The following is a 115,343-nucleotide window of genomic DNA, read 5'->3' as shown; positions in this document are numbered from 1 at the left end:
ATAACCAGAATCTGTTGGATAAACAACAACGCCACCATTTTTAATAATTTCAACCGCTTGATTGATTAATCTCACTTGAGGTGTTTCTGGGTGTACATAAAAAAATTGACTCATTTATCCTCCTTCGAGGCAGATAACTCAGCAGTTATTTCTACCTCTACTCGCTTTTTCTCTACCGTCCAATCTTGCCACACCGGTGACACATCTTTGGGTAACCACAAATTACGGCCGAGTTCAGTCCATGGTGATGGGTAATGAAAATCAGACCCTTGTGAAGCGAGTAAATTATATTGGATGGCGTAATCCCCAAAGGTACGTCGTTCTTGCGGTGCTTGTTGTGGCTGAGCAACCTCCATCGCATCCCCTCCCGCTTCAATAAAGTGTTGAATTAAACGCTTTATCCATTTCGCCGTCATTTGATAACGACCGGGATGTGCAATAACTGCTTGGCCACCAGCGGCATGAATCACAGCTACAGCATCAGCAATGGAACACCAACTTGGTGGCACATAGCCAGGATTACCACGGGTTAAGAATTTCTTAAACACCGCTTGCATTGTTTTGGCATAACCTTGATCAACTAACCAACGTGCAAAGTGCGCGCGTGTAATCGAAGCATCGCCAGCTAATGCCATTGCGCCTTCAAAAGCGCCTGGCATTTTATTTTTTTCTAATCGTGCGCCAATCTCTTTTGCACGTTCAAGCCGATGGGCTGCTTGGGCGCTAATAAATGAAATTAACTCAGAATGATTGGGATCTATATTAAGCCCAACAATATGAATATCAAAGTTTTGCCACACCGTTGATATCTCAATACCGTTAATTAATGTAATCGGTAATTGCTCTTGCTCGATAACCGCATGCGCTTGTGCTAACCCATCAATGGTATCGTGATCAGTAATTGCCAACACATCAACCCGCATTTCAACAGCGCGTCGAACAAGATCTTGCGGCGATAAGCGGCCGTCTGACGCTGTAGTATGACAATGTAAATCAAACAACATAACTTTACTTCTTGACTTTATTTTTGTGAACTAGTTTACTAGTACGTAATTACTGGGCAATGAGGGTCTCTTTTCTTAACCATTGCCTTTAGCTAGTTTAAACCAATTCACAGCTATCTACCTCGATAAACCTTGGCAATAGCAGCAGACAAATGGATAGCGTCATGTTACAGCAAATTAAGCATCAACAATCGACTTTATTCATACTCTGACAATGGTTGCGTTGTGTATCATAACTGTAAAATAGCGTAACAATTTCTCTTTTTATATGAGCTCGCTATCACCTTGCATTTTTCACTGTAAAAACATCAAGAGAAATAGCCACCCAATATATTGATTATTATAAACTTGACTTAAAAAACAGCAAAAACATATATTGTTAATAATTGTCGTTAAAAGTAAATAACTAGCCTTGCTCAAAGACGAAGTTTACGCCACTATCGAACAATGAAAGCAGGATTGCTATTTTGTACAAACGGCAGGGAGAACGCTGTGAATACTAACTTACCGGGATCGCATCCTTATACTGCGACAGCACCAGCCCAACATCAGATTGAACTATTGAATCTCGATGTGGCATATATTGCGGATCCAACTGACGTTTACTTTACACTATGTGGTGATAGTCCTTGCCATCTATTGCTGGAATCAGCAGAAGTGGAATCTAAACAAGATTTAAAAAGCCTGTTACTGATTGATGCTGCAGTACGGATTGTCTGTCGTGGTAAAAAGGTTCTTTTAGAGCCACAATCCGACAATGGCCGCCAACTAGTAAAGGCGTTACAACCACATCTAAAATCTGATATCGAAGCAAGCTACAGCGCAGATGGCTTACAGCTACAATTTCCAACTCATGATCAGCTTTTAGACGAAGACAGTCGCCTGCGCCAAACATCGTCTTTTGATGCGTTACGACTGATTCAACACGCATTTGATACCGACAACCATCCTCGAGATGCGTTATTTATTGGTGGGCTATTTGCCTATGACTTAGTTGCAGAATTTGAACCTCTGGCGGCTGTTGAGGCTGATAATAACTGTCCTGATTATGTGTTTTATATTGCTGAAACATTATTAATTATCGATCACCAACGCCAGCAAGCCCATTTGCAAGCCACCATTTTTGGTAATGGAACTTCCCAAATACACGATACGCTTCAACAACGTTTAGTAGCGCTAAAAACCCGTTGCCAAAATCCGCAATCGTTACCAACACCAGAACCTGTTGCTGCATGTGAACCTCACACCAGTATTAGTGATGACGCTTTTAGCCAAACAGTGGCAGATCTCAAACACTTTGTTATTCGTGGCGATGTATTTCAAGTGGTACCTTCACGTCAGTTTACACTGCCATGCCCTTCGCCACTTAACGCCTATAAAGCCTTAAAAATTGGTAACCCAAGCCCCTATATGTTTTATCTACATGATACGGACTTTACTTTATTTGGCGCATCACCAGAAAGTGCATTGAAATATTGTACTGAATCGAATCAAGTTGAAATTTATCCAATTGCCGGTACTCGTCAACGGGGAAAAAACACTGATGGCTCGATTAACCTCGATCTCGATACTCGCATTGAATTAGAGCTACGCTCTGATACTAAAGAAAACGCTGAGCATATGATGTTAGTCGATTTAGCCCGTAATGATATTGCTCGCATTTGCCAAGCAGGCAGTCGCCATGTCGCCGATTTATTACACGTTGACCGCTATAGTCATGTGATGCATTTAGTCTCACGGGTTGTCGGTCAATTACGTGAGGATCTTGATGCGCTACACGCTTATCAGGCATGTATGAATATGGGGACATTAACTGGCGCACCTAAAATCAGGGCGATGCAACTTATTCGTGATGTTGAACAACGTCGACGCGGCAGTTATGGCGGTGCCGTTGGCTATATTAACGGCCATGGTGATATGGATACCTGTATTGTGATCCGCTCTGCTTATGTTGAGAACGGTATTGCCAGTGTGCAAGCGGGGGCTGGCGTGGTTTTTGACTCCATTCCACAAGCAGAAACTGACGAAACCAGAAGCAAAGCACAAGCGGTTATCAATGCTATTCATAGCACTCATCAAGGTTAAGGAGCAGCCTATGACCATTAATAATCGTCACCATCATCCGCATATTGTTCTACTCGATAACTTTGACTCGTTTACTTATAACCTTGTTGATCAATTTCGTAGCCTTGGCTTTCCAGTAACGGTTTATCGCAATAATTTATCAGCATTAACTATCGAACAGGCATTACTTGAGCATCATAATCCAGTGTTAGTGTTATCACCTGGCCCTGGCGCACCAGCAGATGCAGGCTGTATGCCAGCCCTTATTCAACAACTCAAAGGTAGGATCCCGATGTTAGGTATCTGCCTCGGCCATCAAGCCATTGTTGAAGCCTATGGCGGCAAAGTTGCAGGCGCTGGCGATATTGTTCATGGTAAAGCAGCAATGATGACCCATAACCACCATCCCGTTTTTGGTGCTCTCGCAAGCCCATTAGCTGTCGCCCGTTATCACTCACTGGTTGCCACTGAGGTGCCCGTAGAGCTTACTACTATTGCTGACGTCGATGGTTTGGTGATGGCGGTTATCAATGAGCGCGATAAAGTCTGCGGGTTTCAATTTCATCCAGAATCAATTCTTACCACCCAAGGTGCTGAACTGCTCACTCACACCCTGACTTGGGTGTTGGCGAACCATACCGAATGCCAAAATAACCATTAAGGAAGATGATTATGAACGCTATTATTTCTGATATTGCTGACAAACTTTATGCGCAGCAAGCTCTTAGTCAAGCAGAAAGCCATACCCTATTTGATGCCATCATTAATGGTCAAGTTGAACCGATTGTATTATCTGCACTATTAACAGCACTAAAAATAAAAGGTGAAACACCTGCTGAAATTGCGGGAGCTGCCAAAGCACTCGTTGAGAATGCCAACCCTTTCCCGCGACCGAATTATGATTTCGCTGATATTGTTGGCACAGGTGGCGACGGTGCCAACACCATAAATATTTCAACCACTGCGGCATTTGTAGCAGCAGCGTGTGGCGTTAAAGTGGCTAAACACGGTAACCGTGGCGTTTCAAGTAAGTCTGGCTCATCAGATTTACTGGATAAATTTGGTATCAACTTAGCCATGCCAGCCCAAACCGCGCGCCAAGCATTAGATGATCTCGGCGTATGTTTCTTATTTGCACCGGAATATCACGGTGGTGTTCGCCATGCAATGCCTGTGCGACAAACCTTAAAAACTCGTACTATTTTCAATGTCCTTGGACCATTAATTAACCCAGCTAAACCTAATATTGAATTAATGGGTGTCTACGATAATGCATTAGTCCGCCCTATCGCTGAAACCTTAGCAACAATGGGCTTAAAACGCGCTGCCGTTGTCCATGGTAGTGGCCTTGATGAAGTTGCCATTCATGGTGAAACACATGTTGCTGAAATCATAGATGGCGTCATCACCGAATATACCCTTACTCCGGCTGATTTTGGACTTGATAGCTATCCGTTAGCAGCCATTCGTGGTGGTGATCCACAAGAGAATCAAGCCATTATTAAAAATATCCTCACAGGTAGCGGTACACCAGCACAAGAAGGAGCAATCGCAGTCAATGTCGCACTGTTATTACGCCTTTTTGGTCAACAAGATCTAAAACACAATGCACAACAAGCAATTACCGCAATGCGTTCAGGTAAGGCTTATCAATTGGTTGAACAACTGGCAGCACGAGGTTAATAATGGAAACAGTACTTACTAAAATTATTGCAGACAAAAAGATCTGGGTTGATGCACGTAAAGAAGCACAACCACTGGCCAGTTTTCGTCATCAGTTAACGCTCAGCGATCGTGATTTTTATCAAGCACTCGCAACCAATAAAGCGAGTGATATTCAGCGTCCGGCTTTTATTCTTGAATGCAAAAAAGCCTCACCATCAAAAGGGTTAATTCGAGAAGACTTTGATTTAGATTATATTGCAACCGTCTATAACCACTATGCGAGTGCTATTTCGGTGCTTACTGATGAAAAATACTTTCAAGGTAATGTCGAATTTCTACCCAAGGTGCGTAGCCAAGTTAAACAGCCCGTTTTATGTAAAGATTTTATAATTGATAGCTACCAAGTGTATTTGGCACGCCATTATCAAGCCGATGCGATTTTACTGATGTTATCAGTACTTGATGATGAGCAATACCAAGCCCTTGCAGCCGTTGCGGAGTCACTTCAATTAGGTATATTAACCGAAGTCAGTAATCAAGCTGAGCTCACGCGCGCGATTAAACTCAAAGCCAAAGTGGTCGGAATTAATAACCGTAATTTACGTGACCTTAGCATCGATTTAAATCGCACCAAACAACTTGCACCTGACTTACCCAAAGACACCATTATCATTTCAGAGTCAGGTATTTACACCCACCAGCAAGTACGTGAATTATCCCCCTATGCCAACGGTTTTTTGATTGGTAGTTCATTAATGGCGGCAGATAACCTTGATTTAGCTGTACGCAAGGTATTATTTGGCGAACATAAAGTCTGTGGTCTCACCTCAACCGAAGACGCTCACAATACCTACCAGCAAGGAGCAACCTATGGCGGCTTAATTTTTGTGCCGTCATCACCCCGTTATATTAGCCTTGATCAAGCGGCTGCGGTAATGGCAGCAGCGCCATTGAATTTTGTTGGCGTATTTCAAGATAGTCCACTAAATGATGTTATCGCTACAGCAACCACGCTAGCACTTACAGCGGTGCAACTACACGGTAATGAATCATTGCAATACATTGAACAACTACGTCAACAATTACCGCAGCATTGCCAAATATGGAAAGCACATGCCATCACAGATAGCGTGCCAGATATCAGTCAATGGCCTGTAGATAAGCACCTTTTTGACAGTAAAGTTCAAGGTCAAAGTGGTGGTACTGGGGTTTGTTTTGATTGGTCATTAATTGCTGACAATGACAAAGAAAACAGTTTACTTGCAGGTGGCCTCACCCCCGAAAATATCGCTCAAGCAGCCTCATTAGGCTTTAGTGGTTTAGATATGAACTCGGGTGTTGAAAGCGAACCCGGTAAAAAAGATCCGCATAAATTAGCAGCAGCCTTTACGGCAATCAAACACATTAAGGAAGATAAATAATCATGAGTAAATTGGATGCCTACTTTGGTGAGTTTGGTGGTCAGTATGTCCCTCAAATATTAGTGCCGGCGTTAGATCAACTTGAGAATGCCTTTATTGAAGCACAGCAAGATCCACACTTTCAGCAACAATTTATGAGTTTGTTGAAAGAATACGCGGGTCGACCAACCGCGTTAACCTTATGCCAAAATTTAACCCAAGGCACAAACACAAAGTTATACCTTAAACGTGAAGATTTACTTCATGGCGGTGCGCATAAAACTAACCAAGTATTAGGCCAAGCACTACTGGCACAACGCATGGGTAAAACCGAAATCATTGCAGAAACAGGAGCCGGACAGCATGGTGTCGCTACCGCATTAGCTTGTGCGCTACTTGGGTTAAAATGCCGTATTTATATGGGCGCGAAAGATATTGAACGTCAAAGCCCAAATGTATTTAGAATGAAATTAATGGGTGCTACGGTTATTCCGGTTACATCTGGATCGTCAACTTTAAAAGATGCCTGTAACGAAGCAATGCGTGATTGGTCTGCCAGTTATGACAAAGCCCATTATCTATTAGGTACTGCCGCTGGCCCCCACCCATTTCCAACTATTGTGCGTGAATTTCAAAAAATCATTGGTGAAGAAACCAAGACCCAAATTATCGCTAAAGAAGGTCGTCTACCTGATGCAGTGATTGCCTGTGTTGGCGGTGGCTCAAATGCAATTGGTATGTTTGCAGATTTTATCGAAGAAACTAATGTCCGTTTAATTGGGGTTGAGCCTGCAGGTAAAGGGTTAGATACCGATATGCATGGTGCACCGCTTAAACATGGCAAGTTAGGGATCTTCTTTGGCATGAAAGCACCGTTAATGCAAGATGAGCATGGCCAAGTGGAAGAGTCATATTCGATTTCAGCAGGGTTAGATTTCCCTTCCGTAGGCCCGCAGCATGCACACTTAAATGCAATTGGTCGTGCAGAATACGGTGCCGTAACTGACGATGAAGCATTAGAGGCTTTTCAATTACTAGCCCGTAAAGAAGGCATTATTCCTGCACTAGAATCTGCCCACGCACTGGCTTATGCCTTAAAAATGATTGCAGATGATCCTCAAAAAGAACAACTACTCGTGGTTAATCTTTCTGGTCGAGGTGATAAGGATATCTTTACGGTTCACGACATTTTAACGGCGAAAGGAGTTTTATAATGGATCGCTATCACAATTTATTTACTCAACTTAACGCCCGCAATGAAGGCGCTTTTGTTCCGTTTGTAACCCTTGGAGATCCAACACCACAACGTTCAATGGATATTATTGATGCCTTAGTTGCCGCAGGTGCTGATGCATTAGAATTAGGTATTCCCTTTTCTGATCCTCTTGCTGATGGCCCGACGATTCAAGGAGCAAACATTCGCGCGTTGGCAGCAAATACTACACCAGTAATCTGTTTTGAAATGTTGGCAGCCATTCGAGTTAAATATCCAGAACTGCCGATTGGATTATTAATGTATGCCAATTTAGTGTTTGCCAGCGGTGTTGATAATTTTTATCGCCGCTGTGCTGAAGCTGGTGTCGATTCAGTGTTAATTGCTGATGTACCAGTTGATGCCTCACACGAGTTTAGAATGGCGGCAGAAACACATGCCATTCACCCTATTTTTATCGCACCACCTAATGCAGATCCACAAACCTTAAAAACAGTGTCTGAACTTGGTGGTGGCTATACTTACCTGTTATCACGAGCTGGCGTAACTGGCGCAGAAACAAAAGCTGAAATGCCGATCGAGCCACTTTTAGCCAGCCTAAAATCACACCATGCACCACCCGCCTTACTTGGCTTTGGTATTTCAACCCCAGAACAAGTTAATGCTGCGATAAAGGCTGGTGCAGCAGGCGCTATTTCTGGCTCTGCGGTGGTAAAAATTATTGAGTATAACCTCAGTGACCATGATGAGATGTTGAATAAATTAACCACCTTTATCACTAATATGAAATCAGCAACACACTGCTAATTATTATACTGCCATCAATAATGATATTGGTGGCAGTTTAACACCAGCAATAGGTAACAATAGATAAACAATAGCAAACACAAGTGCAACTATTTATCAGTAGATGTTAATTATCATCGCAACCCATCTTCTCTACACCCGCAAACTCATCATCATAGATTACATTATACGCTCAATACACCCCCAAAAATTAGTGCAACCACGCGCACATAAAGCCAGCAACCACATGAAAAAATAAGCCGTTATATATTGCCAACATATAAACTTCAGTGTAAAAACACATCAAAGATACAAAATAACAATAACAGCAACATTTACAACAAAACAAAACAAACCAACAACATTATTCATGCGTCATCTCGATATCACAGGGGAGTATATCGTGTTAAAAGATAAAAAGTTGCTTAATAATATCGGCGTTCAAGTCGTTATTGCTATGATCATAGGTACCATTGTCGGCATTATTATGGGTCATGATGCCGTCATGTTTGCACCACTTGGTAGCTTATTTATTCATCTAATTAAAATGCTCGTCATACCATTGGTAGCTGTTGCTATTATATCTGGTGCGGCAAGTTTAGGTGGCAGCCACGCTGCAGGTAAAATTGGTATAACAACCTTAGCTTTCTTTGGTATCACATCTGCGCTTGCTGTTACATTAGCACTGATGATGGGCGTAATATTCCAGCCAGGGGTTGGCGTTGATTTATCTGGTGTTGCTGGCATGTTTGCCAATACTTATGCTGATAAAGGTTCGTTACCGACATTTTGGGCAACCATTTTAGGCATGATCCCTACCAATATTTTCCATTCCTTAAACGAAGCCAATATTCTTCAAATTCTGGTGTTTTGTTTATTTTTTGGTATTGCGCTTTCTAAACTAGAACAGGAGCGTCGCCAACCACTAATAAACGGCATTAATGCCATTGTCGATGCCATGGTATGGATGATTAATGTTGTCATGAAGTTTGCACCGATCGGTGTATTTGGCCTCATGGCTGATGCAATTGGTAGTTTTGGCTTCAGTGCGCTAACAGTGGTACTTAAACTGTTTGTGGTGTACGTAGCTGCTATTTTGATCTATGGCTTTATTGGTTACCCAATCATGATCAAATTGTTTTCAAAAACATCACCGCGTAAATTTTTATCTGCCATGAAAAAGCCACAAGCTGTCGCGCTCTCAACAGCATCATCAATGGCAACATTACCAGTCACAATGGAAACATGTGAAGAAGAGTTGGGTGTTAAAAATTCAACGGCTTCATTTGTATTACCCCTTGGCGCAACTATCAATATGAGTGGTAATGCAATTTACTACGGCCTTGTCGCTATTTTCTTTGCTCAAATTTTCAATATTGAATTAGGAATGAGTGCATATATTGCCATCATTGTGACCTCAACCATTGGTGCGATTGGTCAAGCGGGCGTACCCGGTCCCTCGTTCTTAGTAGTTGCGGTATTGCTATCAGCAGGTATTCCTATTGAAGGCTTACCGCTATTATTTGCCCTTGATCGTATCTTTGACATGATTCGAACCGCACTTAATATCACTGGTGATGCAGCATGCGCCGTAATTATTGATAGTGTATATGACAACCAAGAGCAAGCTGTTGCAGCGCAATCATAATTGTTATTAACTCTTTTACAGCATAATCAATAGCTACTCAGGCGACTGAGTAGCTTTTTTCATTTAAGCGAAGGAACAGGTATACTCTGAACAATTATTTTTAATGAGTTGGCACCAATGAAGCAACTGATAGAGTTTATTCCATTACTGATTTTTTTCGTATTATTTAAAACCAACGGTATTTTTGTCGCAACAGGCGCATTAATTATCGCTACAGCCATTCAGCTCATTGTGTCATGGGTTATTTATAAAAAGCTCGAAAAAATGCAACTGATCACTTTTGCTATGGTGGCAATTTTTGGTGGCTTAACACTTGTTTTACATGATGAGAATTTCATCAAATGGAAAGTAACTATCATCTATGCTTTATTTGCATTGGCATTGTTAATTAGCCAACTGATGCGAAAACCATTAATTAAATCGATGTTAGGCAAAGAAATGACATTGCCTGAAAACGTGTGGTTACGTATCAATCTGGCATGGACGGTGTTTTTTGTTGTTTGTGCGGTTGTAAACATTTATATTGCATTCAATTTTCCGCTTGATATTTGGGTGGATTTCAAGGTATTTGGTTTACTTGCATTAACGTTACTATTTACCTTAGCCACGGGTGGCTATATTTATCGCCACCTACCGAAAAGTCCTGATGATAAATAAAGTTGTATAGCCGATGACTACTGAAAACAATATCCCTCGTGGACAGCTTCTACTGCGTACATTAGCGATGCCTGCCGATACCAATGCAAATGGTGATATTTTTGGTGGTTGGATCATGTCACAGCTGGATCTTGCAGGTGCTATTTTAGCCAAAGAGATCTCTCGTGGCCGTGTCGTTACTGTTTCGGTTGATAAAATAGAATTTAAAGCCCCTGTTGGCGTTGGTGATGTTGTTTGTTGCCATGGTGAATGTAAACGTATCGGTAATACCTCAATGAGTGTCGGCTTAGAAGTATGGGTCAAACCTGTTGCCGTTGACGGCATCGGTGAACGTTACCGTGTCTGTGAAGCAACCTTTAATTATGTCGCTATCAATAGCGAAGGTCGCCCACGTAAAATTGAAGTGGCTCAATAGTTTTTATCAAAAAGCATTTAGTTAACAATAAGCACTAACTAAGGTTGGTGCTTTTTATTATTTGTCTTAATCTACTTGTCGACGCTCAATATTTAGTTAGTATGGTGACATGCTAAATCAGTACGAAGTATTATTCGTGCTGTAAACCATAACAAAATAGGGAATGCCGACTATGTGGTATGTGATTTTTTCTCAAGACGTTGAAAATAGCTTAGAACGTCGTATGAGTGTACGTGAACAACATTTAGCACGATTAAAGGAACTTCAGCAGCAAGACCGTTTATTAGTTGCTGGCCCAATGCCTGCTATTGATGATGAAAATCCGGGTGACGCAGGTTTTACCGGCTCAACTGTCATTGCTAAGTTTGAGTCATTAGAACAAGCTCAACAATGGGCCAATGCAGATCCTTATATTGATGCCGGCGTGTATGCCAATGTGATCGTTAAGCCGTTTAAAAAAGTCTTACCTTAAATATATTCAGGATCAACCAGTGAACCTAACTAACACAAAAAAGTGGCTCGTTGCTGCAGTCGGCTTGTTCATCCTTGGTGGCTGTGCTTCACATGATCAGCAAATGGTGGCTGAATCACTCGCTCAATCAAGAGCTGCTGCTATTGATAGTAAAGCGCCCTACCCTAAAATTGATGCATACCAAATTACTCAAGCCTACGCGAGTAAGAATACCGTAAAAATCAATATTATTTATGGTGGAAATGGCCGTATAACACCAACAACAGCCATAAAAACAGCCAGTACTAATTACTGCCACAACCCAGAGTTAATACCGTTATTTAAACATGGGGTGGATTATTTAATCACTATCCGTGATATCAGTGGACGTCAGCTAGTTTCACAATCTATTTCAGAACAATATTGTGATTCATTGAAATAATTAACACGCTACAATATAAAAAGCCCTACCGCCAGTGTAACTTTATTACGTTACAGATTTTGGTTAGGGCTTTTTATATTTTCTTAATAGATTAATCCGCTGGTACGCTTTCAACATTGATCGCATCATTAATCTGTACTTCAAAGGCGCGTAATCTTTTATAGATAGACATTAGCTCTACGATTGTGCTCCATGAATGTACCAAAAATTGAAATGATTCTTCGACTTTACCAAACGCTCTTAATATTTGTTGTAGAACACCCAGTGTTAATGCACCAGAAACAATCGCGGGGCCAAGTGCAATATAAGGCACAATCACGGTATATTGAATATACGACCATTTTGCGATATCAAAATATAAGTAATGACGATATAAGTTAAAATAGTTTTTTCGAACATTAAAAAACAGTTCTTTAACGGTTTCAGGCTCTGCACGTTGTGAATTATCTTCACCAAAAACTAACTCTTTTCGGTAAGCTGCCTCAACCTTTTGATTTTTAAATTCTAATCCAGGTAAGCGCACACCAACAATAGCCAATAATACCGTGCCAAATAATGCCGAAATAATTGCTAAATACACTAAAGATCGATCAACTGCGCCAATCCAAGGTAATTCGGTTATATTTTCACTTAATACCCATAAAATAGGTAAAAAGGCAAATAAGGTCATCAATGAGCGCATAAAACTTACACCTAAACTTTCAACAATACGCGCAAAACGCATCGTATCTTCCTGCACTCGTTGTGATGCCCCTTCAATATGACTGATTTTATCCCAATGCTTCATATAATAGTTATTCATCGCGGTACGCCAACGAAAAACATAGTGGCGAACAAAGAAATCAAGAATAACCGCAATGATAATATACACAGATACAATATTGAAAAACTCAATACAGCCAGCAAGAAACTCATCAAATGTAACAGCATTAGGTTTGGCTAATGCCTTTTGAATTAAATCATAAAAGCTGCCAAACCATTCATTCACTTCTACATCAATTTGTACTTTATACCAAGTGACATATAAGATAACGGCACTACCGACAATCGACCATAAGAACCAGCGTCGATCAAGAAAGAACGATTTAAACATAACTACACATCCTTAATGTATTTATATTGCGTGCAGCCCTTGCACTGACAACTTAATCAATTTATTTTATTGTTAACGGCTTATTTCAGTATTTGTCACTGACCATAAAAACGCAACCTCATCACCATAATAAAGTTCATATAAGCTATTATAATAAAAAGATTACTACTAATTTAAGACAAAAAAATCCCTTATCCAGTTTACTCACATCAAGCGATAAAATTGATAAGGGATGATAATATTGAATATTTTATGCTAATTTTTAATACTGATATTGAACACTAAAACTTAGCTGCGGCGCTCAAATACTAACGCTTTTAGACCACCTTCTGGTTCGATCTCATTAAATTCAGGTGGGTTATCTAATCGCTGGGTAAATACCATATCAGGTGCTTCACTCGCCATCCCATCAATAAGAAATTGACTGGTTAATGAAGGATCATTTACACACGCTAATACAACCCCTTCAGTAGTGAGTAACTCAGGTAAACGACGTAGAATCTTTTGATAATCTTTCGTCAGCGCAAAACTGCCTTTTTGAAACGATGGCGGATCAATAATGATTAAATCATAAGGTCCCATCTTGCGCACTTTACCCCATGACTTAAAGAGCTCATGGCCTAAAAAACTCACTTTCTTTAGATCATGGTTATTGAGATGATGATTATCACGCCCACGACTTAATGCCGCTTTTGCCATATCAAGGTTAACGACAAATTCTGCACCACCCGCAATCGCAGCAACAGAAAAACCACAGGTATAAGCAAATAAATTCAGTACGCGCTTACCTGCCGCATGCTCACGCACCCAATCACGGCCATAACGCATATCTAAAAATAAACCGTTATTTTGATTACGACCTAAATCAAGTTTGTAAGTTAAGCCACTTTCAATAACATCTTGATAGTCAGAGCTTTGTCCCCATACAACATCCATCGGTGAGCCTTGACGATCACGATGTTGTAATAATAGACTCCGAGCACCACTGGTTTGCCAAACGTCAGTTTGGGTTAATCTTGCCAGCAAATCGGTTAATGCCGCCATAAAATCAGCATCAGGTTCTTTAAATAAGGAAACCAGCACTTGCCCTTGTAGCCAATCAACAGTGATTTGTTCAAGTCCGAGCCAGCAGCGACCGCGACCATGAAATAAACGGCGGACTTCTGTTGGTGGTGTCGTTAAAGCCGTTAATAAATGAGCTTCTAAGGTAGGTAGAGCACTAATTTCCATAACATCATTCAAAGTAGTCAATTAAGGCGGCTATTCTATACGTTGCGTCCCAGAATACCAACCACAGCCCAAGTAGAATCACTAACTAATGGTGTTTAGCACGGAGTACATACTCAATCGAATAATCAATAAGGCAAGTTGAATGCAAGTTCAGTGTTGCAGATGAGGGTAAAAAATGACGAGGGGTTGTTTCTGGTAATAATAAATGTTGTTGAGCACGGTTTCGACGATGCTGTGATTGACGTTTTTGCTGAGAAACTCGCATTTTAAGCGTACGTGAATGAGCACTTCGCATTGTAAACCTCTAACTAATACATTCCCTGCACGTATTATAATTTATCGCTATCAAAAAGAAATCCACATCCACAATCTTAGCTATCAGTTGCTGATAATACCCGCAGTTATCCCTTAACTGCAGATATTTAATTCATAGTATTACTTTTTATGGGCTAAAATAGGCCATGCTTGAGACCACGGTTGTTGCCATTGTATAAAGGCTTGTTGTGCTTCAGGTGTTGACCATAATGTTCCGACACTTGGTGGGCATAAAAATTGTTGTAACTCACCTTGATATGGAAAACGTAACCCATAGGCATGTAAATAACCACGATCAGCCGCTTCATTACCATAAATATCATCACCAGTAATACCTGATCCAACACTGCGTAAGGCAACACGAATTTGATGGGTTTTACCGGTATAAGGCTTACACAAAAAGATCCGTCGACCTTCTCCTGCTGCCGCAGAGAAAAATTGCGTTATTGCAGGGTTGTGTTTGGTTGTTTCTAATTTCCAACTACTGCGGCGTGAGCGGGTCATATCACCAATAACGACACCTTGTTTTTTCTTGGGTTTTTTAGTACCAATAGCAACATAGAATTTTTCTACTCGACGCTCTGCAAAATTAGCGCATAATGCAGCTGCGGCGGTTTTATTGCGCCCAAGTAATAATAATCCCGATGTCATTTTGTCTAATCGATGGATTAAATAAAGCTTTTCATCACCGGTTTGTGCAGCAACGGCAGCAAGTAGAGGTTGTTCATTATCATCTTTATGAACGCTGATCCCGGGATGCTTATTAATCACTAAAAAATCAGAATGCTGGTAAACAAGATCAAACATAATTGAAAATAACGCCTTTACAGTACATAGATGGCGCGAGTATAACCAGCCCTTAAAAAAAGAACAGCTTTGAGAAATATATTGTTCATTATCATCAAAACAATGAATGGCCTATTACCACTAAAGCGATTGTTATAAGATCAATAATTACGCTGTTATTAGCACTGAAAACGGTAACAAGCCCTCAAAAATAGCCTTGAATATTCAACATAAGCATTAAAAGGCAGTGAATATTAGGTTTTTTTTTAATTTCAATGCACTATACATACAAAGTGTATTTATATTGATGAAGTCATTCAATGGAACAGTTTTACCAAATCTTAACGTGGATTGGCATTTTCGCCTATTGGCTGTTAATTGCCGCTGTCACTGTACGTGTGGTTTTCAAACGCCGAGCTGTTGGTGTTTCTCTCGCATGGATGATGATTATCTATATCGTCCCATTTGGTGGCGTTATTGCTTACCTACTCTTTGGCGAGCTTAATCTTGGTAAAAAACGTGCAGAACGTGCTCGTGAGATGTTTTTTCCATTTGCAAGTTGGTTTCAATGCCTCACGGATTGCCCTGGCCACCAGCCTCAAAATATGAGTAATGTTGCAAAACCAATCAGTGATCTGTGTGAAAACCGTCTTGGTTTACCCGGATTAGTCGGTAATCAACTATCGCTAAAATCATCAACTGATGAAATATTACGATCGCTTATTACTGATATTAATAACGCGCAACACTCGATTCATCTAGAATTCTATATTTGGTATCCTGGCGGTTTAGCTGATGAGGTTGGCGTCGCTCTGATTCAAGCGGCTAAACGCGGTATTAGAATTCGTATTTTACTCGACTCAGCTGGCAGCATGCGTTTTTTCCGTTCTCATTGGCCAAAGCTAATTCGTGGCGCGGGCATTGAATTGGTAGAGGCACTCGCAGTATCACCTTTTCGTATGTTCTTACGCCGATTAGATTTACGTCAGCACCGAAAAATAGTGGTTATTGACGACAGTATTGCTTACACAGGTTCAATGAACTTGGTTGATCCTGCGTTCTTTAAGGTCGATGCAGGGGTCGGTCAATGGGTTGATGTCATGGTTAGAATCAGTGGGCCTACGGTTTCAGTGCTAAATTGTATTCAAGCATGGGACTGGGAAGTAGAAACAGGACAACGGTTTTTGCCACCACTGCCTGCCTGCAAAATACCACAACAAGATGACCCCCACTATGACACAGTACAAGTGATCCCATCCGGTCCAGGTATGCCCGATGATATTATTCATCAAGTGTTGCTATTAAGTATTTACCAAGCAAAGAAAAGTATTGTTATTACTACCCCTTACTTTGTACCAAGTGAACATTTATTGCATGCAATGAAGGGCGCTGCTGAACGTAATATTGAAGTGCATATTGTATTGCCTAATAAAAACGATTCGACCATGGTTGAATGGGCCAGTCGCTCTTTCTTTAGTGATCTTCTAAAATCAGGGGTTCATATTCATCGTTTTCATGGTGGTTTATTACATACTAAATCAGTGGTGATTGATGATACTCACTGCCTAATTGGTACCGTTAACCTTGATATGCGTAGTTTATGGCTTAATTTTGAAGTCACAATGGCAGTCGATAACCTTGAGTTCACTCATAAACTGAGTCAATTACAGCAAAGTTATATCGCGAACTCTGAGCCTGTCGATAAAGAACAATGGGAAAAACGCTCAGTGCGTAATAAATTTGGCGAACGCTTCTTCTATATGTTTAGCCCACTACTATAAATAAAAACGCCTCAATCATGAGGCGTTTTTTTATGGATTATAATGGATAATATTATCTAGTTAATATTAACGATTACATTGCAGCCATAAAGATTTGTGAGATCTCTTCATGGGTCGCTTGTTTAGGGTTAGTGAAACCACACGCATCTTTTAGAGCATTATCCGCTAACAACGCAATATCTTCAGCTTTTACATTGAGATCTTTTAAGCCTGCAGGAATACCAACATCTTTAGACAATGCCATGATTGCATCAATAGCAGCAGCAGCACCTTGTTGCGGTGTCATTGCATCAACATTAACCCCCATTGCTGCAGCCACATCACGTAGACGCTCAGGACACACTTGGGCGTTATAACGTTGAACATGTGGTAATAATACTGCGTTACACACACCATGAGGTAGATTATAAAAGCCACCAAGTTGGTGCGCCATTGCATGCACATAACCTAACGAAGCATTATTAAATGCCATCCCCGCCATAAATTGCGCATAAGCCATTTGCTCACGAGCATGAAGATTTTGACCTTCTTTAACCGCTGTGCGTAAATTCGCTTCAATTAATTCAATCGCTTTAATCGCAACTGCATCGGTAATTGGCGTTGCAGCAATGGAGACATAAGCTTCAATTGCGTGAGTTAACGCATCCATACCTGTTGCGGCTGTTAATGAAGCCGGTTTTGCTAACATTAATTGAGGATCATTAACTGACATTAATGGCGTGGTGTTCTTATCTACAATCGCCATTTTAATGTGACGAGTTTCATCAGTAATAATACAGAAACGGGTCATTTCAGATGCTGTACCTGCCGTGGTATTAATCGCTACCACAGGTAACTGCGCTTTTGCAGAACGGTCAACACCTTCATAATCACCAATCTGACCACCATTAGCCGCTAAAAGAGCAATACCTTTTGCGCAATCATGCGGAGAACCGCCACCCAATGAAATAACAAAGTCACAACCGTTATCTTTGAGTAATGTTAGACCTTGATCTACGTTAGTGATGGTAGGGTTCGGTTGAGTACCATCATAAACAACAGAATCAATATCACGCTCAGTTAATAACACTGCAACTTGTGTCACCACACCGATTTCGTTTAATACTTTATCAGTCACAATTAATGCTTTCTTAAAGCCGTGTGCTTTAATTGCATCAGCCGCAGCAGTTAAACAACCCGCCCCCATAAAGTTAACGGTTGGAATGTAAAATGCACTACTCATAATAACTTACCTTATCTTTCAAATATTCATTATCAAATATGCCTTATTCTATAAAGCCAATTTAAGTAATGACACTCAGCCAAAAATACGCCTTAGGTATTTTTACGCCTTTGGTTCTAACATCGATTTGATCTAAAACAAATATTGAAAAAACACTGTAACTTATCTGCAATACCATGAAGCAGATCGCAAAATACACACTTTCATTGTCGCCAACAGGAAACGATAACATTCATTGAGGAAACATAATTGGGGCTAAAAACAGCATGAAGCAGTATCACGTTTCAATTTAATCGGTACAAAAATCCAGTAAATGGTCGCTTTATCATCTTACGATAACCGCGATTCCGCCCTACTATGCGGCTAATGCAATTTATTATTACTCTTCGCTCTTGAAAATATTCACGTCTTGGTCGATATGAATATCCTCACACTATAATTATTAGCATAAAAAAATCCCTCGCTATTACTAACGAGGGATTTTTTAGTTTATGCACTGTTCAAAAAGTGATCAGCATAAAGATCTATCTTATGACCAAAAATCATCAACAGGTGCAGATTTATTCTTACGTTTCTTTTTACCAGTACCTTCCGGTTTTGCCATTGGCTTCGCTGCCGCTAACAAAACTTGTGATTCATCAACTTCAAAACCTTCAACTTGTTCACGCTCAAGACGAACTTTGTTTTTCTTTTCGATAACCTTAAAGTGATGGCTATCTTCATAGTCAATCAATGATAACGCTAAACCCACTTCACCCGCACGACCACTACGACCGATACGGTGCATGTAATCTGCTGGGCTACGCGGTAAATCAAAGTTAATCACTACCGGTAGTTTTTCAATATCAAGACCACGCGCAGCAATATCCGTTGCAATCAATACGTCAATGTCACCTGATTTAAACGCTTCTAATACACGTGTACGCGCACCTTGACCACGATCACCATGGAACACTTCCGCAATAATGCCACGCTTGGACAATTTATCCGCTAAGTGCTCACAGCTATTTTTTGCATTAACAAAGATAAGCGCCTGACGCCATTGATGTTGCTTAATCAAATGGGCTAATACTGCGGTTTTCTCACCTTTGTTGACGCTGAAAACACGTTGTACGAGTGTACTTGCATCAACACTTTGTAATTGCAGTTCGACCGGATCGTTAAGTAATGCTTGAGTTAACATCTTAACTTGTTCAGGGAACGTCGCTGAGAATAATAATGTTTGCTTGTTGCTAGGTAACAGTGCCAATAACGCAGACAGTTCTTCAGTAAAGCCAAGGCTTAACATACGGTCAGCTTCATCAAGCACTAAGGTTTTAACCCGATCAAGTTTAATTGCATTACTTGAAATCAAATCCAATAAACGACCAGGTGTTGCCACTAAAATATCAGTACCACCACGTAGCGCCAACATTTGGGTATTAACAGAAACACCACCAAATACGGCAACGGTTTTAATCGCACCATTAAAATGGGTCGCATAAGATTTAATGCTATCTGCAACTTGCTTTGCTAACTCACGAGTTGGTACTAAAACAAGACCAGTAGCATAGTTACCCTTAGCGTTTTTAGGCTCACTCGCTTTAGCTTGATGCAACTGTTGTAATAGCGGTAAAGCAAATGTTGCTGTTTTACCTGAGCCCGTATTTGCGCCCGCAATCAGATCGCGTCCAGCGAGTACACTTGGAATAGCTTGTGCTTGAATCGGCGTTGGTTGTTGGTATTCCAACTCAGTTAATCGTGCTAACAAAGGTGAAATAAGGCCAAGTTCAGCAAAATTGGCAGGTGTTGTCGTCGTGGTCATGAATATACAGGCTCAAAGCTAAAATAATTACTGTCATTTTAGCTTATTTAGCCTCTACGCAGTTAGTGATATTCGGTTGTGGCGTTAATTGCTATCTTGGTAGAGAATTTATCGAGCGATGGCTAGTGAGTTATTGTCCGTCATTCCGAAACCGAAGCATGAGTAATCGGTGATCTATTCACCACGCTATTAAGCATTAAAGATACCGATAGAAATAGACTAAAACACCAATGTAAACAGTAATGCTACAACGCGCTGGTGGTAGATTCCCTATCTCGTTCGTAACCTCACTGTAGGGAATGACGAAAGTGGGTTTATTCAGATGTAAAAAAGCCGCTAACTTTCGCTAGCAACTTTCTTGAATGTGGCGGAGCAGCTTCGAGGATTAGCGGATTTGAAACCTGCTTTACTTGCTCGGTATAAACAATCACTTTGATTCAGACGTAAAAAAGCCGCTAACTTTCGTTAGCGGCTTTCTTGAATGTGGCGGAGCAGCTTCGAGGATTAGTGGATTTGAACCCTGCTTTACTTACTCGGCATAAACAATCACTTTGATGCAGATGTAAAAAAGCCGCTAACTTTCGTTAGCGGCTTTCTTGAATGTGGCGGAGCAGCTTCGAGGATTAGTGGATTTGAACCCTGCTCTACTTACTCGGCATAAACAATCACTTTGATGCAGATGTAAAAAAGCCGCTAACTTTCGTTAGCGGCTTTCTTGAATGTGGCGGAGCAGCTTCGAGGATTAGCGGATTTGAACCCTGCTTTACTTACTTGGCATAAACAATCACTTTGATGCAGATGTAAAAAAGCCGCTAACTTTCGTTAGCGGCTTTTTTGAATATGGCGGAGAGATAGGGATTTGAACCCTAGATACGCTATAAACGTATGCCGGTTTTCAAGACCGGTGCTTTCAACCACTCAGCCATCTCTCCAATTTTATATCTCTTAAAAGAGATATGGCGGTGAGGGAGGGATTCGAACCCTCGATACGTTGCCGTATACACACTTTCCAGGCGTGCTCCTTCAGCCACTCGGACACCTCACCACATTGTTGCCAACAACGCTTTGCTTGTCGACGGCGTGTAATATATTGATTTATGAGATCTGGGTCAAGGGTTTTTATGCGTCTTTTTTCCATTTGCTGACTTATGCTGCAATTCGCACTGTTCTTATACCACTTTTATAGATTTTGATATTTTAACCATAAAAAAAACATCCAACGGATGCTTTTTATTACGCTCAATAGTGCTGAACGCGATTAAATAATTGGTTGAGCTGCTGCAGTGACACGGAACATTCTACGGCATAACTCAAGAAATTGACCGTAAACCACGCCTAACGCCCCTGATACTAAAATGTTGCTCATTACTGCTGCAATAACTTGTTCTTTATTGGCACCAACTGCAAACAGGATACAAGCATAAATAGGCGACTGGAACACTACATATGCCACCATATCTGACAGCCCTTTCATCCAGCGTGTTGGAGATAACTTGTGACCGCAACCAATAACATAATCGCGAAACACGCCATAAGGCCATGCGATTGCGATATTAATAGGAATAGATAATGTACGCGATGCTAATGACTGCTCAAAAGACATGCCTGAAATAAAAACTTCAATCATCATTCCAGTAATAAAGCTAAATACCACCATTGCAAATATATCTGCAGCAGCATTTCTAACTTTAAATGGCACTTTAACAACAGACATTCTCTCTCCTACACTAGCAAAATCAACCAATATGAGCACAGTAATCGTTACTTAAAACTATTTAATTAAAACCATGCAGTTTATTTGCGAATTAGAACAGTTTTTTTGCAAAATAAGGTTCTGTATTTAATGGTGGTTTCGAGTTAATAACTGCTATTTTGGTTAAATGTGGATTTTTTGTCTGGTTTGAAAGTAACCATTAAAGTCTTTAATTGTCACTGTTAATATCTTTGATATCACAACATATCCACCAATAAAAATCCGAATTTAAAACCTCAATTCGGATTAGTTATTTATACGTATTTATCGATTTATTAAGCCAACGATGAGCGTGGTAATTGAGGTAGCTTAATGGTTAAAGCGATAATCAATGAAACAATTAACAATCCAAACATTAAATAGAAGGTTGCGATAAAGCCACCGAAGATAGAAGCAACTATTGAACCTATAAAACTACCAATACCAAAGCCTAAATAAATAACACCGTAATTTTTAGTCAGATTATTCAGACCAAAGAAATCACTGACTAATGAAGGGAATACCGTGATTGTGCCACCAAAACTAAAGGCTATACAGGCAACAGCAATATAAAAACTAAGCATACTTTGATGAGCAAATAATAACGCACACACTCCCACTAAACAGACCACCAATGCTATCGCAATAACTTTAGTTCGTGCGATCTTATCTGATAGTACTCCAAGTACTAAACGCCCACCTAAGTTAGCTACAGCAATAATAGCAACGCCAGCTGCAGCAACATCTAACGATAAGTGTACGTATCCTTGACCGATATCTTTGGCAACACCAATAACATATAAGCCACTCATACAAACGGTTAAGAATACCAATGCTAACATCCAAAATTGAGGGCATTTCATTGATTGTGAAAGGCTGAAATCACGCACATCAGCAGCAGATTCTGTGGCAGATACCTGTTGTTTCGGTGCATCTTTCATCATTAAGCCACCGATAACAACCATCACCATTGCTATGATGCCCCAGTAATCAAACGTACTCTCGAGACCATTATGCTCAAGGAAGTACATATTAATAAATTTAAATCCTAAGCTACCTAGACCATAAGCACCTATCGCACAGGCCGAAATGACACCTTTACGCTCTGGAAAAAATTTAACGCAATTAGACAACGTCATTAAATAGCCAGTACCATCTGCAAAGCCAATTAACAAACCAGCAAAGATATATAACAACCAAATATTGGTGGCATGTGCCGTTAGCACTAAACTTGCACCTAATAAAATACCGGCACCAAGAGTCACCTTCCTAACCCCAAACCGTTCTTGCATCTTACCTGCCATTGATGATGCAATAGCTAAGGCTAAACTCATTATTCCAAAAGAAAAAGCAACACGACTCACAGGCTCTGATAACTTACCCGCCAGCTGAGCATTAAATAAACTCCAAGTATAAACAGAACCTAAAGCAAACTGAGTAATGATGGTGCCGAGTAAGGTCCAATAACGACTACGATGGCTAAGTTGGTTGGTCATGGTTATGCCCTCTTACGATGAAAATATTCAAGGTAATGCGATGAATCACCTTGCTGCTGCCCATCAAAATACGGTAATAACCACATATAACAAGAGGATAAGAAAACAATAAAATCAGCGGTAGTGTATGAGGAATAGAATGCAATATAGCGGCATGAAATGCATTTAGCCGCTAATCATATCACTGCTTTCTACAACTTCATTAAACAACGAAACGCTTTTAAGTTACTTCGACTGACAGGGATATGCTGCTCAAGATGGGCAAGCTTTATCATATAGGTACTATTAACCCATGGAATGATCTCTTTAACATCATTGATATTAATACAGTAAGAACGGTGACAACGAAAAAAGTCGCTACTGGGTAAACGTAACATTAATTCACTCATCGTCATTTGTGCCACAAAACGCCCTTTCGCTGTATAAACATCGGTGACTTTTTCATTGGCAATGGCACAACAAATATCACTGACAGCAGTAACATGAATACGGTTATTATGAAGCAAATTAACAGTATTGTTGCGTATATTTGTTATCGGTTGTTGCGCTTGAACATGCTGCTGGAGTTTAGTTAATAACCCTATTACTCGCTGCTCATTAAGCGGTTTTAATAGATAATCCACAGCTTCTAACTCAAACGCATCGACAGCGTGTTCTTTATATGCAGTGGTAAATACAATTTTTGGCTTATGTAAAAACTGAGCAATATTACGTGCTAACAACATACCGTCAATTGAGGGAATATTAATATCTAAAAATACAATATCAACCTGGTTAGATTGCAAAAATTTAAACGCATCTAAACCGTCATCAAACGCAGCGACAATATTAATTGTGCTATATTTTTCAATTAAATAGGTTAATTCTTCGCGCGCTAAATACTCGTCTTCTACAATCAAAGCATTGAGTCTCATGGTACAAGTCCTGTTATTTTACAAAAAATTGCATGGTCGTCCCTTGCTTTAAACGCCGAATATGCAAACCATCGCCAAACAATAATAATAACCGTTGATGAACATTATTAAGCCCAATATGATGTGAGTCTATTTTGCCTTGATATAATTTATCAATCGTCTGTTGATCAATACCCACACCTGTATCGGTAATTGTAATTACAACATTATCCGTGGCTTTTTTAACAGAAATGAATACCTTACCAGTCACACGTGAGGGTTGAATACCATGTAAAATCGCATTTTCAACTAAAGGCTGAATCAATAAACATGGCACACGTGGATGGACATCATCAATATCAAACTCGACCTCAAGTTTAGGTCCAAAACGCGCTTGCTCAATGGCTACATAATCACGTACTTGTTGAATTTCTTCTTGAATATCAATTAACTCTACATCGTGTTCTAAATTATAACGTAAGAAATCGGCTAAATTTGCAATTAACTGCCGCGCGTCATCAGGGCGAATACGAATTAAAGTAGAAATAGCATTAAGTGCATTAAATAAAAAATGCGGATTTATTTTACTTTGTAATGCTGAGAATTCAGCTTTTGAGGCCATTTGCTTTAGCTGCTCAATCCGCGACACTTCCATTTGAGTCGATATAATTTGTGATAACCCGATAGCCATTTCGCGCAATGACATTCGAATATGATCGGGCTGGCAATAGAATATTTTAAGGGTACCGCTAACCTCACCATTTTCCCATAATGGAATAATCAATAATGAGTGAAAGTTATGCACATTAAGATTATTGCTGATGATCTGTTCACCACTATCTACCGCTTGACGCGTCATTTGACTGATTTTATGGTGAGCATCTAAAAATTTTTCTTCTCCACGACCAACATAAGCACGTACATCTTGAGTGTTAGTTATCGCTACTGCATCAGCTTCAGTATAAAACCGAATAATACTGCAAACTTTTTGCAACGCATGACGGTTGTTGATTCGAAAATAAGGCAAGGTCTTGTTAGCAATATCAAGGGCCAATTTCGCTTGTTGCGCTGCTATAAGATCTTTTTCTTCATCAAGATCTTGAACTAATTTAATAATTAACCCGATAGATAACGTACCAACAATCATTGGAAAGCTAATATGTGAAACAATATTATAGGCCTGAGTTTTATTATCAGATAGCATCACGATTAATATCATTGTCAGCATTTCGCAGCACATTCCCGCTAAAATACCTAACTGTGCATAATTTTTTTTAGTACATTTGCAATGGATCCATGTTGCTAATAACCCTGCAAATATACTGGTTATCAAACAAGCGACTGATGTCGGGCCATCAATATCAATTAAATAACGGTGAATGCCTGCAATAATGCCAGCCGGAATACCAACCCATGGTCCAAAAATAATACCACCAGATAGCACTGCAATAATACGAACGTTAACCAGCGAACCATCTACATTTAAACCGGTATAAGTACTAAATACGGCAAATAATATAAATAATGCTGAAATCATCGCAGTTTCAGCAGGCCGCCGATGGGTTTTCTTAACGATAGATTGAAACAATTGTGTACGCGTTAATAAAAATAATGTCATTAGCATTAAGGCTGCACGTTCAAAGACGGCTAATAACATCATAAATTGTTCGCTATACATTGTTTAACCTTAACATGAAGTAAAATTATGAGCCCTCTGAAGTTGTTTTAGCACTTAAAGGCATCAGATACTCAAGAATTATGTTAGTAGTGACAGAGAGATGTTTTAATTAAAATCAAAAATAAACAATTTAATCCTAACAACCCGACTTTATTGATCATTTTTGACACTAGATGCCAAATATATCGGCCCATTACTAGGTTGTTACCGAGAGACTGTTACAATAGTGGTATAAAGTTCAGTAGTGCATGTATAGTTAATGCATCTGAACACTTAACCATAATTACGCTGAGATTGTTTTATGCCTTCACAACTAAGTACTATTTTGCAAAACTCTCAACTAGCAGATCAATTGCTACCTGAATCACAAACTCGCGGCTTTGTTACTGCTATGGCTGCAGCGCCGCACCTTATTGATCCAACAGAATGGTTAGCATTTATGTGGGGTGGTGAAGAATCATCTCCTTTTGAAAACCACGATGATTTAGAAAATTATGCGAAAGCAATCATCGAGATTTGGAACGAAGCGCGTGCCGCTTTATTTGAAAGTACTTGGCAATGGCCTGAAGGCTGTGCTTTAGACGATAGCCAAATTGTTACAGAGGTTACCAGTAACTTCTGCGAGGGTATGCTTCAAGGTTGGCAGTTAGCACGCGATGATTGGGAAACAATTATGCCACCTGAAAGTGAAGACAATGCGCTACTTGGTGGCGTATTACTTTCTTTTAGCTTGTTATTTGATCCTGAAACAGCATTAGAAGCACTTAAAGAACAAAACGCAGACGCATTGGCGCAGTTTGAAGAAATCTTCAACGCGATTCCGGTTATGCTATGTGGCCTAACACAACGTGGGGCACAGCTTGTTGCTGCTCAATAATTATTGAGTTTCAGCAGCAGTAAAAATAAACAAGGCGAATCGATTCTGTTTACTCCGATTAGTATCAGATCGCCTCGCCTTTTATTTTAGTAAGTGATGAGTTACTTACGCATTACCTTTAACTTTTAATTGTAATTCTGCAGCAAAATCTAACATGCGATTTAGTGGGATTAGTGATTTCACTCGAGTGGCTTCATCAACAAAAATTTCATGTTGCTGACCAGCTTCAGCTAGAGCTGTATAAATGGCTTTCAGACCATTCATTGCCATCCACGGGCAATGTGCACAGCTACGGCAAGTCGCACCGGCTCCTGCTGTTGGCGCTTCAATTAATTCTTTATCTGGCACCATTTGTTGCATTTTAAAGAAAATACCTTTATCAGTTGCCACAATTAATTTTTGTTGAGGTAGCGTCGTTGCTGCTTTAATTAATTGACTGGTAGAACCAACAGCATCAGCTAAAGCAACCACACTTGCAGGTGATTCAGGGTGAACTAAAATGGCAGCATCAGGATGGAGGTGCTTCATTTGTTTTAATGCTTGCGCTGAAAACTCATCATGCACAATACATTCACCCTGCCACAATAGCATTTCAGCACCAGTCTGCTTTTGAATATAACCACCAAGGTGGCGATCTGGGCCCCAAATGATTTTGCAGCCTTCACTATCAAGATGATCAATAATTTCTAACGCAATACTTGATGTTACCACCCAATCAGCGCGTGCTTTTACAGCTGCAGAGGTATTAGCATAAACAACCACTGTATGATCAGGATGTTGATCGCAAAATGCTGTAAATGCATCCTCTGGACACCCTAGATCAAGAGAACATTCTGCTTCCAATGTTGGCATTAACACTTTTTTTTCAGGCGTTAATATTTTAGCTGACTCACCCATAAAGCGAACGCCACACACAATCAAGGTTGTTGCAGAGTGTTGGTTACCAAACCGTGCCATTTCAAGTGAATCACCAACAAATCCACCTGTCGCTTCCGCGAGAGCCTGAATTTCAGGATCGGTGTAATAGTGAGCAATTAATACAGCATTATTATCCTGTAGCAATTGTTTAATTTGAGTAATATAAACCTGCTTTTCATTATCCGATAAGACCGCAGGTTTAGGCGGAAATGGGTAGATCATTTCCGATGGATCAAATGCAATATTCATTATTCATTTGCTCGTCAGCATTCCTTACATATTAAGTCATTATACCCGTGAATTTCAAAAATTCACCTTTAACAAACAAATCAGCACTTAATAGCAACAAAACACCAAATATACCACCTAGATATATATGATACCCAGACGGTCTATATAAAAGTGAATTTATCCAATTTTTATTTTAGACATTCTCTGAGAATATCTCAGAAAAAAATTTATTGATTTCAATCACAGTTTTAAGGCTTTTTTTATTAAATAATACTTTATCGCTTTTAAAGCAAAGATTTAACTACCTGTAGAAGAGGTGAGACATTGATGGATGTCTATAACTTTCATCGAAACTAGTCTTTACGGTAAATAATTATAATTTAAGCCGAAAGCCTTTCTCATTTGAGAAAGGCTTTATTTTTAAAGATTAGACTATCTTTATTAACAGCAAAGAAAGTAGTGATAATCTCTTTCGGTAAATGAGTATTACTCAATACCTTTACAATATTTATATTTTGACCAAAAAAAACATGCGTCTCAAGCTCAGTGACAGAGATCGCTCTATCTGGATGTTGAAATATATATTTTATGAATCGATAGTTTCCACTACCATCACGCACTGAGATAACCTTTTTACCGTCGCAAAAAAGTGTTTTGGTTTTATCATCAAAATATAGCTGTTGTTCTCTTTCTAACATTAACGTCAATAGATAAATATAAGCGCCAACACTCACCGCACTAAAAAAAATAGTCATTAAAAATATAGATACATTCATCTTACGGTCCTACTGAGTTTAGTCACATATTTGCTCTAAATTTTTAGCTGTTACCCATTGTTTAAACCGTTGTCTGTCATATTGACATAGTGTTGCGATAGAACCCGTTTGTGCTGTCCAACCATCATTTTTCCATTGCTGAATTTGAGTAAGAACCTCAGCTTCAGAGTGACTCTTGTTTAATGATTGTTCTATAATATTAAACGCATTTTCACCTAACATTTTAACAACATAATCGTCATTGCTTTTTGATTGATAGATAAAAATAGCACTAGTGATCCAGCCCGAAAATGCTAATAAAAGCAACAATACAGATGTTAATTTATTCATAGTAATGATTCCCAATGCTATATATGCAAACGACAAATCGTCACAATTGCGGAATCTGATAGTATTTTTTTGAATTTTTGGCGATCATTATTACAGATCGTAGTGACAGATCCAGTTTGAGCTGTCCAACCATTTTTAAACCAAAACTGTATTTGTTCGATAATTTCTTGATCGGATTTTTTATCTTGTAGAGATTGAGAAACAATATTATAAGCATTGACTGTGATTTTATCGTTAATGAAATCACGATCACTATCCAAATGCATAAACATTAAATAAGCAGCAAATAACCATCCCGATACAGAGATGAACGAGTACCATAATATGTTTTTTTTATTAAGCATAATAACTCCAACTGTCCATAGTATTAAGGTTAAATAAAGTTGTACTATTACTCACCTCAACTAACAAAAACGCATCATATCAAAAAAATAATTTACGCACACAATAGTTAATTATTAATAAATGTGTCAGCTGAATCAATAAGTTTCAATTAACAATGCCCAAATACATAACATAAAAAAACCTGCATAATCGCAGGTTTTTTCTTAAGCAATAATAACCTTAGTGCTTCGATAGATTAGCTAACGCAGACTGCGCTTGTTTGGCGCTAGTGGAGCTAGGGTAATCTTTAACAACTTCAGTATAATAGGACATTGCTTTAACAGTATCATTACCACGCTCAGCAATAACACCTAATTTTAATAAAGCATCGGCACGCTTACTTGAGTCCTTAATGCTTGCGACAACACCAAAATTCTGTGCCGCTTGTGCTAAATCATTTTGTGCAAAATGAAGTTGTCCTAACCAATAGCTCGCATTTGGCTTATACACAGAGTCAGGATAAGTGGTTAAGAAAGATTGGAAAGCTTTTGTTGCTCCCTGATAATCTTTCTTTTTCAAAATCAAGTTAACGGCGTTTTGATAAGCATCATTCTCACTCATATTTTTAGAGTATGCTTCTGTCGGTGCTTTCGTCGCTTCTTTCGCAGTAGGAGCAGCTTTTACGGGCTGACGACTTAATTGATCAACATCATTGTATAACTGACGCTGACGCTCTTTCATTTGCTTGATGTCGTAGCTATTACGTTCTACTTTGCCACGAATATTATCAAGATCAGCTGACATTTGATCTAATTGACGTTGAACCTGTAATTGCGATTGCCCTTGTGCTTCAAGCATACGTTCTAACGTTTGTAAATTAGCGGCTGAAGCAGGAGCGGCGACCACCTGGGTCGCCGCACCAACCAGCAACACTAATGCAAATTGACGCATTATTTTGTTACTGTTCATAATTATTAACCTACATTTTAATTAGTATACAATCACTGCGCGACGATTTTTCGCGTAGTCCGCATCAGTATGTCCAAATAGAAGTGGTTTCTCTTCACCATAACTTACGATAGACATTTGGTTAGCGGGTACACCTAATGCTTGTAAATATTGAGAAACTGCTGTGGCACGGCGCTCACCAAGAGCGATGTTATATTCAGGCGTACCACGTTCATCAGCATGACCTTGAACGACAACCTTAACATTAGGATTGTTACGTAGGTATTCTGCGTGCGCTTCTAGCATTTGTTGGTATTCAGGTTGAATTTCAGAATTATCAAATTTAAAGAATACCGTTTGTTGTTGTTGACGTAGCTTTTGCATTTGCTGTTCATGCAATTGCTGCTCAGTCATGGCACCACTTTGGTCAACAGGTGTAGAGATCGTTGTTTGACTACCACCCACGCCACCAATACCGCCATTTTGATTTTGAGATCCTGCAGAGCTACCGGTACTATCTGTTGAACTACACGCAGCCAATGTCATCATTGGTAACGCAATTGCTAAGCCTTTTAAAATTCGGTTAAGTTGCATCTATTTTTCATCCTTTATCATTCAGTAATACTCATTATTTGAGTATGTTATTGTTCTATAATCCTATTATAGGAATGGACCCCAAGCAGGTGCACGCACACGCTTACTTGTTGACGGTAAACGAGCCTGGAATCGACCATCAATAGATACCAAAGACAATTCATAGCCATTATTTTGGGCTGAACTATAAATAATCATGCTACCGTTAGGCGCAATACTTGGTGATTCAGCTAATTTTGCTTTCGTTAAAATCTGAACCGCACCGCTTTTTATATCTTGTTTAGCAATGTTATAGCCACTATCTGAACGATTCACCATCACTAAAAAACGGCCATCTGGGGTAATTTGCGCCCCCATATTTTGACTACCTTGCCATGTTACACGTTGTGTATCACCAGTGGCTAAATCAAGGTGGTATATTTGTGGACGACCACCACGATCTGAAGTGAAATACATTGATTTACCATCTGGCGTCCAAACTTCTTCGGTATTATTGGCGCGACCATGCGTCACTTGACGAAGCTCTTTCGTGCGCAGATCTTTAATATAGATCTGTAAGCTACCCGTTTTTGATAATACCATCGCTAGCTTTGTACCATCCGGTGAAAATTGTGGAGAACCATTATGTCGAGGGTAATTTGCCACCAGTTCACGGGTACCTTTATATATGTTCAGAATGAAAATTTCAGCCTTACCATTTTCAAAACTAACATACGCTAACTTACTGCCATCAGGAGACCAAGCAGGTGACATTAGCGGTTGCTTCGATTTTAAAACAACACGTTCATTATAACCGTCATAATCAGCAACACGTAACTGGTATGGGAATTGAGAACCTTGATTATCATCAACATAAGCAATACGTGTTAAAAATGCGCCACGCTCTCCGGTTAATTTTTGGTAAATCATATCAGAGATTCTATGCGCATACTGACGCATACGATTTGGCTTAACTACAGCACGATTATTTAGCAGTAAGTAATCATTTGCAGCACCTTGAGAATCACTATTCAACTTACCTTTAACAACGTCAACCAATTGATAATCAATAACATAGTTACCATTTTTATCTTGAGTAATACTGCCAGTTACAACAGCATCAACGCCTAATTTAGTCCACGCGCTATAATTAATTTGGCTCTCATTATAAGGGCGCTGTGGTAACTTATTATTTGCTATTGGACTAAATTTACCGCTACGTTGTAAATCAGACGCTATGACTGCTGAAATATCGGTAGGTAATTTATTTTGACCTTGCCACTCAAAAGGCACTATTCCTATAGGGCGGGCGGAATCAACACCGTCAGTGATGACTAAATCAAGTGCAGCATGTGCAAATTGGCTAACGCTTAGTAAGGCAAAAAATACACCTATCATCCAACGTTTCATCAATCGCTCCTTATGGTTACGAAAACCGTAACTACTGTTACGGCAAAAAATTAAATCAGTATTTAACACGTTCAACTAACAATCTATGGACTAACTGTTAAGTTAATAACCCGTAATTGCTTAACCACATCGGGGTTATCTGGCATCGGAAATTCACTTACTTGTAGCACAGCTGATTTCGCAGCTCGACAAAGCGTGTCATTTCCTGCTAGTTGCGACACATTCAACACTAAACCATTAGCAGATAAACGCAGTGTTAACTGACATTTTTGTCCTTTAAAGCTTTGATCAACTAATAAATTTTGTTGAATCATTTGCTTATATATCGTGCCATAACGAGCAACTTCATCTGCAATATGTTTACCTTTAGCGCCGCCACGCTGTTCATTCTCAGCCTCTAGTCCCGAAAACATATCATTTAGTGCGGCATCTTGTTTAGCTTGAGCTTCTGCTTTAGCTTTAGCGTCTGCTTTAGCCTTAGCGTCTGCTTTAGCCTTCGCCTCTGCTTTAGCCTTCGCCTCTGCTTTAACCTTCGCCTCTGCTTTAGCCTTCGCCTCTGCTTTAGCCTTAGCCTCTGCTTTGGCCTTAGCCTCTGCTTTGGCCTTCGCCTCTGCTTTGGCCTTCGCCTCTGCTTTRGCCTTMGCCTCTGCTTTRGCCTTCGCCTCTGCTTTAGCCTTAGTCTCTGCTTTAGCCTTCGCCTCTGCTTTGGCCTTAGCGTCTGCTTTGGCCTTAGCCTCTGCTTTTACTTTAGCCTCTGCTGCTTGTTGTTGCTGCAATTGACGTTGTTTTTCAGCTTCACGGGTTGCCTTTTCAGCATTTAATTTATCAGCTTGTAATTGTCGTAATCGCTCTGCTTCTGCTTTACGTTGTTTTTCAAGCGCTGCAGTTTGTTGTTCAAGGCGATCTTGACGTGCTTGTTCAGCATCTCTAGCAGCTTGGCGTTGCTGACGAATTTGCTGAGCTTGTTGATTTAACATCGCAGGATCAACCATTGTTGCTTGAATGGTATTTCCAACCGATTGTTTATGTTCAAAGGTAAAATCAGCACCCCATAATAACAACCCAATAAATAGCGCGTGAATCGACACCGATATAATGACAGACTTCGAATAATTACTTTTCTTCATGCCTCAATTTCCGGGTTTATCTAGCGGATCTGTCATCAACCCAACAGATCCCACCCCAGCATGACTCAGTGCATCTAAGGTTTCGACAATATTCGCGTAAGGTGTGCGTCCATCTCCACCAACCATAACCAAGGTTTTTGGATCACTCGCAAGTTCAGCTTTGACTCGACCAATGAGTTCATCAAGGCTTAACCCATGTACCATGTCAGCATTATCAATACTCACCCCTAAATTGCCGTCTTTATCTACTTCGACAATGATTGGTGGAGTATCACTATCTTTATTTAATTGTGCGACAGTTTCAGCCGTTTGCGTTTTAGGTAAATCAACATCGACCCCTTGGTTTACAAACGGCGCCGTCACCATAAAAATAATCAGTAATACCAGCATAACGTCAATGTAAGGGACAACATTAATTTCAGCCGTCATTTTGCGTTTCTTCGGTTGATAAGCCATTGCTTATTACTCCTGATTCGCTGCAAATGCCTGACGGTGTAAAATACTTGAAAACTCTTCCATAAACGTTACATAAGTATGTTCAAGTTTAGTCACTTTATTAGTAAGACGGTTATAAAACATTACTGCAGGGATCGCAGCAAAAAGACCCATTGCCGTTGCCACCAACGCTTCTGCAATACCTGGTGCAACCATCGCTAATGTCGCTTGTTTTACTGCACCAAGAGCAATAAATGCCGTCATAATGCCCCACACTGTACCAAAAAGACCAATATAAGGACTGATTGAACCAACAGTAGCAAGGAAAGGTAAATTAGTTTCTAGTTCATCAACTTCTTTTGACAAAGAGACTCGCATTGCGCGCCCAGTACCTTCCATTACCGCTTCAGGTACTCGACCATTACTATGATGTAAACGTGCAAACTCTTTAAAGCCAGAGTAAAAAATACGTTCAGAACCCGTCAATTCATCTTTACGCTGTTGAACTTCTTGGTATAACTGAGATAAATCAATACCAGACCAAAAACGATCTTCAAATTGAGCGGCATTACGTTCTGCACTATTTAGTACTTGAGAGCGTTTAATGATCATTGCCCAAGAAGCAATCGACATTCCAAGTAAAATAAGCATAACCAGTTTTACCAACAAACTTGCTTGCAAAAAAAGGTCTAAAATGGTTAATTCTGAGTTCACTTAATGTATCTCCGGCTTTAGTTGTACAGGTAAAGCTATTGGTTTCATGATGGTTGGATTAATACAGGCAATTTTCACAATCGCGCGGCAAAATACCACATTATCGTCATTAACAAGTTCTTGATTAAATTCTATTGATGCGCGACGTACATTTTGAATGGTTGTATTAACAACAAGCTGGTCATCTAACTTTGCGCCACGAATAAAATCAATATTCATATTACGCACAACAAAACTCATATTATCAGCAAATAATTGTTGCTGACTTAAGCCTATATAACGCAGTAACTCTGTCCGTGCGCGTTCAAAAAACTTTAAGTAATTAGCGTGGTATACTACGCCACCGACATCAGTATCTTCATAATAAATGGTAATTGGCCATTTAAAAATATCTTGTTCTTTCATTGGATACCCATACCCGTCATACCTATCACGGCGCCAATCATCGCGCTTGGTATACTACTATACCCTAACTCACTGAATGATGGTTACCGCCAAAACACGCAAGAGAGTGCATTTAACCAAAAAATGAAATTTGTCAGTAGGTTCTGACAATCAAATCACAATTCTGTTCAGTTATCATGCATAAAAAACAACATGTTAAATTTGGTTACACTTAACATACAAAAAAAGCCTGTTCCATTACGGCAACAGGCTTTTTAGGTTCTAGAAATTAGCGATTATAAAAAGCGTAATCCTAGAATGTATAATAATACAGGCAGTGCGATATAAGGTGTAAAGAACACCTGAAAATACCACCGACGAGGAACAAAACCCATACCAAACACCATCGCGCTACAGGTTGCCCAAATCATCAGCGGTGCTAATCCGGCACTGAATCCACCAATATCTTCAGCAAATTGTCGAGGCTCCCACATTAATAACCCAGTAACAGTCAATGCCATTACTATTGCTAATAATTTAAGCGGTAGAATACTCAATGGTGCATGAATTAGCTTAACCGCACGATCTATACTACTCACTGTCTTTATCCATATTTTCAGTTGTCTCAAGCCATAATGCATTGACAATACCGAAAGAACAAGCCAGAAGAACACCTAAAATCCAAGCGAAATACCACATAGTTCATCTACTCCTTAGTACAGTGATGTCTTGTTGTCTTCGATATATTTAGTATCAAGACGACCAAACATTTTGTAGTAACACCATGCGGTGTACGCCAAGATTACCGGCACCATTACAAATGCAACAATAGTCATAATGTGTAATGTGTATTCAGATGACGTTGAATCCCAAAGAGTCAAACTCACATTTGGATCTAAGCTTGATGGCATAATGAATGGGAATGTTGCAAAACCAAACGTTAATACCACACCAACAACAGTTAAGCTTGAGAACAAGAACGCAAAACCGCCACGATCAGCACGTGAACACAGTGCAGTCAGAATTGGCATTGCTACTGCTAGAATTGGTGCAATCCACAATACAGGATAGTTGTTGTAATTAATAAACAACGCGCCTACTTGACGAACAACTTCTTTGGTTAATGGATCTGACGCCGCATTAGCTAATACTGGCGATGTCATCACATAGCCATTAATACCTTGAGCAACAAAACCCGCAATAATAAACACTACAGCCATTAATAATGAAGAAATAACGGCAACATTACGTGCACGAGCATGAATCGCGTCGGTTGTTTTCAATTGTAAGAATGCTGCACCTTGAGTGATGATCATCAGTAAACTCACAACACCACACAATAAAGCAAACGGATTTAACAAGCCAAAGAATGAACCTTTGTAGCTAGTGATCATAAATTCATTTACTTCAAATGGTACGCCTTGCATCAGGTTACCAAAAGCAACACCAAAAATTACAGGTGGTATAAAGCTACCAACAAAGATCGCTTTATCCCACAAATCACGCCATTTTGTATCTGTTAACTTAGAGCGGTAATCGAAACCTAATGGACGCAACCATAGCGACGCTAACGTGATGATCATTGCAACATAAAAACCAGAGAATACTGTTGCGTAAACTAATGGCCATGCGGCAAATAATGCACCACCAGCGGTGATCAACCAAACTTGGTTACCATCCCAATGTGGTGCAATTGAGTTAATCATTACTCGACGCTCGTTATCTGTCTTACCAATGATTGGTGACAGCATACCAACGCCCATATCAAAACCATCTGTGATTGCAAAACCGATGCACAATACACCAATTAACACCCACCAGATGACTCGCAAGCTTTCATAATCAAACATTATTCTGTTTCTCCCTGCTTACACTTCAACCTGACGTGAAACCACATCTTGTGCCGTATCTTTTTGTTCAAAGTGATAACGACCTGTCTTCAAGCTACTTGGACCTAAACGCGCAAACTTAAGCATTAGGTACACTTCGGCAATCAAAAACAGCGTGTAAAGTCCAATAATTGCAGCTAACGAGAACCATAATTGTGATGGTTCAAGGCTAGAGGCAGCCATATGTACTGGTAGAATTTCACCAACAGCCCACGGTTGACGGCCATATTCAGCCACAAACCAACCCGCTTCAATTGCAATCCAAGGTAATGGAATACCAAACAGTGCAGCTTTAAGCACCCATTTGTTACCCGTAATTTTATGACGGCAAGATTGCACAAATGCTGCACCAATAATGGCAAACATTAGGAAACCAGCACCAACCATGATACGGAAGCTAAAGAACAATGGCCATACGCGAGGAATGGAGTCATCAACAGCTTGCTGAATTTGTTCTGGTGTCGCATCAACAACTTTATCAGTGTAAGGCTTTAATAACAGCCCGTAACCTAAATCGCCTTTTACTTCATCAAATGCGGCAATGTTAGCTGGTGTCTTATCACCTGCACGCAGTTTTTCAAGTAATCCGTAAGCAACCATACCGTTGCGAATACGCACTTCATGTTGTTTCTTCAGATCACGAATACCCGTTACTTGAGTATCAAGTGAACGTGTTGCAATGATACCCATTAGATATGGAATCTTAATCGCGTAATCTGTTTCCATTGTTTCTTGGTTAGGGAAACCAAATGCTGTGAATGCTGCAGGTGCAGGTTCAGTATGCCATTCAGCTTCAATCGCAGCTAACTTGGTTTTTTGAACATCACCTAATTCATAACCAGATTCATCACCTAGGATCATTACAGAAATAATTGATGCTAAACCAAATGCAGCTGCAATCGCGAATGAACGACGTGCAAAAGCAATATCACGTCCTTTTAATAAGTAGTAAGAACTTACACCAAGGATAAACATCGCACCACATACATAACCTGATGCAACAGTGTGAACGAATTTAACCTGAGCAACAGGGTTAAATACAACGTCCGCAAAGCTCACCATTTCCATACGCATGGTTTCAAAGTTGAAATCCGCGCCTACAGGGTTTTGCATCCAGCCATTGGCAATAAGAATCCATAACGCTGAGAAGTTAGAACCTAACGCTACTAACCATGTCACGACAAGGTGTTGACGTTTTGATAGACGATCCCAGCCAAAAAAGAACATGCCGACTAAAGTGGATTCGAGGAAAAACGCCATCAGTGCTTCGATTGCTAACGGCGCACCGAAAATATCACCAACGTAGTGAGAATAATAAGCCCAGTTTGTACCAAACTGGAATTCCATAGATAGGCCTGTAGCCACACCTAACGCAAAGTTAATCGCGAAAAGCTTACCCCAGAACTTTGTCATGTCCTTGTAGATTTGCTTGCCGGTCATTACATAAACCGACTCCATAATGGCTAATAAGAAAGCCATACCTAGAGTCAATGGAACGAACAAAAAGTGATACATAGCTGTTAAAGCGAACTGTAACCGCGATAGTTCGACGACATCAGTTAACATTGATAACTCCTTTTTTCACCAGGCTGACTGGTGCAGTACTACACAGTGTACCGATTATTGGGTTTAGCCAATCGTAGATAACAAACCGCAATATTGGTGATCTTCCTGATCGCATTTATCATGTTGATAATGGCGTCCATTCTATTGTTGCAGTTTTGTACCAAAAATATTGTTTTACTGTTATTCTACAGCTAATAAAGTCAAGCCTAATATTACAGATATCAGCAATAATCTTCAAAGTATTTATTAATAGTTTTGCTTTGATATTTATCAAATAAAACACCGCATGAAGACACCCAACGCGCCAAACTTGATCTACATCAATAAATATTAAGTTTCTGACTACTCAATGAAAATTTATGTTAATTCTATTTTTAACCTACACTTAATGAATTGACATATCACAACACAATCTATTTTTATTTGATCATAAACAGCATCATTCCAATCATGTTACCACCACGTGAAAGTCACAAAAAAATCATTTATAAACAACGCACTACAATATACCACCACCCTATAGCTTTATCTTAAAAAAGAATTTAAAAACACCATAGTTATTCTGTATTTTTTATTAAAAATAACATTAAAGAATAAAAATCCATTTTATTACATGCTATTACGATAAACCCACCTTATTTTCTATGCCTTTTTAGTCAAAACTGATCTGAGTGATCATTTTGTATTAAATAGATTTTAATAATGAAGAGTATGTTTAAATTAAAGAATGATTTTATAGTAGAAAAATATTCTATTTTAATGCCATTCTATAACCATAATCCGCCACTAACTGCACAATAATGCGACGATCAGCTAGCGCTCAAATAGCACCACGACAATTATTATAATTAATACTCAACATTAATTGTTATTAAATGGTAATCATTGTTATTTTAATTAACATTAATACTGATGAATATATTTTTTATTTCGTTTTGATAATATCGAGATATAAAAAAACGAGATTATAATAATCTCGTTTTTGATGGTTATATTTTATTTAGTCTTATTTTGTTTTGGGTATATCAAGCCCAAAATGCAAATAAGCACGCTGGGTAGCAATACGTCCCCGTGGCGTTCGTTGTAAAAAACCTTGCTGAATTAAATAAGGCTCAAGCACATCTTCAATGGTATCTTTTTCTTCACCAATTGCCGCTGCAAGGTTATCTAAACCAACAGGTCCACCCATAAATTTATCAATAATTGCCATTAATAATTTACGGTCCATATAATCAAAACCGCTGCTATCTACGTCGAGCATATCGAGGGCTTTACTGGCAACATTAGGACAAATATGGCCATCACTTTTTACTTCAGCGTAATCACGTACTCGGCGCAATAGTCGATTTGCAATACGTGGCGTTCCGCGAGCACGCATTGCCATTTCCATTGCACCACCCTCTTCAAGTGATAAACCAAGATAGCTAGCACTACGCGATACAATATCTTTAAGATCGTCGACCTTGTAATACTCTAACCGTTGAGTAATACCAAAACGATCGCGCAATGGCGATGTTAACGATCCCGCACGTGTTGTTGCACCAATTAAGGTAAATGGTGGCAAATCAATTTTAATCGAGCGTGCGGCAGGCCCTTCACCAATCATGATATCTAATTGATAATCTTCCATTGCTGGATAAAGAATTTCTTCAACTTGCGGACTTAAACGGTGTATTTCATCAATGAATAAGACATCGTTCTCTTCAAGGTTAGTCAATAACGCAGCCAAATCACCCGCTTTTTCAAGCACAGGGCCAGAAGTAGTGCGAATACTCACTCCCATTTCATTAGCAACAATATTCGCTAGCGTTGTTTTACCTAGACCTGGAGGACCAAAAATCAATAGATGATCGAGTGCTTCGTTACGACGTCTCGCCGCTTGAATAAATATTTCCATTTGATCACGAACGTGATCTTGACCTTGATAATCATTGAGTAATTTCGGACGAATAGCACGATCAATAATATCATCTTCGCGTGGTGTCTCGAAATTACTGGAAACCAGTCTATCGGCTTCAATCATAATAAATACCTATTACAGGATGTGTCATTACACCATTGAACGAAGTGCATCACGAATAATCGCTTCACTGGTCATGTCTGGTTGAGCGACTTGTGCTACAACTTTTGCTGCAATTTGTGGTTTATACCCTAACGCCACTAACGCACTAACGGCTTCATCTTCAGCTCGTGCTTGCGCTGCTGGATGTTGAATTTCGGCATTAGACGCTGCGGTGTCGAGTGCCGCGGTAAATAGATCACCTTCGCCCCAACCCTTAAGACGATCTTTCATCTCAACCACTAATCGTTCAGCCGTTTTCTTACCTACGCCTGGAATTTTAACCAGTGTGGTAACGTCTTCTAATTCAACACTGCGCACAAATTGACTTGCTGTCATTGCCGATAAAATCGCGAGTCCTAATTTAGGTCCGACACCATTGGCTTTAATAACTTCACGGAACAATTCACGCTCGCTTTTTTTATTAAAGCCATACAATAATTGTGCATCTTCACGCACCACAAAGTGAGTAAAAATAATCGCTTCTTGACCAATTTCTGGCAACTCATAGAAACAACTCATTGGCATTTGTACTTCATAACCAATGCCGCCCACTTCTAGTAGTACTTCTGGTGGCTGTTTTTCAATCACAATTCCGCGTAGTCGGCCAATCACAACATCATCTCTATAATAGGAAGTAAACTGGCACTAGAATAGTAAACTACTGGATCAATATCCAGCCCTTTATGTGTGAACTTTACTAAACCGAGTTAGAAAACGCACAATCTGTGATGTCATAAAATTAAGTCGATAAAAAAAGCAGCGACGGCTGCTTTTTTATAACCACGATAACCAAATCAATTAACGATAACGGCCGCGACGAGCACTGGTGGCTTTACCAGCCATCGCAATTAAGGTTTTATGTGTGTGAGCATGACAAATAGCAATCGCTAATGCATCAGCAGCATCGGCTTGAGGTTTTCCTTCGAGCTTAAGTACTGAGCACACCATATGTTGCACTTGAGCTTTATCTGCCCCCCCGTTACCGACAACGGCTTGCTTTATTAGTCGCGCAGCATATTCACTGACCGGTAAATCGGCATTCACAGCAGCAACAATCGCACTGCCACGTGCTTGACCGAGCTTGATCGCAGAGCTAGCATTTTTGCCCATAAACACTTGTTCAATCGCAAAACAATCAGGTTGAAATTGAGTAATGACCTCAGAAACCCCTGCATAAATCTGTTTTAATCGACCGGGAATATCTGGGCATGAGGTGCGAATACACCCACTACCTAAATATTCAAGTTTACGTCCGACTTGACGAATAACACCATAACCCGTGATCCTTGAACCGGGGTCAATACCTAAAATAATTGACATTTATATTCCGAAGCAAACACTTACTCTAGTGCTGCAGCAACTTCATCTGACATGTCACCATTATGATAAACTTCTTGAACATCATCCAGATCTTCTAACACATCAATTAACCGTAACAGTTTAGGTGCTGTTGTTATGTCCAACTCAGCTTTGGTTGACGGAATTAATGTTACTTCTGCGTTCTCGGCAGTAAAGCCAGCGTTATCTAACGCATCTTTCACAGCGCCAAAATCAGCCGGTGTGGTATAAACATCAATAGAGCCATCATCATTGGTTTCAATGTCGTCTGCGCCAGATTCTAATGCCACTTCCATTACCGCATCTTCATCTAGCCCTGTCGCGTATGAAATAACCCCCTTCTTTTCAAAAAGGTAACTCACACTACCATCAGTTCCTAAATTACCACCCGCTTTAGAAAAGGCATGGCGTACACCAGATACGGTACGATTACGGTTATCAGTCATACACTCAACCATCACCGCGGTACCAGCAGGGCCATAACCTTCATAAATAACTGTTTCTACGCCGTCATCGCCTTCACCCCCCGCACCACGGCTAGCAGCACGGTTAATGGTATCGCGTGTCATATTATTTGATAATGCTTTATCAATCGCAGCACGTAGACGAGGATTATTCTCGGGTTCAGCACCGCCTTCTTTTGCTGCAACGGTAATTTCACGAATTAGCTTAGTGAAAATTTTACCTCGTTTGGCATCTTGCGCGGCCTTGCGGTGTTTAATATTGGCAAACTTACTGTGACCAGCCATGAGTATCTCCTGCTGCTATTAATTAATATCCTCTAAAAAACATAAACTAAATACAGCATGAAAGCGAACAAAAGACTTTTACCAAAACAGTGTTAAATCTAATAGTTATAAAAAAAGCCAATCCCTGTATTAGGTGATTGGCTCATTCTAAGCTGCCCTTTAGATTAAGTAGCAGTTAACAGCATAAGATTACTGTTGATCTTGTTCTTTTTTCTTCGCAATGTTTACAGCAATAGAAAGCTCTTCTAGTGATGCTGGGTTTGCTAGGCTTGGGGCATCAGTCAATAGACATGCTGCTGCTGTTGTTTTAGGGAACGCAATAACATCACGAATGTTATCAGTGCCACAAAGTAGCATTACCAAACGGTCAAGACCAAATGCAAGACCTGCATGTGGTGGTGTACCAAACTGCAGTGCGTCAAGTAAGAAACCAAACTTCAGACGTTGCTCTTCAGTTGAGATACCTAAAATATCAAATACTGTCGATTGCATTGCTGAGTTGTGAATACGTACAGAACCACCGCCCACTTCATAACCATTGATAACCATATCATACGCATTTGATAGCGCAGCTGCAGGGTTAGCTGCAAGTTCTTCAGGGGTTAGGTTCAGTGGTGAAGTAAATGGGTGGTGCATTGCAGACAATGAACCATCTTCATTTTCTTCAAACATTGGGAAATCAACAACCCAAAGTGGTTTCCATGCAGACTTATCAGTTAGTTCTAGATCTTCACCTAGTTTCAGACGAAGTGCGCCCATAGCTTCAGTTACAACACGCTTGCTATCAGCACCAAATAGAATGATATCGCCAGATTCAGCTTGAGTACGCTCAAGAAGATTAGCAACCACTTCTTCGTTTAGGAACTTAGCCACTGGAGATTGAACACCCTCAATACCTGCAGCGCGATCGTTAACCTTCATCCATGCTAAGCCTTTCGCACCGTAAATGCCGACAAACTTAGTGTATTCATCAATTTGTTTACGGCTTAGCGATGCGCCACCAGGTACGCGAATAACAGCAACGCGACCTTTAGGATCATTTGCTGGTGCAGAGAATACTTGGAACTCAACATCTTTAAGAATATCAGCAACATCAACTAACTCTAGTGGGTTACGTAGATCAGGCTTATCAGAGCCGAAACGACGTGCTGCTTCTTCAAATGTCATTACAGGGAATGCGCCAAGGTCTACGTTTAGTAGTTCTTTCCACATATCTGTGATCATTTTTTCAGTTGTCGCACGCACTTGATCTGCTGACATGAAAGATGTTTCGATATCGATTTGAGTAAATTCAGGCTGACGGTCAGCACGTAAATCTTCATCACGGAAACATTTAACGATTTGGTAGTAACGATCAAAACCAGACATCATTAACAGCTGCTTAAATAGCTGTGGTGATTGTGGTAATGCGTAAAATTTACCTTTATGAACACGACTTGGTACTAAGTAGTCGCGCGCACCTTCAGGTGTTGCTTTTGTTAGTACTGGTGTTTCAATATCAAGGAATGCGTTATCATCAAGGAAACGACGAACAAAGCTTGATGCTTTAGCACGTAGCTTGATGCGATCGCTCATTTCTGGACGACGAAGATCTAAATAACGGTATTTAAGGCGTTGCTCTTCTGAGTTCTTTTGGTTGAAATCAAGTGGTAACGCTTCTGAACGGTTGATAATTTCAAGGCCAGTTGCATAAATTTCAACTTCACCCGTTGCCATGTCTTTATTGCATTGGCTTTCAGGACGCTCACGCACTTCACCCGTTAGACGAATACAAAACTCGTTACGTAATTGGTTAGCTAGTCCGAAGATCTCTGTCATATCAGGATCAATAACAACCTGAACCACACCTTCGCGATCACGCATATCAATAAAGATAAGACCGCCCAAATCACGGCGACGGTTAACCCAACCGCATAAATCTACTGTTTGTCCTGCAAGGGACTTATTTAGGTGTCCACAATAATGGGTGCGCATAAGAAATTCCCAATCTATATATTTAGCATGCTTGTGTTTAAGTTACAGTTTACTGTTAACCAAAGCACAACTGGTTCAATCCCGACCGCTTGCTGTCTAATTTACGCATAAAATTGGATAGCAAGCCGGCCAAGAGGCAAAAATAACGAGCTATTATACCCAAACAGCCTCCGTTTGCGAAGTTAACCGCACGTTTATTCGCACGATCTACCACCAATCAAAAATGGAATCCTCAATGATCTTTTTCCAATGACGGTAATTTAAGCTTTTCTTGAACGAATACTTTAAAATTAAATCGTATTGATCTTAACTCCATTGAGGATATTCATGACAAAGGCTATAGCTTGCAGTGCGTTACCATTGCGATTAGGGTTAACTCAGTGGTCACATAATCATTGGATTCAAAGTTTATACGGTAAAGGCTGCAAAAATGGCGACCGTCTGGCGCGTTATGCCGAAATATTTACCACCGTTGAAGGTAATACCACCTTCTATGCCACGCCTAATATGACAACGGTTAAAAAATGGCATGATGCCACCCCTGACCATTTTCGGTTTACCTTTAAACTGCCACAAGCGATTACTCACCAACAACAACTCCGCCATTGTGATCAAGCTGTTGCTGATTTTCTCAATACAATGCACGTTTTAGAAGCTAAAACCGCTATTTGGAAAATTCAATTACCTGCCCAATTTGGTCCTGATGCATTACCAGTATTAGCCCAATTTCTGAATAAATTGCCATCACACCTCACCACAGGGGTTGAAGTTCGTCATCCTGAATTTTTTACCAAAGGCGCCGCCGAAAAAGCGCTTAACCGCTTATTAATTGAAAAAAACAGCAATCGAATTATTATGGATAGTCGACCGCTGTTCTCGGCCCAAGCTACCACTGCAGCAATTATTGAAGCTCAACGCAAAAAGCCTCGCTTACCCGTACATGCGATAGCCACAGCCAATAACCCCGTGATTCGGTTTATCGGTCATCCAAATGATAGCCATAATGATCCTTTCTTTAATAATTGGTTACAGCGTATTCCTTTATGGCTGGCTGAAGGCAAACAACCGTATTTGTTTATTCATTCGCCCGATAACAACCATGCGCCTGAATCTGCAATGCGATTATATCAGCGTTTACAGCAACAACTTGCGTCGACAATCCCCTTGCTTGATTTAGCACAACCGCAACACTTACAACAAAACCAACAAATCGCGCTACTGTAACAACAATCAAACTCAGACCACTCTTTACAATTATTAAAGACAAATGATGCTATTTTCTCTACAATACGCGACCTTTCAAAGGTGATGGATCACCTGATGGCGGCGCTTTAAACCAGCCACTATCGTAGTCCCTGTAGGATCCCTGTTCTTTATATATGATGAGGTTCGTGAGAATGGCAAGCCACGACAATATTTTTGCTACGCCAATTGCAAAGCTCGGCGACTTTACGTTTGATGAACGTGTGGCTGAAGTTTTTCCCGATATGATTCAACGCTCGGTACCGGGTTATAGCAATATTATCTCTGCTATTGGTATGCTCGCTGAACGCTTTGCCAAACCACATTCAAAAGTGTTCGATCTTGGCTGTTCACTGGGTGCTGCCACGTTATCAATGCGTCGTCATATTCACCAAGAAGGCTGTGAAATTATTGCCATTGATAATTCAGCGGCGATGGTTGAACGGTGCCGATTATTAGTTAATGCTTACCGTTCTGAAACGCCAGTACAGGTAATTGAAGCTGATATTCGTCAGGTTGATATTCAAGACGCTTCTGTCGTCGTGCTTAACTTTACTCTCCAATTTCTATCTCCCGATGATCGGCTTGCATTATTAGAGAAAATCTATGCCGGCCTTCGCCCTGGTGGCATTTTGATCTTATCGGAAAAATACATTTTTGATGATGAACGAGCCAATGAACTGCTAATCGATCTTCATCACGACTTTAAACGAGCCAATGGCTATAGCGAATTAGAAATCAGTCAAAAACGCAGCGCAATTGAAAATGTAATGCGTCCAGATAGCATTGAAACCCATAAACAACGTTTCAATGATATTGGTTTTTCTAGCTCTGAAGTGTGGTTCCAATGCTTCAACTTTGGCTCAATGTTTGCGATTAAATAAGGTTTACAGTTCCAATATGTTTAGTTTTTCAGCTTTTTATCAACTTCTCGCTCAACATGAAACGTTGCGCCCATGGTTAAATACTCTACCTAAACAATTAAGTGATTGGGAACAACAAGAACATGGTGACATGGCGCGTTGGGTACGTGCGCTACAAAAGTTTCCAACCGATAAACCCGATATTATTGATCTAAAAAACGAAGTCAGTGTACATAACCAAGTTCCTATTGCCGATGGTGAAAAAAAGCGTTTAGAAAGTTTATTACGCTTATTACACCCGTGGCGTAAAGGCCCTTTCACTATGCACGATATTCATATTGATACTGAGTGGCGCTCTGATTGGAAATGGGATCGTGTATTACCTCACATTACCCCATTAAAAGGTCGCAGCGTATTAGATGTCGGCTGTGGCAATGGCTACCATATGTGGCGTATGCTCGGTGAAGGTGCCAAGCTAACTGTCGGTATTGATCCATCGAGTCTATTCTTAATTCAGTTTGAAGCCATTAAGCGTTTAATGGGTCAAGACGAGCGAGCATACTTACTGCCTTTAGGCATTGAGCAATTACCCGAGTTAAAAGCGTTTGATACTGTATTCAGTATGGGCGTTCTTTATCACCGTCGTTCACCATTAGATCATATTCTGCAATTAAAGAATCAATTGCGAGCTGGCGGTGAAGTAATTTTAGAGACATTAGTTATCGATGGTGATGAAAATACCGTGTTGGTACCGACTCACCGTTATGCACAAATGCATAATGTGTATTTTTTTCCTTCTGCTAAAGCATTAAAAGTATGGATGGAAAAATGTGGCTTTGTTGATGTACGTATTGTTGATGAGAATATCACTACCACAGATGAACAAAGAACAACCAACTGGATGACAAATAATTCTCTTCCAGAATACTTAGATCAAGAAGATAACTCAAAAACGATAGAAGGTTATCCTGCTCCTAGACGTGCGATTCTCATAGGGCGGAATCCTGACTAACGACTGACAAAAGGGATGCTGTGTGCATCCCTTTTTTGATGTAAACTAATGTTGTTATTATATAAAACAGACGCACATAGGAGATATGATGCTTCGTCTTAGCGTATCAGTAATTGCACTAGCGATACTTTCAGGATGTACCTCAAATGCAACGCTAGAGAAAAATCACCAACAAACTTTAGCTGCAATTAATCATGTTGAAACGCATATTGATACTAAAATCAATAATGTTTCGACACAAGTTGAAAACCAACAACAATATATAGGCCAACTTGAAAGAAAATTAGCATCTATCTCAAAAGATATAAAATTTCTTAAGCATAAGAGCCTAACTCAACCTAAAGTAATTGTTGAAAAGCAAATTGTTCGAGTTCCCGTTGAGCGGCCAGCCACTGATTCTAAAACGGCTAATGGTAAAGCGATTTTAGGCCAAGAAGAGTGGGTATGGATTGACTCAGTTAAGAGCCATTTTAAAGCGCGAGTTGATACCGGTGCGACCACATCATCGCTAAATGCAATCGATGTACAAACATTTGAACGTGATGGTAAAGAATGGGTTCGTTTTAATTTAAGTCATGATTCTGCCGAGGATACACCAGCAGAAATTGCAGCCAATAATAAAGCAAAACCAGAAACCATTGAAGCACCTATTTTCCGCTGGGTGCGTATTCGTCAGTCAACGTCTGAAGAAGCCGTTCGCCGACCTGTTATCGAAGCTTGGATCACTTTGGGCAATCTACACGAAAAAGCACAATTTACTCTCGCAGACAGAACGAAAATGGATTTTCCTATTTTACTTGGACGTGAATTCTTTAAAGATATAGCGTTAGTTGATGTAGGTAAACAATTTGTTCAGGGAAAGACTGAACCTAAACCAGTCCAAGTTAACAAATAAATGATGAGGATGTCATGACGTCTAGAATACCCTTTTATATTCTTATATCACTGCTAATTATTTCAGGTATAGGATTAAGCATGTACCGCCATGATGTTTATGGTGTGCCATGGTCCCCCGGTAAAGAACGGGCAGTATGGGAAGTTGAAGCTCGAGTACAATTCGACGCTATTGGCGATCCTGTTCAAGTCAAAATGTCAGCACCCGGAACCCAGCAGGGCTTTACTCTTATCGATGAAAGTACTTCATCACCCCCTGGTTACTCTGTTGTGATCCACAATACCAAAGATGGTCGTCAAGCCGATTGGGCAACACGGACCGCAATTGGTAAGCAAGTGTTGTATTACAAAACTCAATTACTGGTTGATGATCATGCTAAATATAAACCTGTACCACCTAAAGGTGAGCCAGCTGAAGTTAGCTTAAGTAATCCACAACAAACAGCAGCAACCGCATTATTAACCCAAGCTCGTAATTTATCTGCTGATGATGTGACATTAGCGCGCGAGTTAATTCGTGAGCTACATGATAAACAAAATCAAAATGCTGCGGTGCTACTTGATACAATGTCATCGGCTGATGTAGTTACTAGCCTATTATCACTTGAAGGCATCAACTCTCGTATTGTTAGTGGCTTAACACTTGAAGATGGGCGTCGTCGTCAAAGTGTTTCGCCGATGGTTGAAGTGTGGGATAAGCAACAGAAAAACTGGCAACTGTTTAACCTAACTACTGGCGAGCAAGGCAAACCTGAAAATGTGATGATTTGGAATCAGCAAGGTAATGCCCTGCTTGATGTAGTAGGTGGTCGAAACTCAAACATCAGTTTCTCTATTATTGCTCAAGACATCACGCCACAACGTGCAACCCAAGAAAAGATTAAAGCAGAAGATCTACTAAACTTCTCAATCCATAGCTTACCGCTTGAAGAACAGGCGATGTTTAAAACCATCATGCTGGTTCCAATCGGCGCTTTAATTGTGGTGTTCTTACGTGTGATCATCGGTTTAAAAACCTCTGGTACTTTCATGCCAGTACTGATCGCGGTTGCTTTCGTCCAAACACAATTACTGACAGGTATTGTGGGCTTCTTACTGATTGTCGGTACCGGTTTGATTATTCGAAGTTATCTCTCGAAACTCAACCTACTTCTGGTAGCGCGAATATCCGCGGTCATAATAACGGTTATATTGATTATTTCGATATTCACCGTGGTGGCATTTAAGATTGGTCTGATTGAAGGTCTAACTATTACCTTCTTCCCAATGATTATCTTGTCATGGACTATCGAGCGGATGTCGATCCTATGGGAAGAAGAAGGCGCGAAAGAAGTGTTTATTCAAGGTGGTGGTTCACTGTTAACCTCAGTGTTAATTTACCTTGCAATGACAACACCTATTATTCGTCATCTAACGTTTAACTTTATTGGTGTGCAGTTCCTTATTCTGGCAGCGATCTTAATCTTAGGTAACTACACCGGTTATCGTCTAAGTGAGTTACGTCGCTTTAAGCCACTCGCTGAGGACTAACCTATGTCATTATTTTCACAGTTTACTTCACCACAAAAACTGCGTGATCGTGGCATCATGGGCATGAATAAACGTAACCATAGTTATATTGGACGTTACAATGACCGTAGTCGTTACCCTTTAGTGGATGACAAACTAAAAACCAAGTTCATTGCTCAACAGGCGGGAGCAACTGTTCCCGATTTGATTGGTGTTATCGATAGCCAAGCAACGGTTAAGCATATTCATCATATGGTTAAAGATTGGCCAGGATTTGTTATCAAACCCGCCCAAGGCTCTGGTGGTAAGGGAATTTTAGTTATAGTGAAGCACAAAGATGGTGTTTACGTTAAGCCCTCTGGCGCTGAAATTAATAAACAAGATGTTGAACGCCACATTACCAATACTTTAGCGGGATTATTCTCGCTTGGGGGTAAAAATGATGTTGCGATGGTCGAGAACCTGATTCAATTTGATAATGTGTTTGATGGCTTTAGTTATGAAGGTGTACCCGATGTACGTGTGATCGTATTTAAAGGCTACCCTGTTATGGCGATGATGCGTTGTTCAACTGCTGCATCTGATGGTAAAGCGAACTTACACCAAGGTGCTGTTGGTGTTGGTATCGACATTGCGTCAGGAAAAGCGATTCGAGCGGTACAATTTAACCAACCGATTGACCGCCACCCTGATACTGACCGTCTATTGAGTGAGCTTAAAGTTCCTGAATGGAATAAATTGTTAGTGCTCGCATCAAGTGCATGGGAAATGACTGGTTTAGGCTATATGGGTACCGATATGGTGTTGGATAAAACCAAAGGCCCAATGGTATTAGAGCTAAATGCTCGCCCAGGGTTAGCAATTCAAATCGCTAACGGTACTGGTTTATTACCACGCTTACGCCATATTGAAGCAATGGGTGTGACGGCACATACACCAACACCTGAAGAACGGGTTGCCTATTGCGCGCATCAATTTGGTGCTAAGTCTGAGTTCTAATCTGGTTTTAACGCAATAATATTATTAGCCCTGATATGTTCAGGGCTTTTTATTATTTAAAATAAATCATTAAAGTTATCCATACGATTGTCGATAACTTAAGTATCTTATTTTATATCGATAGTTATTCGTTACATGCAAACTCAATCGCTTGATAATATACAGCTTATTAATGAAATCCAACTCGGTACTAACCTCAACCATGCGGTTGAAGGTGGCCGTCGTGCTGATTTTGCATTAATGCTGGCACTATTATCTGCTGATCTGCATGAAAACATTCCTGTTGATACCACGCCAGTTGAAACACAATCATCGCAGCAGCTACGGGCTTATTTTGAAATTCCAGCCTCACAGCCACTGACATCGACGCCATCATGCTACTCTCGCGCCGCTGAACAAGCACAAGCCTTTCACCAAGCAAGCTTAACCAGTACTCGCTTACTTGAACAATTACAGCCAACCGCTCTATCTTACCCGCCACAACAGACAAAAGGTTTGCCTGAAGATTTATTCCATAATTTATCCATCCATGAGCGCCGTAAACTTCCCCCTATCGAGCCCAAGCCGCTACAAGCGACACCACAAGATCTTTATTTAGCATTAATTAAGTCTAAGCGACAAAGTGAAATGAATTGGGCTGCTTAGAGTAATATTTGCAGTTGATCAAAGATAAAATATTACCGTTATGCAGATGGAATTAAAACGGAATTTGTTCGTGACCTTGCTCATAATTTCTTCTTTATTATTATTAGTTTGCAGTTTTATTGACTAGTATGGATATCAATAACCGCCTTAGAGATAACCACAACAATTTCGATACCCAAAAGGCATGAATTAGACTATTAAAATATTAAGGCTAGGAATATATGCATATCGGACAATCAGTCGCTATTATTACCGATGCTGGTAATCCTATTGGCAAAGCTGTCGCCCTTCATTTCGCATCATTAGGCGCAACATTAGCTCTGGTCGATAATAATGAACCTGAGTTACAAAAGACCTTAGAATCTTGCTGTAAGATTAATGCTGCTGCAGCCGCGTTTTACATACAATGCTACGATGAAGCTAGCATTCAGCAGTTATTCCAACAAGTACGCGAACGCTTTGGAGCAGTAAATATTTTATTAAACACTTGGACTGGGACTGAAATACCGCAGCTATTATCACCAACGTCCATCACTGACTTTAATGATATTATGCAAAAAAGTGCGGCGAGTTTTTTTATTTTTGGCAAGATTGCCGCTGAATTTATGCAAAATCAACCTCATCAAAGTGTGATTATTAATTTAGCCTTAAGCCATGAGAACCATCATCCTCATACCCCAACCACCAGTAAAACGGTTGTCAGTGGCTTGACGCAAAGTTGGGCTACCGAGCTGGCAGATTTTAATATTCGAGTTGGTGGTATTGTGCCGATTAATTTACAAGACAAACACCATGATCAGCACGCTATTGTTAACGTGCCAATGCAAGATGAAATTGCACGTAATGTGGAGTATATCGTCAGAAACGATTCGTTTAACGGCCGCATGCTAGAGTCTGAAATTGGCGTCTAATTTCACAACCGCAAACGCTGAATGTAACCAATAGGCTGAGTATAACAACTCAGCCTTTTTTAGATTTCAAGGTTAAGAGGTTAATTTTAATCACTTATCGAGTCTGGTAAATCTATTCAAACAAAAAGCCCGTCTATCACTAGACGGGCTTTATTATATTTTAATCAGTAAAGATATTAAGCTTTTGCTTTTTTACCTTTTGCAGCAATTTGTACTGGCTCTGATTTCTTGATTACTGTTGTGCCTTCAAACGCTTCACCTTCAATGAAAGGTTTACCGTAGTAAGAAGCAAGTAATACTTCTTTTAGCTCAGAGATTAGAGGGTAACGTGGGTTTGCACCAGTACACTGGTCATCAAACGCTTCTACCGCTAACTCATCAACTTTCGCAAGGAAATCTGCTTCAGCAACACCCGCTTCTTGGATTGACATTGGAATCTGAAGATTCACTTTCAATTCGTCTAACCAAGTTAGTAGACGCTCAATCTTCTGTGCAGTACGGTCACCAGCGTGTGATAGACCCAAGTGGTCAGCAACTTCAGCATAACGACGACGAGCTTGTGGGCTTGCGTACTGTGAGAATGCAGTTTGCTTAGTTGGGTTATCATTTGCGTTGTAACGAACTACGTTAGAAATCAACAATGCGTTAGCAAGACCGTGTGGTACGTGGAACTCAGCGCCTAGCTTGTGCGCCATTGAGTGACAAACACCTAGGAATGCGTTAGCAAACGCGATACCAGCGATAGTTGCCGCATTGTGTACTTTCTCACGTGCGATTGGGTCATTAGCACCGTTCGCGTAGCTTGATGGTAAGTACTCTTTTAGCATTCTTAGTGCTTGAAGTGCTTGACCGTCTGAGTATTCGTTAGCAAGAACAGATACATAAGCTTCTAGTGCGTGAGTTACTGCATCGTAACCACCAAACGCTGTTAGTGACTTAGGCATATTCATTACTAGGTTCGCATCAACGATAGCCATTTGAGGCGTTAACTCGTAATCCGCTAGTGGGTACTTAGCACCTGTTTTATCGTCAGTTACAACCGCAAATGGTGTTACTTCAGAACCGGTACCAGATGTAGTAGTAATACATACTAGCTCAGCTTTCTTACCCATTTTAGGGAACTTGTAGATACGCTTACGAATGTCCATAAAGCGCATTGCTAGTTCTTCGAAATGCGTTTCTGGGTGCTCGTACATAACCCACATGATCTTCGCAGCATCCATTGGTGAACCACCGCCTAGCGCGATAATTACATCAGGTTGGAAGCTCTTCATTGCTTCAGCGCCTTTCTCAACAACAGACAGTGTTGGATCCGCTTCTACATCAAAGAATGTTTGAACTTCGATACCTTGTGCTTTAAGCAAAGATACGATTTCATCTGCGTAACCGTTGTTAAATAGGAAACGGTCCGTTACTAAAAACGCACGCTTCTTACCTTCTAGGTCGCTAAGAGCGATTGGAAGGCTACCACGACGGAAGTAAATTGATTTAGGTAGTTTATGCCACAACATATTTTCAGCTCGCTTCGCTACTGTCTTCTTGTTGATAAGGTGCTTAGGACCTACGTTCTCAGAGATAGAGTTACCACCCCATGAACCACAACCTAGAGTTAGCGAAGGTGCAACGTTAAAGTTGTAAAGGTCACCGATACCACCATGAGTAGTTGGGATGTTTACAAGAATACGTGCAGTTTTCATCTTGTCGCCGAAGTACTTAATACGGTCAGCGTTAGTATCTTGGTTAGTGTATAGGCCAGATGTATGACCGATACCGCCAATCTCAACCATTGTTACTGCTTGGTCTACCGCATTTTCAAATGAAGACGCGCGGAACATACCTAGTGTAGGAGATAGTTTCTCGTGTGCGAACTCGTCGTCGTAAGAAACTTGCTCACCTTCACCGATAAGGATCTTAGTATTAGCAGGAACTTTAACACCTGCCATCTCAGCAATTTTAGTTGCTGGCTGACCAACGATATCTGCGTTTAGGTTGCCGTTAATCAACAAGATTTTACGAACTTTATTCGCTTCATCTTTAGAAAGAACATAACCGTTGTGAGAAGCAAAACGTGCTTTCACTTCGTCATATACTTCATCCATAACGATAACTGCTTGCTCAGAAGCACAAACAACACCGTTATCAAATGTCTTAGACATAAGTACAGATGCTACTGCACGCTTAATATCAGCAGTTTCATCGATAACAACAGGTACGTTACCCGCACCAACACCGATAGCAGGCTTACCTGAAGAGTAAGCAGCTTTAACCATGCCTGGACCACCAGTTGCAAGGATAAGGTTGATATCATCGTGCTTCATTAGTGCATTTGAAAGTTCAACAGATGGTTGGTCGATCCAACCAATGATATCTTTTGGTGCACCCGCTGCAACTGCTGCATCAAGTACAAGCTTAGCTGCTGCGTTCGTTGAGTTTTTAGCACGTGGGTGTGGCGAGAAGATAATCGCGTTACGTGTTTTAAGAGAAATAAGTGATTTAAAGATCGCTGTAGATGTTGGGTTCGTTGTTGGAACGATACCACAAATGATACCTACAGGCTCTGCGATAGTCATAGTACCGAACTCTTCGTTCTCTTCTAAGATACCGCAAGTTTTTTCGTCTTTGTATTTGTTGTAGATAAATTCTGATGCAAAGTGGTTTTTGATAACCTTATCTTCAACAATACCCATACCAGATTCAGCAACAGCTTGCTGTGCTAGAGGAATTCGTGCGTTATTTGCAGCAAGAGACGCTGCACGGAAGATCGCATCTACTTTCTCTTGAGAAAAAGTAGCGAATTCTTTTTGAGCCGCTTTAACACGTGCAACCATTGCATCTAGTTCAGCCATATTTGTTACAGGCATACATAAACTCCTAGCTTTAAGATTAAAAATTATTTAGTAAGAACATGCTGGAATCCTTTCACATTTAAGCGTTAAAACACGTTAACACTTATTGCACTACACACACTTAGTAAATTGCTTTCAAATTTGATTATAATTTTTCACACTGTAAAAGAAATTGATTTAGATCACTACAGACTCAAAATGCTGGCAAAACCACTAAATTGCTAAAAGCAGTGTGTTTTTCATGCTTTTACATGCATTTTTATGAGTCTCATCGTTGATTTATCTAATATGTATCAAAATCATTTATTTCACAAGACGAAATATTACGTAATAAAAATACATTTACTAGCCCCTATCACATCCAGTTGTGACAGAAATCACGATTTATTACGCTAACCGCTCAATATTTGTTGCATATTACCTAGCACATTATTTTCCCTGTAAGCGTAATACACAAAAATTCACTTTACATAATCTATTCACTATAAAAATTATCGACGCCTTAAAGAGCACTAATCAGCTTTTATTGGTAGCTGAAATAGCCAGCTTAGATTAAAATCTTGTGACAACGATATTTATACACATCTGCCTACTATCGTTTATTGAATCGGGTAATAGCCTTGGCAATGAAAAATCGCCTTAAACAAGGTGATTTTTATTACCACGAATAACGGTTTAAATGGCATTTTTTCGTTTTACTACTCCACCATAAATTTTGGTAACTGACAGGTAACCCTATGCAGGCTCTTGATATAGCTATATTTTTGCATTTTTTTGTTGGGCTTATTGCGACGGTAAACCCGGTCGGTATCATGCCTGTTTTCGTTTCTCTAACAGGATCAATGAGTGCTGATGAACGTAATAAAACTGCACTAACAACCAATATTGCCGTTGTTATTATTTTGATTGTTGCATTAATAGCTGGGCAACATTTATTGGATCTGTTTAGTATTTCAATCGACTCATTCCGCGTTGCTGGCGGTTTGCTATTGCTTAGCATCGCATTTTCAATGATGAGTGGTAAAATTGGTGAAGTTAAACAAAACAAAGAAGAAAAATCAGAGTCAGTGAGCCGTGAACAAGTTGGGGTTGTACCTTTAGCGATGCCATTAATGGCAGGCCCTGGTGCAATCAGCTCAACGATTGTGTATGGATCGCGTTACCCTGGCGTGGCTTCAACAATGGGAATTGCGATTACTATTATCGTATTTGCTTTTTGCTGTTGGTTATTATTCCGTTCAGCACCTTATATTGTGCGCTTTTTAGGTCAAACAGGAATCAACGTGATCACTCGTATCATGGGCTTGATACTTGCCGCACTTGGGATTGAATTTATCATCAATGGTTTGCGAGTAATGCTGCCCGGTTTGAGTTAATACCGCGATTTATTTCATAGCAAATACTAAGCCTCAACATTTTGTTGGGGCTTTTTAATATTCAATAAAAACGTAAGTCAATGCAGGGTTTTGATATACTTGAAACTATCACAGCCAATTAATGGCGTAACGTAGCTTTCAAAAGAGGATGCTGCGTTTTACTTGTTAATAAATACTATTTAAACTATGACAAAACTCACACTCACGCCAAGACAGCGTCTTTATCAAATTATTTTCGGCACTTCTACCCGCTTAGGTCAATGGTTCGATATTGCTTTAATTATTGCCATTGTAAGTTCTGAAATAATTTTAATTATCTCATCTGTTGCAAGTATTGAATCGCAATATTCTCACTTACTGGTTATTGCTGAATGGTCGTTTACGATCCTATTCACTATTGAATACATTTTACGTTTATATTGCTCTCCACGACCTTTAGCATATGCGCGCAGTTTTTATGGCGTTATCGATTTAATGGCAATTCTTCCTGCCTATATTGCGTTCTTAGTTCCAGGCTCGAATTATTTATTAATCATTCGTTTAATTCGTGTTTTACGTATTTTCCGAGTGCTAAAGCTGGCGAGATTCCTTCGAGATTCCAATATCTTATTGCGATCTCTTCGTCACGCTCAGCGTAAAATCTTTGTTTTTTTTAGTTCGGTGTTAATTCTAGTGACTGTGTTTGGATCTTTAATGTTTATTATTGAAGGACCAAGCAATGGTTTTACCAGTATTCCTAAAAGTATCTATTGGGCTATCGTTACTATTACTACTGTCGGTTATGGCGATATTGTGCCTCATACGGTGATGGGGAAAGCACTCGCATCATTAACAATGCTATTAGGTTATTCAATACTGGCGGTGCCAACAGGTATTATTACGGCAGAGTTAAACCAAGAAATAAAAACCCATCGCGGACTTATTCGTTGTTCTAACTGTGCCACCAGCGGGCACGAGATGGATGCGGAATACTGTAAGAAATGCGGAACGAAATTGCCTGAAACACTATAACGTAAACAAAAGCCCGTCATTATAAATGTACGGGCTGAGTGTAACGAGCATATAGCGTTAAGCCATAATCTATCAATTAGTGCGATTGAGTTTGGTGCTGTAAAAAGTTAACGGCTTTATCAGGAAAATCGGTAAAAACGCCATCAACACCGGCTTGATTATAAAACACCTCTAACATGCCATTGTAATCTTTAACGTAAGCTGGAATACGATCTTTATCAGCACGGAAGGTATAAGGATGGACAACCATACCGTTAGCATGGGCATTGGTTACCATGTCGGTAAGTTTTATATGGCCTAAGGTTGAGCTGTTTTTAACGATCATCGGTTTCCATGGTCCAATACCATCAGCATATTGAGATAACACTTTCATGCCATCTGGCTTAAACATCCAATCATAATTATAAGGATGAGCTTTGCCTGATTTATCGTAAACCATGGTTTCATTCCAGTCTGTTTCAGCCATTAGCTGCACTAACTTTAAATCCATTCCCATGGCTGGCATTAATTGATCGTTAATACGCTTCAATTCATTAAAATCAAATGTTTGTAGATAAATATTACTGTTTTTATCAGTATAACCATATTGCTTTAATACTGTTAAGACCGCTTTACTAATGTCTTTACCTTCATGGCGATGAAACCACGGCGCTTTAATTTCTGGATAGAGACCAATATCATAACCTAAGGTTTTATTCAGCCCTTGGATCATTTCAATTTCTTCTTGGAACGTTGGCACTGTAAAATGAGATTTCCAAATAGGGAAACGTTCTGAGAAACCTTGGACTTGCTTGCCCTCTTTAATATTAAACCCTTCTGTTACACTCAATTGTTTTATTTCTGCAAGCGTAAAATCAATCGCGTAATAGCGACCATCACTACGAGCTCGATGTGGAAATAGAGCGGCAACATTGGTGACTCTATCAAGGTAATGATCATGAAGAACGACTAACTGATCGTCTTTCGTCATCACTACATCTTGCTCGATATAATCGGGTTTCATACCATAAGCAAGTGCTTTTGCTGGCAATGTATGTTCAGGTAAATAGCCTGATGCGCCGCGATGGGCAATAACAATTTTATCGGTATTTGGCTGAGCAATAACAGTTGTTGATAATACCGCGCAACCGATCATCGTCGCTAACATCACTTTCTTCATCATTATTCCTTTAATACGCACTGTTCAATATCGAACATTAATATCTTCATTCGAAACGTATAATACGGATTATTAATGACAATATTGCGATCAAATACGTATATGACAATATCAATCGTTAAAATTGCGTATTTTATTCTCAAATAGTGACTTTAATTCCAAAGTAGAATAACGTTATATGGATTCAACAAAAAATCCATTGGATTAATAATATCAACCTTGATGGTCAGCAAAATAATAACCATATATAAAAAAGCCGAGGCAAGTGCCTCGGCTTTATATGAATCACTGTCGGCTAATCGATATTACTTACGACGCCAAGTTGTACCTTGTGCACCATCTTCTAAAATAATGCCCATCGCTAGTAACTTATCACGTGCATCATCTGCTGCAGCCCAATCTTTTGCTGCTCGCGCATCCAGACGCTGTTGAATCAAAGCTTCAATTTCAGCGACATCATCTTCACCAGCACCACCTTGTAAGAACACTTCAGGATCTTGAGATAATAGACCTAAAATATCCGCTAATTCGCGCATACGTGCACCTAATGCAGATGCTGTAGCAACGTCATCCGTTTTAATACGGTTAATTTCACGCGCCATATCAAATAGCACAGAATAGGCTTCAGGTGTATTGAAATCATCATCCATTGCTTCTTTAAAACGAGCAACAAACTCTTCACCACCAGCGGCTTCAACAGAGGTATCCAAACCACGCAGTGAAGTGTATAGACGCTCTAATGCAGAACGTGCTTGTTTTAGATTATCTTCGCTGTAGTTTAACTGGCTACGGTAATGACCAGACATTAAGAAGTAACGTACTGTTTCAGGATCATAATGGTTTAATACATCACGAATAGTGAAGAAGTTACCTAATGACTTCGACATCTTTTCACGATCAACCATCACCATGCCACTGTGCATCCATGTATTCACATATTGGCCATCGTGAGCACAGCATGATTGCGCAATTTCATTTTCGTGGTGCGGGAATTGTAAATCTGAGCCACCACCATGAATATCAAAGTGATCGCCAAGAATAGACGAGTTCATCGCTGAACATTCAATGTGCCAACCAGGACGACCAGGCCCCCATGGTGATTCCCATGTTGGCTCACCTGGCTTAGACATTTTCCACAATACAAAATCTAGTGGGCTGCGTTTTGCCATGTCGATATCAACGCGAGCACCTGCTTGAAGTTGATCAAGATCTTGCTTAGAAAGACGACCATAATCATCATACTTGCTCACTTCAAACATCACATCGCCATTAGAGGCAACATATGCAAAACCACGCTCAATCAAACGTTCACAAAGTGCGATAATTTCTGCAATAAACTGTGTCGCACGAGGCTCAACATCAGGACGTTTCATGCCTAAAGCATCAAAGTCAGCGTGCATTTCACCAATTAAACGCTCAGTTAATGATTCACAGCTTTCGCCATTTTCAGCTGCACGTTTAATGATTTTATCGTCGATATCGGTAATGTTACGTACGAAGGTAAGATCGTAACCTGAGTAACGCAAATAACGCGACACCACATCAAAAGAGACAAATGTACGACCGTGTCCAATGTGACATAAATCGTAGATCGTAACGCCACAGACGTACATACCGACTTTGCCAGGATGGATGGGTGTAAATAGTTCTTTTTGTCGTGTGAGCGAATTATAGATCTTTAACATGTCTCAGCATTACTCATTAATTTCGAATTTGTCGGTAATTACACCTTTTATAGCATTTGATCGCAAGGAAAATTCAAGGATGGATGCTATTTTAGCAATTAGTGCAGATTAAGCGGGTAATGTTTGTCTGACAAGGCTAAGGTAAGTTAATATTCACGCTTAAAGAAAACACTCCATTTAAGGAATAAATCATGATTACCCTTCACACAAATTTTGGTGACATCAAAATTAACCTTTTCGAAGATAAAGCACCAATTACTTGTGCTAACTTCCTACAGTACTGCCGTGACGGTTTCTATAACGGTACTATTTTCCACCGTGTTATTGATGGTTTCATGGTTCAAGGCGGCGGCATGCTTGCTGGTATGGAAGAGAAAGAAACTCGCGCGACTATTCAAAATGAAGCAAACAATGGCCTAAGCAACAAAACAGGCACATTAGCAATGGCGCGTACTAACGCACCACATTCTGCTAGCTCACAGTTCTTTATTAACGTAAAAGATAACAACTTCCTAGACTTCACTGGCGAGAACATGAGTGGCTGGGGCTACTGTGTATTCGCTGCTGTTGTTGAAGGCATGGACGTTGTGAATAAGATCAAAGCAGTGAAAACAGGCCGTAACGGTTACCACTCTGATGTGCCTGTTGAAGACGTTATCATCGAAAACGTAACAATCGAAGACTAATACTTCGCAAAGGGCGGTTCATTATCGCCCTTTATTAGTGACTTATGACCACATTATTTATTGCAGATTTGCACTTAAGTGCTGAACGCCCCGACATTACTGCCTGTTTCTTACGCTTTATGGCACAAGAAACCCACCATATCGATGCCTTATATGTTTTAGGGGATTTATTTGAAATGTGGATTGGCGATGATGAAGACTCCCCTTTCTTACGCCAAATCAAACAGGCTTTTAAAACACTAACGGATACTGGTACGCCTTGCTATTTTATCCATGGCAATCGTGACTTTTTAATTGGTAAGCGATTTAGCCGAGAAACAGGTATTACATTATTACCTGAACATAGCGTGGTTGATCTGTATGGCACACCAACATTGATTTTACACGGTGATACGCTGTGTATTGAAGATCAAGCCTACCAGCGCTACCGTAAAAAAGTCCACAATCCTGTTATTCAATGGTTATTTGCTCGATTACCGTTATCGTACCGCATTAAAGTTGGTGATAAATTCCGCCAAAATAGCGGTAAAAACAATCAAACCAAAAGCCAGTCTATTATGGATGTTACTCAGGCTGAAGTGATCCGTATCATGCGTGAAGCGAATGTTACCCAAATGATTCATGGCCATACTCATCGGCCAAATATTCATAATTTTGATATTGATGGCATACCAGCTCAACGAATAGTGCTTGGCGATTGGTATGATCACGGTTCGGTACTAGTGTATAACGCTGATGACTATCAACTAGAAACACGCAATTTCAATATACCAAGCTCAGATTGATGGCTCATATTTACAATCATAAAAAATACAAAAGGTACGACATGCGTACCTTTTGTATTTATAAATAGCAGTGCAAAATATTACACTTATTGTAATTTCATCGCACAAGCGGGCACGGCTTTTCTCTCTGCAGCCCATGAACGGTACATGGTGACAGATGTATAGAAAACCACAGCACACACTAGCCACGCCAACACATGCATATCTAACGATTTCACTAAGTAAGCAGCAACCATTACCATTATCGGCCCAACCAAGGCAACAGTGACTGTTGCACGGCTATTAAAACGATTATGACGAATAAAGCTCGCAGACGAGAAGAAACTTAAAAATGCGCATGAACACATCATTACCGGAAATGCTGCCAATGGATTCATACCCAAAAGGTAAATCATCACCATACATGGCGCATATAAGCCAATTCCCACCGTCATTAAAGCGCCAAAAATAAAGTTACCGATAATACCTATCACTAATTTCCAGCCACTTAAGCCCAAGCTACTGCCACCTAGTGGAAACAACTTTAGCTGTCCAGCAAGCATCAATCCAGCCACAATTAATAAAGCAACACTCATTACGATACGAATATGTTGTCGGTCCCAACTTGAGACGACCCGCGCTCCGATCGTAGCACCAATGCAAGCAGCAATAACAAGGCTTAATAAGGTTACTGAATCAACCGATACCGCCGTCATAAAGATAAAGGCCTGAAATACCGTTGGCATCACTGACTGACAGTTTAGAGTACCGGGTAATTGCTGATCATCAATCAACTTAAACTGCTTATAGCCTGCCGTCATGATAGCAAAACTGCCAATGCCTAACGTGTCACAAAAATGGGCAAAGCCACCCACAATAGCAACAGGCATAATACGTGTATCAGCTTCCTGCTTACGGTTTTTTTTCCATGCCATAAACAGCATAAAACTAAAAATACCGCCACCAACAAGCAATCCCGCTTGTATCAAGGTAAATATCGACATAACTACTACAAATACGGAGGGTTATTCAAAGGGCACTGTTGTGCATGTCACTGTTTTTATTCCAGTGACAGATATTATGTACCTATGTGTTATTAGTTTCCATTTTTTTAATCACTCAATCAATATATTGCACCAAATATAAACACTGATTGCCAACAAAGATGATGAAAACGTAAACTAAGGTTAATTTCTTCACTAAGATCGAATAAAAACATGTCAAAACATCATGATGAGTGCCCTTGTGGCAGCCACAAACTTCTTGCTGAATGCTGCAAACCTATTCATACCAATCATGCATTAGCCACTCACCCAGAACAACTGATGCGCGCTCGTTACAGCGCTCATGTCTTAGGCTTAGTTGATTTTGTGGTGCAAACTTATCACACCAGTTGTAACGCAGAACAACATCGCGCGGCGATTGCAGAATCCATCGCCTTAACATGGCTAGGCCTTGATGTTATAAACAGTGAAATAGCTGCTGATGGACAAGGCTATGTCGAATTTCAAGCAGGTTACAAAGAAGCTGGCGAAGAATATATATTGCAAGAACGTTCACGCTTCGTGCAAGAAACGATTAATGGCCAACGCTATTGGTTTTACATTGATGGAGAATATCCACAGCCGCCACCTTGTGAGCAACCAGCACCGTCAGCACCAGTAACCAGCAATAAAACCGTTGGTCGCAATGATCCTTGTCCATGTGGTAGCGGTAAAAAATATAAAAAGTGCTGTGGCTAAATTAATTAATCCCACAAAATGATTAACAATTGGGGATTTGATGATCCCCATTTGTTTACTAATAAATTGTTACTGTATTGATAAACCGCGCCAAAACACGTTACAACCCTTACTATCCCCTCAGACTAAGCCTGCCAAAATAAAAACAATAATCCATTAAACTTCATAACCTTAATAAGTAACCCTGCTTTTTTATCCCTTCAAAGCATCAAAACAATAAATTAACATTTAATTTAACTTTTCACTCATTTTATTGTTGCAAAAAACAATTAGCTTCGTTAGTGTGAATAACAACAACGAATAGCGTTCAACCTTATTGAGTAAATATTTATGCGTATCCAAATGGTCACATCTCAGCACCATCATCATCCTGACTAGTCTTTCGGGAGGATACGCCTCACCCTGGAAGACGCATTTTTCTTCCAGTGGTCATAACGGAATATCTCATTCAGACCCTCGGAAGAAATTTCTTTCGAGGGTTTTTTAATACCCAATTTTCAATTTGAAATATTGATATACGAATGAATTTAGACAAGGAATATAGCCATGCAAACACAACGACTACGTATTGCGATTCAGAAAAAAGGCCGTCTGAGTAAAGAATGCCAAGACTTACTTAAACGCTGTGGGGTTAAGTTTAATATGATGGGTGAACGGCTGGTGGTTCACGCTGAAAATATGCCAATTGATCTGTTATTAGTTCGCGATGATGATATTCCAGGCCTAATCATGGATGGCGTGGTTGATTTAGGTGTTATCGGTGAAAACGAACTTGAAGAAGTCGGTCTTGAACGTGCGGCACGTAATGAAGCCTGTGACTATATTAAACTACGTCGTCTTGATTTTGGTGGCTGCCGTCTCTCAATTGCCATTGATAAAGACACTGATTATAGCGGCCCTCAAGATCTGAACGGTAAACGTATTGCCACCACTTATCCGCAATTAGTTAAACGTTACATGGATGATATCGGCGTTAAATTTACCACCTGTATGCTTAACGGCTCGGTTGAAGTTGCTCCTCGTGCAGGTCTTGCTGATGCGATTTGTGATTTAGTGTCAACTGGCGCAACCTTAGAAGCCAACGGCCTCAAAGAAGCGGAAGTTATTCTGCGCTCTAAAGCAGTATTGATTCAATCAACTGAAACGATTAGTAATGACAAACAAGCATTAATAGAACGCCTTCTGACCCGTATGCAAGGTGTTATTCAAGCCAAAGAATCTAAATACATCATGCTACACGCTCCCACTGATCGTCTTGATCAAATTAAACGTTTATTACCTGGCGCGGAAGATCCAACAGTATTACCACTGGCTGGCGATCAAAGCCGTGTCGCTATTCACCTAGTGAGTTCTGAAAATCTATTTTGGGAAACCATGGAACAACTAAAAGAACTCGGTGCCAGCTCTATCCTGGTATTGCCAATTGAAAAAATGATGGAGTAAGGTATGAAAACGGTAGTATGGCAATCCCTCACTAAAGATCAACAACAGCAGCTTCTTGCACGTCCTGCGGTAACTAATGGTGCGAATATCAGCGCTATTGTTAGTGATGTTATAGAGCAAGTGCGCCAGCAAGGTGACGATGCCCTGCTCACGCTGACTAAAAAATTTGATGGTCAACGCCCAGAAGCTCTAGCGGTTTCAGCGACTGAAGTAGATGCTGCCTGCGCACGCTTAAGTGATGATATGAAAGCGGCTTTAGAACAAGCACATCGCAATATCACCACTTTTCACCTTGCACAACAGCAACCAACATTACGTGTTGAAACTCAAGCTGGTGTCATCTGTGAACAAGTCACTCGCCCAATTAACTCTGTCGGGTTATATATTCCAGGTGGTAGTGCGCCATTACCTTCTACCGTTCTCATGCTAGGCGTACCTGCACAAATTGCGGGTTGTCGCCAGATTGCTTTATGTTCACCACCACCAATTGCCGATGAAATTTTATATGTTGCCAAATTGTGTGGCATTAATAATATTTACAATGTCGGTGGTTCTCAAGCCATTGCTGCAATGGCCTATGGTACAGAAACTATCACCAGTGTTGATAAGATTTTTGGCCCTGGCAATGCATTTGTTACTGAGGCTAAACGCCAAGTAAGTAATGATTTCAGAGGTGCTGCAATTGATATGCCAGCAGGACCATCTGAAGTATTAGTGATTGCTGATGACACCGCAGATCCCGATTTTATTGCTGCAGATTTATTAAGCCAAGCAGAGCACGGACCTGATTCACAAGTGATTTTGGTTACGCCAAGTCAAGCGATTGCCGATCGTACTGCAGCCGCTATTGAACAACAGTTAACCCAACTTACACGCGCTGATATTGCAAAAAAAGCACTCGCTTCCAGTTTATTAATTGTTACCGAAACCTTGCCTCAATGTGTGGCGATTTCAAATCAATATGGCCCTGAACACTTAATAGTCCAAACTTGTGAACCACGAGAGTTAGTATCATTGCTCGATAACGCGGGTTCTATTTTCTTAGGCAAATGGTCACCGGAATCTGTCGGTGACTATGCATCAGGCACTAACCATGTTTTACCGACATATGGTTACACCCGTACTTATTCAAGCCTCGGCTTAGCTGATTTTAGTAAACGAATGACAGTACAAGAATTATCCGCTGCTGGCTTAGTTGGTATTGCAAAAACAGTAACCACAATTGCAGAGGCTGAAGGGCTTGACGCTCACAAACACGCTGTCACTATTCGGGTTAATAAACTAACGCAACAACAAGAGAATTAATCATGACTATTACCCAACTAGCCCGTAAAACCGTGCGTGAATTAACCCCTTACCAATCAGCGCGTCGCTTAGGGGGCAATGGTGATATTTGGCTCAATGCCAATGAATCACCGTTTGTGAATGAATACAATATTAATCTGGCAGGCCTTAATCGTTACAGTGAATGTCAACCACCACAGTTAATCAATGCTTATGCCGATTACGCAGGGGTTGAACCACAACAAGTATTAACTTCTCGCGGTGCAGATGAAGGCATTGAACTTATTATTAAAGCCTTCTGTGAGCCAAACTGCGATAGCATTTTATATTGCCCACCTACTTATGGAATGTATGCCATCAGTGCGGAAACTAATGGGGTGAAGGCTAACGTGGTACCACTGACACCAGAGTGGCAACTTGATCTTAATGCTATTGCAACCAATCTTGATAACGTCAAAGTTGTTTTTGCTTGTAGCCCTAATAATCCCACTGGTAATTTACTTGCTCGAAAAGACATTATTAGCTTATTAGAGATGACGACAGATAAAGCCTTAGTAGTCATTGATGAGGCATATATTGATTTTAGTCTGCAAGATAGTGTCAAAGATTTATTAGCGACCTACCCACATCTGGTTATTTTGCGAACCTTATCTAAAGCATTTGCGCTGGCGGGGTTACGCTGTGGTTTTACATTAGCCAATAGCGATATTATCGACATTCTACTGAAAGTGATTGCACCTTATCCTGTACCGGTTCCTGTTACTGAAATTGCACTACAGGCATTATCTGCTGCTGGTCGCGCGCGCACTAAATTTCAAGTATTAGATCTGTGTGCTAACCGTGCCTATCTGCAAGCGGGATTAAGCATGTTAGATGGCGTAACGGTATTTGATGGCTATGGTAACTACCTGTTAGTTAAATTTGCTGATGCTGATAAGTTATTTAATGCGCTATGGGATAACGGTATTATTTTACGTCGCTCACCGATTGAAAATTGTATTCGTATCAGCGTCGGTAATCGTGACGAATGTGAAAAAACCCTCGCATTTATTCGCAGCCAATTACAACAATAATTAATAAGGACATTAATTATGAGCAAAGAGAAGATTCTATTTATCGATCGCGATGGCACCTTAATTGTTGAGCCACCAGTTGATTTTCAAGTTGATCGGTTAGATAAACTTAAATTTGAACCCAATGTTATTCCTGCTTTACTTGCACTACAAAACGCAGGCTACAAACTGGTGATGGTAACTAACCAAGACGGTTTAGGGACCGATAGCTACCCGCAAGCGGATTTCGATGCACCACACACTATGATGATGGACATCTTTTCCTCACAAGGGGTGGTATTTAGCGATGTTCTGATCTGCCCTCACTTTGACCACCAGCAATGCAGTTGTCGAAAACCAAAACTTGGACTGGTTAAAGACTACTTACAGCAAGGTCGCGTTGATTTTGCAACATCAGCGGTGATCGGCGATCGTCAAACAGATCTTCAACTAGCAGAAAACATGGCGATTCGCGGAATTCAATATCATCCGCAAACCATGAATTGGCAACAGATCGTTACCGATCTCACCACCCAACCACGGATCGCTGAAGTGATCCGTACTACCAAGGAAACCGATATTCGCGTCAAAGTGAATCTTGATCAAACTGGCGGTAATACTATCTCAACCGGATTAGGCTTTTTTGATCATATGCTTGATCAAATCGCCACGCACGGTGGTTTTCAAATGACACTAACCGTCGATGGTGATTTACACATTGATGATCACCACAGTGTTGAAGATGCCGCGCTTGCTTTGGGTGAAGCATTACGTCAAGCACTCGGCGATAAACGTGGCATTGGCCGCTTTGGCTTTAGCCTGCCGATGGATGAGTGTTTAGCCCAATGTGCGTTAGATTTATCTGGTCGTCCGTATTTGAAATTTGATGCACAATTTAGTCGTGATCAAGTAGGCGATTTATCAACAGAAATGGTGCCACACTTCTTTCGTTCATTAACTGATACCCTAGCGTGTACCCTGCACCTTTCATCAACAGGCAATAACGATCACCACATTGTTGAAAGTTTATTTAAAGCCTTTGGGCGGACGCTACGTCAAGCAATCAAAGTTGAAGGTAACGAGCTACCAAGCAGTAAAGGAGTATTGTAATGACCGCAACCAATATTCAGCAGCGCGTGGTTATTATTGATACCGGTTGTGCCAATGTCTCTTCTGTTCGCTTTGCTATTGAACGTCTTGGCTATCAAGTAGAAGTTAGCAAAGATCCTGCCGTTGTACTTACTGCCGATAAACTTTTTCTTCCGGGTGTCGGTACAGCCAGTGAAGCAATGCAGAACCTACAACAACGTGATTTAGTTAGCTTAGTCAAGCAAGTGACTAAACCGTTGTTAGGGATCTGTTTAGGTATGCAGTTACTGGGTAAAGCATCGCAAGAAAACGGTCAAAATGGCACTGAAATTATTCCCTGCCTCGATTTATGTGATGCCGCGGTTGAGAAAATCCAAGCAGAAGGTTTACCACTACCACATATGGGTTGGAATACCATTACACCGGAAGATAATCACCCATTATTTAAGGGGATTGCTGCGGGAAGCTATTTTTATTTCGTTCATAGTTACGCCATGCCTGTGTTTGATAATACCGCGCACCAAGGTGGCAAAACTATCGCTACCGCGCAATATGGCCAAAGCTTTACTGCTGCCATGCAGAGCGGTAATTACTACGGAGTGCAATTTCACCCAGAACGTTCAAGTAAAGCTGGCGCGAAATTGATTCAAAACTTCCTCGAACTATAACAATAACAAAAGGACTTGTTATGATCATTCCTGCATTAGATCTGATTGAAGGCCAAGTGGTACGCCTATTCCAAGGTGACTATGGGCAAGTAACAGAATATAAAGTCGATCCCGCAGCGCAATTTAATCTTTACCACCAAGCTGGCGCTAACTGGCTCCACTTGGTTGATTTAACGGGCGCAAAAGATACCCAAGCCCGTCAGTTATCTTTAATTGCAAAACTCCTCAACAGCACGCCAGCCAATGTACAAATTGGTGGTGGCGTTCGCACCGAACAAGACGTCGCTGATCTGCTTAATGCAGGGGCTAAACGGGTAGTGATTGGTTCTACCGCCGTTAAACAACCAGAGATGGTAAAAGGTTGGATCGAAAAATACGGTGCTGAACACATTGTATTGGCGCTGGATATCAATATTGATGCCAACGGTAACCGCATTGTCGCTGTATCTGGTTGGCAAGAAGACTCAGGCGTTACTATTGAAGCACTACTTGACGATTTTCTAAAAGTGGGTCTAAAACATGTGCTATGTACTGACATTTCTCGTGATGGCACATTGGCAGGCTCAAATGTCGAATTATATATCGATTTATGTCGCCTATACCCACAAGTACAGTTTCAATCATCTGGCGGCATTGGCTCGCTGGATGATATTGCGGCATTAAAAGGTTCAGGTGTTGCAGGCGTTATCGTTGGTCGCGCGTTATTAGACGGTAAGTTTACCGCTGAGCAAGCTTTTGCTTGTTGGAACAATTAAGGAGAGCCAATGTTAGCTAAACGTATTATTCCTTGTTTAGATGTACGAGATGGTCAAGTGGTTAAAGGGGTTCAATTTCGTAACCATGAAATCATTGGCGATATTGTCCCGCTCGCTAAACGCTATGCTGAAGAAGGCGCAGATGAACTGGTTTTCTATGATATTACCGCATCAAGCGATGGCCGCGTGGTTGATAAAAGCTGGGTATCTCGCGTTGCAGAAGTGATTGATATTCCATTTTGTGTTGCTGGTGGGATTAAATCGGCCGACGATGCGAGTCGTATTCTACAATTTGGTGCTGATAAAGTCTCTATCAACTCCCCTGCTTTAGCTGATCCATCATTAATTACTACCCTAGCAAATAAGTTCGGTGTGCAATGTATTGTGGTCGGTATTGATTCCTATTTTGATGCTGAAACAGGTCAATATCAGGTGTATCAATTTACCGGTGACGAACACCGTACTCAAGCGACTCAATGGCAAACCTGTGATTGGGTGCAGGAAGTTCAACGTCGTGGCGCGGGTGAAATCGTACTCAATATGATGAACCAAGATGGTGTCCGTAATGGCTACGACTTAAAGCAACTCAACAGGGTACGCAGTGTCTGTAACGTGCCTTTAATTGCCTCTGGTGGCGCGGGGGAAATGTTTCACTTTCGAGATGCATTTCAACAAGCAAATGCTGACGGTGCTCTTGCTGCATCAGTATTTCACAAGCAAATTATTAATATTGGTGAGTTAAAGCAATATCTTAAACTACAACAGGTGGAGATTCGACTATGAGTTTAACAACAACAATTGATTGGGAAAAAGTAGCCGGACTGATCCCTGCCATTATTCAAGATAACACTAGCGGCCAAGTATTAATGTTGGGATACATGAATGATGAAGCGCTAGCTAAAACGCTGGACACCAAACAAGTGACTTTTTGGTCTCGCACTAAAAACCGCTTATGGACCAAAGGCGAAACATCCGGCAATGTATTGCAACTTAAAAGTATTAAACTTGATTGCGATCAGGATACATTATTAATTCAAGTCAACCCTATTGGCCCAACCTGTCATTTAAATACTACTAGCTGTTTTGATAGCGGTGATGATACTAACGAGCAACCTGCTTTGGTGTTCCTTCATCAACTTGAGCAAATCTTGGCTGATCGTAAAGGTGCAGATCCCGACAGCTCTTACACCGCCAGCCTCTATGCTCGTGGCACCAAGCGTATATCGCAGAAAGTGGGCGAAGAAGGGGTTGAAGTCGCGCTTGCGGCAACGTCGGGTGATAAAGCGGAATTAGTGTGTGAGTCAGCAGATCTTATTTATCATTTATTAGTGTTATTACAAGATCAGAATCTCAACCTTGAAGACGTTATTAATAAACTCAAACAACGTCATCAAAAATAATGATAACTAACTATAAGATAATCATTACCAATTATTAGTTTTCATTGTCACCACTAATAAAAAAGGAAGCTAAGCTTCCTTTTTTTATTCATATAAATGCGTATTATAGCCCTAGTGCTTCTTTATAATGAGCACGGCATACCGACACATAAAGATCATTTCCACCAATCTCAACTTGGTTACCACCGGCAATCGCATTACCCGCAGCATCTTGGCGAATAACCATATTTGCTTTACGACCACAATGACAAATTGTTTTGAGTTCAACTAATTTATCAGCCCATGATAATAAATAACGGCTACCTTCAAATAGTTCACCAAGAAAATCTGTTCGTAGGCCATAACATAAAACTGGAATATCTAATTTATCGACCACTTCAGTTAATTGGTAAACTTGCTCTTTGGTTAGAAACTGACTTTCATCAATTAATACACAATCAATTTTACCTGCAGCTGAAATTTGAATTAGCTTCTGATAAAGATCATCTGTTGAATTAAATAATTCTGCATCTTCCTGCAAACCAATTCGAGAGCTAACTTTACCTTTACCAAAACGATCATCAATTGCGGCCGTAAAAATAATGGGCGTCATACCTCGTTCACGGTAGTTAAATGACGATTGTAATAATGTGGTCGATTTCCCAGCATTCATTGCTGAGTAATAGAAATACATCTGGGCCATTAGGCTTTCCTAGTAATATTGATTGCATTAAAAAATCGCGCCGATGCTACATAAAATAACCATCAATTAAAAGTGCCGATATCAACAACTGCTATTGTTGTTATAAAAAAAGCCAGCTGAGATCATCAACTGGCTCAATTTACACCCATTGGGTTATTTTAATATCGCCAAATTCTATACCGACGCTTTCTTGGGTTGGCGTGACAGCCAAGCTAAGAAAAAACACATTAATGTAAAAGCCGTTACCGCAGCTAAAAATGCCAGAGCTAATGAGTCTGTTATACCTAAAACTAAAAATCCAATCGCAGAAATAAATGCAACAGATAATGCATAAGGCAGTTGTGTAGCGACGTGATCAATATGGTGACAACGTGCGCCTGTTGATGACAAAATTGTTGTATCAGAGATAGGCGAACAATGATCACCAAATACAGAACCTGCAAGCACACTAGCAAGCATTGGTAGCATTAAACTAATTTCAGTTGCGCCCGCAAGATCACCCGCTATTGGTAACATAATACCAAAGGTGCCCCATGAGGTTCCGGTAGAGAAAGCCATAATGCCAGATAATAAAAACAGGAGCATTGGCAATAATGCTGGATTAATATTACCTTGTACTAAGGTTGATAAATATTGACCTGTTTTCATATCGCCAATCACACTGCCGATACTCCATGCAAACAAGAGAATTAAAATCGCACCAAACATCGATTTAGCACCAATCCATAAGGTGTGACCTATATCAGAATAAGCAATACGTTGACGTAAGACAGGAATAATAGCAGCGACTAGACCAAATGCACCGCCTAAACACAGCGCCTCGCCAACATTGGTATTTTCAAAAGCGCCTAATAGTGCAAACGGCTTTCCTTCAGCAGCGAGTACTTGATAGCCGGTAAACACCATAAAAAAGAACGTCGCTATAATAAGGATAATAATAGGCCATACTAAGTCACCGACTCGTCCATGCTGACTTTCTTTAATATCAAGCTCTTCGGTTAAATCTTTAGCTTGCTCGTCAACATCTCCACCTGCGTCAGTGCCACATCCACGGCTAGCAGCAAGTTCATGCTTGCGCATCGGTCCAATATCCCATTGGAACCATGCCACCACAAATACCATAGCTAAAGCGAAGATCGCATAAAAGTTCATCGGAGCGAGGGTCATAAAAGCACTCAGTGGGGTATATTCTGTGACCCCATGAGTCACTAAAATACCGCCAATCAAAGTAATAATATATGCACCCCAACTTGATGCTGGCATTAGTACACACATAGGTGCGGCCGTTGAATCAAGAATATAAGCAAGCTTTGAACGTGATACCTGATATCGGTCAGTTACAGGACGCGCAATAGAACCCACTGCAAGACTATTAAAATAATCGTCAACAAAAATGAATACCCCTAAGAAGGCAGCTAATAATTTTGCTCCACGTTTAGTTTTAATTTTTGTTTGGGCCCATTCCGCAAAAGCACGAGTCCCGCCAGAAAGGGTCAATAATGCAGTGGTCATTCCTAGCAATATTAAAAATAGTACAATACTCATATTCCAAGTATTAATATCACCATCAGCAATGAACAGTCCTTTTACTGATGTTGCAAGGTAGCCACCTGTATTTGAAACAGAAAAATCGTTAAGAAATAGCGCTCCAAGTACTACTCCAGTACCCAAAGACAGTAATACTCTACGGGTTAAAATAGCTAAGCCAAGTGCAACTAATGGCGGAATAATGGATGTTAAAGAATGGGAATAATCTATCAAAGTTATGATCTCTACGACAACCAGTTTTGGTTAGAAGATCTACTGCTTGATATAGCCACATGGCATATTAATTTGAGTATAAGGAAAGAAGGTTAGCCTTCCCTGCCTCCACAGTAGCGCTCCATAGTTTTGTCTTTACTATGGCAGTGTTACACTTATTCAATGCAACCCCAGTAAGAATATTTGATGATGATTTCTTACTTCGGCATTACTCCCTTTCACTAATAGTCATCGGTATCACCCTCGTATTAATTACTGATAAACAATGCGCCTCTACCCTTATCGTTAAGGAACCAATCATTCTACGTAAATAGCGCAATTTTGCAACACTGTAAATTACAAATCTTAACAATAACCCAAACAAATAGACCACTTATAACTATAACCACCCAATAACAATGAAGTAGCATAACATTTTAAAGTTTATTATCATTTCTCATATAAAGTGATGTAACAATAACCAAAACTATTTTGCTTGTATTTATACTATTAACAAAGATGGATTTTATAAATATCGGCATATAACGAATATAAAAGCTTTTTAAATAAAGAAATGATTAAAATGTTTTACACAGAATGTATAAAAGTATTACTATTGCAAAAAATGTTTTAACGCTGCTATTATTATTTACAGTTAATTAAAAATAACAGGAAATATAAAATGTCTGATGCAATGAAAGCGCTTTTAAATCTACGAAGCTTACGCGCACTTTCTCGTGAATATACACTAGAACAACTTGAAGAAGCGTTAGATAAACTAACAACAGTTGTGACTGAACGTTCTGAAGCAGAAGCTGAAGAACAAGCAAAAGAAAATGAGCGTAATGAAAAACTAGCTCAATATCGTGAAATGCTTTTAGCTGATGGTATTGACCCTGAAGAATTACTCGCTAGCTTAGCTAAAGCACCAAAAACAAAACGTGCTAGCCGTCCAGCTAAATATAAATTCATTGATGAAAATGGCGATGAAAAAACATGGACAGGCCAAGGTCGTACACCTAGTGCCCTAAAGAAAGCATTAGATGATGGTCAAGCTCTTGAAGAGTTTGAAATCTAATATAAAAGAATAAAGAAAAAAGCCTAAATTATTTAGGCTTTTTTTATTTCTATTGTTACAAATAAGAAATCTATCTTAATTCAAATATCCTCAATAAGAATAAATCAACATTTCTAGTTGTTCATTAATATAACAAAAAAGCCAGACTCTTATGCCTGACTTTTTAGTTACCATCTGGATTTGTATATTAGGGCCAATAATAATTAATCTATTGAATACGATCAGCTAATGCACTTACTGCCAAAGCAAAATAATGTGAGCGATTCCATTTTAGTAATGTTCGGTAATTTTCATATATTAAATATGATTTACCTTCACCACCATCAGGTTGAATTAACCACGCCTGAATATCAGCATTTGGTAATGCGCCATGACTATTACTCATCACACCTAATTGCTGCCATTGTGCTAATGTTTTGCCTTTTTCAGTTTCAGTGCCTTCATAACTATCCGCTAAAGACGTAGATAACTTAACTGGACGTCCCCAAGTATATTCACTGTTCCAGCCAGATAATTTGAGGTAATTAGCAGCAGAAGCAAAAACATCAGCCTTAGTATTCCAAATATCTGCTTTACCATCACCGTTACCATCAACGGCATAAGTAAGGTAAGAGGTCGGCATAAACTGGCACTGACCCATTGCACCAGCCCAAGAACCCTTCATATCATCGATATCAATATTACCATTTTGTAATATTTCTAATGCAGCCATCACTTGCTTACGAAATAATGCTTCACGACGCCCATCATAAGCCAATGTCGCTAATGCTTCGACAACATGGTAATTACCTTGGATTTTACCAAAGTTACTTTCAATACCCCACAGAGCAACAATGAATCGAGGTTGCACGCCATATTGTTTACCAATACGTTCAAGTGCTGCTTTATTTTGCTGATAAAGACGATTGGCCTGTTTTACTTTCCAGTCAGGCACTGCGCGAGTAATATATTGCTCTAATGACAGTTTTTTCTCTGGTTGATTATTATCCGCTTTCACAGCGCGAGCTGTATATTTGATGCCAGCAAAGGCTGCATCAATTATCGGCTCTGAAATACCATTCCCACGTGCTTCTACTTTTAATTTATCTACGTAGGCATCGAATCCTTCTTCAGAAGCAAATGCAGAAGAGGACAGTCCCATTCCTATAGCAACAAAAATTGATATCAAACGCTTATGCATAATAGCCTTATTATATTATTTAGCGGCTTTATCAGCCTTATATTGATCTAATAAATTAGTCACTGGTGGTGGTACTTGTAAATAAAAACCGACAGTCGCTAATGCGTGTTTTACTTTTTCTACATCAGCCAGTGCTAATGTTCTTCCCTCAAGTTTGATCACCATCACAAATTGAGGTTTACCAAATGTAGCCATTAATTCTGCAGGAACATCTGCAAAATCATCTTTTTTATTAATGTACAAATAAGTATTGTCTTTTTTTAAACTTTTGTAGATTGAACACAACATATAATTAGCCTATTTCATTTATGCGCCATACATTTCAGAGTACGATTACAAGCAATCATTCACTATTGACTCAGTTTTAAGTAAATAGTGTGAGAAGTTTGTCTGAAAAACCAACGTCAACGCAAGGATAGCTTGCCCCTAACGGCGAGTGAATATACCATGCTACTACCTTTGTGATAATGAACTAAATGGTTAATTTAAAATCTTAGCCATAATAAACCTATGACCAAGATAGCTGAACTAAAAGGGAGCTCGTTCACGCTCTCTGCACTTCATTTAGTTGATAATGACATTAGTAAAGTAACTAATCAGCTAAAAGATAAAGTTGAACTTGCACCAAATTTTTTTGCTTCGGCGCCTGTTGTTATTGATATATCACAAGTTGATACTGATATTAACTTTGAAGAGCTTAAAGCGGGTATTATTGATGCAGGGATGATCCCTGTTGGTATTGGTGGCTGCAAAAATAAAACCCAGCAAACACAAGCAAAAAACGCCGGTTTTGCTATTATGAACGCAGCAAGACCTGTTAAAGATGAGTCATCAGAATGTTTAGCTGAAACATTAGATGCCCCAGTAAGTACCGATAAAGAGCCTACATTAATTATTCGTACTCCGGTTCGCTCCGGACAACAAATTTATGCTCGTAATCGTGATCTCGTTATTCTCAGTAATGTCAGTGCTGGTGCAGAAATTCTTTCTGATGGTTGTATCCATATTTATGGCACGCTACGTGGTCGCGCTATTGCGGGTGCAAGCGGTGAACAAAGTGCGACAATTTTCTGTCAAAACTTACAATCAGAGTTAATTTCTGTTGCAGGAAACTACTGGCTGAGTGATAACATTCAGGAAGAGTTTTGGGGCAAAGGTGTTGTCATATCTCTTGAAGACAATAATCTCAGTATAGAACACCTCGCTTTATAAAAAGTTTAAGAAGGAATAGAGTAAATGGCACGAATTATCGTTGTTACCTCAGGTAAAGGCGGCGTTGGTAAGACAACCTCTAGTGCTGCTCTTGCATCTGGCCTAGCACTGAGCGGTAAAAAAACTGCAGTCATCGATTTTGATATCGGCCTGCGTAACCTCGATCTCATTATGGGTTGTGAACGCCGTGTCGTTTATGACTTTGTTAATGTTATTAATGGCGAAGCAAATCTAAGTCAGGCGCTAATTAAAGATAAGCGCGTTGATAATTTATTTGTACTTCCAGCATCTCAAACGCGTGATAAAGATGCATTGTCTCGCAATGGTGTCGAGAAAGTCTTTAAAGAACTCGCGAAAATGGGTTTTGATTTTATTATCTGTGACTCACCTGCGGGTATTGAAACCGGTGCTTTAATGGCACTGTATTTTGCAGATGAAGCGATTGTAACCACGAACCCTGAAGTTTCTTCAGTTCGTGACTCTGACCGTATTCTAGGCATTTTAGATTCAAAGTCTCGCCGCGCAGAAAAAGGTCGCGAGCCGGTTAAACAACATCTTTTACTTACACGTTACAACCCTGCTCGTGTTAATCAAGGTGAAATGCTAAGTGTACAAGATGTTGAAGAAATCCTTCACATTCCATTACTTGGTGTGATTCCTGAAAGCCAAGCTGTACTGAATGCCTCTAACAAAGGTGAACCTGTTATCTTTGATAAAGGTTCTGATGCAGGACTAGCCTATGAAGACACTGTTGCGCGTCTACTTGGTGAAGAGCGTCCTTTCCGCTTCTTAGAAGAAGAAAAGAAAGGCTTCCTAAAACGTCTATTTGGAGGCTAATTGACTATGGCACTGCTTGAGTTTTTTCGCCCGCGTAGAGCGAAGACTGCAAATGTAGCAAAAGAACGCTTACAAATTATTGTTGCTGAAAGACGTAGCGCAGGACAAGCATCTCCAGCCTACTTACCACAACTAAAGCGCGATATTTTAGCGGTTATTAGTAAATATGTTCAAATTAACCCTGAACATGTTTCGGTAAACCTAGACCATAACGGTGATGAGTTATCGGTACTAGAACTTAACGTCACTTTACCTGACGAAGAAAAGTAAAAAATCCCCGCTAAGTCGCACTTAGCGGGGATTTTTATCATCTACATATAACGCTAGCGGTTACTTTTCATCAAGAATAGCAAGTACGCGTGCTTCAAATAAAGGCTGACGCCAATTTTTAAGCATTTCAGGACGTTTTTCATCAGCGCGCTGATGTTTCCATGCCCATGATAACAACTGATGGATCTGTTTTTTAGATGCTAAAAATTCAGGTGCCAAGCCAGTTGCTAATTCGACATCACTAACAACATCCTTTAGGCGTTTTACCATTTGCTTATAGCCAGGAAAATCAACCAAACGCTCAACTTTTGACGGGTACTCTGCACTATCAAGCGTCTCATTATCATGGACCATTTTTAATAACCGGTTACCATGACGCTGAATCTCCATTGGCTCAAAGCCTTCTTTTTCAAGCGTTGTACGTGATTTAATTTCTAAACGTGCCAATTTCCACAAATGTAATTCTTTAACAATAAAATTAAGTGCGATGTCTCGCTTTCTTGCTTCACGTACTCGCCAAGCTGCTGCTTGTTGTAATATTGCTAGCTGTTTAGGTGTTAGTTGCCATGCGTTTTTGATATCAAGGTAGGCTTTATTTGGATCAAGCACTTTGGTTCGACGTAGCATAATCGCATTACATTCTTGTTGTAACGCTTCCATGTAACCTGCCGCTTCCACTTTTTCTAGCAGCGTTTCATATAACGGCTTGAGGTAGTGTACATCTGCTGCTGCATAATCGAGTTGTTTATCCGTTAACGGGCGAGCAAGCCAATTAGTGCGCGCTTCACCTTTATCAAGCTCGACACCAACATATTCTTTCACTAACGCGCCAAAACCGGTTGAAATGCCATGACCAAGAAAAGCAGCCATAATCTGAGTATCAAGCATAGGAACAGGTAAACAACCGGCATGATGCTGGAAAACCTCAAGATCTTCACCACACGCATGTAGAACTTTAATCACGCTTTGATCACGTAATAAATCCCATAACGGCGTCATATCTTCAACGTCAAGTGGATCAACTAATGATAGATGTTGACCATCAAACATTTGGATCAGCCCTAAACGAGGGTAAAGCGTTCGCGTACGTACAAATTCAGTATCAAGCATAACAGCAGTATGCTGACGCGCTGACTCACACCGTAGGCGAAGCTGCTCAGTTGTAGTAACAATCTCGAAATTCACAATTTACCTTTTTGATGACAGAACGACCCCGTATGAGAGCCTATTAAATATTTTATAGAACAATGCCGGCATGAAAGCCGGCATTAGATACGTGCTAGCACAATCAATTGCGATTATTTTATCAAAACAACATCAGTTAATGTCAGTAATGATGTTATTTTTCAGATTGCTGTGCTTTTTGGTCTGACTGTTCACGTAACACACGACGCAAAATTTTACCAACATTGGTCTTAGGTAGTTCATCCATAAATTCAACCATTTTAGGGATTTTATAACCTGTTAGATGTTGTCGACAGTGAGCGATTAATTCATCGCGCGTTAAACTATCGTCTCGTTTAACCACACAAAGTTTAACCACTTCACCTGACACTTCATGTGCTTGACCAATCGCAGCAACTTCTAGCACTTTATCGTGCAACGCTACCACATCTTCAATTTCATTAGGGTAAACGTTAAATCCAGACACCAGAATCATATCTTTTTTACGATCAACAATATGCAAGAAACCTTCGTCATCAAATTTAACGATATCACCCGTAGATAGCCAACCATCTTCAGTTAACACTTCTTTGGTCGCTTCAGGATGCTGCCAATAGCCTTTCATTACCTGAGGGCCACGTACTTGCAATTCACCAATTTGGTCAATACCAACTACGTTACCTTCATCATCAACCATACGAACCTCAGTTGATGGTACAGGCAAACCAATAGAACCATTATAGTAAGTTAAATTATAAGGGTAAGCGGCAACTAATGGCGAACACTCGGTTAAACCATAACCTTCAAGTAAGTAATTACCGGTGATTTTTTGCCACTTTTCAGCAACTGCACGTTGAACAGCCATGCCACCACCCACAGAAAGATGAAGCTTACTAAAATCTAAGCTATTAAAATCTGGGTGATTGACTAACGCATTGAATAAGGTATTAACACCAGTAATGGCTGAGAACGGATAGCGTTGTAATTCTTTAATAAAGGTTGGAATATCACGAGGATTGGTGATCAATAAGTTTTGGCCACCCATTTCCAACAATAACAAACAGTTAACTGTTAGTGCAAACACATGGTACAACGGCAGTGCGGTCACGATTAATTCGCGCCCTTCCGTTAATACTGGTCCATAAGCACCTTTAGCCTGCATCACATTGGACACCATATTATGGTGAGTCAGAATCGCACCTTTCGCAACACCTGTAGTACCACCGGTATATTGTAAAAATGCCATGTCGTCACCGGTAATAAATGGCTTAACATATTGCATTCGACGCCCTTTTCGCAACGCGATACGCATCGATGTCGCATGTGGCAAATGGTATGACGGCACCATTTTTTTGATGTATTTCACCACGAAGTTAACCAATGTTCCCTTAGGACGTGATAATTGGTCACCAAGGCTGGTTAAAATAACATGCTTCACACAGGTATTTTTAACCACAGCTTCTAATGTATGGGCGAAATTAGACACGATAACAATGGCTTTCGCGCCAGAATCATTGAGCTGATGCTCTAATTCTCGTGGAGTGTAAAGTGGATTAACATTAACCACCACACAACCTGCACGCAAAATACCAAACAATGCAATTGGATATTGCAGCAAGTTTGGCATCATAACGGCAACACGATCACCTTTTTGAAGTTTCAGCTCATTTTGTAAGTATGCTGCAAATGCACGACTACGCTCTTCCAACTTACGGAAGGTCATTACCTGTCCCATGTTGATAAAAGCCGTTTGATCTGCATATTTACGTACAGATTGTTCAAACATGTCGACCAAAGATGAGTATTCATCAGGGTTAATTTCTGCCGGTACATCGTCCGGATAGCGGCTAAGCCAAACCTTATCCACGTGCACTCTCCTTATAATTAGACTGCGGTGTGCGTTTATAAACTAACAAAACTGCAATTGATATGAACAATGTAAATATTTACTTCATCATTACAGCATATTTAACTTTTAATTAGTATTTAGTCATCGCGTCATAGTTTCAAATTTTGACACTCAGCAAAAAACACTATTATTAATCGAATTCGGTGGGGATAAATGTTCGAATATGGTGATAAACAGCGTTCGAACTTTGTAAGTGACAATGATGTCCCCCTGACACCATCACTTGAGTAAAATCTGCTATACCCCACTCACTGACATCACTTTTATAAACAGACGCATAACCACTCTCACCTATAATCGATAATACTGGTGCGTTAATACTGCTTAATAACGCTTGCGCATGTTGTTGCGCCATACGATATAACGAATCACACCGCAGACGAGGATCATGACGCCAATACCAGCGCCCGTCACGCTCTACGGTTGCTCTTTTTACCACCGCTTCCAATAAAGATAATGGCAACTGGTTTGCACTCGCTCGTAAGCGTAGCGCTTCAGTAAAAGAGGCCATTGACCGTTGTTTTAAACGCTGCTGCCGGTGGCGGTAACGCTGACGACTAACAATTCCAATACGTAATCGCTCAACAACCATGTCAGGGTTTTCTGTTAACGGCGATAACCCTTCAATTAATACAATTTTATCAACATATTCAGGAAAAACTGCCGCATAGCAACCGGCAACAATGGCCCCTAGCGAATGACCAATAAGATGCACTTTTTCATGCTTTAACTGCGTAATGACTTGGTGTAAATCATCAATATAATCAACAAAGTGATAATAGTTATCACTACTTTTATGATCAGATTTACCGTGTCCAGGCCAATCAAATGCAATCACATTATAGTGTTGCGTTAACAACGGCCATAAAGAAGCAAAAGTCGCAGCATTATCTTGCCAACCGTGAAGCAACACCAATAACGGTTTTGATGTCACTGTGGCTGTATTTATATCAATATTGCTACAACCAGCAAGATTATATTCAGCTAAAGTCAGCGTAATTTCTTTCATTATAATTAAGGTACTACTCGTTCAACAATACGACCATTAACACCAACATTAGGCATCATTAAGTCATTATCCCACGGGTCACAATTAAATGAATAACATGGCTGACGCGTCCAAAATGGGTCATCTAGTTGTATCTGCTGCTGCACTCGCCACAGCTGTTGACCGAAGACTTGTACCACTGGGAAAGTATATGGATATTTGCCTATCTTTCCTTGCTCATCACCAGTAAATTTGCCAACCACAGTCAATAAGCGTCCTTTAGCATATTCAAGCGGCTCTAAAAAACCATTAATATATGCAATAAAACGGCCTTGAGATTGTGCGTTCAAGATTGGACGACCATCCGCGGTTAAGGGTATAGCAACCATTTCAATCCGCGTTTGCTGCTGTTCATTACGAATAGATGCAATAACCCCACCCAATCGAACCTCTTTGTTTTGGCTCGCTTGTGGATGTTGTTGAATAACAGTTAAATCTGTAATTGGGTCTTTCGATTTCGTTACTAACGTAGCTGGTAAGCTGGCGCAGCCTACCATAAACACTAATATCACCCCAAGAAATAGCTTACCAAACATCTAAAACCTCGATATATTTGTTTAATAACTCACCAAAAAATACGCTCTACTAATGCTTTTTGACTCTGACTCATTAACGATAGCGATCTTAGCGACATCACCATTAAGGTATATTATACCAAAATATTAACGCCAAACTGCGCAGAGAGCGCTTGCTGTTGCTGATAATATAGAACGTCTAAATAGCAATTTATCATCGATTGGTGCGCTGCAGATGGAACATCATAATGTATAACAGCAGTAGGTATTGAGAGTAACCTTGATGCCATTTTATTTTGTCGTGTCGTTTCGGTAGGCGTTGATGTGATTTTAGAACCAGCAGAAGTAACAATTGCCGTTGATGGTGCAACTTTAGCACGTGAAGAGATAGGTGTTACTACAGGCATTATAGAAGACAAACTCATCATCACCATTACACCTAATTAAAGATATAAAAGAGTGGCGCTATATATGCGGCACTCTTTTATATTAATTTATATTGTTAGATCACTCTCGACCTGGCAATTTTTTCCAAGTCACAGTATCACGTAAGTAAACAGGGCTCGCCGCTTCTGCAGCAACCATTTCACCACGTTCAAAAGCATATTTAGCTAAATGCACCATATCTTGTGAATCAGGATATAGCACTGAGCCTACTTGAGCTGTTAAGGGAAGTTGACTTAGCAATTCAGGGTAAGCCTCCCAGCCTGTACCTGCTGTTAACCATAAATTAGGATCAGCCTGTACATTTGCTAATAACACATCAGGAGCAATCACTTGCTCATTACCCATTAATAGCCAATCACCATCGGTTTTACGCTGGTACTGTCCCCAATAAAGCTCGCCCATACGCGCATCAATTGCCGTCAGCACATGCTCTGCTTGATGTAAACGGAATGAACCTTGTGCCATCGCAGCTAAAGTAGAAACACCAATCATTGGTAAGTTAGCACCAAAGGCTAAACCTTGTGCAATACCAATACCAATGCGCACCCCCGTAAAGCTGCCTGGACCACGTCCATAAGCAAGGGCATCAAGCTGCCTTAATTTAATACCAGCTTCAGCCATTACAGCATCGATCATTGGTAAAATTTTAGTGGTGTGCTCACGAGGTGCATATTCACAACGAGAAATAACATCATCGCCGATCATTAACGCGACAGAACAGTTTTCAGTTGCAGTATCTACTGCCAGAATTTTGGTGCTCATTCAAGCCTCTGAATGTTAGATATCGTCACTTACAGATACTTGAGTATCGGTTAAGCTCGACAAAAATTCGCTAACCCCTGCAACACTACGCGTGCGCGGAATTGGCGGTAAACTTCTCAAAAATACTGCGCCATAAGCTCGAGTAACTATACGATTATCGCAAATTACTAATACCCCTTTATCTTTAGTATCACGAATCAATCGACCCACGCCTTGTTTTAAGGTGATCACTGCATCTGGTACTTGTACCTCAGCAAAAGGATCACCTCCTCGCAAGCGACAATCTTCAATTCGTGCTTTTAATAATGGGTCATCTGGCGCCGTAAACGGTAATTTATCTATGATAACACAGCTAAGGGCTTGGCCTCTAACATCAATGCCTTCCCAAAAAGCCCCTGTTGCGACTAATAATGCGTTACCACGCTCAAGATACTCAGCTAATAACTTTTGTTTACTGGTTTCGCCTTGTGCTAAAACGGGCAGATCAAGTCGAGCTCGAAAGCCTTCTGCAAGATCGCGCACCATCTGATGCGAAGTACACAGGAAGAAACATCGCCCCTCATTGGCAGCAATTATTGGTGCTAGCATCTCAACCAGTTTATCGGCTAAGCCATAGCTATTTGGCTCGGGCAAATGTCGCGGTACACACAATAAAGCTTGAGTGGCGTAATCAAACGGACTTTCTAACGAAAACTGTTGCTTAGGTTGCAGCCCTAAACGGTGGCTAAAGTGGCTAAAATCATCATCAACGGCCAGCGTTGCCGAGGTGAAAATCCAGGCCCCTTTTTGCTCTGCCATGCGTTCACTGAATTTATCAGCAACTGAAAGCGGGGTTATATTTAAACTAAATTGGCGCGGTGTACATTCATACCAATATGAATAGCCAATAATACTGGTATCAACCACCCGTTTTAAACGTGCCTTTAACAACGTTGCCCGCTCAAAGGCCGCATCTAATAACTGGCTACGTCCTAAGGCTAATTTAAGCACATCATAAATTAAATCAAGCGCATCATTTAGGCGCACTAATTCACGTTGTACTGCCGGTGTTTGTGATGCTTCACGCCAGTTACCACGAAACCCTGGATCGCCTAAAATAATCCGCATCTCAAACGCCGCTTGCTGTAACCTTGCAGCTGCTTTTTGCAATTGGCGCATGTCTTTAGCTTCAGTGCGATAACCAATTTCAATATCTTTTGCCAGCTCAATTAATTGGCGACTCGATAAATTTTGACCAAAATATTGGCTCGCAATATCAGGCATTTGATGGGCTTCATCAAAAATAAACACATCAGCTTCAGGAATTAACTCACCAAAACCATTGTCTTTCATTGCTAAGTCAGCCAGAAATAAATGGTGGTTCACCACAACCACATCCGCTTCCATCGCTTTACGGCGTGCTTTAACCACAAAGCAATCATCAAAAGACGGACATTCACGTCCAAGACAATTGTCATTACTTGAGGTGATCATCGGGATAACAGGGCTATCTTCGGCGATATCTTCACATTCACCAAGATCTCCGGTTTTAGATGCTGATGACCACTGCCGAGTCTTAATTAACAAACTTAGCATCACCGGATCAGAATGCTCGCCATGGCTTTCGGTTATTTGACGGCTAAGGCGATCAACACATAAATAGTTTGAACGGCCTTTTAATAACGCCACTCGCCCTGTAAACCCCAATGCACTCGCCATTAATGGCAAATCACGATGAAATAATTGTTCTTGGAGGTTTTTAGAGCCGGTACTAATAATTATTTTCTTACCGCTGACTAATGCAGGAACAAGGTAGGCAAATGTTTTACCAGTGCCAGTACCGGCTTCAACCACTAATTGTGATTGCTGCTTGATAGCATCAGCGACGGCTTTGGCCATATCAATTTGAGATTGTCGAGCTTGAAATCCGGGAATGGCTTTATCTAACGCACCACCAGCGGCAAAAAACTTAGCTATCATTCACTTCGCACTATTGGTTATTTATACAGTATCAATGGCTCTATTATGCCTATTTTATTAGCTCACCACCAGTTATCTAAAATGCTATTTCGCACCAATGCAACAGCACATTCAATAAACTATTTGACCCCAACATAGAATACGCGTAATAGTGATAAATTATGATTTTTAGGCGCTGCACTGCGTTGCCGTCATCAGGAACACATATGGAAAAGAAAACATTATTAACGGAATGCCCTGATAATATGGGCCTTATCGCCAAAATTACTAATATCTGTCATAAACATCAGCTCAACATTATTAATAATAAAGAATACGTTGATAACGCTAAAAACCAGTTTTTTATGCGTACTGATCTTGAAGGCTATTTCAATGATGAAACCTTACTTGCAGATCTTGATCGCGCTTTACCAGCAGGAAGCAAACGCCGCTTAATTAGCTCAGAGCGTAAAAAAATTGTCATTATGGTGACTAAAGAAGCCCATTGCTTAGGGGACATTTTAGTAAAAACCTTTGATGGTTCATTAGATATTGAGATTGCGGCAGTGGTTGGTAACTACGATAAGCTACAAGATTTAACTGAAAAATTTAATGTGCCATTTCACCATGTCTGTCATGAGGGGCTCACACGTGAGCAACATGAAACTCAATTACTGACAGCCATACAGCAATACTCACCTAATTATGTCGTGCTCGCAAAATATATGCGTATTCTTACGCCAAATTTTGTGGCCCAATTCCCACACAAGATCATTAATATTCATCACAGCTTTCTTCCTGCATTTATTGGCGCGAAACCTTATCAACAAGCCTTTGAACGTGGCGTGAAAATTATTGGTGCAACCGCCCACTTTGTCACCAACGATCTCGATGAAGGGCCAATCATTACTCAAAACGTGATTCCTGTTGATCACACATTTAGTGCTGAAGAAATGGCAAAATCTGGACGTGATGTTGAAAAATCAGTACTCAGCAAAGCACTGGGTTTAGTGGTTGATGATCGCGTTTTTGTACATGGCAATCGAACTGTGATCCTTTAAATAAACAATCTAGTCATCAATGCCACCGTTTTATAGCTCGGTGGCATTTTTAAATTTACAGCAACCAACGAGGTTACAACTGCTCACTCGCAATCACTGCCGCTAAAGAATGTGAATGTAATTTGATGCAGATATTATCTTTTTTAAAAGCATAAGTCGGGTTTGGCAAACGTTCATGCTCTCCTGCAGGAGAACTGGCCTTAACCTTAATACCTTTACTCGCTAATTGCTGCCAATCCAATGCAGGAAAAGCAGTATCAATACCCTGTTGCAATTGTTCTATCGACATCGCATTACCTGGAATAACAAACTCAACATGCTCCCACCCTTGCTGGGGATAGACTTTATCACTTGGATAAGGCAACTCTAACGCTTCAATAGTCCAATCCCCGACTTGAAGCGGCTTATCAAAACCAATCACCACAATCGGACGCCCATTAATGATCGTCTTTGACCATTCAGTACCATAAGCTAACCACGCTTGATGCAGCTCCAGTGCAATATCCTGTGAATTAACTCTTAATGCAATATGATCTGCTGAGTATGCTGAAAGCGAAATTCCAATCTCATTAGCTAAATCAATAATGCGATTCATAAACACAGGTAAATCAGCTAACATTTGCTCAGGATGCAAGCCTAATTGTTTCAATTTTTGCATTTTATCTCTCCAACCACGTAACATTTAACAAACAAGCGCATAATTACTCAGACTTTTCGCATTACCAATAGCTAAACTAGCACGAGGTAGCCCTTATCAGTGCTGAATTTGGGCTTTATTTTAGTCTATTTGAAAAACTTTAAAAAAAATTGCTTACAATCTCTTTTTCCAGTTGCCAAAGTACCTAACTATGTGGGTATTATTAGGGTAACGCACGCTGCTTATTCAAGATATTGGTGTTTAAACTAAATTAACACTACCATCAAAAAATACTCACGTAGCTTTGGCCGCTTTTGAGTTAACCAAAAAACACTTTAGCTCCGTGAGTATTTTTGGCGGCATATCTTGCCATACGCAGACGTTTTTGCCACATACATATGATTGGCGTTACAAACGATTAAGGAACAGCGAGTGAATATTCAAGCACTTATTAATGATAAAGTATCACAAGCATTAGAAGCTGCAGGCGCACCTGCCGGTAGTCCAGCAGCAGTTCGTCAGTCAGCAAAAGCACAATTTGGTGATTACCAAGCAAACGGTGTTATGGGCGTTGCTAAAAAATTGGGTATGAATCCACGTGAATTCGCTCAAAAAGTTATCGATTGTCTACAACTAGACGGTATTGCAGAGAAAGTTGAAATTGCAGGCCCTGGTTTTATCAATATCTTCCTTGATAAAGCATGGCTAGCTGCTCGCGGTGAAGAAGCACTAGCAAGCGAACGTCTAGCAGTTGCTACTGATGAAGCACAAACGATTGTTGTTGACTATTCAGCACCTAACGTAGCAAAAGAAATGCACGTTGGTCACTTACGTTCAACAATCATTGGTGATGCCGTTGTACGTACCCTAGAGTTTTTAGGTCACAATGTTATTCGTGCTAACCACCTTGGCGACTGGGGTACCCAATTTGGTATGCTGATCGCGAACATGGAACGTAAAGAAAAAGAAGGTAGCGATGTTTCAATGAACATCAGCGATCTTGAAGGCTTCTACCGTGAATCAAAAGTTCTTTATGATGAAGATGAAGAGTTTGGTGTAACTGCACGTAATTTCGTTGTACGTCTACAAAGTGGCGACGAGTACTGCCTTGAGAAATGGCGTCAACTTGTTGCAATCACACTCAAGCAAAACCAACGCAACTACGATCGTCTAAGCGTATCATTAACTGATGATAACGTAATGGGTGAGTCAATGTATAACGACATGCTTGCTCCTGTTGTTGCAGATCTAAAACAAAAAGGTCTAGCAGTAGAGAGTGATGGCGCAACAGTTGTTTTCCTTGACGAATACAAGAATAAAGATGGCGAGCCAATGGGTGTTATCATCCAAAAGCGTGATGGCGGCTACCTATACACCACGACAGATATTGCTTGTGCTAAATACCGTTACGAGCAACTTCATGCCGATCGTGTACTTTACTTCATTGACTCACGTCAGCACCAGCACCTAATGATGGCTTGGTCTATCGTTCGCAAAGCGGGTTATGTTCCAGAGGAAGTATCTCTAGAGCACCACGCATTTGGTATGATGCTAGGTAAAGATGGTCGTCCATTTAAGACCCGTGCTGGCGGTACTGTACGTCTTGCTGATCTTCTAGATGAAGCAGAAGAGCGTGCAAACAAGCTAATCGAAGAAAAGAACCCAGAACTAAGTGCTGAAGAAAAAGCAAAAATTGCGACAACTGTTGCAATGGCTGCAGTTAAGTACTCTGATCTTTCTAAGCACCGTACCACAGACTACATCTTCGACTGGGATAACATGCTTGCATTTGAAGGTAACACTGCACCATACATGCAGTATGCTTACACTCGTGTAGCGTCTATCTTTAAGCGTGCAAATGTTGAACTAAAAGATCTAACATGCCCTATCGTTATCAATGACGAGAAAGAGCAAGCATTATTGTCTAAGTTACTTCAATTTGAAGAAGCAGTTCAGTCTGTAGCGCGTGAAGGCCAACCACACCTAATGTGTACTTACCTGTTTGAACTTGCAGGTCTGTTCTCTAGCTTCTACGAAGCATGTCCAATTCTTAACGCTGAAGAAACCGTTAAGCAAAGCCGCTTAAAGTTAGCACTACTAACAGCTAACACAATTAAGAAAGGCTTGGATCTACTTGGTATCGAAACACTAGAGCGTATGTAATTAGCGGATAGTGTGATAGCTGTTTATAGTAATAGATAGCTGGATAATAAAAAGCCTTCATTCGTGAAGGCTTTTTTAATGGTACTAACATCACTGATTATTGACCGAAACGTAAGCCACCATCATGTAGCCAAGTTAACTCTTTCTTGGTCGATAATCGCCCTTTGACTGCATTTCGATGTGGAAAGCGGCCAAATTCTTTAATCACTTCAAAATGGCTATTAGCAAAGTCATAAAAACTATCAAACACTGCAATGTTCTCAAGTTGGACATTTTTACGTAATAAATCAAATCGAAATACACTTTCTTCTTGATCTTCTAATTCTTCAGAATGCTCTAAGGGCAAATAAAAGAATACCCGTTCAATAGCTGCAAGTTCGGTGTCTTGATTAAGGGCTAAACCACGTTTACAAATAGCAAGTGCTAGCAAATCATACCTAAAGGCAGCATTAAGTCCGCGATAAATATTACGTGGAAATTGATCCAATAGAATAATTAACGCCAGACGTCCCTGCGCAGTATCACTCCAATGATTAAGCTCCCCATTGCCCGCCATACTTACCCAATGTTGAAACTTAGACGTGATTTCAACATCAACCTCAGCTCCCCCTAAAAACCATAGTGCATTTTTATTTTCACGGGTCACTTCGCCATTTAGCTCACCAAACCAGTAATCAAGAATAAATTGATACTCAGTTACCATTTAAGCCCCCATTAATACACTTTAACTACGTTTTTATAGGATAATCATCATTAATTAAGCGATGATTATGCATACCTTCAAGGATAATACCAATTGCGCTGAATTAAGCTTACTATAATAAATATTGCTCAAGCTTGTGAGCTAGAATGTACTGTTAAGGAATAATTACATGAGTTTCACTCTTCATCCTCGATTAATGGCAGATACAACGGTACTTGGTGATTTACCTTTATCACGCGTATTACTGGTAAAAGAAGCCCTTGGTCCATGGCTTATCTTAGTACCTCGTTATGATTCACTGCGTGAAATCCATCATTTATCAGAGCAAGATCAGCAACAACTTATGCGTGAATCATCAGCAGTGGCGGCTTTATTAGAGCAAGACTATCAAGCTGAAAAAATAAATATTGGTGCACTTGGTAATCTTGTGCCTCAACTTCATATTCACCATATCGCCCGTTTTAGCGATGATATCGCATGGCCCGGACCTGTTTGGGGTAATACCCAAGGTATTCAACGTAGTGAAGAAGTACAGCAAGCGCTTGCTGAAGAATTACGTCAAGAACTCAGTAATATCGCAGGTTTTAGCACCCTCAACGTTTAATCACACTATTAAATTAGCGTAACTGTCACGGTTACGCTGATGATTATTGCTGTAAATATAGCGCTAAAAAAAGCAGCCCGTAGGCTGCTTATTGAAAACACACTATTTAACGCATAACCGTGACTGATAACTCATTCGCGGCTAAGCATCGATACCACACATCTTTAGCTGTCTGACAACATTGGGTACTATCACAGCCTACTAACTCTTTGCCAATAGCGCCTTTTTTTACCCACACCGCAAGCATGGCATCTACACCATCTTCTGACATACCAAAATGGATAGCAAGCTGGTTACGACTCACTCGACCATGATCTGCAATATACTGTTTTAATTGTTGTAAAATCATTCAAGCAATAATCCTTCTAGATGCGACTGCTTTTTACCTTGGCGTTTCATCAACCAGTATATGCCGACATTAATCACAATGAAGAATGCTATCCAGAACGAGCTACTGGCTGGATGTAAAGCAAAGTCTGCAATCTGATAGAACAATGATGCAAATGTATAAGCCAATAACATTGTCCAACCAGCAATAAAGCCAGCAAATTTCTTACCAAACTCACGCACATATGCACCCATAGCCGCCGCACATGGTGTATAAAGTAGAATGAAGATAAGGTACGACATTGCTGCAGCACCGCTTACAAAGCGTGACTGAATATTACCGTAAACAGATTGATCAACACCTTGCTCTTCCGCAACCGCGGTTTTATTTTCAAGATCGCCAACTTCAATACCTAAAGGATCACTGAAGCTTAACGCTGCTAAGTTATCGCCAATAGAAGCAACGGCTTCTTTTAAGCTACTAACAAGATCATATTCTTCGTTACCACCATCAAGAGTGGGTGCGTACAAACTATTTAACGTACCAACAACCGCTTCTTTAGCAAAGATACCAGTAATAATACCCACTGTTGCAGGCCAGTTATCAGCCTTAACACCAATCGGCTCAAGAACAGGTGTCACCACTTGTGCTGCATGTGATAGCACAGATTTTGACGTATCTTCATTACCAAATGAACCATCAGTACCGAGAGAGTTGAAGAAACTTAAAATCGTTACTACAACTACGATCGTTTTACCGGCACCAAACACAAAACGCTTCAATTTCTGCCATGTTTTAATGATCACGTTACGTATTGTTGGTAACTCATAATTTGGCATTTCCATGATAAAACTATCACTTGCACCAGGGTAAAGCGTATTACGCAGAATAAGGCCTGTCATTACTGCGGCAACAATACCTAAAATATACAGAGTGAAAACAACATTCTGACCATTATCAGGAAAGAAAGCGGCTGCAAATAATGCATACACAGGTAAACGCGCACCACATGACATAAACGGTGCCATTGCCGCTGCAAGTTTACGCTCACGCTCTTGTTCTAACGTACGTGTTGCCATGATGGCGGGCACATTACAGCCAAAACCAAGCACCAGTGGAACAAATGCTTTACCCGGTAAACCTACTTTTTGCATCACTTTATCAAGTACAAAAGCGGCACGTGCCATATAACCAGAGCTTTCCAGCACAGCAAGGAACAGATATAAACAGGCAATCACAGGAATAAAGGTCGCAACAGTTTGAATACCACCACCAATACCATTAGCAATAATTGTCACTAACCAAACCGGTAAATGGTTATCTAATAGATAATGTCCGCCATCAACCAATACTGCACCGAAACTAATATCAAAAAAGTCGATAAATGCACTACCAATGTTTATGGCAAACATAAACATTACGTACATTACTAAGAAGAAAAATGGGATACCAATAGCACGGTGTAATAATATGCGGTCAATTTTATCAGTTAGGCTATGGCTTAGACGGCCTTCCTGACGACGTACTTTCTGACATAATTGATGTAAAAACGTATAACGTACATCAGCTACTTGAATATCAGCATCAACTGATTCAAGCATTTGGCTACGAATAGCACATGCTTGTTGTTTATGTTCTTCTGATAACGTGTGGATCACTAAAGTGTCATTTTCTAACACACGAATCGATTGTGCACGCGCATTTAACTTTTCATTTTGAATAAATAATGGCTTTAACTGTTCAACAGCCGCTTCAAAATCATGACCATAATCGAGTGAAAAATCCGAAACAACAATGCCTTGAATCAGCATTTTATGTAGCTTTGATTTAAACTCGCCAATGCGTTCCATATTATTGGCAGACAATGCAACAACTGGACAACCCAAGGCTTTTTCTAATGCTTTAAGATCTAGCACTTGTTGCTGGCGTTTCAATACATCCATCTTATTAAGTACAACCACCATCGGTCGACCTAATTCACGCAGTTGTAACGTCATGTATAAACTGCGTTCAAGTGATGATGCATCAACAACGTTGATAATAACGTCAGCAGGCGTTGTTAAAATTGCGCGTGACGCAATAGCTTCATCAAGGCTGTTAGCATCATTCGCACTATCAAGATTATAAATACCAGGTAGATCTGTCAGAGAAAAATCATCGCCATTATGCTGATACCGACCCGTCTTCTTTTCAACCGTCACACCAGCCCAGTTACCGACCTGCTGTTTTGCTCCCGTTAATCCATTAAATAACGTTGTTTTGCCGCTATTTGGATTACCCACGGTAAGGATGTCATATTGCATTACTTAACCTCAACTTCAATGTCTTCAGCAATTTTTTTGCGCAGTGCAATATCAACACCACGAACTCGAACCTGAAGCGGATCGCCCAGAGGAGCTAAACGAACAACTGTAATTTCTGTGTGTGGTAAAAGACCCATCACCATTAATTTTTTTCGCGTTACAGCTGGCAACGCAGACATATTAATCACTGTACCGCTGTGACCACACGACATATCTGACAGTTTCATAACTAAACGTCTACCTTAATAAGAATTATTTTCATTACGATATGGCGAAGTTTACACTTTGATACGAAATTAGTCTTGTCTTAAATCAATTATTCTATGACTGATTTAAAACAATAGTTTTCAATTATTGATTATCAATATTTAATATAAACAACCAATAAAATGACATTGTTTCTTTTTTTGTCGCTCTTTTTTAAACACAAAAAAAAGCGTACTTTTCAGTACGCTTTAAGAACAAATAGTTATGTTTAGTTTAACTCGACATCTGCGCGGTTAATTGTTTTTTGTATGCTTTAACATTACGCATAAATTGCGTTCGAGTGCTGCCTCTTAACGGTTCAGCTTGTGGCAAGGGTACTTTCATTGCATTAACCGGTCGCCCGTTCTTTATTAGCTCAAAATGTAAATGAGGGCCTGTTGAACGTCCCGTATTACCACTTTTTGCAATACGTTGCCCCATTTTGACTCTATCGCCTACTTTGACTTGGCGTTTGCTCAGATGTAAATAACGCGTCATGTATTCGCGACCATGTTTGATCACAATATAATTACCCGCTAGTGGATGATAACGAGACTTAACCACCACTCCATCACCAGCAGCCAGAATAGTCGTACCAACAGGTACCGCAAAATCAGTACCATTGTGTGGCGAACGACGTTTGGTAATTGGATGCAAACGATTTGGATTAAATGACGAACTGATTCGATATGACTTCAGTGTTGGTATACGTTTAAAGCCGCGGTTTAAACTGCGTCCATCTTGATCATAAAATTGGTCATCTGCGCCACGAGCGATAAAGATAGAATGTCCTCGACGTTGGCTTTTATAGTAAAAGGCATTCATTTTACCTTTGCCAACCGCTTTACCATCAATAAATTCACGATCTAACACCATCCCAAACGAATCCCCTTTTTGAGCATCACGGCCAAGGTTCATCTTCCATTGCAATGCTTTAACCACATTACCGATTTGCGTTGGTGTTAATCCAGCATCACGTGCTGAATTATAGAAACTACCTGATACTTGCCCTGTGAGTACGACTGGTTTAATAACGCCTTTCTGTACCACTTCTTTATAGCTGTAGCCTTTTTTACCAAGCGTATAAGTATCGGTTACTTTTTTACTACGAATAATACTCAGTGATGTCAACTTACCATCGGCATCAACTTCCCATTCTAATGTTTGACCAACCCGTAACTGTTGTACTGATTTATTAGCATCAATTAAACGGTACATATCTGAAATAGGTAAACCATATTGAGAAAATATCACCCCGAGAGTTTCACCAGATGTGACACGATGCTTAGATTCAGTTTCAGCATGGGCCTGTACTAATTGCCGTTCAATTTCATCTTTTGGTGCTTGGAATTCAGGATCATTTTGATCTAAAGACACACCCATAGGTTCACTATCAGGCTCTGAAACCTCTGAGGGAGTGATATTAATCGGCACTGCAATCGGCGCAGGTTTTTTAAAGGAGGGAATATGTATTGTATGTTTCGATGGCTGCCATGCAATAGCAGCCATCATTAAAACTGTGGTTGAGAATAACGCTATTTTATGTTGCAGCGGTAACATCTTCAATGATGTCACCGCAGCGATATAATATTTCATGATTAATTAAGACACTTACTAAATCGTTGTCCAAGTTCATTAAGAAAACGGACATATCCTCCCTTGCCCTCAACGATATCAGTTGCCATTGGGTCAAGAGTCCCTATTTTAACATTCGTTCCTTTGGTCACAGATTTCACAACAGCAGGTGAAAACTGTGGTTCACTAAAGACACATTGTGCCTCATTATTCGTTAACGCCTGACGAATAGATAACAGTGTTTTTGCACCCGGACGACGATCCGGTTCAACCGTAAAATGGCCAAGATTATCAAGCTTAAACTGTTGTTCAAAATAGCCATAGCCATCATGGAAAACGTAATAACCTTTATTATTTAAAGGCTGTAATTGTTTATTCAGCTTAATAACCGCTTGTTGAACTTCTGTAGTGAATGTAGAAAGATTAGCTGTATATGTATTTTTATGCAACGGGTCATACTTGATCAATGCCTTAGTTATGACATTTGCTGCTTGTACTGCTTGATCTGGTCCCAACCATAAGTGAGGATCGATACCATTATGTTCGTGATGATGACCTTGATGTTCAGTTTCTGTGCCATGACTGTCATGCTCATGCTCATGCTCATGCTCATGCTCAGCATGTGATTCATCTTCTTCTGCATAATAGCGGAAATTAATTCCTTGCTGTTTACTTAACGCAATATTTTCAGGTTTTGAATCCATAGTTTTTGTTAAAAAGGATTCTAGTTCTGGGCCGATCCATACAACCAAGTCGGCCTGCTTTAATTTTTTTACATCTGAAGGACGTAAAGCATAATCATGGGGTGATGATCCTGCTGGAATAACAAATTCACTGGTTGCAGCGCCTTGAGTTAATTCACTAACAATCAAATTCAATGGTTTAACCGTTGTAACCACGTTAAAAGTATCATCAGCAAACGCTGAACCTGAAAGAACAACAGCAGTAGCGCAACATAAAGAAGTTAGACGGTGCATGATTTTTCCATAAAATGTAAACGGTAAAAAAATTATTGATTATCAGCAAAGAAATTTTTCTCAATTGGCTATAATCAGCGCGTATTAACAGTAACACAACTATCATAGCGATGTTATAATATAACATCACAATTTTGCAAATTCTTATTTTAAGCACGCTTTATGACAACATTAGTAGAATTACAATCATTAACCGTCGCCTTTTCTGGCCGTAACGTTCTCGATAATATTGCGCTCAAATTAGAACGTGGTGAAATTACAACGCTTATTGGTCCTAATGGTGCTGGCAAATCAACACTTGTAAAAGTGATAACAGGTTTGCAAAAACCAACCTTAGGTAACGTTGTGCGTCAAAAGGGAATGCGCATTGGTTATGTACCACAAAAGCTTCATCTAAATGATACTTTGCCACTTTCTGTTGATCGATTTATGCGATTAGCGGGACGCTATTCTATTGATCAGCGACGTGAAGCACTAACCATGGTCAATGGCGCTCACTTAATCGATAGCGACATGCATCGCTTATCTGGTGGTGAGATGCAACGGGTATTATTGGCACGAGCATTATTACAAAAGCCAGATTTATTAGTGCTAGATGAACCTGTTCAAGGAGTCGATGTTACAGGTCAATTAGAACTTTATCGCCTAATTCAACAACTACGCGACTTACTTAACTGTGCTATTTTAATGGTTTCGCACGATCTTCACCTTGTAATGGCTAAAACGGATAAAGTGATCTGCTTACAACATCATATTTGTTGTTCTGGTAGCCCATTTAGTGTGACTAACCACCCTAAATATATTGCATTATTTGGTCGTCAAGCCAGTGACCAACTCGCGTTATATCAACATCAACACAACCACCAACATGATGATTCAGTAACACCATCAACATGCTGTAATAATCATCAGGATAATAAAAAATAATGATTGAATTTCTACTTCCAGCGTTAATTGCTGGTATTGGGATCGCCCTATTAGCCGGTCCTTTAGGGTCTTTTGTGGTATGGCGCAAAATGGCTTATTTTGGTGATACCCTCTCACACGCATCATTACTGGGTATTGCCTTAGGCTTTTTATTTAATATTAATTTAAATCTCGCGTTAGTTATTTGTTGTTTAGTGCTCGCGGTTATTTTAGTGACCTTACAAAAGCAACGCTATGTTGCAACCGATACTCTGCTTGGCATCTTAGCCCATAGCGCATTATCTCTTGGTTTAGTGGCAGTTAGCTTTTTAGATAATGTTCGTATCGATTTAATGTCTTATTTGTTCGGTGATTTACTGGCAGTAACCACCAATGATTTAATGTGGATTTACGGTGGTGGTGCTATCGTATTGGCGCTACTTATTTCTCTATGGCGACCGCTGCTATCAATGACAATCAGTGAAGAAATGGCACAAGTCGAAGGTGTAAACGTCGATTTAATGCGATTATTATTAATGCTGATGGTCGGTATGGTGATTGCAGTTGCAATGAAATTTGTTGGCGCATTAATTATTACGTCATTGTTAATTATTCCAGCAGCAACCGCACGCCGTTTTGCTAATAGTCCAGAATCAATGGCCGTTATTGCCTCTATCATTGGATCGATTTCAGTGGTGCTCGGCTTGGCTATGTCATGGCACTATGACACTCCAGCGGGCCCTTCTGTAGTCGTATCAGCAGCAGCATTATTTATGCTTAGCCAGCTAAAACGAACGGCACGTTAACCGTTAAAATGTGATATGGGTAGCTGACAAGATTATTTAAATATAAATGTCATAATAATAGACAAATTCTGTCACTACCCGTCTTTACTCTTTTCTTGCTCACACATTAAATCAATAATGACTGAACACAGGAAAGTAAAGCTATGAGTAAGGAAACGTTCGACCCTACCCGCTACAATACCAGCAATAACAAAGCATTTGATGATGTACTACAGGCAAGTTTGCAACGTCGAAGCCTTCTAAAAGGCGGCTTAAGTATGGGGGCAATGACTGCACTTGGTGCATTCGGTGTTGCTGGTTGTAACTCATCTAACCCTACAGAAACAGCTGCAAAGGTAGCGGATCGTTCTCAAGCTGTATTAAATTTTAATTCTATTCCAGGCTCATTAACTGACGCCGTCTCTGTTCCTTCCGGTTACACCGCACAAGTATTAGTGCCTTGGGGTACACCATTAAACGCTAGCGCCAATGCATGGAAAAACGATGGTACAAACACCAGTAGCGATCAGCTAAATGCATTAGGTATGCACCATGATGGCATGCATTTCTTTCCTTTAAACCAACAATCCACTGATGGATTACTTTGTATCAACCATGAATACATTGATCAGCAAGCGCTACACCCAAACTGGGACAAAGATGCAGAAAGAGCCAAAAATGTACGGACAGACATTGATGAAATCCGTAAAGAAATCAATGCTCATGGTATTTCTGTGGCGCGGATTAAACTTGAAAATAACCACTGGAAATTAATCGACAACGATCCACTAAATCGTCGCTATACAGGGGCAACAGTAATGGATTTATCTGGCCCAGTTGCTCATACTGAACTCACCACCACCCGTTTTTCTCCTGATGGCAGCCAAACTCGCGGTACACTTAACAACTGTGGTAACGGTTATACGCCTTGGGGGACTTACCTTACCTGTGAAGAAAACTGGCCGGGCTATTTTACTAACACTGGAACACGTACTAAAGAGCAAGATCGTATTGGTATTTCAGGCGTAGGTAAATATCTGCAAGGTCGCTATAAATGGGAAACGTTAGCTGGTCATAATGACGAACGTCTTGATGAATTTTCACGTTTTAATCTAGCACCAACAGGTAATTCATCGCTTGATGATTACCGCAATGAAGCTAATGGTCATGGCTATATTGTTGAAATTGACCCATATACTAAAAACTCACGTGCGAAAAAGCGTACTGCATTAGGCCGTTTTCGTCATGAAGGCTGTACCTTTGGCAAACTTGAAGCAGGTAAACCAGTGGTGTTCTATTCAGGTCATGACTCGCGCTTTGAGTATTTATATAAATTTGAATCAAAAGCACTATGGGATCCTGCTGATGTATCACCGTCAAACCGCTTAGATGTTGGTGATAAATACATGGATGAAGGTACTCTTTATGTCGCTCGCTTTAATGAAGATAGCACCGGAACTTGGCTACCATTAACGCTTGAAAGCCTAACAACGTCGGGCGATACTCTTGCTTCACAGTTTAATTCATTAGCAGAAATCATCGTTAATACCGCCGGCGCAGCGGACTTAGTTGGGGCAACGCCGATGGATCGCCCAGAATGGTCTGCCGTTGATCCATTTACTGGCTCGGTTTATCTCACTCTGACTAATAATACCAAACGTAAAGACAGTACTAACCCAGCTAACCCTCGCCTGAATAATAAGTTTGGTCATATTATTCGTTGGGATGAAGGTGAAACTCCTACAGTATTTAACTGGGATATCTTTGTTTTTGGCTCACCAACAAATGGCGATGAGGAGACTAACCGTTCCGGTTTAACCGACTTGAATCAATTTGCTAGCCCTGATGGTTTAGCTTTTGATGCGCGAGGCATTATGTGGATTCAAACCGATAATGGTGCCGATGAAGTTGAACAATACACCAATGATCAAATGCTTGCAGTTGTGCCATCACAATTACTGGATAAAGATAATAACCAAGCCGTGATCTCAAGTTCAAATCAAACCGAGCTAAAACGCTTCTTTGTTGGTCCAAATGGATGTGAGGTCACAGGTTTTACCATTAGCCCTGATTACAGGTCATTGTTTATCAATATTCAACACCCAGATAACTGGCCTTATAGTAATGATGCAACAGAAATAACTCCGAGTGGTACTGAGGTTCGCCCGCGCTCATCAACTGTGGTTATTCGCCGTGAAGATGGCGGTGAGATCGGTGTTTAAATTTCTGCGTTAGCAACTAACAAAAAGCCCCGCATAATTTGCAGGGCTTTGATTTTCAATAGCTAAAGATAAATTACCAGTTAGTCACTTCGCGTAATGCTTTACCAATATCAGCTAAGCTTTGCACCGTTTTAACCCCAGCCGCTTCCAATGCTGCAAATTTTTCATCAGCAGTACCTTTGCCACCAGAAATAATGGCACCAGCATGGCCCATACGTTTACCCGGAGGCGCTGTCACACCTGCGATGTAAGATACAACCGGTTTAGTGACATTATCTTTAATGTAAGCAGCCGCTTCTTCTTCTGCGGTACCACCGATTTCACCAATCATTACAATCGCTTCTGTCGCTGGATCTTTTTCAAACATTTCCAAAATATCAATGAAGTTTGAACCCGGAATGGGATCGCCACCGATACCAACACAAGTTGATTGACCAAAGCCTTCATCGGTCGTTTGTTTTACCGCTTCATAAGTTAATGTGCCTGAACGTGAAACAATACCCACTTTACCCGCTTTATGAATATGACCTGGCATAATGCCAATTTTACATTCATCAGGAGTAATAATGCCGGGACAGTTAGGGCCAATCATTCGTACACCGCTGGCATCTAAACGTACTTTAACATCCAACATATCTAAGGTTGGTATACCTTCCGTGATAGTAACAATCAGCTCAATACCAGCATCAATGGCTTCTAAAATCGCATCTTTACAAAATGGTGCCGGTACATAAATGACGGTTGCAGTCGCGCCAGTTGCTTTGACCGCATCACGAACGGTATTAAACACAGGTAAACCTAAATGAGTAGTTCCGCCTTTACCTGGTGAAACACCACCGACTAATTGAGTACCATAAGCCAGCGCTTGCTCTGAATGAAATGTACCTTGACCACCGGTAAAACCTTGGCAAATGACTTTAGTCTGTTTATTAATAAGTACTGACATTATTTACCCTCCGCGGCAGCAACGACTTTTTCTGCAGCTTCAGTTAGCGACGTCGCAGCAATAATATTGAGGCCACTATCAGCCAGTTTTGCAGCGCCAACTTCAGCATTGTTACCTTCAAGGCGCACCACTACTGGCACTTTTACACCCACTTCAGCAATCGCACCAATAATACCTTCAGCGATAAGATCACAGCGAACTATGCCACCAAAAATATTCACTAAAACGGCTTTAACATTGCTATCTGAAAGAATAATTTTGAAGGCTTCTGTCACCCGCTCTTTGGTTGCACCGCCGCCAACATCAAGGAAGTTTGCTGGCTGTCCACCATGAAGGTTAACAATATCCATGGTACCCATTGCCAACCCTGCGCCATTGACCATACAGCCAATATTACCGTCAAGAGCAACATAATTGAGTTCCCATTGTGCAGCATGGGCTTCACGCTCATCTTCTTGAGATGGATCATGCATTTGGCGCAATTTAGGCTGACGATATAATGCATTGGCATCAATATTAATTTTACCGTCCAGACACACTAATGTGCCTTCTTGAGTAATAATTAATGGATTAACTTCAAGCAATGCTAAATCACACTCAGCAAACATATTGCCAAGCCCGAGGAATATTTTAGTAAATTGCTTAACTTGATCGCCTTGCAAACCCAGTTTAAACGCTAATTCACGTCCTTGATAAGGTTGCGGGCCAACTAACGGATCAATGGCTGCTTTATGAATAAGATGCGGTGTCTCTTGTGCAACTTTTTCAATTTCCACGCCACCTTCAGTCGATGCCATGAAAACAATACGCTGCGAACTACGATCAACAACTGCACCAAGATATAATTCATTGGCAATACTTGAAGCCGCCTCTACCAACACTTTGGTAACCGGTTGACCTGCAGCATCCGTCTGGTAAGTCACTAAGTTCTTACCCAACCAATGTTGCGCAAATTGTTTAATGCCTTCTTTATTGTCATGTAATTCAACACCGCCAGCCTTTCCTCGACCACCAGCATGAACCTGACATTTTACAACCCATTTTTCACCGCCAATTTTACCTGCCGCTTCTGCCGCTTCTTGTGGGGTATCACAAGCATAGCCTTCAGGCACAGGTAAACCATATTCGGCGAATAGTTGTTTTGCTTGATACTCGTGCAAATTCATAATGTTCTATCCGTTTTTATCCCTTTGGGACTTGTTAAATCCATTTGAGATATTCTTTGATATCTCTTCATCATTGTCCGTGTTTACTGTTCCCTTTGCAGAGAAGAAAGTTAACCGAATAATGAGCATTTACTCGGCTAACTCTTTTGGTACTTATACGTCCAATAATAGACGTGTTGGATCTTCAAGTAGCTCTTTAATTGTGACTAAATAGCCAACAGACTCACGACCATCAACTAAACGATGATCATAAGAAAGTGCCAGATACATCATAGGTAGAATTTCAACTTGACCATTAACTGCCATTGGGCGGTCTTGAATTTTATGCATACCTAAAATTGCCGCTTGTGGTGGGTTAATAATCGGCGTCGACATTAACGATCCAAACACACCACCATTGGTGATAGTAAAGTTACCGCCAATAAGATCATCAACAGTTAACTTGCCATCACGGCCTTTAATTGCCAAGTCACGAATGCCCTTTTCAATTTCAGCCAGACTTAACTTATCACAATCTCGTAACACAGGGGTAACTAAACCGCGTGGTGTTGAGACAGCAATACTGATATCAAAAAAGTTATGATAAACAATATCATCACCATCAATTGATGCATTGACTTCTGGATAACGCTTCAATGCTTCAACAACAGCCTTAACATAAAACGACATAAAACCAAGACGAATACCATGGCGCTGCTCAAACACATCTTTATATTGCTTACGCAGATCCATGATTGGTTTCATGTTAACTTCATTAAATGTCGTTAACATAGCGGTGCTATTTTTAGCTTCTAACAAACGCTCAGCAACACGTTTACGTAAACGTGTCATCGGTACTCGTTTTTCACTGCGATGCGCTAACGGCGGCTCAATTTGAGTATCAACACTCTTAGTGACAACTGGCGCTTCAACTGCTTGTTTCAAATAACTATCGACATCTTCACGCGTGATTCGACCACCCACACCTGTGCCTTTCACTTTCTCAGCGGCTACACCATGCTCACTTAATAAACGGCGAACAGCTGGACTTAACGCTTCACTATTTTCTTCATTTAACGAAGCGGTATTGCGTTTGTTAGGTGACGATTCAGCATCAGCCAATACCGCAGAGGTTGGCTCTCCAGCAACAGCATTGACTTTTATTTTGCCAATCAACTGCTTGGTTAGTACCGTTGTACCTTCAATTTCAAAGATAGCTTCTAGCACCCCATCTTCAGGGGCTGGTACTTCAAGTACAACTTTATCCGTTTCAATATCAACCAAGACCTCATCACGAGAAACAGTATCGCCTGGTTGTTTATGCCATGTGGCTACAGTTGCATCGGCAACAGATTCCGGAAGATCTGGAACCAGAATTTCGATTGTCATATCGGTATTGTCCTTTTGTTCTCGTTCTAATTATTAGAATGGTCTTGAGATTCAATAGTTAATGCGTCTTCAACTAACGCTTTTTGTTGTTTCAAATGTACAGACATATAGCCTACAGCTGGTGATGCTGATGCTGGCCGTCCGGCATAACGTAAAAGCGATCCTGCAGGTAGTGCAGAATAGAAATTATGCTGGCTAGAATACCATGCACCTTGATTTTGAGGCTCTTCCTGACACCATACAAAATCAGTAACATGGCTATAATCAGCAATCGCAGCTTCAACATCTTCTTTTGGAAACGGATATAACTGCTCAATACGCACAATAGCGACATCGGTTTGTTCATTTTTACGACGTTGCTCTAATAAGTCGTAATACACTTTACCGGAGCAGAACACCACTCGCTTCACCTGTTGTGCTGGCAGTTCATCAACCTCACCAATTGCTGCTAAGAAAGTGCCATTAGCAAGTTCATCTAATGTCGATGTACATAACGGATGACGTAATAACGACTTTGGCGACATCACAATTAATGGACGACGCATTGGGCGTACAACTTGGCGACGAATCATATGGTAAACTTGCGCTGGCGTTGATGGCACCACCACTTGCATGTTTTGCTCGGCACATAATTGTAAATAACGCTCAAGACGTGCAGATGAGTGCTCTGGACCTTGGCCTTCATAACCGTGTGGCAATAGCATGGTTAAGCCACACATACGGCCCCACTTTTGCTCACCAGAACTAATAAATTGGTCGACTACCACTTGTGCACCATTGGCAAAATCACCAAATTGCGCTTCCCAAATCGTTAATCCACTTGGCTCTGCCGTTGCATAACCATATTCAAATGCTAATACCGCTTCTTCCGATAACACCGAATCAATCACTTCAAATGGCCCTTGACCATTATGAATGTGAGTTAATGGAATATAGGTACTGGCATCTTGTTGGTTATGTAACACGGCGTGGCGATGGAAAAATGTTCCTCGACCTGAATCTTGACCTGTAATACGAATACGATGACCATCATCAACCAATGTTGCATAAGCTAAATTCTCAGCCATGCCCCAATCAAAGGCTTTTTCACCGGCAATCATCGCTAAACGGTCGGTATAGATTTTTTGAACGCGGCTTTGCAACTGATGACTGGTTGGATACTGACACAAGCGCGTGCCTAGCTCTTGTAAACGCTGCTCGTCAACTTTACTCTTCCAATCAACAGTCCAATCGTGGCCTAAGTATGGTGCCCAATCAACCGAGTGCAGTTTCATTGGTCGCCATTCTTTAACTACACACTCACCACGATCTAATGCATCACGGTATTCATTAACCAAACCGGTGGCGACATCTAACCCAAATGCACCGATTTCAGTTAAATAATCAGCATATAATTTACGTGGTGTTGGATGTTTTTTGATTTTTTGATACATCAACGGTTGAGTCGCATTAGGCTCATCAGCTTCGTTGTGGCCATGACGGCGATAACACACTAAATCAATCACCACATCACGTTTAAACTCATGGCGGTAATCAAATGCAAGTCGAGTTACAAAAGCAACCGCTTGTGGATCATCAGCATTAACGTGGAAAATCGGTGCCTGTACCATTTTTGCGATATCAGTACAGTATTCTGTTGAGCGAGTATCTTGAGGATTTGAAGTGGTGAAGCCAACTTGGTTATTGATAACAATACGTACCGTACCGCCAACGCTATAACCTCGCGCTTGCGACATATTAAAGGTTTCAGCAACAACACCTTGGCCAGCTATTGCAGAGTCACCATGAATGGTAATCGGTAATACTTTATCACCAGTATCATCACCTAAACGATCTTGACGAGCACGTACAGAGCCAACGACTACTGGATTCACAATTTCAAGGTGTGATGGGTTAAAGGCTAAAGCTAAATGAACATCACCACCAGGGGTTGCAAAATCAGCTGAGAAACCTTGGTGATATTTCACATCACCCGTACCCCAACTTTCACCGTGTTTACCTGCAAACTCATCAAATAAATCTTGCGGCTTTTTACCTAACACGTTGACTAACATATTTAGGCGGCCACGGTGAGCCATGCCAACCACAACTTCACGTACACCTTGTGAACCCGCATGACGAATTAACTCTTTCATCATTGGAATCATGGCATCGCCACCTTCTAATGAGAAACGTTTTGCGCCCGGGAATTTAGCGCCTAAATAACGCTCAAGACCTTCTGCTGCGGTTAATTCATCAAGAAAACACAATTGCTCATCGGCAGTAAACGAACCTGTGCCCATGACTGATTCAAGCCGTTGTTGAATCCAGCGCTTTTCCTCAGTATCAGTAATATGCATATACTCAGCACCAATTGACCCACAGTAGGTCTTTTTAAGTGCTGCGTATATTTCACTGAGTTTCATGGTCTCTTGACCAATCGCAAATGAACCGACATTAAATGTTTCATTGAAATCATCAGCGGTTAGCGAATGGAATTCAGGATCGAGATCAGCAACATGATCACGTTGCCATAATCCTAATGGATCAAGATTAGCATTTTGATGACCACGAAAACGGTAAGCATTAATCAGCTGTAATACTTTTACTTGCTTTGCATCAACATCAGGATCGTTGACGACGGCACTTAAAAAATTGGTTTCTTTTGCTAAACGTCGAAAGTAATCACGCACACGAGAATGGGGTTGCTCAATAACTACGTCATTAACAACCGGCAGATCGACAAATACCTCTCGCCATTGGGTATCAACTAACTCTGGATCGCTAAGATACAACTCGTAAAGATCTTCTATATAAGTTGCGTTGGCGCCAGCTAAATGTGAAGACTCAAGCCATGCCTTCATAACGCTATTCTGCATTATTTTCCCTTAACTACTAATTTATCGCCATTGGCATCGGTCTAATACCGAGCATTCCCGTTAGCGAGCCTGCAAACTGCATCGACTCACTAACATATCGATATTTTTAAACTGCTCGTTTAAGCAGCATAGATTTTATGTGTCCAATCGCTTTGGTAGGATTTAATCCCTTCGGACAGACATTTACACAGTTCATTATGCCATGGCAACGAAAAACACTAAATGCATCATCAAGATCAGATAATCGTTCATCGGTTGCAGTATCACGGCTATCAATTAACCATCGATAAGCCGCTAATAAGCCAGCAGGGCCAATAAATTTATCTGGGTTCCACCAAAATGATGGGCATGCTGTCGAACAACAAGCACACATAATACATTCGTATAGTCCATCTAACTGCGCGCGATCTTCCGGCGCTTGCAAATTTTCTCTTGCAGGCGGCAATGTCGCATCATCAATTAAAAAAGGTTTTACTTTCGCATAGTTACTATAAAACTGTTCCATATCAATGATTAAATCACGAATCACCGGCAATCCAGGTAATGGACGAATCACAATGGTATCGCTGGTCATTAGCGCAGATAACGGCGTAATACATGCTAAGCCGTTTTTACCGTTCATATTAATACCATCAGAGCCACATACACCCTCACGGCAAGAACGTCGGAAAGACAAACTTGCATCTTGTTCTTTAAGCAAAATTAACGCATCTAACACCATCATATCTGAGCCATCAGCCACATCAAGCTGATAGCCTTTCATGTGCGGAGCATCATCAACATCAGGGTTATAACGGTAAATTGAAAAATTCAGTTTCATCGTTGTTGTCTCCCGTTAGTAAACACGCGCTTTAGGCGGAAATGCTTCACGATGAATCGGCGTCATATTGACATCACGTTTTGTCATCGCTTCCGTTTCAGGATTATAAATCGAATGGCATAACCAATTAGCATCATCGCGTTCAGGGAAATCAAACCGAGCATGCGCACCACGGCTCTCTGTGCGGTAATTTGCAGCAATAGCCGTTGCCATTGCTGTTTCCATCAAGTTATCTAATTCTAAACATTCAATTCGCTGAGTATTAAACTCTGTTGAGGTGTCATCCAATCGCGCATGCTGTAAACGTTCACGAATCGCTTTAAGCTCTTCTAGCCCTGCAGCCATTGCCTCCCCCTCTCTAAATACCGAGAAGTTATTTTGCATGCAGGCTTGCAGATCTTTACGAATTTGAACGGGGTCTTCACCTTCTTGGGTATTATTCCAACGATTAAGACGCGCAAGAGAAGCTTCAATATCGGCTTCAGTGGCTGGCGTTGCTTCTGCTTGAGCTGCTAAGGTTTCGCCAAGGTGTAAGCCGGTTGCACGACCAAACACCACTAAATCAAGTAGCGAATTACCTCCTAAGCGGTTGGCACCATGCACAGATACTGAGGCGATTTCACCACAAGCAAATAGGCCTTGAACTTCTTCATCTATGCCAGCTGCATTTTGTTTTAATGCTTGGCCTGACACTTGAGTCGGTACGCCGCCCATCATGTAGTGACACGTAGGAATAACCGGAATCGGCTCTTTAACAGGATCGATATGAGCAAAGGTGCGCGAAAGCTCACAAATACCAGGTAGACGTGATTCAAGTACGTCTTTACCTAAATGATCAAGTTTTAACTTCAAGTGTGGACCCCATGGACCATCACACCCGCGTCCTTCACGGATTTCAACCATCATCGAGCGTGCTACCACATCACGTCCGGCTAAATCTTTCGCGTTAGGTGCGTAACGCTCCATAAAGCGCTCACCATCTTTATTTAATAAATAACCACCCTCACCGCGACAACCTTCGGTAACTAATACACCGGCACCTGCAATACCTGTAGGGTGGAATTGCCACATTTCCATGTCTTGCATTGGTACACCAGCACGCAGTGCCATGCCGACGCCATCACCAGTATTGATATGAGCATTAGTGGTTGATGCATAAATACGACCAGCACCGCCGGTTGCTAGAATAGTCGCTTTAGCTTTGAAGTAGCACACTTCGCCTGTTTCCATGCACAACGCGGTGCAGCCTAAAATAGCTCCCTCTGAATTTTTAACGAGATCAAGCGCATACCACTCAGAAAATATTGTGGTTTTATGCTTAATATTTTGCTGATAAAGGGTATGTAACAACGCATGACCTGTACGGTCTGCCGCCGCTGCAGTACGCGCGGCTTGCTCACCACCAAATTCTTTTGACTGGCCACCAAATGGACGTTGGTAAATACTACCGTCATCAAATCGAGAAAAAGGTAATCCCATTTTTTCAAGTTCAATCACAGACTTAGGACCATTTTCACACATGTACTCAATCGCATTCTGATCACCAATATAATCAGAACCTTTGACGGTGTCATACATATGCCACTGCCAGTTATCGGGATGTGAATTACCTAATGCTACAGTGATCCCCCCTTGTGCAGATACCGTATGAGAACGGGTTGGGAATACTTTTGATAGCAAGGCACATTTTAAGCCCTGCTCTGATATTTGGAGTGCAGCACGCATCCCTGCACCACCAGCGCCGATAACAACAGCGTCAAATTCACGAACAGCAATGCTCACTACACACCCCACACAATCAAGAAACCTGAAAATAGGTAAATAAATAAAATCGCGACAATTAAAAACTGAAAGCACGCTCTTAACGCGGCGTGTTTTATATAGTCAGTCAATACTTGCCATAAGCCAATCCACGCATGAATTAAAATCGATCCTAAAGCTAGCAGAGTAAAAACTTGGGTCGTTAGCTGTCCAAAAAAGTCTTGCCACGATGAGAAAGTTATTTCTGGGCCAAAAGCAAAAAAACCCACTAGATAAATGGTGTACAAGGTCAGAATAATGGCTGTTGCACGAATTAAAATAAAATCATGTACGCCATTACGTCCAACAGAAGAAACATTGGCTACCATACTAATACTCCTGAAAATACCGATAATATTGCCACAATGACAAAACTTACCTTGGTACTAGCAAGGCCCGTTTCCATTTCTTCAAAATAGCCAAGATCCATCAATAAATGACGAATACCAAGGACGATATGATAAAACAGAGCGGTTAGAATCCCCCACAGCACAAATTTCACTACCCAACTATTGGTAATACTGGCTGCGGTAGCGAAACCTTCGGGGGAAGACAATGATAAGTTCAATAGCCACAATAAAATGGCAATAGAGACGAACGTAATCACGCCAGAAATTCGGTGGAGAATCGACGCTATCGCTGTTAAAGGAAAGCGTATTGTTTGTAGGTCGAGGTTGACGGGTCTAGGCTTCTTTACTTTCACATTTTGCTCACTCAGCTTCATTGAAGCATTTTATTTTTTTATTAAACTCTTTGATTGTTTCTATAGTGAGCTATCAAGAAACCGTTTTAAAAATGCTGCGCTATCATTAAAAGCAAAGTGTTGAGCAATATAATCGCTTTGTCTTTCAACCGCATTCCCATCGCAGTTTATTAACAACATGTCATCTATATCATAACCAAATGTCAAACAACTATACCTAGCGTAACATTCAAAAACAAACTTACCTACATGACATTAAACACAAACTTCACAAAAATAACACAAATATAGAAAAGTTATTAACAAGCGCACATTGATGAACACAAAAATTGACAATTGGCTCACCTAGCGGTACAACAAATATACATCCGCTTCGGATTCAGGATTATACAAATAACAAAGGAGATTGTTATGGCAGATAAGAAAGCTACTCTTCATATAGAAGGGAAAGCACCTATCGAACTGCCGATTATCGAGGGCTCAGAGGGCCAAGATGTAATCGATGTGCGAAAACTAGGCGCAAACGGTTTTTTTACATTTGATCCAGGTTTTCTAGCAACTGCCTCATGTGAATCTCAAATCACGTATATTGATGGCGATAAAGGAATTCTGCTACATCGTGGTTTTCCTATCGATCAATTAGCCAATAATGCTGATTACTTAGAAGTTTGTTACGTTCTCCTTTATGGTGAAGTACCAACACGTGCTGAATACGAAAAATTTCGCACCACAGTTACCCGTCATACTATGGTTCATGAGCAAATTGCCAGTTTCTTCCATGGCTTTCGCCGTGATGCTCACCCTATGGCAATTATGTGTGGCGTGGTCGGTGCATTATCAGCGTTCTATCATGATTCATTAGATATTAATAATGATCTTCACCGTGAAATAACGGCGTTTAGGCTACTATCAAAAATGCCAACATTGGCTGCAATGTGTCATAAATACACCACCGGCCAGCCATTTATTTACCCGCGAAATGACCTAGATTATGCAGAGAATTTCTTGCATATGATGTTTGCTACACCATGTGAAGAATATGAAGTTAGCCCGGTAGTCTCGCGTGCAATGGACAAAATTTTCACTCTTCATGCTGATCACGAGCAAAATGCATCCACCTCAACGGTGCGCTTAGCGGGCTCTTCTGGCGCCAACCCATTTGCTTGTATTGCAGCGGGTATTGCTTCACTTTGGGGTCCTGCACACGGTGGTGCTAATGAAGCCTGCCTCAAAATGCTGGAAGAAATTGGTAGCGTAGAAAATATTCCTGAGTTTATTGAACGTGCCAAAGATAAAGATGACCCATTCCGCCTAATGGGCTTTGGTCATCGGGTATATAAAAACTACGACCCACGTGCAACGGTTATGCGTGAAGCATGCCACGAAGTGCTTGAAGAGCTTAAAATTGATGATCCATTGCTTGATGTTGCTATGGAGCTTGAGCGTATTGCGCTGTCAGATGAATACTTTGTCAGTAAGAAGCTTTACCCAAATGTTGATTTCTATTCAGGTATTATTCTTAAAGCAATTGGTATTCCGGTATCAATGTTTACGGTTATTTTTGCAATGTCACGTGTGATTGGCTGGATTGCGCATTGGAATGAAATGCACAGTGATCCAACCAACCGAATTGGTCGTCCACGTCAACTATATACCGGTTATTCACAACGTGAGTTTAAGCCACTTTACGAACGAGAGTAACTGAGATTCGAGGTTCGAGGTTCGAGGTTCGAGGTTCGAGGTTCGAGGTTCGAGGTTCGAGGTTCGAGGTTCGAGGTTCGAGGTTCGAGGTTCGAGGTTCGAGAAAATAAAAAGGTTGAGACCAAAGCTCAACCTTTTTTATTATTTAAAACAAAAATATAACTATCAATCTCATCAGAGTAATTAGTTATACTGGATTATCAATATCAATAAACTCAACCGTCATACCATGCTGTTGTGCTAACCACTCACCGAGTGCTTTCACACCATAACGCTCTGTTGCATGATGCCCTGCTGCAAAATAATGGATGCCTAATTCACGCGCAATATGGGTTGTACGCTCTGATACTTCACCTGAAATAAATGCATCGCAGCCTTGCTGTACTGCAAGTTCAATATAATCTTGACCACCACCAGTACACCAACCCACTTTCTTGATTAACGCTGGTGCATTGTCACCAATATGCAATGGTTCACGTTGTAATGCCATTGCAATTCGTGCTGCAAATTCTTCGCCTGTTAGGGGCGTATCAAGATCACCATAAATCGCAATCGAACGTGGATTACCAACTTCTAACCCGCCGATAACACTCAAACCTAAACGCTGTGCTAATTGAACGTTATTACCTACCTGTAAGTGAACATCAAGTGGCAAATGGTAAGCGTAGAGATTAATACCGTTTTCAATTAACGCCTTAATGCGACGATATTTCATGCCGCGTATTTCAGCAGCCTCACCTTTCCAGAAAAAGCCATGGTGAACTAAAATAGCATCAGCATCTTCAGCAATAGCAGCATCAATCAGAGCTTGGCAAGCTGTCACACCCGTAATAACCTTGGTTATCTCAGTCTTACCTTCTACTTGTAACCCATTAGGACAATAATCTTTAATCAACTGTGGTGATAGATAGTCATTCAATAAAGCTTCTAATGTCAGGTTATTCATCGTGCATCCTTTTTTAAATAACGTCATGTTATTGATTCAACAACACCCTATATTCAAAAAATATCAGCCTTTAATGACAATCTCAATCAACAAAACCAATCAAGTACTAACTCATGCATGATATGGAATACAAAAAAAGCCGCCATCGGCAGCTTTTTCAACAAGATATTGTCATACTCAATCAAATCACTAGCGGCGCTGAGTACCACAATCAAGTCGTGATAACCACAATGGTTTAGTGCTAGTCTGTGACCAACAACGGTACATATAACTGGTTAACCGTGTACGTTTATTCACAGGCATACAAAGCAGGACCGGCAAACACACTAATCCTAATAAAACCGTATAAACACGACGAGAAATAATATTCGCCATTGAAAACTGCGTGTACATTGCTAACTCCTGACCCGATAAACCTGGTGATACTTTAATCCAATAAATGAAAGAATACTACAGAAATCAGGTCAATCATTAGTCAAAAACAGAAAAGAAAACGTTTACCTTGAGAGGTGTGTCAATATGTTACAAAAAGACGGTGTTAATCATCAAACCAATGCCGATTTTAATGCGCTACTCATAATGCCCAATATTGTCACAAGCTGTTATTACAGTATCAGTGATCACTGGTTGCAAAATTTTTCCAAACGGGCAGTTATTCCAACCAATGTCAGTTATCACGGTAACACTCGATTAGGTTTTTATTATCAGTGGTTATGGCAGCAGTTAATTATCCATCATCCCGATTACAGTCTTATTGGTGAAGAGATCCAATTGCAATCACAGCAAACTGTCGGTGCGATTGATTTTTTAGTCCATAATCATCGCAGCAATGAAATAGAACATTGGGAAGTGGCGATTAAATTTTATCTCAGCTTTGAACATCAATGGCCTGGTCCTAATGCTAAAGATAATTTAGATAAAAAAGTGAATCGAATGGTTGATCATCAGCTTCAACTTACCGACCATGCTGCATTTCAGAGTCTCAATTATCCATACCCAGGCCAACGCCGATTAATTATGCAAGGACGGTTATTTACGGCTTGGCCCGATTCACACTCAGGCTCAGGTATGCCTATAAATCCTACCAGCTTTAAAGGCCGTTGGTGCTATTGCTCGCAAGCAACAACATTAAATTTAAAAATACTTGAAAAACGCCAATGGATAGCACCACCGTTATTTTCTCAACTTATCACATCTCTTAATATTGCAGAGGTTAAAGTACCAACTCAAGCAATAGACCAAGATAATCAAGTGTGGTTTATCGTACCCAATCATTGGCCACAGCATAATCACCAGCTATAAAAAAACGCCCGAGTTCACTTTAATAACCAAGTGAACTATGGGCGTTTTTTCGTCTTTAGTATTAGCTATAATGCTAAATTACAAACCAGCATCACTGAATACTTTACTAACGATATCTTGTGCTTCTTGCTCGATAAGAGCTAAATGCTCTTTACCTTTAAAGCTCTCACAATAAATTTTGTAGATATCTTCAGTACCTGATGGACGTGCCGCAAACCAACCGTTTTCGGTGGTTACTTTCAAGCCACCAATCGCTGCACCATTACCTGGCGCATGCGTTAGTCGAGCAAGAATAGGCTCACCAGCAAGTGTTGTTGCTGCAACCATTTCAGGTGACAACTTGCTCAATACTGCTTTTTGTTCTTTATTAGCAACAGCTTGTAGACGCGCATATTCTGAACTACCAAATTTAGCAGCAAGCTCATCATAATATTGCTGTGGATTCTTACCTGTTACCGCAGTGATTTCTGCTGCTAATAGGCATAAAAGAATACCATCTTTATCTGTTGACCAAGGCGTACCATCTTGACGTAAGAAAGAAGCACCTGCGCTTTCTTCACCGCCAAAACCTAAACTGCCATCGTATAGACCATCAACAAACCATTTAAAGCCAACAGGCACTTCAACAAGTTCACGGCCTAATGCTGCCACAACACGGTCAATAATAGCGCTTGATACTAATGTTTTACCAACAGCAACCTGATCACTCCAGCCACTACGATGGCGGAATAAGTAATCAATACATACTGCAAGATAATGATTCGGATTCATCAAACCTGCCGGCGTTACAATACCGTGGCGGTCATAATCAGGATCATTACCAAAAGCAAGATCGTAGTTATCTTTATAAGCCAGTAAGCCTGCCATCGCGTAAGGTGATGAACAGTCCATACGCACAACACCGTCTTTATCTAATGACATGAAACGGAATGATGGATCGATAGACTCATTAACTAGAGTTAAGTCTAGTGCGTAGTGCTGTGCAATTTGACGCCAGTACTCAATA

The 115,343-nt window shown here is 40.5% G+C and carries 111 protein-coding genes, 2 tRNA genes, 1 riboswitch and 1 other annotated feature (2 of these 115 cut by a window edge); of the genes, 46 read left to right on the top strand and 67 right to left on the bottom strand.

The window, feature by feature from the left end; all coding sequences use genetic code 11:
• Both G6R09_RS07625 and G6R09_RS07620 read right to left on the bottom strand, forming a co-directional pair.
• Nucleotides 1–114, bottom strand: the start of a protein-coding gene (locus tag G6R09_RS07625; protein WP_060996629.1) for an L-threonylcarbamoyladenylate synthase. Its footprint begins 507 nt before the window's first position; 114 of the gene's 621 nt are visible here — the first part of the coding sequence; it begins with the start codon at nucleotides 112–114; the stop codon falls past the left edge of the window.
• Entirely contained in the window at nucleotides 111–1,004 is an 894-nt protein-coding gene (locus G6R09_RS07620; protein ID WP_065166281.1) for a PHP domain-containing protein, read from the bottom strand. The genes G6R09_RS07625 and G6R09_RS07620 overlap by 4 nt, the downstream gene beginning before the upstream one ends.
• Before the next feature lie 492 nt (nucleotides 1,005–1,496).
• Between G6R09_RS07620 and G6R09_RS07615 the strand changes: the two genes are divergently transcribed.
• The 11 genes from G6R09_RS07615 (at nucleotide 1,497) to gspS2 (ending at nucleotide 11,745) form a co-directional block, all read left to right on the top strand.
• On the top strand, nucleotides 1,497–3,089 hold the full coding sequence (locus G6R09_RS07615) for an anthranilate synthase component 1 (protein WP_240345709.1): 1,593 nt from the start codon (nucleotides 1,497–1,499) through the stop codon (nucleotides 3,087–3,089).
• A gap of 10 nt (nucleotides 3,090–3,099) precedes the next feature.
• Nucleotides 3,100–3,729: an aminodeoxychorismate/anthranilate synthase component II gene (locus tag G6R09_RS07610; RefSeq protein WP_065166283.1), complete on the top strand. Its 630-nt coding sequence runs from the start codon at nucleotides 3,100–3,102 to the stop codon at nucleotides 3,727–3,729.
• 11 nt (nucleotides 3,730–3,740) lie between these two features.
• A complete protein-coding gene (gene trpD / locus G6R09_RS07605) occupies nucleotides 3,741–4,751 on the top strand; it encodes an anthranilate phosphoribosyltransferase (RefSeq protein ID WP_065166284.1) in 1,011 nt (336 codons plus the stop codon).
• Nucleotides 4,752–4,753: 2 nt separating this feature from the next.
• The gene (gene trpCF / locus G6R09_RS07600) at nucleotides 4,754–6,154 is read left to right on the top strand and encodes a bifunctional indole-3-glycerol-phosphate synthase TrpC/phosphoribosylanthranilate isomerase TrpF (RefSeq protein WP_163921518.1); all 1,401 of its coding nucleotides are present in this window, start codon (nucleotides 4,754–4,756) and stop codon (nucleotides 6,152–6,154) included.
• A gap of 2 nt (nucleotides 6,155–6,156) precedes the next feature.
• Nucleotides 6,157–7,347, top strand: coding sequence for a tryptophan synthase subunit beta (gene trpB, locus G6R09_RS07595; RefSeq protein ID WP_065166286.1), 1,191 nt, complete (start codon nucleotides 6,157–6,159; stop codon nucleotides 7,345–7,347).
• Nucleotides 7,347–8,153, top strand: coding sequence for a tryptophan synthase subunit alpha (trpA, locus tag G6R09_RS07590; protein ID WP_163921515.1), 807 nt, complete (start codon nucleotides 7,347–7,349; stop codon nucleotides 8,151–8,153). The genes trpB and trpA overlap by 1 nt, the downstream gene beginning before the upstream one ends.
• A gap of 349 nt (nucleotides 8,154–8,502) precedes the next feature.
• Nucleotides 8,503–9,780, top strand: a complete 1,278-nt coding sequence (locus G6R09_RS07585; RefSeq protein WP_163921512.1) for a dicarboxylate/amino acid:cation symporter — start codon at nucleotides 8,503–8,505, stop codon at nucleotides 9,778–9,780.
• Nucleotides 9,781–9,897: 117 nt separating this feature from the next.
• A complete protein-coding gene (locus tag G6R09_RS07580) occupies nucleotides 9,898–10,437 on the top strand; it encodes a septation protein A (RefSeq protein WP_065166289.1) in 540 nt (179 codons plus the stop codon).
• A gap of 13 nt (nucleotides 10,438–10,450) precedes the next feature.
• Entirely contained in the window at nucleotides 10,451–10,852 is a 402-nt protein-coding gene (gene yciA, locus G6R09_RS07575) for an acyl-CoA thioester hydrolase YciA (protein WP_163921510.1), read from the top strand.
• Between the two features lie 172 nt (nucleotides 10,853–11,024).
• Nucleotides 11,025–11,324 carry a YciI family protein gene (locus G6R09_RS07570; protein ID WP_065166290.1) on the top strand — a complete coding sequence of 100 codons (300 nt, stop codon included), beginning with the start codon at nucleotides 11,025–11,027 and terminating at the stop codon, nucleotides 11,322–11,324.
• Between the two features lie 19 nt (nucleotides 11,325–11,343).
• Nucleotides 11,344–11,745, top strand: coding sequence for a type II secretion system pilot lipoprotein GspS-beta (gspS2, locus tag G6R09_RS07565; RefSeq protein ID WP_163921508.1), 402 nt, complete (start codon nucleotides 11,344–11,346; stop codon nucleotides 11,743–11,745).
• Nucleotides 11,746–11,836: 91 nt separating this feature from the next.
• On the opposite strand, the gene sbmA is transcribed toward gspS2, so the two are convergent.
• From sbmA to G6R09_RS07545, 4 genes are all read right to left on the bottom strand, one after another.
• Nucleotides 11,837–12,838, bottom strand: a complete 1,002-nt coding sequence (sbmA, locus tag G6R09_RS07560; RefSeq protein WP_060996642.1) for a peptide antibiotic transporter SbmA — start codon at nucleotides 12,836–12,838, stop codon at nucleotides 11,837–11,839.
• Between the two features lie 288 nt (nucleotides 12,839–13,126).
• Complete coding sequence (locus tag G6R09_RS07555) at nucleotides 13,127–14,068, bottom strand: class I SAM-dependent methyltransferase (protein WP_163921505.1); 942 nt, start codon at nucleotides 14,066–14,068, stop codon at nucleotides 13,127–13,129.
• Nucleotides 14,069–14,153: 85 nt separating this feature from the next.
• Nucleotides 14,154–14,363 (bottom strand): hypothetical protein, encoded by a 210-nt coding sequence (locus G6R09_RS07550; protein WP_065166293.1) that lies wholly within the window; start codon nucleotides 14,361–14,363, stop codon nucleotides 14,154–14,156.
• Between the two features lie 140 nt (nucleotides 14,364–14,503).
• The gene (locus G6R09_RS07545) at nucleotides 14,504–15,190 is read right to left on the bottom strand and encodes a TIGR01621 family pseudouridine synthase (RefSeq protein WP_065166294.1); all 687 of its coding nucleotides are present in this window, start codon (nucleotides 15,188–15,190) and stop codon (nucleotides 14,504–14,506) included.
• A gap of 299 nt (nucleotides 15,191–15,489) precedes the next feature.
• On the opposite strand from G6R09_RS07545, the gene cls reads away from it, so the two are divergent.
• Nucleotides 15,490–16,950 carry a cardiolipin synthase gene (cls, locus tag G6R09_RS07540; RefSeq protein WP_065166295.1) on the top strand — a complete coding sequence of 487 codons (1,461 nt, stop codon included), beginning with the start codon at nucleotides 15,490–15,492 and terminating at the stop codon, nucleotides 16,948–16,950.
• 73 nt (nucleotides 16,951–17,023) lie between these two features.
• On the opposite strand, the gene yiaY is transcribed toward cls, so the two are convergent.
• The 8 genes from yiaY to G6R09_RS07500 all read right to left on the bottom strand — a co-directional run bounded on the left by yiaY (nucleotide 17,024) and on the right by G6R09_RS07500 (nucleotide 25,775).
• Nucleotides 17,024–18,172 (bottom strand): L-threonine dehydrogenase, encoded by a 1,149-nt coding sequence (yiaY, locus tag G6R09_RS07535; RefSeq protein ID WP_065166296.1) that lies wholly within the window; start codon nucleotides 18,170–18,172, stop codon nucleotides 17,024–17,026.
• A gap of 529 nt (nucleotides 18,173–18,701) precedes the next feature.
• Nucleotides 18,702–19,976 (bottom strand): DEAD/DEAH box helicase, encoded by a 1,275-nt coding sequence (locus G6R09_RS07530; protein WP_163921503.1) that lies wholly within the window; start codon nucleotides 19,974–19,976, stop codon nucleotides 18,702–18,704.
• A gap of 841 nt (nucleotides 19,977–20,817) precedes the next feature.
• Nucleotides 20,818–20,908: transfer RNA gene (locus G6R09_RS07525), tRNA-Ser, on the bottom strand.
• Between the two features lie 25 nt (nucleotides 20,909–20,933).
• Nucleotides 20,934–21,021, bottom strand: a tRNA-Ser gene (locus tag G6R09_RS07520).
• A 213-nt stretch (nucleotides 21,022–21,234) separates the two neighbouring features.
• Nucleotides 21,235–21,690, bottom strand: a complete 456-nt coding sequence (locus G6R09_RS07515; RefSeq protein WP_065166298.1) for an L-alanine exporter AlaE — start codon at nucleotides 21,688–21,690, stop codon at nucleotides 21,235–21,237.
• 314 nt (nucleotides 21,691–22,004) lie between these two features.
• On the bottom strand, nucleotides 22,005–23,204 hold the full coding sequence (locus tag G6R09_RS07510; protein WP_065166299.1) for an OFA family MFS transporter: 1,200 nt from the start codon (nucleotides 23,202–23,204) through the stop codon (nucleotides 22,005–22,007).
• A gap of 191 nt (nucleotides 23,205–23,395) precedes the next feature.
• Complete coding sequence (locus G6R09_RS07505; RefSeq protein ID WP_163921501.1) at nucleotides 23,396–24,118, bottom strand: LytTR family DNA-binding domain-containing protein; 723 nt, start codon at nucleotides 24,116–24,118, stop codon at nucleotides 23,396–23,398.
• 13 nt (nucleotides 24,119–24,131) lie between these two features.
• Entirely contained in the window at nucleotides 24,132–25,775 is a 1,644-nt protein-coding gene (locus G6R09_RS07500) for a LytS/YhcK type 5TM receptor domain-containing protein (protein WP_240345708.1), read from the bottom strand.
• 301 nt (nucleotides 25,776–26,076) lie between these two features.
• Here G6R09_RS07500 and G6R09_RS07495 point away from each other — a divergent pair, with 301 nt between their 5' ends.
• Nucleotides 26,077–26,652, top strand: a complete 576-nt coding sequence (locus G6R09_RS07495; RefSeq protein WP_163921498.1) for a UPF0149 family protein — start codon at nucleotides 26,077–26,079, stop codon at nucleotides 26,650–26,652.
• A gap of 105 nt (nucleotides 26,653–26,757) precedes the next feature.
• On the opposite strand, the gene nadA is transcribed toward G6R09_RS07495, so the two are convergent.
• From nadA to aspS, 20 genes are all read right to left on the bottom strand, one after another.
• A complete protein-coding gene (gene nadA / locus G6R09_RS07490) occupies nucleotides 26,758–27,819 on the bottom strand; it encodes a quinolinate synthase NadA (protein WP_163921497.1) in 1,062 nt (353 codons plus the stop codon).
• 380 nt (nucleotides 27,820–28,199) lie between these two features.
• Nucleotides 28,200–28,577 carry a hypothetical protein gene (locus tag G6R09_RS07485; protein WP_163921494.1) on the bottom strand — a complete coding sequence of 126 codons (378 nt, stop codon included), beginning with the start codon at nucleotides 28,575–28,577 and terminating at the stop codon, nucleotides 28,200–28,202.
• Nucleotides 28,578–28,595: 18 nt separating this feature from the next.
• Nucleotides 28,596–28,907, bottom strand: coding sequence for a hypothetical protein (locus G6R09_RS07480; RefSeq protein WP_065166305.1), 312 nt, complete (start codon nucleotides 28,905–28,907; stop codon nucleotides 28,596–28,598).
• A gap of 17 nt (nucleotides 28,908–28,924) precedes the next feature.
• Nucleotides 28,925–29,251, bottom strand: a complete 327-nt coding sequence (locus tag G6R09_RS07475; RefSeq protein WP_065166306.1) for a hypothetical protein — start codon at nucleotides 29,249–29,251, stop codon at nucleotides 28,925–28,927.
• 220 nt (nucleotides 29,252–29,471) lie between these two features.
• Nucleotides 29,472–30,200 (bottom strand): tol-pal system protein YbgF, encoded by a 729-nt coding sequence (gene ybgF / locus G6R09_RS07470; protein ID WP_163921492.1) that lies wholly within the window; start codon nucleotides 30,198–30,200, stop codon nucleotides 29,472–29,474.
• Nucleotides 30,201–30,221: 21 nt separating this feature from the next.
• A complete protein-coding gene (gene pal, locus G6R09_RS07465; protein ID WP_163921489.1) occupies nucleotides 30,222–30,773 on the bottom strand; it encodes a peptidoglycan-associated lipoprotein Pal in 552 nt (183 codons plus the stop codon).
• A gap of 66 nt (nucleotides 30,774–30,839) precedes the next feature.
• On the bottom strand, nucleotides 30,840–32,162 hold the full coding sequence (gene tolB, locus G6R09_RS07460; RefSeq protein ID WP_163921486.1) for a Tol-Pal system beta propeller repeat protein TolB: 1,323 nt from the start codon (nucleotides 32,160–32,162) through the stop codon (nucleotides 30,840–30,842).
• 83 nt (nucleotides 32,163–32,245) lie between these two features.
• Complete coding sequence (tolA, locus tag G6R09_RS07455) at nucleotides 32,246–33,289, bottom strand: cell envelope integrity protein TolA (RefSeq protein ID WP_163921483.1); 1,044 nt, start codon at nucleotides 33,287–33,289, stop codon at nucleotides 32,246–32,248.
• 3 nt (nucleotides 33,290–33,292) lie between these two features.
• On the bottom strand, nucleotides 33,293–33,745 hold the full coding sequence (tolR, locus tag G6R09_RS07450; protein ID WP_065166310.1) for a protein TolR: 453 nt from the start codon (nucleotides 33,743–33,745) through the stop codon (nucleotides 33,293–33,295).
• A 6-nt stretch (nucleotides 33,746–33,751) separates the two neighbouring features.
• On the bottom strand, nucleotides 33,752–34,438 hold the full coding sequence (gene tolQ, locus G6R09_RS07445) for a protein TolQ (RefSeq protein ID WP_065166311.1): 687 nt from the start codon (nucleotides 34,436–34,438) through the stop codon (nucleotides 33,752–33,754).
• Nucleotides 34,439–34,843, bottom strand: a complete 405-nt coding sequence (gene ybgC / locus G6R09_RS07440; RefSeq protein ID WP_065166312.1) for a tol-pal system-associated acyl-CoA thioesterase — start codon at nucleotides 34,841–34,843, stop codon at nucleotides 34,439–34,441. It lies immediately after the preceding gene.
• 275 nt (nucleotides 34,844–35,118) lie between these two features.
• On the bottom strand, nucleotides 35,119–35,421 hold the full coding sequence (locus G6R09_RS07435; RefSeq protein WP_065166313.1) for a cyd operon YbgE family protein: 303 nt from the start codon (nucleotides 35,419–35,421) through the stop codon (nucleotides 35,119–35,121).
• Nucleotides 35,414–35,521: a cytochrome bd-I oxidase subunit CydX gene (gene cydX / locus G6R09_RS07430; RefSeq protein WP_036795409.1), complete on the bottom strand. Its 108-nt coding sequence runs from the start codon at nucleotides 35,519–35,521 to the stop codon at nucleotides 35,414–35,416. Before cydX ends, G6R09_RS07435 begins: the two co-directional genes overlap by 8 nt.
• A gap of 14 nt (nucleotides 35,522–35,535) precedes the next feature.
• Nucleotides 35,536–36,672, bottom strand: coding sequence for a cytochrome d ubiquinol oxidase subunit II (gene cydB / locus G6R09_RS07425; protein ID WP_065166314.1), 1,137 nt, complete (start codon nucleotides 36,670–36,672; stop codon nucleotides 35,536–35,538).
• 18 nt (nucleotides 36,673–36,690) lie between these two features.
• Entirely contained in the window at nucleotides 36,691–38,277 is a 1,587-nt protein-coding gene (gene cydA, locus G6R09_RS07420; protein ID WP_065166315.1) for a cytochrome ubiquinol oxidase subunit I, read from the bottom strand.
• A gap of 1,006 nt (nucleotides 38,278–39,283) precedes the next feature.
• The gene (gene ruvB, locus G6R09_RS07415; protein WP_065166316.1) at nucleotides 39,284–40,300 is read right to left on the bottom strand and encodes a Holliday junction branch migration DNA helicase RuvB; all 1,017 of its coding nucleotides are present in this window, start codon (nucleotides 40,298–40,300) and stop codon (nucleotides 39,284–39,286) included.
• A gap of 27 nt (nucleotides 40,301–40,327) precedes the next feature.
• A complete protein-coding gene (ruvA, locus tag G6R09_RS07410) occupies nucleotides 40,328–40,951 on the bottom strand; it encodes a Holliday junction branch migration protein RuvA (protein WP_060996665.1) in 624 nt (207 codons plus the stop codon).
• Between the two features lie 186 nt (nucleotides 40,952–41,137).
• On the bottom strand, nucleotides 41,138–41,659 hold the full coding sequence (gene ruvC / locus G6R09_RS07405) for a crossover junction endodeoxyribonuclease RuvC (protein WP_060996666.1): 522 nt from the start codon (nucleotides 41,657–41,659) through the stop codon (nucleotides 41,138–41,140).
• Between the two features lie 20 nt (nucleotides 41,660–41,679).
• Nucleotides 41,680–42,426: a YebC/PmpR family DNA-binding transcriptional regulator gene (locus tag G6R09_RS07400; protein ID WP_065166317.1), complete on the bottom strand. Its 747-nt coding sequence runs from the start codon at nucleotides 42,424–42,426 to the stop codon at nucleotides 41,680–41,682.
• A 189-nt stretch (nucleotides 42,427–42,615) separates the two neighbouring features.
• Nucleotides 42,616–44,400, bottom strand: coding sequence for an aspartate--tRNA ligase (gene aspS, locus G6R09_RS07395; protein ID WP_163921480.1), 1,785 nt, complete (start codon nucleotides 44,398–44,400; stop codon nucleotides 42,616–42,618).
• 327 nt (nucleotides 44,401–44,727) lie between these two features.
• Here aspS and G6R09_RS07390 point away from each other — a divergent pair, with 327 nt between their 5' ends.
• From G6R09_RS07390 to G6R09_RS07355, 8 genes are all read left to right on the top strand, one after another.
• A complete protein-coding gene (locus G6R09_RS07390) occupies nucleotides 44,728–45,624 on the top strand; it encodes a DUF72 domain-containing protein (RefSeq protein ID WP_163921477.1) in 897 nt (298 codons plus the stop codon).
• A gap of 173 nt (nucleotides 45,625–45,797) precedes the next feature.
• Complete coding sequence (gene cmoA, locus G6R09_RS07385) at nucleotides 45,798–46,526, top strand: carboxy-S-adenosyl-L-methionine synthase CmoA (protein ID WP_065166320.1); 729 nt, start codon at nucleotides 45,798–45,800, stop codon at nucleotides 46,524–46,526.
• A 16-nt stretch (nucleotides 46,527–46,542) separates the two neighbouring features.
• Nucleotides 46,543–47,517 carry a tRNA 5-methoxyuridine(34)/uridine 5-oxyacetic acid(34) synthase CmoB gene (cmoB, locus tag G6R09_RS07380; protein ID WP_163921474.1) on the top strand — a complete coding sequence of 325 codons (975 nt, stop codon included), beginning with the start codon at nucleotides 46,543–46,545 and terminating at the stop codon, nucleotides 47,515–47,517.
• Between the two features lie 88 nt (nucleotides 47,518–47,605).
• Nucleotides 47,606–48,412, top strand: coding sequence for an ATP-dependent zinc protease (locus tag G6R09_RS07375; RefSeq protein WP_065166322.1), 807 nt, complete (start codon nucleotides 47,606–47,608; stop codon nucleotides 48,410–48,412).
• Between the two features lie 14 nt (nucleotides 48,413–48,426).
• Nucleotides 48,427–49,941 (top strand): inactive transglutaminase family protein, encoded by a 1,515-nt coding sequence (locus tag G6R09_RS07370; protein ID WP_163921471.1) that lies wholly within the window; start codon nucleotides 48,427–48,429, stop codon nucleotides 49,939–49,941.
• A 3-nt stretch (nucleotides 49,942–49,944) separates the two neighbouring features.
• Nucleotides 49,945–50,919 (top strand): alpha-L-glutamate ligase-like protein, encoded by a 975-nt coding sequence (locus G6R09_RS07365; protein WP_107204452.1) that lies wholly within the window; start codon nucleotides 49,945–49,947, stop codon nucleotides 50,917–50,919.
• 135 nt (nucleotides 50,920–51,054) lie between these two features.
• Entirely contained in the window at nucleotides 51,055–51,564 is a 510-nt protein-coding gene (locus tag G6R09_RS07360) for a VC2046/SO_2500 family protein (protein WP_163921468.1), read from the top strand.
• A gap of 221 nt (nucleotides 51,565–51,785) precedes the next feature.
• Nucleotides 51,786–52,475, top strand: a complete 690-nt coding sequence (locus G6R09_RS07355; RefSeq protein WP_065166325.1) for an SDR family oxidoreductase — start codon at nucleotides 51,786–51,788, stop codon at nucleotides 52,473–52,475.
• A gap of 176 nt (nucleotides 52,476–52,651) precedes the next feature.
• On the opposite strand, the gene adhE is transcribed toward G6R09_RS07355, so the two are convergent.
• Entirely contained in the window at nucleotides 52,652–55,336 is a 2,685-nt protein-coding gene (gene adhE / locus G6R09_RS07350; RefSeq protein WP_065166326.1) for a bifunctional acetaldehyde-CoA/alcohol dehydrogenase, read from the bottom strand.
• A 722-nt stretch (nucleotides 55,337–56,058) separates the two neighbouring features.
• On the opposite strand from adhE, the gene G6R09_RS07345 reads away from it, so the two are divergent.
• Together G6R09_RS07345 and G6R09_RS07340 are read left to right on the top strand one after the other, a co-directional pair.
• Nucleotides 56,059–56,697 (top strand): YchE family NAAT transporter, encoded by a 639-nt coding sequence (locus G6R09_RS07345; RefSeq protein ID WP_065166327.1) that lies wholly within the window; start codon nucleotides 56,059–56,061, stop codon nucleotides 56,695–56,697.
• A gap of 186 nt (nucleotides 56,698–56,883) precedes the next feature.
• Nucleotides 56,884–57,708 carry an ion transporter gene (locus G6R09_RS07340; protein ID WP_065166328.1) on the top strand — a complete coding sequence of 275 codons (825 nt, stop codon included), beginning with the start codon at nucleotides 56,884–56,886 and terminating at the stop codon, nucleotides 57,706–57,708.
• A gap of 76 nt (nucleotides 57,709–57,784) precedes the next feature.
• Here G6R09_RS07340 and glpQ read toward each other — a convergent pair whose 3' ends face one another.
• Both glpQ and cysS read right to left on the bottom strand, forming a co-directional pair.
• Complete coding sequence (gene glpQ, locus G6R09_RS07335) at nucleotides 57,785–58,867, bottom strand: glycerophosphodiester phosphodiesterase (protein ID WP_163921888.1); 1,083 nt, start codon at nucleotides 58,865–58,867, stop codon at nucleotides 57,785–57,787.
• Between the two features lie 305 nt (nucleotides 58,868–59,172).
• The gene (gene cysS / locus G6R09_RS07330) at nucleotides 59,173–60,552 is read right to left on the bottom strand and encodes a cysteine--tRNA ligase (protein WP_065166330.1); all 1,380 of its coding nucleotides are present in this window, start codon (nucleotides 60,550–60,552) and stop codon (nucleotides 59,173–59,175) included.
• 191 nt (nucleotides 60,553–60,743) lie between these two features.
• Between cysS and G6R09_RS07325 the strand changes: the two genes are divergently transcribed.
• Together G6R09_RS07325 and lpxH are read left to right on the top strand one after the other, a co-directional pair.
• Complete coding sequence (locus tag G6R09_RS07325; RefSeq protein WP_065166331.1) at nucleotides 60,744–61,238, top strand: peptidylprolyl isomerase; 495 nt, start codon at nucleotides 60,744–60,746, stop codon at nucleotides 61,236–61,238.
• A 44-nt stretch (nucleotides 61,239–61,282) separates the two neighbouring features.
• Nucleotides 61,283–62,023 carry a UDP-2,3-diacylglucosamine diphosphatase gene (gene lpxH, locus G6R09_RS07320; protein ID WP_163921465.1) on the top strand — a complete coding sequence of 247 codons (741 nt, stop codon included), beginning with the start codon at nucleotides 61,283–61,285 and terminating at the stop codon, nucleotides 62,021–62,023.
• 86 nt (nucleotides 62,024–62,109) lie between these two features.
• On the opposite strand, the gene G6R09_RS07315 is transcribed toward lpxH, so the two are convergent.
• Nucleotides 62,110–63,006, bottom strand: a complete 897-nt coding sequence (locus G6R09_RS07315; RefSeq protein WP_065166333.1) for a sulfite exporter TauE/SafE family protein — start codon at nucleotides 63,004–63,006, stop codon at nucleotides 62,110–62,112.
• A gap of 213 nt (nucleotides 63,007–63,219) precedes the next feature.
• Here G6R09_RS07315 and G6R09_RS07310 point away from each other — a divergent pair, with 213 nt between their 5' ends.
• The 9 genes from G6R09_RS07310 (at nucleotide 63,220) to hisIE (ending at nucleotide 71,435) form a co-directional block, all read left to right on the top strand.
• Nucleotides 63,220–63,744, top strand: a complete 525-nt coding sequence (locus tag G6R09_RS07310) for a YchJ family metal-binding protein (RefSeq protein WP_163921463.1) — start codon at nucleotides 63,220–63,222, stop codon at nucleotides 63,742–63,744.
• Between the two features lie 353 nt (nucleotides 63,745–64,097).
• Nucleotides 64,098–64,232, top strand: a sequence feature (His leader region).
• 58 nt (nucleotides 64,233–64,290) lie between these two features.
• Nucleotides 64,291–65,187: an ATP phosphoribosyltransferase gene (gene hisG / locus G6R09_RS07305; RefSeq protein ID WP_163921460.1), complete on the top strand. Its 897-nt coding sequence runs from the start codon at nucleotides 64,291–64,293 to the stop codon at nucleotides 65,185–65,187.
• Between the two features lie 3 nt (nucleotides 65,188–65,190).
• Nucleotides 65,191–66,492, top strand: a complete 1,302-nt coding sequence (hisD, locus tag G6R09_RS07300; RefSeq protein WP_163921459.1) for a histidinol dehydrogenase — start codon at nucleotides 65,191–65,193, stop codon at nucleotides 66,490–66,492.
• An 8-nt stretch (nucleotides 66,493–66,500) separates the two neighbouring features.
• Nucleotides 66,501–67,544 carry a histidinol-phosphate transaminase gene (hisC, locus tag G6R09_RS07295; protein ID WP_163921885.1) on the top strand — a complete coding sequence of 348 codons (1,044 nt, stop codon included), beginning with the start codon at nucleotides 66,501–66,503 and terminating at the stop codon, nucleotides 67,542–67,544.
• Between the two features lie 18 nt (nucleotides 67,545–67,562).
• Nucleotides 67,563–68,633, top strand: coding sequence for a bifunctional histidinol-phosphatase/imidazoleglycerol-phosphate dehydratase HisB (hisB, locus tag G6R09_RS07290; protein WP_163921457.1), 1,071 nt, complete (start codon nucleotides 67,563–67,565; stop codon nucleotides 68,631–68,633).
• Nucleotides 68,633–69,280: an imidazole glycerol phosphate synthase subunit HisH gene (gene hisH / locus G6R09_RS07285; protein ID WP_163921455.1), complete on the top strand. Its 648-nt coding sequence runs from the start codon at nucleotides 68,633–68,635 to the stop codon at nucleotides 69,278–69,280. Before hisB ends, hisH begins: the two co-directional genes overlap by 1 nt.
• A gap of 20 nt (nucleotides 69,281–69,300) precedes the next feature.
• On the top strand, nucleotides 69,301–70,035 hold the full coding sequence (hisA, locus tag G6R09_RS07280; RefSeq protein WP_163921453.1) for a 1-(5-phosphoribosyl)-5-[(5-phosphoribosylamino)methylideneamino]imidazole-4-carboxamide isomerase: 735 nt from the start codon (nucleotides 69,301–69,303) through the stop codon (nucleotides 70,033–70,035).
• Nucleotides 70,036–70,044: 9 nt separating this feature from the next.
• Nucleotides 70,045–70,818: an imidazole glycerol phosphate synthase subunit HisF gene (gene hisF / locus G6R09_RS07275; RefSeq protein ID WP_163921451.1), complete on the top strand. Its 774-nt coding sequence runs from the start codon at nucleotides 70,045–70,047 to the stop codon at nucleotides 70,816–70,818.
• A complete protein-coding gene (gene hisIE / locus G6R09_RS07270) occupies nucleotides 70,815–71,435 on the top strand; it encodes a bifunctional phosphoribosyl-AMP cyclohydrolase/phosphoribosyl-ATP diphosphatase HisIE (RefSeq protein WP_065166341.1) in 621 nt (206 codons plus the stop codon). Before hisF ends, hisIE begins: the two co-directional genes overlap by 4 nt.
• A 103-nt stretch (nucleotides 71,436–71,538) precedes the next feature.
• On the opposite strand, the gene G6R09_RS07265 is transcribed toward hisIE, so the two are convergent.
• Nucleotides 71,539–72,117 carry a thymidine kinase gene (locus tag G6R09_RS07265; protein WP_060996950.1) on the bottom strand — a complete coding sequence of 193 codons (579 nt, stop codon included), beginning with the start codon at nucleotides 72,115–72,117 and terminating at the stop codon, nucleotides 71,539–71,541.
• A 174-nt stretch (nucleotides 72,118–72,291) separates the two neighbouring features.
• Nucleotides 72,292–73,884, bottom strand: coding sequence for a Na+/H+ antiporter NhaC family protein (locus G6R09_RS07260; RefSeq protein WP_163921882.1), 1,593 nt, complete (start codon nucleotides 73,882–73,884; stop codon nucleotides 72,292–72,294).
• Between the two features lie 100 nt (nucleotides 73,885–73,984).
• Nucleotides 73,985–74,162, bottom strand: a riboswitch (Lysine riboswitch).
• Nucleotides 74,163–74,539: 377 nt separating this feature from the next.
• Between G6R09_RS07260 and G6R09_RS07255 the strand changes: the two genes are divergently transcribed.
• Nucleotides 74,540–74,935 (top strand): H-NS family nucleoid-associated regulatory protein, encoded by a 396-nt coding sequence (locus G6R09_RS07255; RefSeq protein ID WP_060996951.1) that lies wholly within the window; start codon nucleotides 74,540–74,542, stop codon nucleotides 74,933–74,935.
• Between the two features lie 208 nt (nucleotides 74,936–75,143).
• On the opposite strand, the gene G6R09_RS07250 is transcribed toward G6R09_RS07255, so the two are convergent.
• Complete coding sequence (locus G6R09_RS07250; protein WP_065166343.1) at nucleotides 75,144–76,115, bottom strand: lytic transglycosylase domain-containing protein; 972 nt, start codon at nucleotides 76,113–76,115, stop codon at nucleotides 75,144–75,146.
• A 15-nt stretch (nucleotides 76,116–76,130) separates the two neighbouring features.
• Entirely contained in the window at nucleotides 76,131–76,403 is a 273-nt protein-coding gene (locus G6R09_RS07245) for a YcgL domain-containing protein (RefSeq protein WP_087843980.1), read from the bottom strand.
• A gap of 222 nt (nucleotides 76,404–76,625) precedes the next feature.
• On the opposite strand from G6R09_RS07245, the gene minC reads away from it, so the two are divergent.
• From minC to minE, 3 genes are read left to right on the top strand one after another with little or no spacing between them, the layout of a single operon-like run.
• Nucleotides 76,626–77,327 carry a septum site-determining protein MinC gene (gene minC / locus G6R09_RS07240; RefSeq protein ID WP_065166345.1) on the top strand — a complete coding sequence of 234 codons (702 nt, stop codon included), beginning with the start codon at nucleotides 76,626–76,628 and terminating at the stop codon, nucleotides 77,325–77,327.
• A 24-nt stretch (nucleotides 77,328–77,351) separates the two neighbouring features.
• The gene (gene minD / locus G6R09_RS07235; RefSeq protein WP_045026759.1) at nucleotides 77,352–78,164 is read left to right on the top strand and encodes a septum site-determining protein MinD; all 813 of its coding nucleotides are present in this window, start codon (nucleotides 77,352–77,354) and stop codon (nucleotides 78,162–78,164) included.
• Between the two features lie 6 nt (nucleotides 78,165–78,170).
• Complete coding sequence (gene minE, locus G6R09_RS07230) at nucleotides 78,171–78,434, top strand: cell division topological specificity factor MinE (RefSeq protein ID WP_036795468.1); 264 nt, start codon at nucleotides 78,171–78,173, stop codon at nucleotides 78,432–78,434.
• A gap of 60 nt (nucleotides 78,435–78,494) precedes the next feature.
• On the opposite strand, the gene rnd is transcribed toward minE, so the two are convergent.
• From rnd to G6R09_RS07195, 7 genes are all read right to left on the bottom strand, one after another.
• Nucleotides 78,495–79,619 carry a ribonuclease D gene (rnd, locus tag G6R09_RS07225; RefSeq protein ID WP_163921449.1) on the bottom strand — a complete coding sequence of 375 codons (1,125 nt, stop codon included), beginning with the start codon at nucleotides 79,617–79,619 and terminating at the stop codon, nucleotides 78,495–78,497.
• A gap of 154 nt (nucleotides 79,620–79,773) precedes the next feature.
• Nucleotides 79,774–81,465: a long-chain-fatty-acid--CoA ligase FadD gene (gene fadD / locus G6R09_RS07220; protein ID WP_065166346.1), complete on the bottom strand. Its 1,692-nt coding sequence runs from the start codon at nucleotides 81,463–81,465 to the stop codon at nucleotides 79,774–79,776.
• A gap of 172 nt (nucleotides 81,466–81,637) precedes the next feature.
• Complete coding sequence (locus tag G6R09_RS07215; protein WP_163921447.1) at nucleotides 81,638–82,516, bottom strand: alpha/beta hydrolase; 879 nt, start codon at nucleotides 82,514–82,516, stop codon at nucleotides 81,638–81,640.
• A gap of 5 nt (nucleotides 82,517–82,521) precedes the next feature.
• Nucleotides 82,522–83,091 carry a Slp family lipoprotein gene (locus tag G6R09_RS07210; protein WP_163921445.1) on the bottom strand — a complete coding sequence of 190 codons (570 nt, stop codon included), beginning with the start codon at nucleotides 83,089–83,091 and terminating at the stop codon, nucleotides 82,522–82,524.
• 113 nt (nucleotides 83,092–83,204) lie between these two features.
• On the bottom strand, nucleotides 83,205–83,498 hold the full coding sequence (locus G6R09_RS07205) for a hypothetical protein (RefSeq protein WP_163921443.1): 294 nt from the start codon (nucleotides 83,496–83,498) through the stop codon (nucleotides 83,205–83,207).
• Between the two features lie 79 nt (nucleotides 83,499–83,577).
• The gene (gene tsaB, locus G6R09_RS07200) at nucleotides 83,578–84,279 is read right to left on the bottom strand and encodes a tRNA (adenosine(37)-N6)-threonylcarbamoyltransferase complex dimerization subunit type 1 TsaB (protein ID WP_065166350.1); all 702 of its coding nucleotides are present in this window, start codon (nucleotides 84,277–84,279) and stop codon (nucleotides 83,578–83,580) included.
• Nucleotides 84,280–84,294: 15 nt separating this feature from the next.
• Complete coding sequence (locus tag G6R09_RS07195) at nucleotides 84,295–86,238, bottom strand: ATP-dependent DNA helicase (RefSeq protein ID WP_163921441.1); 1,944 nt, start codon at nucleotides 86,236–86,238, stop codon at nucleotides 84,295–84,297.
• Nucleotides 86,239–86,444: 206 nt separating this feature from the next.
• On the opposite strand from G6R09_RS07195, the gene purU reads away from it, so the two are divergent.
• Nucleotides 86,445–87,278 (top strand): formyltetrahydrofolate deformylase, encoded by an 834-nt coding sequence (gene purU, locus G6R09_RS07190; RefSeq protein WP_065166352.1) that lies wholly within the window; start codon nucleotides 86,445–86,447, stop codon nucleotides 87,276–87,278.
• Between the two features lie 73 nt (nucleotides 87,279–87,351).
• Here the strand turns inward: purU and G6R09_RS07185 are convergent, their stop codons facing one another.
• Complete coding sequence (locus G6R09_RS07185; protein WP_065166353.1) at nucleotides 87,352–87,936, bottom strand: VOC family protein; 585 nt, start codon at nucleotides 87,934–87,936, stop codon at nucleotides 87,352–87,354.
• Between the two features lie 411 nt (nucleotides 87,937–88,347).
• On the opposite strand from G6R09_RS07185, the gene argS reads away from it, so the two are divergent.
• Nucleotides 88,348–90,078, top strand: coding sequence for an arginine--tRNA ligase (argS, locus tag G6R09_RS07180; protein ID WP_163921439.1), 1,731 nt, complete (start codon nucleotides 88,348–88,350; stop codon nucleotides 90,076–90,078).
• A 97-nt stretch (nucleotides 90,079–90,175) separates the two neighbouring features.
• Here argS and G6R09_RS07175 read toward each other — a convergent pair whose 3' ends face one another.
• The gene (locus G6R09_RS07175) at nucleotides 90,176–90,781 is read right to left on the bottom strand and encodes a DUF924 family protein (RefSeq protein WP_065166355.1); all 606 of its coding nucleotides are present in this window, start codon (nucleotides 90,779–90,781) and stop codon (nucleotides 90,176–90,178) included.
• Between the two features lie 169 nt (nucleotides 90,782–90,950).
• On the opposite strand from G6R09_RS07175, the gene G6R09_RS07170 reads away from it, so the two are divergent.
• Nucleotides 90,951–91,385 (top strand): HIT domain-containing protein, encoded by a 435-nt coding sequence (locus tag G6R09_RS07170; RefSeq protein WP_163921436.1) that lies wholly within the window; start codon nucleotides 90,951–90,953, stop codon nucleotides 91,383–91,385.
• Between the two features lie 106 nt (nucleotides 91,386–91,491).
• Here the strand turns inward: G6R09_RS07170 and G6R09_RS07165 are convergent, their stop codons facing one another.
• The 5 genes from G6R09_RS07165 to znuA form a co-directional block, all read right to left on the bottom strand.
• Nucleotides 91,492–91,734 carry a FeoC-like transcriptional regulator gene (locus G6R09_RS07165; protein ID WP_065166357.1) on the bottom strand — a complete coding sequence of 81 codons (243 nt, stop codon included), beginning with the start codon at nucleotides 91,732–91,734 and terminating at the stop codon, nucleotides 91,492–91,494.
• Complete coding sequence (gene feoB / locus G6R09_RS07160; protein ID WP_065177294.1) at nucleotides 91,731–94,016, bottom strand: Fe(2+) transporter permease subunit FeoB; 2,286 nt, start codon at nucleotides 94,014–94,016, stop codon at nucleotides 91,731–91,733. The genes G6R09_RS07165 and feoB overlap by 4 nt, the downstream gene beginning before the upstream one ends.
• Complete coding sequence (locus G6R09_RS07155; protein WP_036795487.1) at nucleotides 94,016–94,243, bottom strand: FeoA family protein; 228 nt, start codon at nucleotides 94,241–94,243, stop codon at nucleotides 94,016–94,018. Before G6R09_RS07155 ends, feoB begins: the two co-directional genes overlap by 1 nt.
• Before the next feature lie 253 nt (nucleotides 94,244–94,496).
• Complete coding sequence (gene mepM, locus G6R09_RS07150; protein WP_163921433.1) at nucleotides 94,497–95,858, bottom strand: murein DD-endopeptidase MepM; 1,362 nt, start codon at nucleotides 95,856–95,858, stop codon at nucleotides 94,497–94,499.
• A 2-nt stretch (nucleotides 95,859–95,860) separates the two neighbouring features.
• Complete coding sequence (znuA, locus tag G6R09_RS07145; RefSeq protein WP_163921431.1) at nucleotides 95,861–96,814, bottom strand: zinc ABC transporter substrate-binding protein ZnuA; 954 nt, start codon at nucleotides 96,812–96,814, stop codon at nucleotides 95,861–95,863.
• A gap of 162 nt (nucleotides 96,815–96,976) precedes the next feature.
• Between znuA and znuC the strand changes: the two genes are divergently transcribed.
• The 3 genes from znuC (at nucleotide 96,977) to G6R09_RS07130 (ending at nucleotide 100,727) form a co-directional block, all read left to right on the top strand.
• Nucleotides 96,977–97,741 (top strand): zinc ABC transporter ATP-binding protein ZnuC, encoded by a 765-nt coding sequence (gene znuC / locus G6R09_RS07140; RefSeq protein ID WP_065166360.1) that lies wholly within the window; start codon nucleotides 96,977–96,979, stop codon nucleotides 97,739–97,741.
• Nucleotides 97,741–98,526: a zinc ABC transporter permease subunit ZnuB gene (znuB, locus tag G6R09_RS07135; RefSeq protein WP_065166361.1), complete on the top strand. Its 786-nt coding sequence runs from the start codon at nucleotides 97,741–97,743 to the stop codon at nucleotides 98,524–98,526. The genes znuC and znuB overlap by 1 nt, the downstream gene beginning before the upstream one ends.
• 143 nt (nucleotides 98,527–98,669) lie before the next feature.
• Nucleotides 98,670–100,727 carry a PhoX family phosphatase gene (locus tag G6R09_RS07130; RefSeq protein WP_065177292.1) on the top strand — a complete coding sequence of 686 codons (2,058 nt, stop codon included), beginning with the start codon at nucleotides 98,670–98,672 and terminating at the stop codon, nucleotides 100,725–100,727.
• A 73-nt stretch (nucleotides 100,728–100,800) separates the two neighbouring features.
• Here the strand turns inward: G6R09_RS07130 and sucD are convergent, their stop codons facing one another.
• From sucD to sdhC, 8 genes are all read right to left on the bottom strand, one after another.
• Nucleotides 100,801–101,673, bottom strand: a complete 873-nt coding sequence (gene sucD / locus G6R09_RS07125; RefSeq protein ID WP_065166362.1) for a succinate--CoA ligase subunit alpha — start codon at nucleotides 101,671–101,673, stop codon at nucleotides 100,801–100,803.
• Nucleotides 101,673–102,839 (bottom strand): ADP-forming succinate--CoA ligase subunit beta, encoded by a 1,167-nt coding sequence (sucC, locus tag G6R09_RS07120; protein WP_065166363.1) that lies wholly within the window; start codon nucleotides 102,837–102,839, stop codon nucleotides 101,673–101,675. Before sucC ends, sucD begins: the two co-directional genes overlap by 1 nt.
• Before the next feature lie 153 nt (nucleotides 102,840–102,992).
• A complete protein-coding gene (gene odhB / locus G6R09_RS07115) occupies nucleotides 102,993–104,207 on the bottom strand; it encodes a 2-oxoglutarate dehydrogenase complex dihydrolipoyllysine-residue succinyltransferase (RefSeq protein WP_065166364.1) in 1,215 nt (404 codons plus the stop codon).
• Between the two features lie 26 nt (nucleotides 104,208–104,233).
• The gene (gene sucA, locus G6R09_RS07110) at nucleotides 104,234–107,065 is read right to left on the bottom strand and encodes a 2-oxoglutarate dehydrogenase E1 component (protein WP_065166365.1); all 2,832 of its coding nucleotides are present in this window, start codon (nucleotides 107,063–107,065) and stop codon (nucleotides 104,234–104,236) included.
• A 106-nt stretch (nucleotides 107,066–107,171) separates the two neighbouring features.
• On the bottom strand, nucleotides 107,172–107,885 hold the full coding sequence (locus tag G6R09_RS07105; protein WP_163921428.1) for a succinate dehydrogenase iron-sulfur subunit: 714 nt from the start codon (nucleotides 107,883–107,885) through the stop codon (nucleotides 107,172–107,174).
• Between the two features lie 15 nt (nucleotides 107,886–107,900).
• Nucleotides 107,901–109,667 (bottom strand): succinate dehydrogenase flavoprotein subunit, encoded by a 1,767-nt coding sequence (gene sdhA / locus G6R09_RS07100; RefSeq protein WP_065166367.1) that lies wholly within the window; start codon nucleotides 109,665–109,667, stop codon nucleotides 107,901–107,903.
• Nucleotides 109,667–110,014: a succinate dehydrogenase, hydrophobic membrane anchor protein gene (gene sdhD / locus G6R09_RS07095; protein ID WP_065166368.1), complete on the bottom strand. Its 348-nt coding sequence runs from the start codon at nucleotides 110,012–110,014 to the stop codon at nucleotides 109,667–109,669. The genes sdhA and sdhD overlap by 1 nt, the downstream gene beginning before the upstream one ends.
• A complete protein-coding gene (gene sdhC, locus G6R09_RS07090; protein ID WP_065166369.1) occupies nucleotides 110,008–110,409 on the bottom strand; it encodes a succinate dehydrogenase cytochrome b556 subunit in 402 nt (133 codons plus the stop codon). The genes sdhD and sdhC overlap by 7 nt, the downstream gene beginning before the upstream one ends.
• A 390-nt stretch (nucleotides 110,410–110,799) precedes the next feature.
• Between sdhC and G6R09_RS07085 the strand changes: the two genes are divergently transcribed.
• Entirely contained in the window at nucleotides 110,800–112,089 is a 1,290-nt protein-coding gene (locus G6R09_RS07085) for a citrate synthase (RefSeq protein ID WP_163921413.1), read from the top strand.
• Nucleotides 112,090–112,276: 187 nt separating this feature from the next.
• On the opposite strand, the gene G6R09_RS07080 is transcribed toward G6R09_RS07085, so the two are convergent.
• On the bottom strand, nucleotides 112,277–113,035 hold the full coding sequence (locus G6R09_RS07080) for a Nif3-like dinuclear metal center hexameric protein (protein ID WP_065166370.1): 759 nt from the start codon (nucleotides 113,033–113,035) through the stop codon (nucleotides 112,277–112,279).
• Between the two features lie 189 nt (nucleotides 113,036–113,224).
• Nucleotides 113,225–113,428: a DUF2517 family protein gene (locus G6R09_RS07075; protein WP_065166371.1), complete on the bottom strand. Its 204-nt coding sequence runs from the start codon at nucleotides 113,426–113,428 to the stop codon at nucleotides 113,225–113,227.
• A gap of 126 nt (nucleotides 113,429–113,554) precedes the next feature.
• Here G6R09_RS07075 and G6R09_RS07070 point away from each other — a divergent pair, with 126 nt between their 5' ends.
• The gene (locus G6R09_RS07070; RefSeq protein WP_163921410.1) at nucleotides 113,555–114,337 is read left to right on the top strand and encodes a DUF1853 family protein; all 783 of its coding nucleotides are present in this window, start codon (nucleotides 113,555–113,557) and stop codon (nucleotides 114,335–114,337) included.
• 78 nt (nucleotides 114,338–114,415) lie between these two features.
• Here G6R09_RS07070 and pgm read toward each other — a convergent pair whose 3' ends face one another.
• A protein-coding gene (gene pgm, locus G6R09_RS07065; RefSeq protein ID WP_065166373.1) for a phosphoglucomutase (alpha-D-glucose-1,6-bisphosphate-dependent) crosses the window boundary here: on the bottom strand, nucleotides 114,416–115,343 show its 3' portion. Its footprint extends 719 nt past the window's final position; only the last 928 of its 1,647 coding nucleotides appear in the window; the start codon falls outside the window, past its right edge; the stop codon is at nucleotides 114,416–114,418.

The sequence above is a fragment of the Photobacterium sp. Alg240-V54 genome (assembly GCF_900537155.1).
GTDB lineage: Bacteria > Pseudomonadota > Gammaproteobacteria > Enterobacterales > Vibrionaceae > Photobacterium.
This window is presented reverse-complemented; position numbering and strand designations above follow the sequence as displayed.

Excerpts from the sequence above, each read along its gene's own strand:
- G6R09_RS07620 (WP_065166281.1), bottom strand. The coding sequence starts at position 1,004 with ATGTTGTTTGATTTACATTGTCATACTACAGCGTCAGACGGCCGCTTA.
- G6R09_RS07610 (WP_065166283.1), top strand. The coding sequence starts at position 3,100 with ATGACCATTAATAATCGTCACCATCATCCGCATATTGTTCTACTCGAT.
- trpD (WP_065166284.1), top strand. The coding sequence starts at position 3,741 with ATGAACGCTATTATTTCTGATATTGCTGACAAACTTTATGCGCAGCAA.
- trpCF (WP_163921518.1), top strand. The coding sequence starts at position 4,754 with ATGGAAACAGTACTTACTAAAATTATTGCAGACAAAAAGATCTGGGTT.
- trpB (WP_065166286.1), top strand. The coding sequence starts at position 6,157 with ATGAGTAAATTGGATGCCTACTTTGGTGAGTTTGGTGGTCAGTATGTC.
- trpA (WP_163921515.1), top strand. The coding sequence starts at position 7,347 with ATGGATCGCTATCACAATTTATTTACTCAACTTAACGCCCGCAATGAA.
- G6R09_RS07585 (WP_163921512.1), top strand. The coding sequence starts at position 8,503 with ATGCGTCATCTCGATATCACAGGGGAGTATATCGTGTTAAAAGATAAA.
- G6R09_RS07580 (WP_065166289.1), top strand. The coding sequence starts at position 9,898 with ATGAAGCAACTGATAGAGTTTATTCCATTACTGATTTTTTTCGTATTA.
- yciA (WP_163921510.1), top strand. The coding sequence starts at position 10,451 with ATGACTACTGAAAACAATATCCCTCGTGGACAGCTTCTACTGCGTACA.
- G6R09_RS07570 (WP_065166290.1), top strand. The coding sequence starts at position 11,025 with ATGTGGTATGTGATTTTTTCTCAAGACGTTGAAAATAGCTTAGAACGT.
- sbmA (WP_060996642.1), bottom strand. The coding sequence starts at position 12,838 with ATGTTTAAATCGTTCTTTCTTGATCGACGCTGGTTCTTATGGTCGATT.
- G6R09_RS07555 (WP_163921505.1), bottom strand. The coding sequence starts at position 14,068 with ATGGAAATTAGTGCTCTACCTACCTTAGAAGCTCATTTATTAACGGCT.
- G6R09_RS07550 (WP_065166293.1), bottom strand. The coding sequence starts at position 14,363 with ATGCGAAGTGCTCATTCACGTACGCTTAAAATGCGAGTTTCTCAGCAA.
- G6R09_RS07545 (WP_065166294.1), bottom strand. The coding sequence starts at position 15,190 with ATGTTTGATCTTGTTTACCAGCATTCTGATTTTTTAGTGATTAATAAG.
- cls (WP_065166295.1), top strand. The coding sequence starts at position 15,490 with ATGGAACAGTTTTACCAAATCTTAACGTGGATTGGCATTTTCGCCTAT.
- yiaY (WP_065166296.1), bottom strand. The coding sequence starts at position 18,172 with ATGAGTAGTGCATTTTACATTCCAACCGTTAACTTTATGGGGGCGGGT.
- G6R09_RS07530 (WP_163921503.1), bottom strand. The coding sequence starts at position 19,976 with ATGACCACGACGACAACACCTGCCAATTTTGCTGAACTTGGCCTTATT.
- G6R09_RS07515 (WP_065166298.1), bottom strand. The coding sequence starts at position 21,690 with ATGTCTGTTGTTAAAGTGCCATTTAAAGTTAGAAATGCTGCTGCAGAT.
- G6R09_RS07510 (WP_065166299.1), bottom strand. The coding sequence starts at position 23,204 with ATGACCAACCAACTTAGCCATCGTAGTCGTTATTGGACCTTACTCGGC.
- G6R09_RS07505 (WP_163921501.1), bottom strand. The coding sequence starts at position 24,118 with ATGAGACTCAATGCTTTGATTGTAGAAGACGAGTATTTAGCGCGCGAA.
- G6R09_RS07500 (WP_240345708.1), bottom strand. The coding sequence starts at position 25,775 with ATGTATAGCGAACAATTTATGATGTTATTAGCCGTCTTTGAACGTGCA.
- G6R09_RS07495 (WP_163921498.1), top strand. The coding sequence starts at position 26,077 with ATGCCTTCACAACTAAGTACTATTTTGCAAAACTCTCAACTAGCAGAT.
- nadA (WP_163921497.1), bottom strand. The coding sequence starts at position 27,819 with ATGAATATTGCATTTGATCCATCGGAAATGATCTACCCATTTCCGCCT.
- G6R09_RS07485 (WP_163921494.1), bottom strand. The coding sequence starts at position 28,577 with ATGAATGTATCTATATTTTTAATGACTATTTTTTTTAGTGCGGTGAGT.
- G6R09_RS07480 (WP_065166305.1), bottom strand. The coding sequence starts at position 28,907 with ATGAATAAATTAACATCTGTATTGTTGCTTTTATTAGCATTTTCGGGC.
- G6R09_RS07475 (WP_065166306.1), bottom strand. The coding sequence starts at position 29,251 with ATGCTTAATAAAAAAAACATATTATGGTACTCGTTCATCTCTGTATCG.
- ybgF (WP_163921492.1), bottom strand. The coding sequence starts at position 30,200 with ATGAACAGTAACAAAATAATGCGTCAATTTGCATTAGTGTTGCTGGTT.
- pal (WP_163921489.1), bottom strand. The coding sequence starts at position 30,773 with ATGCAACTTAACCGAATTTTAAAAGGCTTAGCAATTGCGTTACCAATG.
- tolB (WP_163921486.1), bottom strand. The coding sequence starts at position 32,162 with ATGAAACGTTGGATGATAGGTGTATTTTTTGCCTTACTAAGCGTTAGC.
- tolR (WP_065166310.1), bottom strand. The coding sequence starts at position 33,745 with ATGGCTTATCAACCGAAGAAACGCAAAATGACGGCTGAAATTAATGTT.
- ybgC (WP_065166312.1), bottom strand. The coding sequence starts at position 34,843 with ATGAAAGAACAAGATATTTTTAAATGGCCAATTACCATTTATTATGAA.
- cydX (WP_036795409.1), bottom strand. The coding sequence starts at position 35,521 with ATGTGGTATTTCGCTTGGATTTTAGGTGTTCTTCTGGCTTGTTCTTTC.
- cydB (WP_065166314.1), bottom strand. The coding sequence starts at position 36,672 with ATGTTTGATTATGAAAGCTTGCGAGTCATCTGGTGGGTGTTAATTGGT.
- cydA (WP_065166315.1), bottom strand. The coding sequence starts at position 38,277 with ATGTTAACTGATGTCGTCGAACTATCGCGGTTACAGTTCGCTTTAACA.
- ruvB (WP_065166316.1), bottom strand. The coding sequence starts at position 40,300 with ATGATTGAAGCCGATAGACTGGTTTCCAGTAATTTCGAGACACCACGC.
- ruvC (WP_060996666.1), bottom strand. The coding sequence starts at position 41,659 with ATGTCAATTATTTTAGGTATTGACCCCGGTTCAAGGATCACGGGTTAT.
- G6R09_RS07400 (WP_065166317.1), bottom strand. The coding sequence starts at position 42,426 with ATGGCTGGTCACAGTAAGTTTGCCAATATTAAACACCGCAAGGCCGCG.
- aspS (WP_163921480.1), bottom strand. The coding sequence starts at position 44,400 with ATGCGCACCCATTATTGTGGACACCTAAATAAGTCCCTTGCAGGACAA.
- G6R09_RS07390 (WP_163921477.1), top strand. The coding sequence starts at position 44,728 with ATGACAAAGGCTATAGCTTGCAGTGCGTTACCATTGCGATTAGGGTTA.
- cmoA (WP_065166320.1), top strand. The coding sequence starts at position 45,798 with ATGGCAAGCCACGACAATATTTTTGCTACGCCAATTGCAAAGCTCGGC.
- cmoB (WP_163921474.1), top strand. The coding sequence starts at position 46,543 with ATGTTTAGTTTTTCAGCTTTTTATCAACTTCTCGCTCAACATGAAACG.
- G6R09_RS07375 (WP_065166322.1), top strand. The coding sequence starts at position 47,606 with ATGCTTCGTCTTAGCGTATCAGTAATTGCACTAGCGATACTTTCAGGA.
- G6R09_RS07370 (WP_163921471.1), top strand. The coding sequence starts at position 48,427 with ATGACGTCTAGAATACCCTTTTATATTCTTATATCACTGCTAATTATT.
- G6R09_RS07365 (WP_107204452.1), top strand. The coding sequence starts at position 49,945 with ATGTCATTATTTTCACAGTTTACTTCACCACAAAAACTGCGTGATCGT.
- G6R09_RS07360 (WP_163921468.1), top strand. The coding sequence starts at position 51,055 with ATGCAAACTCAATCGCTTGATAATATACAGCTTATTAATGAAATCCAA.
- G6R09_RS07355 (WP_065166325.1), top strand. The coding sequence starts at position 51,786 with ATGCATATCGGACAATCAGTCGCTATTATTACCGATGCTGGTAATCCT.
- adhE (WP_065166326.1), bottom strand. The coding sequence starts at position 55,336 with ATGCCTGTAACAAATATGGCTGAACTAGATGCAATGGTTGCACGTGTT.
- G6R09_RS07345 (WP_065166327.1), top strand. The coding sequence starts at position 56,059 with ATGCAGGCTCTTGATATAGCTATATTTTTGCATTTTTTTGTTGGGCTT.
- G6R09_RS07340 (WP_065166328.1), top strand. The coding sequence starts at position 56,884 with ATGACAAAACTCACACTCACGCCAAGACAGCGTCTTTATCAAATTATT.
- glpQ (WP_163921888.1), bottom strand. The coding sequence starts at position 58,867 with ATGAAGAAAGTGATGTTAGCGACGATGATCGGTTGCGCGGTATTATCA.
- cysS (WP_065166330.1), bottom strand. The coding sequence starts at position 60,552 with ATGTTAAAGATCTATAATTCGCTCACACGACAAAAAGAACTATTTACA.
- G6R09_RS07325 (WP_065166331.1), top strand. The coding sequence starts at position 60,744 with ATGATTACCCTTCACACAAATTTTGGTGACATCAAAATTAACCTTTTC.
- lpxH (WP_163921465.1), top strand. The coding sequence starts at position 61,283 with ATGACCACATTATTTATTGCAGATTTGCACTTAAGTGCTGAACGCCCC.
- G6R09_RS07315 (WP_065166333.1), bottom strand. The coding sequence starts at position 63,006 with ATGTCGATATTTACCTTGATACAAGCGGGATTGCTTGTTGGTGGCGGT.
- G6R09_RS07310 (WP_163921463.1), top strand. The coding sequence starts at position 63,220 with ATGTCAAAACATCATGATGAGTGCCCTTGTGGCAGCCACAAACTTCTT.
- hisG (WP_163921460.1), top strand. The coding sequence starts at position 64,291 with ATGCAAACACAACGACTACGTATTGCGATTCAGAAAAAAGGCCGTCTG.
- hisD (WP_163921459.1), top strand. The coding sequence starts at position 65,191 with ATGAAAACGGTAGTATGGCAATCCCTCACTAAAGATCAACAACAGCAG.
- hisB (WP_163921457.1), top strand. The coding sequence starts at position 67,563 with ATGAGCAAAGAGAAGATTCTATTTATCGATCGCGATGGCACCTTAATT.
- hisH (WP_163921455.1), top strand. The coding sequence starts at position 68,633 with ATGACCGCAACCAATATTCAGCAGCGCGTGGTTATTATTGATACCGGT.
- hisA (WP_163921453.1), top strand. The coding sequence starts at position 69,301 with ATGATCATTCCTGCATTAGATCTGATTGAAGGCCAAGTGGTACGCCTA.
- hisF (WP_163921451.1), top strand. The coding sequence starts at position 70,045 with ATGTTAGCTAAACGTATTATTCCTTGTTTAGATGTACGAGATGGTCAA.
- hisIE (WP_065166341.1), top strand. The coding sequence starts at position 70,815 with ATGAGTTTAACAACAACAATTGATTGGGAAAAAGTAGCCGGACTGATC.
- G6R09_RS07265 (WP_060996950.1), bottom strand. The coding sequence starts at position 72,117 with ATGGCCCAGATGTATTTCTATTACTCAGCAATGAATGCTGGGAAATCG.
- G6R09_RS07255 (WP_060996951.1), top strand. The coding sequence starts at position 74,540 with ATGTCTGATGCAATGAAAGCGCTTTTAAATCTACGAAGCTTACGCGCA.
- G6R09_RS07250 (WP_065166343.1), bottom strand. The coding sequence starts at position 76,115 with ATGCATAAGCGTTTGATATCAATTTTTGTTGCTATAGGAATGGGACTG.
- G6R09_RS07245 (WP_087843980.1), bottom strand. The coding sequence starts at position 76,403 with ATGTTGTGTTCAATCTACAAAAGTTTAAAAAAAGACAATACTTATTTG.
- minC (WP_065166345.1), top strand. The coding sequence starts at position 76,626 with ATGACCAAGATAGCTGAACTAAAAGGGAGCTCGTTCACGCTCTCTGCA.
- minD (WP_045026759.1), top strand. The coding sequence starts at position 77,352 with ATGGCACGAATTATCGTTGTTACCTCAGGTAAAGGCGGCGTTGGTAAG.
- minE (WP_036795468.1), top strand. The coding sequence starts at position 78,171 with ATGGCACTGCTTGAGTTTTTTCGCCCGCGTAGAGCGAAGACTGCAAAT.
- G6R09_RS07215 (WP_163921447.1), bottom strand. The coding sequence starts at position 82,516 with ATGAAAGAAATTACGCTGACTTTAGCTGAATATAATCTTGCTGGTTGT.
- G6R09_RS07210 (WP_163921445.1), bottom strand. The coding sequence starts at position 83,091 with ATGTTTGGTAAGCTATTTCTTGGGGTGATATTAGTGTTTATGGTAGGC.
- G6R09_RS07205 (WP_163921443.1), bottom strand. The coding sequence starts at position 83,498 with ATGATGAGTTTGTCTTCTATAATGCCTGTAGTAACACCTATCTCTTCA.
- tsaB (WP_065166350.1), bottom strand. The coding sequence starts at position 84,279 with ATGAGCACCAAAATTCTGGCAGTAGATACTGCAACTGAAAACTGTTCT.
- G6R09_RS07195 (WP_163921441.1), bottom strand. The coding sequence starts at position 86,238 with ATGATAGCTAAGTTTTTTGCCGCTGGTGGTGCGTTAGATAAAGCCATT.
- purU (WP_065166352.1), top strand. The coding sequence starts at position 86,445 with ATGGAAAAGAAAACATTATTAACGGAATGCCCTGATAATATGGGCCTT.
- G6R09_RS07185 (WP_065166353.1), bottom strand. The coding sequence starts at position 87,936 with ATGCAAAAATTGAAACAATTAGGCTTGCATCCTGAGCAAATGTTAGCT.
- G6R09_RS07175 (WP_065166355.1), bottom strand. The coding sequence starts at position 90,781 with ATGGTAACTGAGTATCAATTTATTCTTGATTACTGGTTTGGTGAGCTA.
- G6R09_RS07170 (WP_163921436.1), top strand. The coding sequence starts at position 90,951 with ATGAGTTTCACTCTTCATCCTCGATTAATGGCAGATACAACGGTACTT.
- G6R09_RS07165 (WP_065166357.1), bottom strand. The coding sequence starts at position 91,734 with ATGATTTTACAACAATTAAAACAGTATATTGCAGATCATGGTCGAGTG.
- feoB (WP_065177294.1), bottom strand. The coding sequence starts at position 94,016 with ATGCAATATGACATCCTTACCGTGGGTAATCCAAATAGCGGCAAAACA.
- G6R09_RS07155 (WP_036795487.1), bottom strand. The coding sequence starts at position 94,243 with ATGAAACTGTCAGATATGTCGTGTGGTCACAGCGGTACAGTGATTAAT.
- mepM (WP_163921433.1), bottom strand. The coding sequence starts at position 95,858 with ATGAAATATTATATCGCTGCGGTGACATCATTGAAGATGTTACCGCTG.
- znuA (WP_163921431.1), bottom strand. The coding sequence starts at position 96,814 with ATGCACCGTCTAACTTCTTTATGTTGCGCTACTGCTGTTGTTCTTTCA.
- znuC (WP_065166360.1), top strand. The coding sequence starts at position 96,977 with ATGACAACATTAGTAGAATTACAATCATTAACCGTCGCCTTTTCTGGC.
- znuB (WP_065166361.1), top strand. The coding sequence starts at position 97,741 with ATGATTGAATTTCTACTTCCAGCGTTAATTGCTGGTATTGGGATCGCC.
- G6R09_RS07130 (WP_065177292.1), top strand. The coding sequence starts at position 98,670 with ATGAGTAAGGAAACGTTCGACCCTACCCGCTACAATACCAGCAATAAC.
- sucD (WP_065166362.1), bottom strand. The coding sequence starts at position 101,673 with ATGTCAGTACTTATTAATAAACAGACTAAAGTCATTTGCCAAGGTTTT.
- sucC (WP_065166363.1), bottom strand. The coding sequence starts at position 102,839 with ATGAATTTGCACGAGTATCAAGCAAAACAACTATTCGCCGAATATGGT.
- odhB (WP_065166364.1), bottom strand. The coding sequence starts at position 104,207 with ATGACAATCGAAATTCTGGTTCCAGATCTTCCGGAATCTGTTGCCGAT.
- sucA (WP_065166365.1), bottom strand. The coding sequence starts at position 107,065 with ATGCAGAATAGCGTTATGAAGGCATGGCTTGAGTCTTCACATTTAGCT.
- G6R09_RS07105 (WP_163921428.1), bottom strand. The coding sequence starts at position 107,885 with ATGAAACTGAATTTTTCAATTTACCGTTATAACCCTGATGTTGATGAT.
- sdhD (WP_065166368.1), bottom strand. The coding sequence starts at position 110,014 with ATGGTAGCCAATGTTTCTTCTGTTGGACGTAATGGCGTACATGATTTT.
- sdhC (WP_065166369.1), bottom strand. The coding sequence starts at position 110,409 with ATGAAGCTGAGTGAGCAAAATGTGAAAGTAAAGAAGCCTAGACCCGTC.
- G6R09_RS07085 (WP_163921413.1), top strand. The coding sequence starts at position 110,800 with ATGGCAGATAAGAAAGCTACTCTTCATATAGAAGGGAAAGCACCTATC.
- G6R09_RS07080 (WP_065166370.1), bottom strand. The coding sequence starts at position 113,035 with ATGAATAACCTGACATTAGAAGCTTTATTGAATGACTATCTATCACCA.
- G6R09_RS07075 (WP_065166371.1), bottom strand. The coding sequence starts at position 113,428 with ATGTACACGCAGTTTTCAATGGCGAATATTATTTCTCGTCGTGTTTAT.
- G6R09_RS07070 (WP_163921410.1), top strand. The coding sequence starts at position 113,555 with ATGTTACAAAAAGACGGTGTTAATCATCAAACCAATGCCGATTTTAAT.